This window comes from Anditalea andensis (assembly GCF_000714815.1).
GTDB lineage: Bacteria > Bacteroidota > Bacteroidia > Cytophagales > Cyclobacteriaceae > Anditalea > Anditalea andensis.
The window spans coordinates 576,713-692,055 of record NZ_JMIH01000014.1 but is presented as its reverse complement, the minus strand read 5'-3'; the positions used below and the strand labels follow the sequence as shown (position 1 = coordinate 692,055).

Annotated in this window: 112 protein-coding genes and 4 tRNA genes (2 of these 116 running past the window's edge); 91 read left to right on the top strand and 25 right to left on the bottom strand. The window is 39.6% G+C overall.

The annotated features are described in order from the left end of the window. Positions 1-671 carry the 5' end (the start) of a gliding motility-associated C-terminal domain-containing protein gene (locus tag EL17_RS06655; protein WP_035071672.1) on the bottom strand. It extends 4,756 nt beyond the left edge of the window, so the window shows 671 of its 5,427 coding nt (coding positions 1-671); its start codon is at positions 669-671; its stop codon lies off the left edge, out of view. An 83-nt stretch (positions 672-754) separates the two neighbouring features. Between EL17_RS06655 and EL17_RS06650 the strand changes: the two genes are divergently transcribed. After that, positions 755-1,798, top strand: coding sequence for a PorP/SprF family type IX secretion system membrane protein (locus EL17_RS06650; RefSeq protein WP_035071670.1), 1,044 nt, complete (start codon positions 755-757; stop codon positions 1,796-1,798). A gap of 11 nt (positions 1,799-1,809) precedes the next feature. Further along, positions 1,810-3,042, top strand: coding sequence for a M48 family metallopeptidase (locus tag EL17_RS06645; RefSeq protein WP_035071668.1), 1,233 nt, complete (start codon positions 1,810-1,812; stop codon positions 3,040-3,042). 100 nt (positions 3,043-3,142) lie between these two features. Here EL17_RS06645 and EL17_RS06640 read toward each other — a convergent pair whose 3' ends face one another. Next, complete coding sequence (locus EL17_RS06640; protein WP_035072142.1) at positions 3,143-4,201, bottom strand: NAD(P)H-dependent glycerol-3-phosphate dehydrogenase; 1,059 nt, start codon at positions 4,199-4,201, stop codon at positions 3,143-3,145. Then, positions 4,179-5,876 carry a 1-acyl-sn-glycerol-3-phosphate acyltransferase gene (locus EL17_RS06635; RefSeq protein WP_035071666.1) on the bottom strand — a complete coding sequence of 566 codons (1,698 nt, stop codon included), beginning with the start codon at positions 5,874-5,876 and terminating at the stop codon, positions 4,179-4,181. Before EL17_RS06635 ends, EL17_RS06640 begins: the two co-directional genes overlap by 23 nt. A 346-nt stretch (positions 5,877-6,222) precedes the next feature. On the opposite strand from EL17_RS06635, the gene EL17_RS06630 reads away from it, so the two are divergent. From EL17_RS06630 to ftsZ, 14 genes are all read left to right on the top strand, one after another. Next, a complete protein-coding gene (locus EL17_RS06630) occupies positions 6,223-7,197 on the top strand; it encodes a polyprenyl synthetase family protein (protein WP_035071663.1) in 975 nt (324 codons plus the stop codon). A 394-nt stretch (positions 7,198-7,591) separates the two neighbouring features. Then, complete coding sequence (mraZ, locus tag EL17_RS06625; protein ID WP_035071661.1) at positions 7,592-8,035, top strand: division/cell wall cluster transcriptional repressor MraZ; 444 nt, start codon at positions 7,592-7,594, stop codon at positions 8,033-8,035. Further along, entirely contained in the window at positions 8,036-8,941 is a 906-nt protein-coding gene (rsmH, locus tag EL17_RS06620; protein WP_035071658.1) for a 16S rRNA (cytosine(1402)-N(4))-methyltransferase RsmH, read from the top strand. 1 nt (position 8,942) lies between these two features. Beyond that, the gene (locus EL17_RS06615; RefSeq protein WP_035071656.1) at positions 8,943-9,329 is read left to right on the top strand and encodes an FtsL-like putative cell division protein; all 387 of its coding nucleotides are present in this window, start codon (positions 8,943-8,945) and stop codon (positions 9,327-9,329) included. Continuing rightward, complete coding sequence (locus EL17_RS06610) at positions 9,326-11,437, top strand: penicillin-binding protein (protein ID WP_035071654.1); 2,112 nt, start codon at positions 9,326-9,328, stop codon at positions 11,435-11,437. Before EL17_RS06615 ends, EL17_RS06610 begins: the two co-directional genes overlap by 4 nt. Positions 11,438-11,439: 2 nt before the next feature. Continuing rightward, entirely contained in the window at positions 11,440-12,906 is a 1,467-nt protein-coding gene (locus EL17_RS06605; protein ID WP_035071652.1) for a UDP-N-acetylmuramoyl-L-alanyl-D-glutamate--2,6-diaminopimelate ligase, read from the top strand. After that, entirely contained in the window at positions 12,906-14,117 is a 1,212-nt protein-coding gene (gene mraY / locus EL17_RS06600) for a phospho-N-acetylmuramoyl-pentapeptide-transferase (protein WP_035071649.1), read from the top strand. The genes EL17_RS06605 and mraY overlap by 1 nt, the downstream gene beginning before the upstream one ends. Continuing rightward, entirely contained in the window at positions 14,114-15,466 is a 1,353-nt protein-coding gene (gene murD / locus EL17_RS06595) for a UDP-N-acetylmuramoyl-L-alanine--D-glutamate ligase (RefSeq protein ID WP_035071646.1), read from the top strand. Before mraY ends, murD begins: the two co-directional genes overlap by 4 nt. A 1-nt stretch (position 15,467) precedes the next feature. Further along, a complete protein-coding gene (locus tag EL17_RS06590) occupies positions 15,468-16,631 on the top strand; it encodes an FtsW/RodA/SpoVE family cell cycle protein (protein ID WP_035071644.1) in 1,164 nt (387 codons plus the stop codon). Then, positions 16,631-17,743, top strand: a complete 1,113-nt coding sequence (gene murG, locus EL17_RS06585) for an undecaprenyldiphospho-muramoylpentapeptide beta-N-acetylglucosaminyltransferase (protein WP_084166123.1) — start codon at positions 16,631-16,633, stop codon at positions 17,741-17,743. Before EL17_RS06590 ends, murG begins: the two co-directional genes overlap by 1 nt. After that, entirely contained in the window at positions 17,740-19,140 is a 1,401-nt protein-coding gene (murC, locus tag EL17_RS06580) for a UDP-N-acetylmuramate--L-alanine ligase (protein ID WP_035071642.1), read from the top strand. Before murG ends, murC begins: the two co-directional genes overlap by 4 nt. Then, complete coding sequence (locus EL17_RS06575) at positions 19,130-19,894, top strand: cell division protein FtsQ/DivIB (protein WP_035071640.1); 765 nt, start codon at positions 19,130-19,132, stop codon at positions 19,892-19,894. Before murC ends, EL17_RS06575 begins: the two co-directional genes overlap by 11 nt. Before the next feature lie 11 nt (positions 19,895-19,905). Next, the gene (gene ftsA / locus EL17_RS06570) at positions 19,906-21,219 is read left to right on the top strand and encodes a cell division protein FtsA (RefSeq protein WP_035071638.1); all 1,314 of its coding nucleotides are present in this window, start codon (positions 19,906-19,908) and stop codon (positions 21,217-21,219) included. Between the two features lie 124 nt (positions 21,220-21,343). After that, positions 21,344-22,960, top strand: a complete 1,617-nt coding sequence (gene ftsZ / locus EL17_RS06565) for a cell division protein FtsZ (protein ID WP_035072136.1) — start codon at positions 21,344-21,346, stop codon at positions 22,958-22,960. Here the strand turns inward: ftsZ and EL17_RS06560 are convergent, their stop codons facing one another. After that, positions 22,961-23,485 carry an NADPH-dependent FMN reductase gene (locus EL17_RS06560; RefSeq protein WP_035071635.1) on the bottom strand — a complete coding sequence of 175 codons (525 nt, stop codon included), beginning with the start codon at positions 23,483-23,485 and terminating at the stop codon, positions 22,961-22,963. 295 nt (positions 23,486-23,780) lie between these two features. On the opposite strand from EL17_RS06560, the gene EL17_RS06555 reads away from it, so the two are divergent. The 3 genes from EL17_RS06555 to EL17_RS06545 all read left to right on the top strand — a co-directional run bounded on the left by EL17_RS06555 (position 23,781) and on the right by EL17_RS06545 (position 26,185). Then, positions 23,781-24,611: a purine-nucleoside phosphorylase gene (locus EL17_RS06555; RefSeq protein WP_035071633.1), complete on the top strand. Its 831-nt coding sequence runs from the start codon at positions 23,781-23,783 to the stop codon at positions 24,609-24,611. Positions 24,612-24,619: 8 nt separating this feature from the next. Next, the gene (locus EL17_RS06550; protein WP_035071631.1) at positions 24,620-25,447 is read left to right on the top strand and encodes a purine-nucleoside phosphorylase; all 828 of its coding nucleotides are present in this window, start codon (positions 24,620-24,622) and stop codon (positions 25,445-25,447) included. A gap of 90 nt (positions 25,448-25,537) precedes the next feature. Beyond that, positions 25,538-26,185: an SDR family oxidoreductase gene (locus tag EL17_RS06545; protein ID WP_035071629.1), complete on the top strand. Its 648-nt coding sequence runs from the start codon at positions 25,538-25,540 to the stop codon at positions 26,183-26,185. A 756-nt stretch (positions 26,186-26,941) separates the two neighbouring features. On the opposite strand, the gene EL17_RS06540 is transcribed toward EL17_RS06545, so the two are convergent. Next, positions 26,942-28,234: an amidohydrolase gene (locus EL17_RS06540; RefSeq protein WP_035071627.1), complete on the bottom strand. Its 1,293-nt coding sequence runs from the start codon at positions 28,232-28,234 to the stop codon at positions 26,942-26,944. A gap of 140 nt (positions 28,235-28,374) precedes the next feature. Between EL17_RS06540 and EL17_RS06535 the strand changes: the two genes are divergently transcribed. From EL17_RS06535 to EL17_RS06505, 7 genes are all read left to right on the top strand, one after another. Continuing rightward, positions 28,375-29,400, top strand: coding sequence for a DUF481 domain-containing protein (locus EL17_RS06535; RefSeq protein WP_035071625.1), 1,026 nt, complete (start codon positions 28,375-28,377; stop codon positions 29,398-29,400). A gap of 162 nt (positions 29,401-29,562) precedes the next feature. Then, positions 29,563-30,480: a gliding motility-associated ABC transporter ATP-binding subunit GldA gene (gene gldA, locus EL17_RS06530; RefSeq protein WP_035071624.1), complete on the top strand. Its 918-nt coding sequence runs from the start codon at positions 29,563-29,565 to the stop codon at positions 30,478-30,480. Continuing rightward, on the top strand, positions 30,473-31,195 hold the full coding sequence (gldF, locus tag EL17_RS06525) for a gliding motility-associated ABC transporter permease subunit GldF (RefSeq protein ID WP_035071622.1): 723 nt from the start codon (positions 30,473-30,475) through the stop codon (positions 31,193-31,195). The genes gldA and gldF overlap by 8 nt, the downstream gene beginning before the upstream one ends. Continuing rightward, a complete protein-coding gene (gene gldG / locus EL17_RS06520) occupies positions 31,192-32,892 on the top strand; it encodes a gliding motility-associated ABC transporter substrate-binding protein GldG (RefSeq protein ID WP_035071620.1) in 1,701 nt (566 codons plus the stop codon). The genes gldF and gldG overlap by 4 nt, the downstream gene beginning before the upstream one ends. A gap of 99 nt (positions 32,893-32,991) precedes the next feature. Then, a complete protein-coding gene (dnaN, locus tag EL17_RS06515; RefSeq protein WP_035071618.1) occupies positions 32,992-34,116 on the top strand; it encodes a DNA polymerase III subunit beta in 1,125 nt (374 codons plus the stop codon). Positions 34,117-34,476: 360 nt separating this feature from the next. Further along, complete coding sequence (locus tag EL17_RS06510; protein ID WP_035071615.1) at positions 34,477-35,037, top strand: type 1 glutamine amidotransferase domain-containing protein; 561 nt, start codon at positions 34,477-34,479, stop codon at positions 35,035-35,037. A gap of 370 nt (positions 35,038-35,407) precedes the next feature. Continuing rightward, positions 35,408-36,715 carry a M23 family metallopeptidase gene (locus EL17_RS06505; protein ID WP_051719831.1) on the top strand — a complete coding sequence of 436 codons (1,308 nt, stop codon included), beginning with the start codon at positions 35,408-35,410 and terminating at the stop codon, positions 36,713-36,715. Here EL17_RS06505 and EL17_RS06500 read toward each other — a convergent pair. From EL17_RS06500 to EL17_RS06480, 5 genes are all read right to left on the bottom strand, one after another. Next, positions 36,712-37,374 (bottom strand): hypothetical protein, encoded by a 663-nt coding sequence (locus tag EL17_RS06500; RefSeq protein ID WP_035071613.1) that lies wholly within the window; start codon positions 37,372-37,374, stop codon positions 36,712-36,714. The genes EL17_RS06505 and EL17_RS06500 overlap by 4 nt on opposite strands. A 314-nt stretch (positions 37,375-37,688) precedes the next feature. Beyond that, the gene (locus tag EL17_RS06495; protein ID WP_035072131.1) at positions 37,689-39,569 is read right to left on the bottom strand and encodes an alpha-amylase family glycosyl hydrolase; all 1,881 of its coding nucleotides are present in this window, start codon (positions 39,567-39,569) and stop codon (positions 37,689-37,691) included. A 230-nt stretch (positions 39,570-39,799) separates the two neighbouring features. Next, positions 39,800-41,107: a UDP-N-acetylglucosamine 1-carboxyvinyltransferase gene (gene murA, locus EL17_RS06490; RefSeq protein WP_035071610.1), complete on the bottom strand. Its 1,308-nt coding sequence runs from the start codon at positions 41,105-41,107 to the stop codon at positions 39,800-39,802. Next, on the bottom strand, positions 41,107-41,802 hold the full coding sequence (locus EL17_RS06485) for a DUF4290 domain-containing protein (protein ID WP_035071606.1): 696 nt from the start codon (positions 41,800-41,802) through the stop codon (positions 41,107-41,109). The genes murA and EL17_RS06485 overlap by 1 nt, the downstream gene beginning before the upstream one ends. A gap of 115 nt (positions 41,803-41,917) precedes the next feature. After that, entirely contained in the window at positions 41,918-44,170 is a 2,253-nt protein-coding gene (locus EL17_RS06480; RefSeq protein WP_035071602.1) for an ATP-dependent helicase, read from the bottom strand. A 348-nt stretch (positions 44,171-44,518) separates the two neighbouring features. Between EL17_RS06480 and EL17_RS06475 the strand changes: the two genes are divergently transcribed. Beyond that, positions 44,519-45,016 (top strand): hypothetical protein, encoded by a 498-nt coding sequence (locus tag EL17_RS06475; protein WP_164674969.1) that lies wholly within the window; start codon positions 44,519-44,521, stop codon positions 45,014-45,016. A gap of 77 nt (positions 45,017-45,093) precedes the next feature. Here the strand turns inward: EL17_RS06475 and EL17_RS06470 are convergent, their stop codons facing one another. After that, a complete protein-coding gene (locus tag EL17_RS06470; protein ID WP_035071596.1) occupies positions 45,094-45,939 on the bottom strand; it encodes a lysophospholipid acyltransferase family protein in 846 nt (281 codons plus the stop codon). 136 nt (positions 45,940-46,075) lie between these two features. On the opposite strand from EL17_RS06470, the gene EL17_RS06465 reads away from it, so the two are divergent. The 4 genes from EL17_RS06465 to nadD all read left to right on the top strand — a co-directional run bounded on the left by EL17_RS06465 (position 46,076) and on the right by nadD (position 48,184). Next, positions 46,076-46,669 (top strand): sigma-70 family RNA polymerase sigma factor, encoded by a 594-nt coding sequence (locus EL17_RS06465; RefSeq protein ID WP_035071593.1) that lies wholly within the window; start codon positions 46,076-46,078, stop codon positions 46,667-46,669. 25 nt (positions 46,670-46,694) lie between these two features. Beyond that, complete coding sequence (locus tag EL17_RS06460; protein ID WP_035071590.1) at positions 46,695-46,964, top strand: mycothiol system anti-sigma-R factor; 270 nt, start codon at positions 46,695-46,697, stop codon at positions 46,962-46,964. A 10-nt stretch (positions 46,965-46,974) separates the two neighbouring features. Then, positions 46,975-47,547 carry a guanylate kinase gene (gmk, locus tag EL17_RS06455; protein ID WP_035071588.1) on the top strand — a complete coding sequence of 191 codons (573 nt, stop codon included), beginning with the start codon at positions 46,975-46,977 and terminating at the stop codon, positions 47,545-47,547. Positions 47,548-47,617: 70 nt separating this feature from the next. Continuing rightward, positions 47,618-48,184 carry a nicotinate (nicotinamide) nucleotide adenylyltransferase gene (gene nadD / locus EL17_RS06450; RefSeq protein WP_035071585.1) on the top strand — a complete coding sequence of 189 codons (567 nt, stop codon included), beginning with the start codon at positions 47,618-47,620 and terminating at the stop codon, positions 48,182-48,184. Positions 48,185-48,394: 210 nt separating this feature from the next. Here the strand turns inward: nadD and EL17_RS06445 are convergent, their stop codons facing one another. The 5 genes from EL17_RS06445 to EL17_RS06425 all read right to left on the bottom strand — a co-directional run bounded on the left by EL17_RS06445 (position 48,395) and on the right by EL17_RS06425 (position 58,739). Further along, positions 48,395-49,747: a vanadium-dependent haloperoxidase gene (locus EL17_RS06445; RefSeq protein WP_316932653.1), complete on the bottom strand. Its 1,353-nt coding sequence runs from the start codon at positions 49,745-49,747 to the stop codon at positions 48,395-48,397. 105 nt (positions 49,748-49,852) lie between these two features. Continuing rightward, positions 49,853-53,119: a VCBS repeat-containing protein gene (locus EL17_RS06440; RefSeq protein WP_035071583.1), complete on the bottom strand. Its 3,267-nt coding sequence runs from the start codon at positions 53,117-53,119 to the stop codon at positions 49,853-49,855. A 274-nt stretch (positions 53,120-53,393) separates the two neighbouring features. Beyond that, a complete protein-coding gene (locus tag EL17_RS06435; RefSeq protein ID WP_240485942.1) occupies positions 53,394-53,957 on the bottom strand; it encodes a hypothetical protein in 564 nt (187 codons plus the stop codon). Positions 53,958-54,168: 211 nt separating this feature from the next. Then, the gene (locus tag EL17_RS06430; RefSeq protein ID WP_035071579.1) at positions 54,169-55,674 is read right to left on the bottom strand and encodes a RagB/SusD family nutrient uptake outer membrane protein; all 1,506 of its coding nucleotides are present in this window, start codon (positions 55,672-55,674) and stop codon (positions 54,169-54,171) included. Between the two features lie 17 nt (positions 55,675-55,691). Continuing rightward, positions 55,692-58,739, bottom strand: coding sequence for a SusC/RagA family TonB-linked outer membrane protein (locus tag EL17_RS06425; RefSeq protein WP_035071577.1), 3,048 nt, complete (start codon positions 58,737-58,739; stop codon positions 55,692-55,694). Between the two features lie 451 nt (positions 58,740-59,190). Between EL17_RS06425 and EL17_RS06420 the strand changes: the two genes are divergently transcribed. After that, positions 59,191-61,821, top strand: coding sequence for a DUF5686 and carboxypeptidase regulatory-like domain-containing protein (locus EL17_RS06420; protein WP_035071575.1), 2,631 nt, complete (start codon positions 59,191-59,193; stop codon positions 61,819-61,821). Between the two features lie 114 nt (positions 61,822-61,935). Here the strand turns inward: EL17_RS06420 and EL17_RS06415 are convergent, their stop codons facing one another. The 7 genes from EL17_RS06415 to EL17_RS06385 form a co-directional block, all read right to left on the bottom strand. Continuing rightward, entirely contained in the window at positions 61,936-62,517 is a 582-nt protein-coding gene (locus EL17_RS06415) for a biliverdin-producing heme oxygenase (protein WP_035071572.1), read from the bottom strand. Continuing rightward, positions 62,510-62,875, bottom strand: coding sequence for a response regulator (locus tag EL17_RS06410; protein ID WP_051719830.1), 366 nt, complete (start codon positions 62,873-62,875; stop codon positions 62,510-62,512). Before EL17_RS06410 ends, EL17_RS06415 begins: the two co-directional genes overlap by 8 nt. A 20-nt stretch (positions 62,876-62,895) precedes the next feature. Further along, positions 62,896-65,277: an ATP-binding protein gene (locus tag EL17_RS06405; RefSeq protein WP_035071570.1), complete on the bottom strand. Its 2,382-nt coding sequence runs from the start codon at positions 65,275-65,277 to the stop codon at positions 62,896-62,898. A gap of 254 nt (positions 65,278-65,531) precedes the next feature. Then, a complete protein-coding gene (locus EL17_RS06400; RefSeq protein WP_035071567.1) occupies positions 65,532-66,953 on the bottom strand; it encodes an SLC13 family permease in 1,422 nt (473 codons plus the stop codon). Between the two features lie 150 nt (positions 66,954-67,103). Next, positions 67,104-67,664, bottom strand: a complete 561-nt coding sequence (gene frr / locus EL17_RS06395) for a ribosome recycling factor (RefSeq protein WP_035071564.1) — start codon at positions 67,662-67,664, stop codon at positions 67,104-67,106. A gap of 18 nt (positions 67,665-67,682) precedes the next feature. Continuing rightward, on the bottom strand, positions 67,683-68,387 hold the full coding sequence (pyrH, locus tag EL17_RS06390) for a UMP kinase (RefSeq protein ID WP_035071561.1): 705 nt from the start codon (positions 68,385-68,387) through the stop codon (positions 67,683-67,685). Between the two features lie 103 nt (positions 68,388-68,490). After that, on the bottom strand, positions 68,491-68,985 hold the full coding sequence (locus EL17_RS06385; protein ID WP_035071559.1) for an acetyl-CoA carboxylase biotin carboxyl carrier protein subunit: 495 nt from the start codon (positions 68,983-68,985) through the stop codon (positions 68,491-68,493). A 234-nt stretch (positions 68,986-69,219) separates the two neighbouring features. On the opposite strand from EL17_RS06385, the gene EL17_RS06380 reads away from it, so the two are divergent. The 55 genes from EL17_RS06380 (at position 69,220) to EL17_RS06115 (ending at position 109,451) form a co-directional block, all read left to right on the top strand. Continuing rightward, the gene (locus EL17_RS06380) at positions 69,220-71,796 is read left to right on the top strand and encodes a M1 family metallopeptidase (protein WP_035071557.1); all 2,577 of its coding nucleotides are present in this window, start codon (positions 69,220-69,222) and stop codon (positions 71,794-71,796) included. 160 nt (positions 71,797-71,956) lie between these two features. Beyond that, positions 71,957-72,039 (top strand) — tRNA-Tyr (locus EL17_RS06375). A gap of 53 nt (positions 72,040-72,092) precedes the next feature. Continuing rightward, positions 72,093-72,165 (top strand) — tRNA-Gly (locus EL17_RS06370). Positions 72,166-72,199: 34 nt separating this feature from the next. Beyond that, positions 72,200-72,271: transfer RNA gene (locus EL17_RS06365), tRNA-Thr, on the top strand. 62 nt (positions 72,272-72,333) lie between these two features. Continuing rightward, positions 72,334-73,521, top strand: a complete 1,188-nt coding sequence (tuf, locus tag EL17_RS06360) for an elongation factor Tu (RefSeq protein ID WP_035071555.1) — start codon at positions 72,334-72,336, stop codon at positions 73,519-73,521. A 114-nt stretch (positions 73,522-73,635) separates the two neighbouring features. After that, a tRNA-Trp gene (locus EL17_RS06355) sits at positions 73,636-73,709 on the top strand. 15 nt (positions 73,710-73,724) lie between these two features. Continuing rightward, complete coding sequence (gene secE, locus EL17_RS06350; protein ID WP_035072121.1) at positions 73,725-73,913, top strand: preprotein translocase subunit SecE; 189 nt, start codon at positions 73,725-73,727, stop codon at positions 73,911-73,913. A 19-nt stretch (positions 73,914-73,932) separates the two neighbouring features. Next, the gene (nusG, locus tag EL17_RS06345) at positions 73,933-74,490 is read left to right on the top strand and encodes a transcription termination/antitermination protein NusG (RefSeq protein WP_035071552.1); all 558 of its coding nucleotides are present in this window, start codon (positions 73,933-73,935) and stop codon (positions 74,488-74,490) included. Positions 74,491-74,493: 3 nt separating this feature from the next. Next, positions 74,494-74,937, top strand: a complete 444-nt coding sequence (rplK, locus tag EL17_RS06340; RefSeq protein WP_035071549.1) for a 50S ribosomal protein L11 — start codon at positions 74,494-74,496, stop codon at positions 74,935-74,937. A 10-nt stretch (positions 74,938-74,947) separates the two neighbouring features. Then, positions 74,948-75,646, top strand: coding sequence for a 50S ribosomal protein L1 (gene rplA / locus EL17_RS06335; RefSeq protein WP_035071545.1), 699 nt, complete (start codon positions 74,948-74,950; stop codon positions 75,644-75,646). Positions 75,647-75,648: 2 nt separating this feature from the next. Next, on the top strand, positions 75,649-76,188 hold the full coding sequence (rplJ, locus tag EL17_RS06330) for a 50S ribosomal protein L10 (protein ID WP_035071543.1): 540 nt from the start codon (positions 75,649-75,651) through the stop codon (positions 76,186-76,188). Between the two features lie 48 nt (positions 76,189-76,236). After that, the gene (gene rplL, locus EL17_RS06325; protein WP_035071540.1) at positions 76,237-76,611 is read left to right on the top strand and encodes a 50S ribosomal protein L7/L12; all 375 of its coding nucleotides are present in this window, start codon (positions 76,237-76,239) and stop codon (positions 76,609-76,611) included. A 155-nt stretch (positions 76,612-76,766) separates the two neighbouring features. Further along, positions 76,767-80,642 carry a DNA-directed RNA polymerase subunit beta gene (gene rpoB / locus EL17_RS06320; protein ID WP_035071537.1) on the top strand — a complete coding sequence of 1,292 codons (3,876 nt, stop codon included), beginning with the start codon at positions 76,767-76,769 and terminating at the stop codon, positions 80,640-80,642. Between the two features lie 51 nt (positions 80,643-80,693). Next, complete coding sequence (gene rpoC / locus EL17_RS06315; RefSeq protein ID WP_035071534.1) at positions 80,694-85,004, top strand: DNA-directed RNA polymerase subunit beta'; 4,311 nt, start codon at positions 80,694-80,696, stop codon at positions 85,002-85,004. 64 nt (positions 85,005-85,068) lie between these two features. After that, positions 85,069-85,395, top strand: a complete 327-nt coding sequence (locus EL17_RS06310) for a DUF3467 domain-containing protein (protein WP_035071530.1) — start codon at positions 85,069-85,071, stop codon at positions 85,393-85,395. Positions 85,396-85,543: 148 nt separating this feature from the next. After that, on the top strand, positions 85,544-85,954 hold the full coding sequence (gene rpsL / locus EL17_RS06305; RefSeq protein WP_035071528.1) for a 30S ribosomal protein S12: 411 nt from the start codon (positions 85,544-85,546) through the stop codon (positions 85,952-85,954). A 19-nt stretch (positions 85,955-85,973) separates the two neighbouring features. Beyond that, positions 85,974-86,441, top strand: a complete 468-nt coding sequence (rpsG, locus tag EL17_RS06300; RefSeq protein ID WP_035071526.1) for a 30S ribosomal protein S7 — start codon at positions 85,974-85,976, stop codon at positions 86,439-86,441. 8 nt (positions 86,442-86,449) lie between these two features. Then, the gene (gene fusA, locus EL17_RS06295) at positions 86,450-88,567 is read left to right on the top strand and encodes an elongation factor G (RefSeq protein WP_035071524.1); all 2,118 of its coding nucleotides are present in this window, start codon (positions 86,450-86,452) and stop codon (positions 88,565-88,567) included. An 11-nt stretch (positions 88,568-88,578) separates the two neighbouring features. Beyond that, positions 88,579-88,884: a 30S ribosomal protein S10 gene (gene rpsJ / locus EL17_RS06290; RefSeq protein ID WP_014020620.1), complete on the top strand. Its 306-nt coding sequence runs from the start codon at positions 88,579-88,581 to the stop codon at positions 88,882-88,884. Between the two features lie 259 nt (positions 88,885-89,143). Continuing rightward, positions 89,144-89,776: a 50S ribosomal protein L3 gene (gene rplC / locus EL17_RS06285; RefSeq protein ID WP_035071520.1), complete on the top strand. Its 633-nt coding sequence runs from the start codon at positions 89,144-89,146 to the stop codon at positions 89,774-89,776. A 4-nt stretch (positions 89,777-89,780) separates the two neighbouring features. Further along, positions 89,781-90,410 (top strand): 50S ribosomal protein L4, encoded by a 630-nt coding sequence (gene rplD / locus EL17_RS06280; RefSeq protein WP_035071518.1) that lies wholly within the window; start codon positions 89,781-89,783, stop codon positions 90,408-90,410. Positions 90,411-90,414: 4 nt separating this feature from the next. Next, positions 90,415-90,702 carry a 50S ribosomal protein L23 gene (rplW, locus tag EL17_RS06275; RefSeq protein ID WP_035071516.1) on the top strand — a complete coding sequence of 96 codons (288 nt, stop codon included), beginning with the start codon at positions 90,415-90,417 and terminating at the stop codon, positions 90,700-90,702. Between the two features lie 13 nt (positions 90,703-90,715). Beyond that, positions 90,716-91,540 (top strand): 50S ribosomal protein L2, encoded by an 825-nt coding sequence (gene rplB / locus EL17_RS06270; RefSeq protein WP_035071514.1) that lies wholly within the window; start codon positions 90,716-90,718, stop codon positions 91,538-91,540. Between the two features lie 2 nt (positions 91,541-91,542). Further along, positions 91,543-91,821: a 30S ribosomal protein S19 gene (gene rpsS / locus EL17_RS06265; protein WP_035071512.1), complete on the top strand. Its 279-nt coding sequence runs from the start codon at positions 91,543-91,545 to the stop codon at positions 91,819-91,821. A 2-nt stretch (positions 91,822-91,823) separates the two neighbouring features. Continuing rightward, positions 91,824-92,213 (top strand): 50S ribosomal protein L22, encoded by a 390-nt coding sequence (gene rplV, locus EL17_RS06260; RefSeq protein WP_035071510.1) that lies wholly within the window; start codon positions 91,824-91,826, stop codon positions 92,211-92,213. 9 nt (positions 92,214-92,222) lie between these two features. After that, positions 92,223-92,957, top strand: a complete 735-nt coding sequence (rpsC, locus tag EL17_RS06255; protein ID WP_035071508.1) for a 30S ribosomal protein S3 — start codon at positions 92,223-92,225, stop codon at positions 92,955-92,957. 26 nt (positions 92,958-92,983) lie between these two features. Next, positions 92,984-93,406: a 50S ribosomal protein L16 gene (gene rplP / locus EL17_RS06250; protein WP_035071506.1), complete on the top strand. Its 423-nt coding sequence runs from the start codon at positions 92,984-92,986 to the stop codon at positions 93,404-93,406. Between the two features lie 8 nt (positions 93,407-93,414). Next, on the top strand, positions 93,415-93,609 hold the full coding sequence (gene rpmC, locus EL17_RS06245) for a 50S ribosomal protein L29 (RefSeq protein ID WP_035071504.1): 195 nt from the start codon (positions 93,415-93,417) through the stop codon (positions 93,607-93,609). Between the two features lie 7 nt (positions 93,610-93,616). After that, the gene (gene rpsQ, locus EL17_RS06240; RefSeq protein WP_035071502.1) at positions 93,617-93,880 is read left to right on the top strand and encodes a 30S ribosomal protein S17; all 264 of its coding nucleotides are present in this window, start codon (positions 93,617-93,619) and stop codon (positions 93,878-93,880) included. A 2-nt stretch (positions 93,881-93,882) separates the two neighbouring features. Continuing rightward, positions 93,883-94,251: a 50S ribosomal protein L14 gene (gene rplN, locus EL17_RS06235; RefSeq protein WP_035071498.1), complete on the top strand. Its 369-nt coding sequence runs from the start codon at positions 93,883-93,885 to the stop codon at positions 94,249-94,251. Positions 94,252-94,253: 2 nt separating this feature from the next. Continuing rightward, complete coding sequence (gene rplX / locus EL17_RS06230) at positions 94,254-94,598, top strand: 50S ribosomal protein L24 (RefSeq protein WP_035071495.1); 345 nt, start codon at positions 94,254-94,256, stop codon at positions 94,596-94,598. Continuing rightward, positions 94,591-95,151, top strand: coding sequence for a 50S ribosomal protein L5 (gene rplE / locus EL17_RS06225; RefSeq protein ID WP_035071491.1), 561 nt, complete (start codon positions 94,591-94,593; stop codon positions 95,149-95,151). The genes rplX and rplE overlap by 8 nt, the downstream gene beginning before the upstream one ends. Before the next feature lie 3 nt (positions 95,152-95,154). Then, on the top strand, positions 95,155-95,424 hold the full coding sequence (gene rpsN, locus EL17_RS06220; RefSeq protein WP_035071488.1) for a 30S ribosomal protein S14: 270 nt from the start codon (positions 95,155-95,157) through the stop codon (positions 95,422-95,424). Positions 95,425-95,507: 83 nt separating this feature from the next. Next, on the top strand, positions 95,508-95,903 hold the full coding sequence (gene rpsH, locus EL17_RS06215; RefSeq protein WP_035071485.1) for a 30S ribosomal protein S8: 396 nt from the start codon (positions 95,508-95,510) through the stop codon (positions 95,901-95,903). Between the two features lie 9 nt (positions 95,904-95,912). Continuing rightward, positions 95,913-96,470: a 50S ribosomal protein L6 gene (rplF, locus tag EL17_RS06210; RefSeq protein WP_035071483.1), complete on the top strand. Its 558-nt coding sequence runs from the start codon at positions 95,913-95,915 to the stop codon at positions 96,468-96,470. Between the two features lie 7 nt (positions 96,471-96,477). Beyond that, on the top strand, positions 96,478-96,831 hold the full coding sequence (gene rplR, locus EL17_RS06205; RefSeq protein WP_035071481.1) for a 50S ribosomal protein L18: 354 nt from the start codon (positions 96,478-96,480) through the stop codon (positions 96,829-96,831). Positions 96,832-96,839: 8 nt separating this feature from the next. Then, positions 96,840-97,358 carry a 30S ribosomal protein S5 gene (rpsE, locus tag EL17_RS06200; RefSeq protein ID WP_035071479.1) on the top strand — a complete coding sequence of 173 codons (519 nt, stop codon included), beginning with the start codon at positions 96,840-96,842 and terminating at the stop codon, positions 97,356-97,358. A gap of 4 nt (positions 97,359-97,362) precedes the next feature. Beyond that, positions 97,363-97,542, top strand: coding sequence for a 50S ribosomal protein L30 (rpmD, locus tag EL17_RS06195; protein ID WP_035071477.1), 180 nt, complete (start codon positions 97,363-97,365; stop codon positions 97,540-97,542). A gap of 4 nt (positions 97,543-97,546) precedes the next feature. Then, on the top strand, positions 97,547-97,993 hold the full coding sequence (gene rplO / locus EL17_RS06190) for a 50S ribosomal protein L15 (protein ID WP_035071475.1): 447 nt from the start codon (positions 97,547-97,549) through the stop codon (positions 97,991-97,993). A 2-nt stretch (positions 97,994-97,995) separates the two neighbouring features. Continuing rightward, entirely contained in the window at positions 97,996-99,312 is a 1,317-nt protein-coding gene (secY, locus tag EL17_RS06185) for a preprotein translocase subunit SecY (RefSeq protein ID WP_035071473.1), read from the top strand. A gap of 3 nt (positions 99,313-99,315) precedes the next feature. Beyond that, positions 99,316-100,089, top strand: a complete 774-nt coding sequence (gene map / locus EL17_RS06180) for a type I methionyl aminopeptidase (RefSeq protein ID WP_035071471.1) — start codon at positions 99,316-99,318, stop codon at positions 100,087-100,089. A 2-nt stretch (positions 100,090-100,091) separates the two neighbouring features. Further along, positions 100,092-100,310 carry a translation initiation factor IF-1 gene (gene infA, locus EL17_RS06175; RefSeq protein ID WP_035071469.1) on the top strand — a complete coding sequence of 73 codons (219 nt, stop codon included), beginning with the start codon at positions 100,092-100,094 and terminating at the stop codon, positions 100,308-100,310. 72 nt (positions 100,311-100,382) lie between these two features. After that, complete coding sequence (gene rpmJ, locus EL17_RS23045) at positions 100,383-100,499, top strand: 50S ribosomal protein L36 (protein ID WP_009034194.1); 117 nt, start codon at positions 100,383-100,385, stop codon at positions 100,497-100,499. A 4-nt stretch (positions 100,500-100,503) separates the two neighbouring features. Then, complete coding sequence (gene rpsM, locus EL17_RS06170; RefSeq protein WP_035071467.1) at positions 100,504-100,881, top strand: 30S ribosomal protein S13; 378 nt, start codon at positions 100,504-100,506, stop codon at positions 100,879-100,881. Positions 100,882-100,896: 15 nt separating this feature from the next. Continuing rightward, positions 100,897-101,295, top strand: a complete 399-nt coding sequence (rpsK, locus tag EL17_RS06165) for a 30S ribosomal protein S11 (protein ID WP_035071465.1) — start codon at positions 100,897-100,899, stop codon at positions 101,293-101,295. Between the two features lie 17 nt (positions 101,296-101,312). Beyond that, positions 101,313-101,918, top strand: coding sequence for a 30S ribosomal protein S4 (gene rpsD / locus EL17_RS06160; protein ID WP_035071463.1), 606 nt, complete (start codon positions 101,313-101,315; stop codon positions 101,916-101,918). A 33-nt stretch (positions 101,919-101,951) separates the two neighbouring features. Then, on the top strand, positions 101,952-102,941 hold the full coding sequence (locus tag EL17_RS06155; RefSeq protein WP_035071462.1) for a DNA-directed RNA polymerase subunit alpha: 990 nt from the start codon (positions 101,952-101,954) through the stop codon (positions 102,939-102,941). Positions 102,942-102,947: 6 nt separating this feature from the next. Beyond that, entirely contained in the window at positions 102,948-103,490 is a 543-nt protein-coding gene (gene rplQ, locus EL17_RS06150; RefSeq protein ID WP_035071460.1) for a 50S ribosomal protein L17, read from the top strand. A 132-nt stretch (positions 103,491-103,622) separates the two neighbouring features. Continuing rightward, a complete protein-coding gene (carA, locus tag EL17_RS06145; protein WP_035071458.1) occupies positions 103,623-104,714 on the top strand; it encodes a glutamine-hydrolyzing carbamoyl-phosphate synthase small subunit in 1,092 nt (363 codons plus the stop codon). Positions 104,715-104,736: 22 nt separating this feature from the next. Continuing rightward, positions 104,737-106,014: a phosphopyruvate hydratase gene (gene eno, locus EL17_RS06140; protein ID WP_035071457.1), complete on the top strand. Its 1,278-nt coding sequence runs from the start codon at positions 104,737-104,739 to the stop codon at positions 106,012-106,014. Positions 106,015-106,192: 178 nt separating this feature from the next. Beyond that, on the top strand, positions 106,193-106,480 hold the full coding sequence (locus tag EL17_RS06135; RefSeq protein ID WP_035071456.1) for an FtsB family cell division protein: 288 nt from the start codon (positions 106,193-106,195) through the stop codon (positions 106,478-106,480). Then, positions 106,461-107,009 carry a hypothetical protein gene (locus EL17_RS06130; RefSeq protein WP_035071455.1) on the top strand — a complete coding sequence of 183 codons (549 nt, stop codon included), beginning with the start codon at positions 106,461-106,463 and terminating at the stop codon, positions 107,007-107,009. The genes EL17_RS06135 and EL17_RS06130 overlap by 20 nt, the downstream gene beginning before the upstream one ends. Positions 107,010-107,021: 12 nt before the next feature. Next, positions 107,022-107,858 carry a serine O-acetyltransferase EpsC gene (gene epsC / locus EL17_RS06125; RefSeq protein ID WP_035071454.1) on the top strand — a complete coding sequence of 279 codons (837 nt, stop codon included), beginning with the start codon at positions 107,022-107,024 and terminating at the stop codon, positions 107,856-107,858. A gap of 8 nt (positions 107,859-107,866) precedes the next feature. After that, entirely contained in the window at positions 107,867-108,745 is an 879-nt protein-coding gene (gene cysM, locus EL17_RS06120) for a cysteine synthase CysM (RefSeq protein ID WP_035071453.1), read from the top strand. A gap of 70 nt (positions 108,746-108,815) precedes the next feature. Beyond that, positions 108,816-109,451 carry a class I SAM-dependent methyltransferase gene (locus EL17_RS06115; RefSeq protein WP_035072117.1) on the top strand — a complete coding sequence of 212 codons (636 nt, stop codon included), beginning with the start codon at positions 108,816-108,818 and terminating at the stop codon, positions 109,449-109,451. 53 nt (positions 109,452-109,504) lie between these two features. On the opposite strand, the gene EL17_RS06110 is transcribed toward EL17_RS06115, so the two are convergent. Then, positions 109,505-110,575: an Ldh family oxidoreductase gene (locus tag EL17_RS06110; RefSeq protein WP_035071452.1), complete on the bottom strand. Its 1,071-nt coding sequence runs from the start codon at positions 110,573-110,575 to the stop codon at positions 109,505-109,507. 13 nt (positions 110,576-110,588) lie between these two features. Beyond that, positions 110,589-111,542 carry a Ppx/GppA phosphatase family protein gene (locus tag EL17_RS06105; RefSeq protein WP_035071451.1) on the bottom strand — a complete coding sequence of 318 codons (954 nt, stop codon included), beginning with the start codon at positions 111,540-111,542 and terminating at the stop codon, positions 110,589-110,591. A gap of 549 nt (positions 111,543-112,091) precedes the next feature. On the opposite strand from EL17_RS06105, the gene EL17_RS06100 reads away from it, so the two are divergent. From EL17_RS06100 to EL17_RS06085, 4 genes are all read left to right on the top strand, one after another. Further along, positions 112,092-113,174 (top strand): DegT/DnrJ/EryC1/StrS family aminotransferase, encoded by a 1,083-nt coding sequence (locus EL17_RS06100; RefSeq protein WP_035071450.1) that lies wholly within the window; start codon positions 112,092-112,094, stop codon positions 113,172-113,174. A gap of 162 nt (positions 113,175-113,336) precedes the next feature. Continuing rightward, entirely contained in the window at positions 113,337-114,272 is a 936-nt protein-coding gene (locus EL17_RS06095) for a glycosyltransferase (RefSeq protein ID WP_084166121.1), read from the top strand. A gap of 25 nt (positions 114,273-114,297) precedes the next feature. Next, positions 114,298-115,005, top strand: a complete 708-nt coding sequence (locus tag EL17_RS06090; protein WP_035072112.1) for a WbqC family protein — start codon at positions 114,298-114,300, stop codon at positions 115,003-115,005. Beyond that, positions 115,006-115,343 carry the 5' portion of a hypothetical protein gene (locus EL17_RS06085; RefSeq protein WP_164674968.1) on the top strand. 649 nt of this gene lie beyond the right edge of the window, so only the first 338 of its 987 coding nucleotides appear in the window; its start codon is at positions 115,006-115,008; its stop codon lies off the right edge, out of view.

Sequence of the window (115,343 nt, the reverse complement as noted above, 5' to 3'; positions counted from 1 at the left end):
TCTGTTAGGGTCCCTTCAGTATTGCCGATTTCCCTGGCTATAATAGTCCCATTGGTATAGCTCATCAGATAAGAAGGTGAATCGGGAGATTTAATGACTGCTATGGCTCCCTGTGCCTGACCTATTGGGGTGTCTTTGGTTCCAGCTACAACAGCACCTCTTGGAGGCTGCCCGGCAGGAGCACCCCCTGGATTGTTCATGTCCACTATTGAATATAATAGTGACCCGTTAGGTGATATATAAAAGGTGTAATAGATTTTATCCCCATCAGGTTCATAATCCAATATGCCAATAGCCACTGTCTGTCTGCCATTTTGAAGCCCATTTATATTAGGCGCTGCTCCTTGGATTATTTCATTTACGCTATTAAATATCAGGAATCCATTGGTATAAAATAAAACTTCACCTGTAATAGGGTCTATAGCCAAAGCACTGTTACCAGCTGAATAAGGCTGAACAGACCCCAGGCCAGTCAATTGCCTTACTCGGCCTTCCCCGTCTTTTCCAAAGGAAATGTAATTTCTTTGTGTAGCTCCATCGCAATAACCAAAAACCCATTCATTGTTATTGAATCCCTGGGCCTGGCTGGGTACCAATGGAAAAAATATCCCTAAAAGCATTAGGTATAGAAAAATATATTTTAAATTGGCTAAATAATTGCTGAGCTCCATAATTTTTCAAGCACTTATAACAACACCATATTATTACTAGCGTTAATTACAAGTCATTATAATTCAAATAAACGAACAAATATTTGTTTAGGTCTTATCTCTATATTGTTTTTTTTGCAATTCTATTTTTTGGCCAAGCTTATGATAGTTTTGGACAGGATCCTCAATATAGTCAATATTATGCTGCCCCGCTCTATCTTAATCCGGCTTTGGCAGGAAGTGAATTGTCCAGTAGGCTGGGATTGAATTACAGAAGTCAATGGCCAGGTCTGGATGCTAATTTCAGTACATTTTCCGTTTATTTCGATACGTTTAACGATGATCTCAACAGCGGGTTTGGTTTCCATCTGATGAACGATGTAGAGGGAGCTGCCGGGCTTCGTAGCACCACTTTATCGGGGGCTTATGCGTATGAACTACGTATTTCAGAAAGAGCTTATTTTAGGCCCGGCTTTCAGGCCAGCTATATAAGACGCGATATAGGGTTTTATGAAAACCTGGTTTTTGCAAATAATATAGATCCTACCAATCCCTTTGGTCCAGTGGTGGGGGAGAATTTAGAAGGATTTGGCGAACCGGTGAATATGTTATCTTTATCGCTGGGTGGATTGTTTTTTACAGAGAATTTTTGGTTCGGGGCTACTGCCAACCATATCAATCAGCCTAATCAATCCTTTCTGGATGGAGTAAGCAGATTGCCCATCAAAATGTCTGTTCATGGTGGGTACAGGATAGCTTTGGCTCCCGGACCTATGCGGCAGGATTTTTCACATACCTTTAAAGAACGGTACATCACCCCAACCTTTAATTACAAAAGACAAGGTCCGTTTGAACAATTAGACGTGGGAGCGTATTTATATGCAGAACCACTTATAATCGGAGCATGGTATAGGGGGGTGCCTTACAAACCTGTGGAGAACCAAAGTAACCGGGATGCGATAGTACTTCTGGTTGGCTTTAATCTTCCCACTGGTTTTAACATAGGCTATAGTTTTGACTACACAGTGTCTCAGCTTGGAATACAGTCCGGTGGGGCACATGAAATTAGTCTATCTTATATATTTCCGGATCCTAATCCGGGCAAACCTAGAAAAAGAGATACCATACTGCCATGCCCTAAGTTTTAACATAGTGCATTATGGACCCAGAATTACTTAAATACCTTTTGATGGGTATTATCACCCTCAATATTTTTATTGAAAAATGGCTGGCCTGGCTGAACATACGTCAGGTCCCTGATCATCTACCCGCTACATTGGATCAATATCTGGATGATAATAAATTAAAACAAACCAGAACCTATCAGGTAGCCAATTATAAATTTGGATTAGTCACAGGTATATTTACCTACCTGCTTACTATTTGGTTTATCGGGTCTGGTTTTTTTGGTGAGCTAGATGGATGGCTACGGTATTTTATTGATTATCCTTTGTTTCTTTCCCTTGCCTATATTGGTATTCTGTACATGGGATCTGATCTGCTTTCTCTCCCGTTTGATTATTACCATACTTTTAAGATAGAAGAAGAGTTTGGATTTAATAATACCACAAAAAAGGTGTTTTTTCTGGACAAACTTAAAAGTTATGTCATTTCCATAGTCATCGGAGGTGTATTATTATACGCCTTGTTATGGCTTATTCATCAGGCGGGTCTTGATTTTTGGTGGATGTTCTGGATTGTGGCGATAGTGTTCATGCTATCTGTAAATTTATTTTATACGGCCTGGATCCTGCCCCTTTTTAATAAATTAAGTCCTCTAGAGGATGGTGATCTTAAAAGAGATATACTTCGTTATGCTAAATCTGTGGGTTTTTCTCTTGATAATATATTTGTCATTGATGGCAGTAAAAGATCATCTAAGGCAAATGCTTTTTTTTCTGGCTTGGGGAAGAGAAAAAAAGTGGTTTTATACGACACCCTTATAGACCAACATACCCCGGATGAACTGGTGGCGGTATTGGCCCATGAGATAGGTCATTATAAGAAAAAGCATATCTACTATAACCTTATTACAAGTATACTGCAGGTAGGAGTGATGCTGTTTATCCTCTCCCAGGTAATATATAATGAAAACATGAGTCTGGCCCTAGGAGGAGACCAATTGGCTTTACATCTAAATTTTATAGGGTTTACGATGTTGTTTTCCCCCCTTTCCATGCTTCTAGGCATCGGAATGAATATGATGAGCAGAAAGCATGAATTTGAGGCAGATGAATTTGCCAAAACCACCTATGCTGGGGAGCCGCTGGCCGAGGCATTGAAAACGCTTTCGGTAAAAACGTTAAGTAATATTCATCCTCATCCGTGGTATGTATTTGTGCATTATTCCCATCCACCGCTGATAGAGAGGCTTGAGAAATTGGAAGAGTAGGTGAATAACTACATCTTGGTGTCTAGAATCAAGTAATATCGGCGATATAAGTGCTCATATGTTTTTTAAACTTCGGTCTTCTGAGCACGGACATCCTATATCACAGAAAATCCACATCTACATTAAAGGGGTATTTCATCAGGTAGCCCAGTGCTTCCTCCACTTTAAATCCTTCAAAAAGAACCTTATATAAATTTTCAGTGATTGGCGCCCGCATTCCGGCATTTTCTACAAAGGTTTTGATAAGCATTACCGTATTGATGCCTTCAGCTACTTCATCCATATCCGCAATGATCTGATCTAAACTTTCACCGTTTGCCAGTCTATATCCCACCGTATAGTTTCTGGAAAGATTAGAGCTACAGGTAGCCACCAAATCACCAATTCCCGCCAGGCCTATAAAAGACTTAGTACTTCCTCCCAGGGCTTTTCCCAGGTATATCAGCTCTACCATACCTCTGGATATAAGTAGTCCTTTGGCATTTTCGCCTAAGCCCATCCCGGCCAGCGCTCCGGCAGCTATAGCTATGATGTTTTTCAATACCCCGCTGAGTTCCACGCCGATGATGTCCTGATTTCCATATACCTGAAACCTGTCTGATCTGAGCAGACGCTGGCCTTCCAAAATCACCTCGTTATACTTACTGGCTATGACGGTGGCCGCAGGTTGCTTTTTCAATAGTTCTTTTGCTAAATTAGGCCCTGCTAGGCAACCGATTCTTACCACTACCGTTTCATTTTGGATGATCTCGCTCATAGTGGCAATGTTTTCCCGCTTTATCTTATCTACAGTTTCCAATGTTTTACCTTTGGGCAGCAGCAGCGATAGTCCTTTGGTCCCATGGATCAGCATATGGTAGGGGTGCAGGTAGGGGGCAAATTGCTGCATTACTTCCCTGAAACCTGCTGAAGAAACTACTGGAAACAAAATTTCACATTGCTGGCAAATATATTCCGGACTATTGGTAGCTTCGATGTCTTCATGTAAGGATTTGCCGTTAGAGGTGTGGTGCAGATTGATTTCCTCTACGACTTCGGGCTTTCTTGCATATACAATCACATGACTTTTTTCGGCCAAAATATTGGCGATAGCAGTCCCAAAACTACCTATACCGATTACACCTACTGGTTTTTTTTTAGAAAAGTTTTTCGAGGTCATAGCCATCTAATCTGTTGTGGTAAAAGTAAAGAAGACTCATGTCTTCTGTGATGATTTCTCCTGAAGTATTCTGTATGAGCGGCCTGCGGGCATGGTACATACCCACATTTTGGAGACCGTGCTTGATGATGCTGTCTATATCTGTTTTAAGGTGAGGGGCTACATGGACTTTCCCTTCATCTCTTAATTCAAAAATTCTTTGTCTTACCCTTTCGCATTCCGAGCTAAAGAGCTCATATGAGATGACCAGATCTTCTTCAGGCAATCTTAATAGGGAAAAAAGATCCAGTTTTTTATTTTTATTTTTTAATATTTCAAATGCCGTGAAGGCCACTAAGTGACTGCTGAATACCCGGTTGATTTTATGGAATTCCTCAACTATTCTTTTGCCCAGCATGCTGGTATATTCTTCTTCTCGCTGATTATCCACCGAGATCTTATTGTTTGAAACAAAATAGTCCCTAGTATCTATAACCCTTCCGTGTCTATCCAGACTGCTGCCATTTTCATCCACATAATTACCAAGTATGTCCATAGCATTGCCAATAGAAACAGATATGTCAGATCCTTTGGTGAAGAACTTGACCAAAAACTTTGATATTTTGTAAGAAGTAGAAAATTCATCAGACTCCTTATAATACCTTTCCTGACCGGTCAGGCTGAGATGCTCCTGGATAAGGCTTGGGGCTTCCAGGACAAAATGATAATTTATAGTGACCGGCACTATGAAGATCTTACCGCTTATGTCATTCATGCCTTTTTGGTAATTGGCACGCTGCGCTTCTATAGCGGTACTTAGTAGGCCCAGTTTTAATTTAGATTCTATTTTACCACTTCTGGAGCGGGTGCCTCCCGGGAAAAACAAGCTATGGCACCCAAACTGTATGGCCTTACTGGAATACGTTTTAAGTGTCTCTATATATGGAAGGTTTTTTTTTCTACGGTCCACTTTATAAGCGCCCAATGCATTCATAAAATAAGAAAATATCTGGATATTGAACAGGTTGAGACCGGCCCCGTATATGTAAGGAGGCATGCCTAGCGTGCTGATGGTCCAGCCTATCAGAATACTGTCCAGATTAGAGAAGTGGGTGGGAACCATTACGATAGTGCCTTTAGAAGAAAGGTCTCTCAATTGGTCAGTTTCACCTATGATCTGAATCTTGTCCTGAAGCGTGTATTGATTGCTGAAAAGGGATTTAAAGCCTTTTACCCTGGCCGCATTGAGTAGTCGGGAAAATCCAAATGTAACCATCCTTCGTGTGGCTTTGTAATGGCTGTGCTTAAAGCTGCTGGCAATTTCTTCCGCATATCTTGTGGTGATATTATATAGGATTTTATGATAGCCTTCCCTTTTTGCTTCTGTAGATAGATTACTTTCAGAAGTAAGCTGGACCAATGAGGATTTTACGCCTGACCAAAATTCATTGTCATCATCAGGATCCACTACCCAGGGATTTTGCTTGATGCGCATTTTTTCCCTATAAAGCGTAGTCTCCAGTTCTTCTCTCAGTAAATCTACATTGTGCCCGGTAAAGTTGAGGATCCGTTCCTTACTGGCCTCTGCCACCAGCTTAATAAATTCTTTACGATATTTGCTTAGCTTAACTACTGGCCATTCATCTTTTTGGTGGAGAATGGGATCATATTTATGCTTTATATAGTCGTCGGTCAAGGATTATAGGTTTTTAAGATCTTGTAAATATAAGTAAAAATAGTAATTATCGGACTCATCAGAAAGTCTGCCACACTATTCGGTCCGGTAATCAGTAACAAAACATTGAATCAATCCTCTTGTTTCATCAAAAATATAAAATCTAATATATGTATACATGGTCAAGATACAAATGCAAATGATATAATAGTATGCTGATAGGTGAATCACTTACTTATCAGTTATGAATACCCTCATGTATATCCAGGCGGATTAGTACAATAACTTTATCTTGATACGGACCTTTTTATGCAGGGGGTTTTGTCAATGAACTTATAGATCGTATTATTGCATCATCATATCCCTAATGAAGCTAAATTTAAAGCAAATACAAGATCCTATTGCCACTGAAATGGCAGACTTTGAGAAGAAGTTTCGCTCATTCATGAAGAGCAAAGTTACGCTTCTTGACCATATCACTTCCTATATAGTGAAGCGTAAGGGCAAGCAGATGCGTCCTATGTTCGTATTTCTGACAGCAGGTGTATCCGGAGGGATCACGGAAGCTTCTTATAGGGGGGCTGCTTTGATAGAGCTTTTACATACCGCCACTTTGGTACATGACGATGTAGTGGATGACGCCAATTATCGGCGCGGATTTTTTTCAGTCAATGCCTTGTGGAAGAATAAAATAGCAGTTCTGGTGGGGGACTATTTGCTGTCAAGAGGCCTACTGCTCAGTGTGGACAATGGTGATTTTGAGCTTCTTAAAATAGTTTCTTTTGCTGTAAGGGAGATGAGTGAAGGGGAGCTTCTCCAGATCGCAAAAGCACGCAAACTTGATATCACTGAAGAAGTCTACTATACTATCATCAGACAGAAAACTGCCAGTCTTATTGCGGCATGTTGTGCCGTGGGGGCTGCCACCGCAGGGCAAGATGAGACGGGTATAGAAAATATGAAGCGGTTTGGTGAAAAGATAGGTATGGCCTTCCAGATCAAAGATGATTTGTTTGACTATGGTGAAGACGAGGTCGGAAAGCCGGTAGGAATAGACATTAAAGAGAAAAAAATGACACTACCCCTGATTTACGCGCTCAATAATGCTTCTTGGACCCAAAAGAAAAAAATTATTTATCTCATCAGAAATAAAAACGAAGATAAAAGGGCGGTATCTGAAGTAATTTCTTTTGTCAAACAATCAGGGGGGCTGGAGTACGCCGAAGGTATTATGAATAATTATTACCAAGATGCACTCACCATATTAAATCAGTATCCCGTTTCTGAGTATAGAAATTCATTGGAAGCACTAGTGAATTACACCATAGCTCGAAAAAAATAAGATACATCTTCACCTCACTTTTTTTAATTATAGTCAAGAGGGATGACTTTTGCGGGATAATGCCCCACTTTTTCTAAAATATAAAAATCATTAATTATTTTCTGTTACAATAAAACTCATTTTAAGCTTGATTTATGCTTTTCATGCCGATTATAGTTATTTTTTTACAGGTTTGTAGGCATAGCTTCAGAGGCAGTAGAGCTTCTATATCAGGTAAGTTTTATGATAATCATGTGAGATTCAGGGATTAAGTTTAGGATTATATGACATAAAAGTTGTAATAATTCAAACTTTTAGATATTTTTATCATCAGGTGGTAAAAAGTGGGGGATTGTGGCAGATTGTGTTTTGCTTTTATTACTTTTGTATTTGAAGGGAACCCTAAAAAAATTTAATGGCATCTTTTATCTCAGAATTCAAATGTAAGCTTGACCCCAAAGGGCGTCTGGTTCTGCCTGCCAAATTTAAGGCAGCGCTACCGGAAACGCTTGGGAATGAGCTTGTATTGAGAAAGGGTGAAGATCCGTGCATTGTGGTATACCCAGGCTTTGAGTTTAAAAAAATCTATAATAAGGTAGCGGCTTTAAGTGAGTTTAATCCACAGGAAAGAAAATTTAAACGGCAGTTTTTAAGTGGACTGGCAGAAGCAGAACTTGATAATTCCGGCAGGTTTTTGATAGTGAAGCATATGTTGGAATATGCAGGGATAGATAAGGAGGCCATATTGGTAGGTATGGGATCCAATATAGAGATATGGGACCCTGAAAAATATCAAGCATATTCCAGTATGGACCAAGACGAGTATTCAGGTTTGGCAGAAAAGTATTTAGGACAATAAATGGAAGGACAGGCGTATCATATACCAGTAATGCTTTCCCAATGCATAGAGGGGTTAGACATAAAACCAGATGGCATATATGTAGACCTCACCTTTGGTGGAGGTGGCCATTCAAAGGCTATACTGCCCCACCTTACCACAGGCCATCTTTATGGCTTTGATCAGGATGCAGATGCTGCGGATAACGTGCCGGATAGCCCTAATTTCACTTTTGTACAGGCCAATTTCCGCGATTTAAAGCGGTATTTAAGGTTATACAAAGTGACTCAGGTAGATGGTGTCCTAGCGGATCTGGGTATTTCTTCTCACCAAATAGATGAGCCCTTAAGAGGTTTTTCTACCCGGTTTGAAGGGTCTTTGGATATGAGAATGAACAGCAGCTCACCCCTTACAGCAGCAGAAGTGCTGAATACTTATGAGGAGTCTCAGCTTCATAAAATATTCGGAATTTACGGAGAGGTGAAGAATGCTAAAACTCTGTCCCAGGCGGTTGCTTCTGAAAGAGCCAATAAACCATTTGACTCTATTGAGAGCTTTAGGGCCATATTAAGAAAATATGCCAAAAGAGGTAAAGAGTTTAAATATTTTGCCCAGGTATTTCAGGCACTCAGGATCGAAGTAAATGATGAGATGGGCGCACTGGAAGAAATGCTGGGTCAGGTGGTAGAAATTTTAAAGCCTGATGGGAGATTTGTGGTGATGAGTTACCATAGTTTAGAAGACAGAATGGTAAAGAATTTTATTGCAAAGGGAAAAATTCAGGGTGAAGTGGAAAAGGATTTTTATGGAAATCTGATTCGTCCATTAGAGCCGGTTTCACGGAAAGCCATCATAGCAGATGAAGATGAGGTAGCCAGGAATAACAGGGCCAGAAGTGCCAAATTAAGGATTGCAAAAAAGCTATAATATGTCGGGCAATAATTTTAAAAGTAAATTAAAGAGAGGCAGTGGTAAGCAAAAGACAGGGGGTAAAAAAAATCTTTTTGCACTGATAGATGAAAAGATCAATATCACTGGTTTGATCGGTGAGGGGATCCCTGTAAGGTTAGTGCCGCCGTTTCTATATGCCGCTACCATTGCTCTCATTTATATATGGAGTAATCACCGAGCTGAAAATACCATACGTAAAATAGAAAGGGTTCAGCAGGAGGTAGAGGATCTTAGGGCGGATGTGACCACCCTGGAGGCTGATTATATGTACAGCTCCAAGCAATCAGAAGTAGCGAAAAAAATAGAAGTACTGGGCATATATGAAATAGATGCACCACCCACAAAGATAAAAGCGAAAAAGTGAATATTAAAAAATCCATACTGCTGAGAGTCAGGTTTGCCTTCCTATTGGTGGCAATCTTTGCGGGGGTTATCTTTTATAGGATAACCCATATTCAGTTTGTGGACGGTGAGAAATGGAGACAGAAGTCGGATGAAGTGAACTTGCAGTACAGAAAGGTAAATGCCACCCGAGGTAATATCTATAGCATGGACGGAAGTCTACTTGCCACCAGCCTCCCTTTTTACAGAGTGGTGCTTGATCCTTCCATTGCTAAAGATGAGGTGTTCCGTGCAGGTATAGACAGCCTTTCTTTCCTGCTTTCCAAACAATTTAATGATAAATCCAAAGATTACTACAAACGGCTGATAAGTGATGCCAGGCATACCAACAAAAAATATCTGATTCTGAACAGAAAGCAAATAGGCTATCAGGAAAAACAGGAGATGATGAAATGGCCTATTTTCCGTCAGGGAAGAATGTCAGGCGGAGTGATTTTTGAAAAGGTAGAGAAAAGATTTTATCCTTTTAAGGCCTTGGCCGGAAGAACAGTAGGGTTTCTCAATGAGGACAACTACGGAGCAGGTATTGAATTTAGTTTCAACGAATATTTAGGAGGCGAAAACGGAGAGGCCTTGTTTCAGAAAATAGCGGGAGGTACCTGGAAGCCTGTTCACGATGCCAATGACATCAAACCGGAAGATGGTTTTGATATCATCACAACCTTGGATGTAAACCTGCAGGATGTGGCTGAATCTGCTCTATTACGCCAGCTATTAAACAAAGATGCAGAATTTGGAAGTGTTATCGTCATGGAGGTGGCTACGGGCCATATCAAAGCTATCGCCAACTTACAGAAAAATAAGAATGGTTATGGCTATGGTGAATACTATAATTATGCCATTGGAGGCCAGGGATTAACTGAACCTGGATCAACATTTAAATTGCTCTCTATGATGGCCCTATTGGAGGAAGGAAAAATATCTCTCAATGACATGATTGATACTGGCAATGGGACCTATAAGTTTTATGACCGGACCATGAGGGATGCAAAACAGGGAGGGTATGGCAAGATCACCATTCGTGAAGCCTTTGAAAAATCTTCCAATGTGGGAATATCAAAACTGGTAAACGAACATTTTGGAGTGTCTCCCTCCAAGTTTCTGGCATATATAGAAAAGGCGGGGATTGATAAGCCTATAGATTTTCAGATTCAGGGGGAAGGTATCCCTTATTTTAAAACACCAGGTACAAAACACTGGTACGGGACCACCCTCCCTTGGATGTCTATAGGGTATGAGCTGAAAGTCACACCACTACACACCCTCATGCTGTATAATGCTATAGCCAATGATGGAAGAATGGTAAAACCTATGATAGTCAATAGCATCTCCCGTGCAAATAAAGTTACCCAAGAATTTAAAACAGAAGTCTTGCGAAAGAAAATAGCTTCTGATAAGACCATCAAAGAAATTCAATCACTGCTGGAAGGGGTAGTGGAACATGGTACAGCCAAAAATATCCACAACAGTGACTACAAAATAGCCGGTAAAACCGGAACCGCCCAAAAACTGATCAATGGGAGGTATACACAAAAATATTATGCCTCTTTTGCGGGTTATTTCCCGGCTGATAAACCTAAATACTCTGCTATCATAGTGATAGATAGTCCTAAAGGGTTTAATGCATATGGTGGTGATGTATCCGCTCCGGTGTTTAAAGAAATTGCGGACAAAATTTATGCGCAAGATCTTAAGCTTAATAATGTACAAAACCCAAGGGCTAGAAGAGAGCAATTCAAAGATAATGATCAGCTTCCATTCGTACAGGCAGGCATGGCAGAAGAACTTCAGATGATCTGCAACCAGTTCGGTATATCCAATCATTATAAAGGCGCAGAAAGATGGGTGAAATCAAGTGCCAATAATAAATCTATTGATTGGAAAGCTAATAAAGTAGATGAGCCAGTAGTTCCTGACGTAACGGGTATGACCCTTAGGGATGCACTTTATGTATTGGAAAACAAAGGGCTTAGAGTGGATTATGCTGGAAAAGGAAGGGTAAGGAGCCAATCCATGACCGCAGGTATGAATATACCAAAGGATGGGATCATCAAATTGACATTAGGATAAAAATGAAGGAGTTAAAAGACATATTATATAAAGTTTCATTGACCGCTACCATAGGTGATATGGAAGTGGAGGTGAATGATGTTGTCTTTGATAGCAGAAAAGTATCCAAAGGATGTGTATTCATTGCTGTGAAAGGCACACAGGTAGATGGACATGATTATATCGAACAGGCGGTTGAAGGAGGGGCAGTAGCGATTGTATGTGAAACGATGCCGAAAAAAGTTAGCGATAAAGTCACCTATGTTCAGGTTTCAAATCCAGCTAAAGCACTAGGGATATTAGCTTCCAATTTCTTTGACAATCCTTCTGAATACATTAAAATAGTGGCCGTCACGGGCACAAATGGAAAGACTACCACTGCTACACTTCTTCACCAGCTTTTCATGGAAATGGGATATGTAAGCGGATTGCTTTCTACAGTTGAAAATAAAATTAATGACGAAGTAATCCCTTCTACCCATACCACCCCAGATGCAATTACCTTAAATAGGCTTTTGAAAAAAATGCTAAAAGAGGGTTGTACCCATTGCTTTATGGAGGCCAGTTCCCATGCTATTATCCAGGAGCGCATGGCAGGGTTAAAAATAGCGGGTGCCGTTTTTACTAATATTTCGCATGATCATCTGGACTACCACGGGACCTTTGATGACTATATAAAAGCTAAAAAGAAGCTTTTCGATGAGTTGCCGCAGGATGCATTTGCTCTGGTCAATGCGGATGATAAAAGAGGATTGGTCATGCTTCAGAATACCAAAGCTAGTAAATACTCATTTGGCCTTAAGTATCCTGCTGACTATAAAGCTAAGATTCTGAGCAACACGCTTCAGGGTCTTGAATTGGATATCCATAACAGGTCGGTATGGTTTCGCATCATCGGGGAATTCAATGCATACAATATTCTGGCCGTGCTAGGGGTCAGTGTACTCTTAGGTGGTGAAGAAGAAGAAATACTGATGCAGCTTTCCAAAGTGAAGGGTGCGCAGGGAAGGTTTGACCAGCAGACTTATAAAGGAATCACTACCATAGTAGATTATGCCCATACGCCTGATGCTTTGGAAAACGTGCTTAAAACCATTCAGGGTGTAAGAAGCGGGATAGAGAAAATCATTACGGTAGTGGGATGCGGCGGTAATAGGGATAAAGGTAAGCGCCCACTGATGGCCAATATAGCTTGCCAGTACAGTGATAAGGTCATTTTGACATCTGATAATCCCCGGGATGAGGAGCCGATGGCCATCATTAAAGATATGGAGACAGGATTAAACCCTATAAGTTACCGGAAGGCTGTATTAATGGAAGATAGGAAAGAAGCGATCAAAACTGCTATTATGTTTGCCGAAAAGGGGGATATTATTTTAATAGCAGGAAAAGGACATGAGACCTATCAGGAAATTAAGGGTGTTAAAAAACCTTTTGATGACCGCAGAGTAGCACAAGAATTATTAAAACTTTTACATAGCGATAAATAATGCTTTACCACTTATTTGATTTTGCCGACGTAGTTTATGATATACCTGGAACGGGAGTTTTCAGGTACATATCCTTTCGTGCCGGTATGTCAGCATTACTTTCTTTGATTATCACGATTACTTTTGGTCATCATATAATAAATTGGATTAGAAGGAAGCAGATCGGTGAGAGTATCCGAGACCTAGGTCTGGAAGGCCAGAAGGCCAAAAAGGGAACTCCAACTATGGGTGGCATCATGCTGATAGCAGCTATAGTCATTCCTACCTTGCTATTTGCTAATATCTATAATGTGTATGTCATTCTATTACTGATCACTACTGTGTGGCTAGGTACTATTGGTTTTATAGATGATTACATAAAAGTTTTCAAAAAGAATAAAGAAGGGCTAGCGGGCAAGTTTAAGATAGTCGGTCAGATAGGAATTGGTATTATAGTAGGAGCTACGCTCTTTTTCCATGAGGATGTGGTAGTGAGAGAATTTCAGACTCCGGTATCTATCGAGGAAGGTGTAGTAGAGACACCAGCTTTCAAAGATATAAAGACCGCAAAAACAACCATCCCATTTGTAAAAGGGAACGAGCTGAATTATGAGAATATCTTTGGCTTTTTGGGAGAAGAGTTTACGCCATATCTGTATATAATATTTGTAATAATCATTATTGTAGCGTGTTCAAATGCTGCGAATATCACGGATGGTATAGATGGACTGGCGGCAGGAACCTCAGCCATTATAGGTTTGGCTATAGCCATCTTTGCCTATATAAGTGGTAATGCGATATTCTCATCCTACCTGAATGTGATGTTCATCCCAAATGCAGGTGAGATGGTAATCTTCTGCGCGGCATTCGTAGGGGCATGTGTAGGCTTCCTTTGGTATAATGCCTATCCGGCGCAGGTATTTATGGGCGATACAGGAAGTTTGATGCTTGGTGGGGTGATAGCCGTACTTTCCTTGACCTTGAGAAAAGAACTATTGATCCCCATGCTATGCGGGATTTTCGTGATAGAAAATGTATCAGTGATACTTCAGGTATCTTATTTTAAATATACCAGAAAGCGGTTTGGTGAAGGCAGGAGAATCTTCTTGATGTCTCCGCTACATCATCATTATCAGATGAAAGGAATACCAGAGGCTAAAATAGTAACCCGGTTTTGGATAGTGGGGATATTGTTGGCCATCATGACTTTAGCAACACTTAAGCTTAGATGATGAATAAAATAGCAATACTAGGAGGAGGAGAAAGCGGAGTAGGCGCTGCCCTTTTGGCCAAAGCGAAGGGGTTTGAGGTGTTTCTTTCGGAGGCTTCCCGTATCGACGAGGTCCGGAAAGGTATGCTCGAAGAGAATGGTATTGGCTATGAAGAAGGAGGACATACATTAGAAAAAATCTTTGATAGCCTAGAAGTGATCAAAAGTCCAGGGATTCCATATTCAGCCGAAGTTGTGGTCGCTATCCAGCAGAAGGGGATTGCTATAATAGATGAACTGGAGTTTGCAAGTCGGTATACGCAGGGTAAGATCATAGCGATCACAGGGACTAATGGAAAAACCACCACTACTTTGCTAACCTATCAGCTGATGGTAGAGGCGGGACTAGATGTGGGCCTAGCGGGAAATATCGGAGAAAGCTGGGCAGGTCAGCTGGTATCAAGAGATCATGCCTGGTGGGTATTGGAAGTTAGCAGTTTTCAGATAGATGGCTTTAAGACGATAAAGCCTCACGTGGCTATCATCTTAAACATTACTCCGGACCATCTGGACCGGTATGATTACTCATTTGAGAAATACATGTTTTCAAAACTTCACCTGCTTAAAAACATGGATTCAGAGGATCACTTCATTTTCTATAAAGAAGATGAGCACCTCTGGAAAGGATTGAATGAAATCAGTGTACTGCCATCGGTTCATGAGGTTTCCTTAAAAAGAATAGTAGATAACGGGAGCTATTTTGATGGTACTTCTGTACATGTTAAAAATGGAGGAGAAACTGTCAGCATAGCCAGTAACGACATAGCCCTGCGGGGAAACCATAATATGATCAATGTCATGTCTGCAATGACAGCTGCCATGATAGCTGGAGCTGGAAAAGACGGGGTTCAGAAGGGGCTTCAGGAATTCAAAAACGCTCCTCACAGGATGGAGAAAGTAACAGAAATAGATGGTGTACTGTATATTAACGACAGCAAGGGGACCAATGTGGATGCGACATACTATGCCCTTTCGTCTTTCGGAGAAAGAAAAATAATATGGATTGCGGGGGGAGTGGACAAGGGGAATGATTATACGCAATTATACCCGCTGATAGAAAACAGAATAAAAGCGCTGATCTGCCTGAGCAAGGATTGTGACAAATTAACTGCTGCTTTTAATGGAAGAATAGCAGACATTTCTACGACCCAGCAGGTAAGCGAGGCAGTAGAGATGGCAAGCGCAAAAGCTCAGAATGGAGATGTGGTGCTGTTTTCACCGGCATGTTCCAGTTTTGACCTTTTTAAAAATTATGTAGACAGAGGCGAACAGTTTATAAGAGCTGTGAATGGACTGGTAAAGGAAAAGTAGGATGGTAAAGTTAAAGGAGTGGATAGACAATAATTTAAAAGGCGACCCCATCATTTGGGGGATAGTGATCCTTTTGTCCATTTTGAGCATACTGGTGGTGTATTCTGCTACCGGAACCCTTGCCTATAAAAAGATGGGTGGCAATACAGAGACTTATTTGATCAAACATTCATCGCTGATCTTATTGAGCCTTGCCGTCATGTGGGCAGCACATAAGGTACAATATAAATATTATGCTAAGCTTTCTCTGGTAGCTTTGTGGATTTCAGTGCCATTATTGGCCATCACCTATTTATTTGGTTCCAATGTAAATGAAGCCAGCAGGTGGCTTACCATCCCTTTGATCAATCAGGCTTTTCAACCATCGGATTTGGCAAAACTCGCTTTGATCGCTGCAGTGGCGGGGATGTTGGCCAAAAGGCAAAAAAATATCAAAGATTTTCAGAATACCTTTTTACCGGTGATAATATGGATAGGGATTATATGCATGCTGATCGCCATGGCTAATATGTCCACAGCTGTATTGCTGCTTTCTACGTGCCTTTTACTGATGTTCATTGGCAGGGTTCCTATGAAATTTATCATGATGGTATGTCTGATAGGAAGCTTGGCTCTTACTTCAGCTATATTCTTGGGACAGCGTGGAAGTACATTCTTTTCCAGGATTGAAAATTTTATATCTGGAGAAGAAGTTCCTTATCAGGCTGAGCAATCTTATATCGCTATCGCCAATGGAGGTGTAGTGGGGTTAGGCCCAGGGAACAGCGAGCAGCGTAACAGGTTACCCCACCCTTATTCAGATTTCATATTTGCCATCATAATAGAAGAATATGGTCTTATAGGAGGTGCGACGGTCCTTTTCCTATACTTGGCTCTTCTCTATAGAGGGATGCGGGTAGTCGCCATTTCTAACAGGCCTTTTGGCGGTCTGCTGTCGGCTGGGCTGAGTTTTGCGCTCGTCTTACAGGCCATGGTAAATATGGCTGTAGCAGTGGGTATTGGACCTATTACCGGTTTGCCTTTACCACTACTAAGTATGGGAGGGACTTCACTGCTGTTTACGGGGATATCATTGGGCATTATCCTGAGTGTGAGCCGTGGTGATCATGAAGACGCTTTTCCAGTAGAAGGAAATGCGCCTCGAAAATTAGCAAAAGTAGCATAATGATGAAGGAAAAAGATACATATAGAATCATGATAGGAGGAGGCGGCACTGGAGGGCATATATATCCAGCCATAGCCATAGCCAATGCATGGATGGCCAAATATCCATCTTCAGAAATTCTATTTGTAGGTGCCGAAGGAAAAATGGAAATGCAGAAAGTGCCTGAAGCGGGGTATAAGATAATAGGGCTAAACATAGCGGGACTTCAGCGAAAGCTTACGGCGGAGAATTTGACTTTTCCATTTAAAGTTATGGGGAGCCTAAAGAAATCATGGGATTTGATCAATGATTTTAAGCCGGATATAGTAATCGGCGTAGGAGGGTATGCCAGTGGACCAGTTTTGTTTGTAGCCCAGCAAAAAGGTATCCCTACACTGATACAGGAGCAGAACAGCTATGCAGGAATTACCAATAAGCTTTTGGCAAAAAAAGCTGATGCCATCTGTGTGGCATATCCTGGTATGGACAGGTTTTTTCCTGCTGATAAAATTATATATACGGGCAATCCTGTAAGAAAAGATATCCTTTCACTGGAAGGTAAGACTGATAAAGCAATGGCTTATTTTGGCCTTCAAAAAGGGAAACCGGTAGTACTTATACTGGGGGGAAGCCTCGGTGCAAAAACCATAAATGAATCCGTACTTCAATGTATGTCTAAAATAGAAGCACTGGGATATCAGGTGCTTTGGCAGGCGGGGAAGTTCTATATAGAAGAGATGGCCCGAGCAGTAAAGGAATCAGGTTTACAGCATATCCATGTACATGAATTTATCACGCACATGGATCTGGCATATGGAGCTGCAGATGTGGTGATATCCAGGGCTGGAGCCTTATCGGTATCAGAACTTAGTCTAGTGGGTAAACCTGTGATTTTTATCCCATCTCCCAATGTGGCAGAGGACCATCAGACCAAAAATGCATTGGCCTATGAATCTCAGCGGGCTGCACTGATGATCGCTGATCATGTAGCCATTGGCTCCTTGGGAAGGGCGTTGGAAAACTTGATTAATGATAAGGATGAAGTGAAACTATTAAGTGAAAACATAAAAAAATTGGCTAAGCCTGAAGCGGCCTTGGATATAGTAAAGGCATTGGAAAAAATAATGAAATGAATTTAAAAAACTTACATAACGTATATTTTCTGGGGATCGGGGGGATCGGCATGAGTGCCATTGCCCGCTGGTTTGGCCATGTGGGTATACCTGTGAAAGGTTACGATAAAACGCCTTCCCCGCTTACTCAGCAGTTAGTGGAAGAAGGTATATACGTTCATTATGAAGATACTCTCGATACTATCCCTACAGAAGTCAAAGGTCATAAAAGCCACACACTGATCGTGTGGACACCTGCTATGCCTGCTGACAGTGTGCAGCTGGACTATTTCAGACGTGAAGGGTATCTGCTGAAAAAGCGGGCAGAGGTCCTAGGAAGTATTACCAAAGACATGTTCACCATAGCAGTGGCAGGGACCCATGGAAAAACCTCTACTTCTTCCATCATATCCCATCTCTTAAAGTCGGCAGGGATGAATGTTACTGCTTTTCTGGGTGGTATCACCCAGAATTATGAAAGCAATCTGATCCTACATGACGAAAGCAGGGATGAGGCCCCTATAGTAGTGGTAGAGGCTGATGAATACGACAGGTCTTTTCTTCAGCTGCACCCAAATATAGCCGTGGTGACATCTGTGGATCCTGATCATCTGGATATATATGGTGACCATCAGGAGCTTACCAGAAACTTTAATGCCTTCATCGACCTCATACATCCTGAAGGGCATTTATTAATTCAAAAAAATGCCTTTTCGGCTTTAAATAGGAACAATTTTGGCTTTTCTAGAGTGGAAAGTTATAGCTTAACGTCATCATCCATTCATGCCACTAATATCCGTTCAGGGATCAGATCTTTTGCCTTCGATTATGTAAAAGAGGATCAGTTCATTACTGATCTTACTATTCATGTGCCTGGCTTTCACAATGTAGAAAATGCGCTTGCCGCAGTAACAGTGGCGCTGGATCTCGGGATCAAAGAAAGTGATATCCGTGACGGGCTAGATAGTTATAAAGGTGTTAAGAGAAGATTTGAAATCAAGCATCAGCATCATGATAGGGTTTATATAGATGATTATGCCCATCATCCGGAAGAGATCAAAGCTTTTTTGGGGTCAGTGAAAGCGATGTATCCTGATAAGAAACTGACGGCGGTTTTCCAGCCACACTTATTTACCAGGACTAGGGACTTTGCCCGAGAATTTTCCAGCAGTCTCTCACTGGCGGATGAGGTGGTGCTGATGGAAATTTATCCTGCACGGGAAAAGCCAATAGAAGGAGTAAATGCAGCAATGCTGCTAGGGGAAATTACCGCTGTCAAGAAATCCGTGCAAAAACGTGAAGACTTAATGGCGTATTTGGAAACTGCTTCTCCTGAAGTATTGGTGACTATCGGAGCAGGAGATATAGATAGAATGGTAGAGCCGATCACTAAATGGATTAAAGGGTATGGGAATTAAAGGCTTGAGGATAAAAAAAAGTATCATCTTCACGGTGCTGACCGCAGTACTGCTAGGCTTTATTGCCTTTGTGGAGAAGACAGAAAGCACTAAAACTTTTAACGGTATAGAAGTAATAGTGAAAGGCATCAGTGATGTCTACTTTGTGGAAGAACAAGAAGTCATTGCTCGGCTGAACAATGAATTCCCCGAACTGAGACAGGGTACATTCATGTCGGATATCCATTTGGCTAAGATTGAGAAAAAGGTAGAGAAGCATCCTTTTGTAAAAAGAGCTGAGGCATTTAGGGACCTTAAAGGTAAAATACTGGTAAAGATAGACCAGCATAAACCCATAGCGAGGGTAGCTAGGCCTATGGCGGCAGACGGGTATGTATCGAGTGAAGGCAAGATTTTGCCCACCTCTCCAGTATATACATCCAGGGTGTTGATCATAGAAGGTCCAGGGGCAGAAGTCATTTTGGAAAGCAAAGATCTGTCAGAAAGCCATCAGGATCTTTTGGACATGATCACCTATATCTCCAATCATAAGTTTTGGGGAGCCCAGATTGCATCTATGGAGATAGACCGAAAAGGCAATATATGGCTGCATCAGCAAGTGGGCAGACAGATAATTGAGTTTGGTAAGCCGGTGGAACTGGAAGAAAAGTTTAAAAAAGTAGAAATATTATATAATGAAATATTGCCTGAAAAAGGATGGAATACCTATAGTAAGGTAAACGTAAAATATAAGGACCAGATTATTTGTGAATAATTGATATAGCTATGGAAAATGACAAACTAGTAGTAGGACTGGACATTGGTACGACCAAGATCTGCGCCATAATCGGGCGTAAAAATGAATTTGGAAAGCTGGAAGTTCTGGGTATGGGCAAAGCTGTTTCTGAAGGCGTCATACGTGGGATCGTTACCAATATAGATAAAACTGTAAATGCTATTCAGAAAGCAGTAGGTGATGCTTCTGATATGGCTGAGGTGGATATCGGAGAAGTCATTGTCGGCATAGCTGGCCAGCATATCAGGAGTGCTATCCATCATGGTGTGATCATCAGAAACACTAAAGATGATGAGATTACCGTAGAGGACGTCAGAAGACTTTCCAATGATATGGAAAATATAGTGGTGCCTCCGGGCAATACTATCATACATGTGATGCCACAGGATTATACCGTAGATTATGAAGATGGGATCAAAGATCCTGTGGGTATGTCAGGTGCTAAGCTGGAAGCTGATTTTCATATCATCACAGCACAGACTACTGCTATCAATAATATCAATAGATGCGTAAAAAGAGCAGAGCTTATCTCTAAGGATCTGATCCTGGAACCACTGGCAAGTTCACTTTCAGTCTTAAGTGATATGGATAAAGAAGCCGGCGTCTGTCTGGTGGATATCGGAGGTGGTACCACAGATATAGCTATATTCTATGATAATATCATCCGTCATACGGCTGTCATTCCGTTTGGGGGAAATATTATTACTACTGATATCAAGGAAGGATGTATGGTCATGCAGACTCAGGCAGAGCTGCTTAAAACCAAGTTTGGCAGAGCCATAGCAGAAGATGCCAATCCTAATGAAATCGTATCCATACCAGGCCTGCGAAACAGACCTGCCAAAGAGATCTCTATCAAAAACCTAGCTTCTATCATAGAAGCCAGAATGGAAGAAATAATTGAAATGGTACAGTCAGAAATTGTGGCCAGTGGACTTTATAAAAAGCTAGCCGGCGGTATTGTACTTACTGGAGGAGGGTCACAGCTGCAGGGTGTCAGCCAGCTTTTCGAATATATGACTGGACTGGATACCAGAATAGGCTATCCTAATGAGCACCTGGGAAAATCAAAAATAGAAGAAGTGAAGAGCCCCATGTATGCCACCACTGTAGGTTTGGTTTTAGCAGGCTTTAAAGCTCTGGATGATAGGGAAGATCTATATAGGCAAAGAAAAGCACTACCGGTAGAAGCTAAAAACCCGCAAAGGAACCGAGTTGAGCAGTCAAAGGATATATTTGGCTCAATACGAGACAGGTTGAAGAACTTCATTACCGATGATATAGGAGACGAAAATAATTACTAGGGCTTAATTAATAGGGGAAGCTTATGGTAATACTTTAAGTTTCCCTCCCATTAGCCATACCTTAAAATAGACACACACAATTAAGAATAAAGTTCACCAAAACGAGGAAAAAATGTCAGATACTATGAAAGATTACAGATTTGATCTTCCAAAAAACAATAAATCTATCATTAAGGTGATAGGCGTAGGAGGAGGTGGCTCTAATGCCGTCAACCATATGTTTAACCAAGGAATAAAGGATGTAGAGTTTGTGGTTGTAAATACCGATGCCCAGGCATTGAAAAGCAGCCCCGTCCCACTGAAGCTTCAGTTGGGTGCCAACCTCACAGAGGGGCTCGGAGCAGGGGCAAATCCTGAAAAGGGAAGAAATGCAGCCATAGAAACAAAGGAAGAAATACGTGAATTATTATCGGATAATACTAAAATGGTATTCATCACCGCCGGTATGGGTGGGGGCACCGGTACTGGTGCGGCTCCGGTGATCGCAAAGATAGCCAAGGAGATGGACATCCTAACGGTAGGTATAGTGACGGCTCCATTTGTATTCGAAGGCCGTAAGAAAATGCAGGCTGCCCAACTGGGTATAGAAGCCCTTAGGGCTAGTTGTGATACAGTGTTAGTAATTCTTAACGATAAACTGAGAGAGGTATATGGCAACCTTGCTATCAGACAGGCTTTTGGCAAGGCAGATAATATTCTCTCTACAGCAGCCAAATCTATCGCAGAGATCATTACGGTACACCAAGATGTAAACGTGGATTTTGAAGATGTCAAAACTGTCATGTTCAATGCCGGTGCAGCAGTAATGGGTTCCGCTACCGAAGAAGGAAAAGAAAGAGCGATTAAAGCCGCTGAGAAGGCTATTGCTTCTCCATTGCTTAATAATGTAGATATTAGAGGGGCTCAAAAGATTCTTTTATCCATCATGTCAGGTGAGGAAGAGGAGCTTTCTATGGACGAACTTAGTGAGATCACTGAATTTATTCAGGAAAGGGCCGGAGAAGAAGCGGAAGTTATTTTCGGCCAAGGCATAGATCAGGATTTAAAGAAAGCCATCAGGGTGACAGTGATCGCTACTGGTTTTGAAGCCGATTCTCTCACAAAAGACCAAAAAGACGAGATCAATTCAAGACATGAGGAATCTACTACCAAGAAGGTTATCGACTTGGAATCAGGAAAAACCTCTAAAGTAGAGGAAGAAGTGTCTTCTCCAGGACAGACCTTTACTTTCTCCTTTCCCAGTTCTGGAATGCCCTATGCTCCGAAAGAAAAAATGGAACATACCAAGCCTACTCCAGAACCTGTGAGAAAACCTGAACCTCAGCAGGAAAAAAGATACTATACCCTTGATGATGAGGATGAAACTAACTTTGAGTTTGTAAAGCCAGAGCCCAAGCAGGAAAGGCTTTCTTATGATCAACCAAAGCAGAGAGAGCGAGAGCCGGAAAACAGAAAAGAGGAAAATACCAACGGGGCTTTTACTCATGATCATTATGAGCAATATAAGCAAAAGGCCATCAAACGTGCTCATGAAAGATTTGAAAGATTAAGCCAGATGAGGTCAGTAAACCAGACTCCAGAAGAGTTTAAAGAAAAACTGGATACGCCGGCCTATCTGAGAAAAAACATAAAGTTACAGGATATCCAGCATAGTTCTGAGCAGAATATATCTAAGTATAACTTAAATGATGATAACGAAATCTTGGGAAATAATAGGTTTCTACATGACAATGTTGATTGATTAAAAATCGATCAACATTGCCGCTTGGGAGTGCAGTAAGTCGATATAGAATCTGTTGGTGAGCAGATGATCAGACATATTTTCCTCAATTTTCGCAAGTTTTGGCTTATTGGCTAATACATGCATTCCCAGATAATGGAAGATGTCGGTAAGGTGGCTCAATGCGATGCCACCCCCGCCTATTCCTGAACTTATGCCTACCAGTGCACATTTTTTATTCCGAAAAGAGTTGGGGTAATTCATCCCATCGATAAAAGCTTTTAATATACCGGGAAAAGAGCCGTTATACTCTGGTACGATAAAAACATATTTTTCACCCTCTTTTACTTTATTATGAATGGTGTTGTATGCTTCATTCTTTCCATTGCATTCATATAAAGCAGTAAACAAAAAATCATCGGGTAACTCTAGAAGATCTATAATCTCAGACTGCCGGTCCAATGAGGTGAGTATATTCTGATACTGGAGAGCGATTTTTTTTGAAATTGAATCAGGTCTGTTGGTACCTACTATGATTTTGATCATATACTTATAGTGCTTGTATTAGACATTCGCCATTAAAACTGTTTCCAATAATAGATCTCTTTGAAACTTTGAACTGGTATCCAACGGATAATTCTATGATCTTTTTAACAGGGATTGGCTCTTTTAATTTCTTTTATTAACAAATACTGTAAGAAAAGAGACCATGGAAATGTTTTAAAATTATTTATATATCACCTTTAATAAGTTTCTAATTTGGGAAAATAAGCGTAATATCCCAAATATTCTTTAGTTTCTGTTAATTTTGGGTTTGTATCATTCTAATATAATATAATAAATGCAGACTAATATCAGCTATTCGGATCAAATCCTTCAGGCAGTATCCTATATTCAAGATCAGGTATCCTTTAAGCCTCAGGTAGGCATCATATTAGGTACAGGATTAGGGAAATTGATAGATGATATCCACATCTTACATGAGATAGATTATAAAGATATTCCACATTTCCCGGTTTCTACAGTGGAGAGTCATACAGGCAGGTTAATTTTTGGAGAAATTGAAGGAAAGCATGTAGTGGCAATGAAAGGCCGGTTTCATTATTATGAGGGATATGACATGAGAGAAGTAACCCTACCTGTAAGGGTAATGAAACACTTAGGGGTGGAAGTTCTCTGTGTTTCCAACGCAGCCGGAGGTTTAAACCCGAGCTATAAAATCGGTGAAGTGATGATTATCAATGACCATATTGATCTTTTTCCAGAAAATCCACTCCGGGGAAAAAATATGGATGAACTGGGTGTAAGATTTCCGGATATGAGTGAGCCTTATGATCTGGGATTGATTGAGGCTGCTAGGGAAATAGCAAAAGGCCATGATATTATTGCCCATGAAGGTTCTTATGCAGGTGTTCAGGGTCCAAATTTAGAAACCAGAGCCGAATATAACTACCTCCGTATTATAGGTGCTGATACGGTGGGTATGAGCACTGTCCCTGAAGTTATCGTGGCCAGGCACATGAATCTTCCTGTTTTTGCTATATCTGCTATAACAGACCTATGTTCACCGGGAAACATTAAAAAAGTGAGTATAGCCGAAGTTTTGGCGGCTGCAGCTATAGCAGAACCAAATATGTCATTGATTATCAAAAAGTTAATCAGTAAATTGTAATAGGTATAATGGAAGCATCAGATTATTTCTCTAAGATCGATAGTGCTCTTTCCTATATTCGGCAGCAGACTGCAGTCATTCCGGAAGTGGGTATTATTTTGGGTTCAGGATTAGGGAATTTTACCGACCGAATCAGCGTAACTAATGAGATTTCATATAGTGATATCCCTTTTTTTCCTACTACCACAGTAGAAGGACATTCAGGAAAATTTGTATTTGGCACTTTCCAGGGAAAAGCTATTGTGGCTATGAGTGGTCGATTCCATTTTTATGAAGGTTATTCTATGAAAGAAGTCACTTTGCCTGTAAGAATCCTCAAGCTGCTGGGCATCAGTTTGCTTATTGTGTCCAATGCTGCAGGGGGTATTAATCCGGATTACCGTGTAGGCGACCTGATGGTGATCAATGATCATATAGATAAATTCCCTGAGAATCCACTCCGTGGTCCAAATGATGATCGGCTGGGGGTAAGGTTTCCCGACATGAGTGAACCTTATACGCTCGATCTGGTAGATAAAGCTATGAATATGGGTAAATCTCTTGGACTATCCATTCACCAAGGTGTGTATTTGGGGATACTGGGTCCCAAATTGGAAACAAAAGCGGAAATACATTATTTACATACCGTAGGGGCAGATGCAGTAGGGATGAGTACTGTACCTGAAGTAATAGTTGCCCGTCATATGGATCTGAAGGTATTTGCTGTCAGTGCCATTACTAACCTATGCTCACCTAATGACAATGTAATATTTACCCATGATAATGTGGTGGAAGCTGCCAAGAAAGCTGAAACTGCGATGAGCCTGTTGATAGAAAACATTCTTAAGGGTAATTAGCAATGTTACTGTCAGGTAGTTTGCTATTAATTAAGCAGTGGCATATTTCTTGTCAATCTTTGCAGGTATAGCAAAGTTAAAAACCAACCAATGGAAAAAGTTTTGATAATAGGTGCCAATGGTGCCACAGGAAGAATAGTAGCCACCCAACTTAAAGATAGTTCAAATTATATTCCAATAGCTATGATTCGTAATGAGGATCAGCGGGGATATTTTGAAGAATTAGGTGTACAAACAAGAATAGGTGATCTCGAAGGCGATATTTCCGATTGTTTCGAAGCAGTAGATAAAGTGGTTTTTGTAGCTGGATCCGGATCCTCCACAGGAAAAGACAAAACTGAAAAAGTAGATAAAGAAGGAGCTGAAAAAAGTATAGATTTAGCCAAAGAATATGAAATAAAGAAATATGTAATGCTCAGCGCCCGAGGGACAGAAGATCCGGACCCTGAATCGAAAATGCTCTTTTATCTGGCAGCTAAAAGTGAAGCTGATGAGTATCTTAAAAAGAGTGGCGTTCCCTATGCCATCGTTCGTGCAGGAGCCCTTACAGACGATGAAGGAAATGGGAAAATAAAAGCTGCCTATAAATTGGAAGGTGAAGGACAAATACCCAGGGCTGATGTAGCCAAAACCCTAATTGCTAGCTTAGATCGGGATTATGGTACGGGTTTAACATTTGAAATAGTATCCGGTGAAGAAGACATACAGAATGCCATTGAGCATTTGAGGCAGGTGTAGAATCCAGAAGGATGGATGTCAGAGATGAGTGCCATGTGGAATCAGGTCTCATCTTACTTGATACTATGTTTTATACACATAAACCATAAAAACAGAGGCTGACTCAAAAGTAGGGACAGCCTCTGTTTTATTTGGGAGCGTATCTGACTCAAATTTCATATAGCCAAATCTCAGGCACTTGGATTAAATTATAAGACAGCCTCTTTGTTTATGCTGGTGTGTCTTGCATGGTTATAACTAAACATTGCAAGTAGGGTTAGTAACCGCTAGCCAATAGCAAAGTTTTCCATCGTGAGGTGGAATTTGAAGGAAGCTGGGGTCAAAGTATTTACCCGAGAAACACGGATATTATCAGGTACATACTATGGGATGAGATTGCCCTCGAGTCTTAGTCCAAGGATTACTTAGGCTTTGGAATGTAAATGATAGGATTGCAGAGAATGAAAGTTATTGGATTTACCACAGGAGGAAACGAGCCACAAAAGGGGAGGACTTACAAAATAAAGAAAGGCCGAACATTAAGTCCGACACTTATTGACTGTTATCAGTTTGAAGCTCCACTGAAGGCTCCTTTTCAGAAGATTGGAGCGTAAACTGAATGATAGATAATTGGGACATTACTAAATTAAATAACTTAAAACAAGCACCACCCATTCTTAAAGAATGGGTAAAGCAAGCAACGCCAGATTACCGAACGGTTCGTACATGGAGGGGTAGGTCGAAACGGGAAATAACCCCCGTGTCTCCTACCAGATTTTATTTTTCACCTTCAAAAAAATCCAGTGTAAGATGGCTTAATATTTTCATGCCCAGTACAAACCCTCCCTCGTCAAGATAAAGGTCTGGTGTATGATGGCTGGCCACTTGGTTGGGATCTGCACCTTTAGGCATTCCTCCCAGAAAAATAAACAGCCCCGGTGCCTCCCTTTGGAAATAACTAAAATCCTCGGCCCCAGTAATGGGATCATGACTTAAAGCATTTTCGGAACCAGCGACTTCATTGAGAGTTTTAATCATCCTTTCAGTCAATTCTGGATCATTTATGGTAGAAGGATACATTTTTTGTATTGCCACTTCTGCGGTGGCTCCAGCACTTTCGGCTATTTTGGTAGCCACTGCTGTGATTCTATTGTGAACCAGATCCTGCTGAGGCTCTCCAAAAGTTCTGACCGTTCCTATCATTTCTACTTTTTCGGGGATAATGTTTTGCCTGACACCACCATTTATAGCTCCGATTGTAACTACTGCGGGGTTTTCTGTGATATTTACGCTTCTACTCAGGATGGTCTGCAGCCCTGTTATGATCTGAGCTGAAGTTACTATCGGGTCTACAGAAGCCCATGGTGCAGCGCCGTGGGCCTGTCTTCCATTTACGGTGATCTTAAGGTTATCCACAGCAGCCATAGCAGGTCCAGATCTGTATTTGAATGTCCCGACTTCAGTGGCACTGTTGATATGAAGTCCAAATATAGCGTCTACACCTTCCATAACACCTTCTTCTACCATGAGTTTAGCACCCCATGAATCTACCCCTTCTTCATGTATCCCTTCCTCTGCAGGCTGAAAGATGAATTTAACAGTTCCCGCTAAATCTGCTTTCATAGATGTAAGCACTTCCGCTACTCCCATTAAAATTGCCACATGGGTGTCATGTCCACAGGCATGCATGACACCTATATGCTGACCGTTATATTCCGTAGTAACGGTGGACTTAAATGGTACATCAGTTCTTTCTGTCACCGGTAAAGCATCCATGTCTGCTCTTAAAGCTACAGTTGGTCCTGGCTTTCCACCCTTTAATATGCCTACCACCCCGGTCACAGCCACCTGTTCCTGCACATCCATACCCAAAGACCGGAGATGTTCAGATACTATTTTAGCGGTTCTATATTCCTGATTGCCCAGTTCCGGATTTTGGTGAAAATCCCGCCTCCAATCTATGACTTTTTGTTCAATGGACTGGGCGTGGTCATTTACTCGTGGTTTTAAATTTGTTTGTCCATAAGCCAGGCCTGATATAAACATTATTGCTGTAAAGATCTTTTTCATATATATATTTAAATGTAGGGAATTTGTTAGATTTAAAAATACGAAAGTAAAATGATAAGTCAATTACTTACTTCTTTATGACCATAGATCATATGACTAAATTTAATCATTAAAGTTAAAAGGTAACATATTAGGTTTAAATGAAAATTTTTATTGGGTTGATTGCTGTTTTTATTGTTTCTTTTCATGCTGTTTCAGCTCAGGATTATGATACCCTATATCTCAAAAATCAGCCTCCCCTGGCTGGTAAACTTGAAAGAATCCGACGTGGACATATTATATTTGATCTAAATGATGTAGGGAGTATAGACGTAGATTTAAATAAAGTGGTATCCCTAAAAACTTCGGGATTTGGCTACAGGATACAGACAGCGAATAGAGATTTTTTAATTGGTAATTTTGAGCGCCACGAAGATGAAGGCAGGGTAAAGATCTCATCTGCTTCCGGAGAACTGGACATTGCCCTACGGAATATAAGTGAGGTAAACTTGCTCCATGAATCTTTTTTTGAAAGGGTAGAGGGTAAGGTATCCGCAGGTTTAAGGTTATCCAGATTTGATAATCTGGGAATATATAACAGCGATATAGAATTGGATTATGATACTGAACGGCTTGAGATGGATTTGTCCGGATATTTATTATATATCCAGGAAGAGGGTCAAATAAGTAGGGACCGGGAAAACATCACCTTTACCGCCAATTATTATCTTTCCCCGAGTTGGCAGGCAGTGATGATGGCCAACTACCAGCGGATGTTACAGCTTGGAATCGCCAGACGGTTTCAGCAAGGCGCAGGAGCTGGGTTTTATGTATTACAGCATAAACGGGTAATAGGACGGGTAGTGACTGGCGTGATGATCAATAATGAGGTAAGTGTTTCAGGATTAAGGAATAGGTATCTATTCGAAGCTCCGTTAATATTTGAATTCACTTTTTTTAAATTAAGTCAACCGGAGATAAATTTTACCACTACTCAGGCCTTGTTTACAGGCATATCTCAAATGGGCAGGTTTAGGGTGGATGGATCTACCCGTTTAGCATGGAATGTATTTAAAAACTTTGATATCAGCGTAAATTATTATAATAACTTTGACAGTAGATCCCCCGAGGATCTTACCTCCAGATATGACTATGGGTTGGTGTTGGAACTGGGTTTTAATTTTTAAAAAATTGAAATGGTACTGAGCTTTGTTTAGCTAACTGCATTATAACTTTTAAAAGTTCGTCATAATATAGTGATCATTTAACTAAAGTTGCAAACAGTCTCACCTTATTTTTGTTTGTAATTCTATCTGACTACTTTTGTTTGCATAAATATTTACATAAATATGTCTTTGGAAGTACGCAACCTGTCCAAAAATTACCATCAACAGAAAGCATTGAACGCTATCAGCTTCCAGGCCAACGAAGGTCAGGTACTCGGTTTCTTAGGCCCAAACGGAGCCGGGAAATCTACGACTATGAAAATAGCTACGGGTTTTATCCTACCTGATGACGGAGATGTTATAGTAAACGGAGTTTCTGTGGTGGATCATCCGAAGGAAATCAGTAAAATGATAGGCTATCTTCCTGAACATAATCCTTTATACCTGGACATGTATGTCAGGGAGTTTTTGGAATTTGTATCGGGACTATACGAAATTAAGGGCAGAAATGCTCAGCAAAGCATCAATTTGGTGGTCGACCGCTGTGGTCTTGGGCCCGAGCAGCATAAAAAAATAGGCCAATTATCCAAAGGTTACCGTCAGCGGGTAGGATTGGCCAAAGCCTTGGTTCATGATCCCAAAGTTATCATATTGGATGAGCCGACCACAGGTCTCGATCCCAACCAACTTGTAGAAATCAGAAAGCTGATAGTGGAAATCAGCAGAGACAAAACTTTGATTCTCAGTACCCATATCATGCAGGAGGTAGAAGCAATCTGTGAAAAGGTAGTCATCATTCATAAAGGGCAAATCGTAGCCCAGGATCTTCTATTAAATTTAAAAAGTGAGCTAGGCACGAGTAGATTAATTTTGGAGACGGAAGAAATGTTGGATAAGGCCTGGTTTAGTCATCTTTCAAATGTAGCAGTGATAGAGTCACTTAAAGACAATACATTGGTTTTTCTAACGCAGGAACCTGGCCCTCTACGCAAAGAGATTCTCCCGGTAATACAAAGGAGGCAACTATCTTTAATCAGAATCCAGCAAGAGGAAAAAAACCTGGAAGCTATATTTCATCAGTTAACCCAGCAAAATGCTTAGTCTGCTTTCTAAAGAAATAAACGGTTTTTTCAATCAAATAACTGGTTACCTTATATTAGGTGTCTTTTTGATAGCTATAGGGCTAATAGTCTGGGTATTTCCAGATACATCTGTGTTAGAGTATGGGTTTGCCGATCTCGAAGCATTATTTGTTTATACTCCATATGTATTTGTATTTATGGTGCCGGCCATAACCATGAAAATGATAGCAGAAGAGAGGCGTAGTGGTACTTGGGAATTGTTGATGACTGCACCGTTAAATTCTTTTCAAATTGTACTGGCAAAATACTTGGCCGCTGTGGTATTGGTGGTTATAACGCTTTTGCCAACTTTGGTTTACCATTTCAGTATAGTACAGCTGGGAGATCCTGTAGGCAATATAGATAGTGCGGGTTTTTTTGGGTCCTTCTTGGGCCTTATGTTAATTGGTGCGGTATTTACGGCTATAGGGCTTTTCAGTTCTGCTTTGACAGATAATCAGATAGTAGCATTTGTTCTAGGAGTATTTATCAGTTTCCTTTTTTATTTTGGGCTGACTGCGTTGACAGATTTACAGGCATCGGGTGGCATTAGCTTATTTCTGGAGAATATTAGTCTTAGTTACCATTATAGGAGCATGAGTAGGGGAGTTATTGATTCGTTAAATTTATTGTATTTTCTGACCCTTATCACAATATTTCTTATGGCTACGGCATTTATCATTAGGAGGAGATGAGAAGACAGGATTTTATATATTTTAGGGTATTTTCTATTATTGCGGCTGCTCTAGTCCTTTTATTTATCATTAATACGTATATAGCCTTTAGGATAGATCTAACCGAAGAGGGTAGGTATTCACTTCACCCGGCTACTAAGGAAATTTTAGATCAGGTTTCAGAGCCTTTAGAAATCGAGATTGTACTCACAGGAAGACTTCCGGGAGGGATGAGGAGGCTTCAGATCGAAATAGAAGAGACCATCAGAACTTTTAATGCTTATAGTAATGAGCGTATTTCCTATTATTTTCATGATCCTTTGGCCCTTACCGGGGAGGAACAGCAGGAATACATCTTTACGCTTTCTGAATATGGCATCAATCCTACCAATCTCCACCTTACAGTGGATGGCGGACAATCTACCAGACTGATCTTCCCAGGAGTGGTGATCAGGGACAGTGAATTTGAAACAGGTGTGGTGCTTCTGAAAGGGGAGCAGGGAATGTCTCCTGACGAAATACTTAATCTTTCTATTGAAAATCTGGAATTTGAGCTGATCAATGGGATCCGAAAGCTTATTACTACCCAGCAGCATGCGGTAGGTCTTATCGTAGGACAGGGTGAGATGGAAGAAGATGACGGGTTTGGTATGGTGGAGGCTTTGGTGGAAGATCATGAAGTATATAAAGTACCCCTTGCAGAAGCTAGAAGTGTGGAAGACCTTATAGATTTCGAAGTCCTGATCGTAGCGGGCCCGAGGGTAGTCTATTCTGAAAGGAGCAAATACTTATTAGATCAGTACCTGATGTCAGGTGGTAAACTGATGTTTATGATTGATCAAATGGTAGTAGATCTGGCCTTGGCAAGTGGTACTGGTACTACAGCTATGCCTTTTGATACGGGATTAGATGATCTGCTTTTTAGATATGGGGTAAGGATAAATAGGGATTTGGTGCAGGACCTTAATTTTGGTTATCATCCCGTGATGACAGGGGACTTTGGAGGACAGCCCCAGATTACCCCACTGCCCTGGCCTTTTTATGTAGTGGCAGGCAGGATGGCCGATCATCCGATTACTAAGGGGTTGGACCAGATAATATTCAGATTTGTAAGCACTATAGATACTGTAAAAGCAGATGGAGTAACTAAAACTCCACTGGTCTTTACTAGCGACTATACGAGAAGACTGGCTGCACCTGCACGTGTAGCTTTTGAAGATATGGCACAGGAACCGGACATTTCCTTATTTCAGGAAAGAGCGATACCTCTGGTGTATCTTCTAGAGGGGGATTTTACCTCTTTCTTTCGGAATAGGTTTCTGCCAGAGGGAGTAGACAAAGCTGGTTTTAAAGAAACAGGCAATACAGGGATGGTGATGGTGGTAGGTGATGGAAATATAATTAAAAGTATGCTTCAGCCTGCATCTGGAGAGCCATTGTCCCTAGGTAGGGACCCTTATACTGGAAATGAATATGCCAACAGGCTTTTTTTGCAGAATGCTGTTAATTATATGATCAACCCAGAGGGGATCATTTCAAGCAGGGTAAAACAGTTTCAGATACGCCCTCTCAATAAGGTGAAACTGCGCAGCCAAAGAACATTTTGGCAGGCTATAAATGTGGTTTTACCTGTATTTATAGTATTTCTTATTGGATTTATTAAGGTTTCTTGGCGAAAGTCAACGTACGGTAAATACATTAAGAGGCATAATATTTAAGATTATTTTGCTATAAATCATTTTCCGGTGGGGGCATTTATAATTTTATTTCTATTTTTACCTTGTTATAACATACATAGATAAATAAGTCGACTTCATATGAAATTTATTGTTTCTTCTTCTGCGCTTTTAAAGCAACTTTCTGCCATTAACGGAGTGGTCACTACAAACCCTGTTGTTCCCATTTTGGAAAATTTTCTTTTTGAAATCAAGGAAGGTAAATTAACAATTACAGCCTCTGATCTTCAGACATCCATGATGACCGAGATCGATGTTGAAGCCAAAGAAGATGGCAATATCGCAGTACCGGCCAAAATTCTTATGGAGACCCTAAAAAATCTTCCAGAGCAGCCGGTAACCTTCAGCATAGACAGAGATACTTACAGTATAGAGATCAGTTCCGATAACGGGCGTTATAAGTTGGCGGGTGAAAATGCAACAGATTTTCCTAAGATACCAACGGTGACGAATGCTACTGCGGTGGACATGTCATCAGAAGTCCTTAGTAATGCTATCAACAATACAATATTTGCTACCAGTAACGACGAACTTAGGCCTGCTATGACAGGTGTATATGTAAATCTAAGTGCTACCAATGCTACATTCGTGGCCACAGATGGACATAGATTGATCAGGTACAGGAGAGTGGATATTGCTTCACCTGATGCAGCTAGTATAATCATACCGCGCAAAGCGCTGAACTTACTGAAATCTACCCTTCCTTCCGATAATGTCCCTGTGACAGTTGAATTTAACAGCAGCAATGCTTACTTCAACTTCAGTAATATCAAGATGATCTGCCGCCTGATAGATGAACGTTTTCCTGATTACGAGAATGTGATTCCAGTAGATAACAACAACAATATGACCATCGATAGGCTGGAATTTATGGGGTCAATGAAAAGGATCGCTATATATGCCAACAAAACAACACATCAAGTAAGGTTGAAACTGGCCGGAAGTGAACTACAGATATCTGCAGAGGACCTGGACTTCTCCAATGAGGCCAATGAAAGGCTTTCCTGTGAACATGATGGAGAAGATATAGAAATAGGATTTAATGCAAAATTTCTAGTAGAAATGTTAAATAACATATCTGCCAAAGAAGTAACATTAAAGTTCTCAGCACCAAACAGAGCAGGTCTGATCGTACCTTCAGATAAGGGAGAAAATGAAGATATTCTTATGCTGGTGATGCCGGTGATGTTGAATAATTACGTTTAATAACAATAACTGAGTTGCTAAGGGCAAAACGAATAGTACTATATAGTATCATTTTGTATATTGGTGCTGTATGAATCTTTAATAATAAATATCTTACAAATGAGTATGCCCCAGCTATTCCGCTGGGGCATACTCGTTTATATTAATAGATCACTTAAGCAATAAGGTTTTTTGACTGCTGTACCATTTAGGAAAAGAATGAATATCAGCTTGTTTGATAGCCTTGTAAAGTTATTTTTTCGCTCTTAAGACTATGTTTTTCTGAATAAATAATAATGATTTTTCAAGAAAATATAAAACATAATTGCATCTGACCTGTTCTTTGGTAGTAACGAACTATAACCACAAAATACAAATACAATGTCTAGATTAGAAGGAAAGAAAATAGCGATTTTAACCCATACCGGGTATGAAGAAAGCGAATTAAAAAGCCCAAAGGAAGCATTGGAAAACGAAGGAGCTACAGTTCATGTTATATCTCCAGCTGATGAGATCAAAGGGTGGAAAAACGGAGATTGGACTAGTCCCATTAACATAGATGTAGCCTTAAAAGATGCTCATCCAGATGATTATCATGCGCTGGTAGTACCTGGAGGAGTAATCAATCCAGATAAATTAAGGATGGATAAGGATGCAGTAGCTTTTATCAAATCATTCTTTGAGAGTGGTAAGCCCATAGGAGCCATCTGTCATGGTCCTCAAGTACTGATAGAAACTGGAGCATTGGAAGGAAGGGAGATGACTTCATGGCCATCCATTAAAACTGACCTGGTCAATGCCGGTGTAAACTGGGTAGATGAGGAATGCGTATGTGATTCTGGACTGGTGACATCCCGTAAACCTGATGACCTTCCTGCATTTAATAGGAAGCTGATAGAAGAGATCAGAGAAGGTGTTCATGAAGACCAAAAAACAGTATAAATGGAAGAGGGATCATGTCCCTCTTTTTTTGTGGTTTATAAAAATATAATTCTAGGTTTACTTTTTGCTTCTTCACCATGATTTGTAATATACATGGGTAGATATAGTTCATATGAAAGAGGTTGTTAGCCCCTCTGCTATAAGCGTAAAATGTAAACAGGTATAATAATTTTATGTCAAGTCTTAGCCATTTGTGCTGATATAATATACTTTTAGGACTTTTTAACTTTTTGGTATGAATTTTTCAGAATGATTATCGGGAAATCATAGTTATTATTTGTACAAATAAAATTTAGAATGTCTTTGCCCTCCTTTTATGTTATGTAATGATTGGATAATGGCATAATTCAGAAAGTATCATTGATAGATTATGAAACAATATATAAACCTATTTATAATAATTTTTCTTGCTTCCTGTAACGGTACTACGCAGATAGATCGTATACTGGGCACAGCCAGTCCCTATGAAAAATATCGGCAAAACCTGACTTCTGCCAACCTCCAGAATTCTGCCATGGTTAGAGATTGGATAGAAGCAGGAGACCTTGTCATGAGCGATTCTATCATGGTGGACCTGCCCTATCAGGAAACGGGGTCATTTGACCGGTCCAGTCCAAAAGCGATGTTGCTCAGGTTTAATGTTCGTGAGGGTCAGAATATTACCATTAATTTAACCCCTATCTCCCAGCCGGATGCCCAGTTTTTTATGGATGTTTTTGAAGTAAGGGCGAATGGAGAACTTACCAGAAAGCACTTTTCCGATGGAGGTAATGAAATGTCCTACTCAGTCCGAAGCAGTGGTGTGAATGCTATACGGATCCAACCCGAACTGTTTCGGGGGGGTATCTTTAATTTGACCATAACTTATAATGCTTCTCTGGCCTTTCCTTTACCAGATAAGACCACTCGCAATATCGCCAGCTTTTGGGGGGATGGTAGAGATGGGGGTAGAAGAAAACATGAAGGTATAGATGTTTTTGCACCACGAGGCACACCTGTAGTAGCTGTTACCTCCGGCAGGGTCAGTCGAGTGGGAGAGAACAGACTTGGAGGTAAAGTAGTGAATGTATCTGGTGGAGGATATTCTTATTACTATGCTCATCTAGATAGTCAGTTAGTTAGTTCTGGTCAACGGGTAGAAATTGGAGATACACTTGGCCTGGTTGGTAATACAGGCAACGCTATTACTACTGCCCCGCATCTGCACTTTGGTATATATGGGGGCGGTAGGGGTGCTGTTGACCCTTTTCATTTCTTAAATTCAGCCGCCGCTTTACAGGCCGTAAATTTAGCAGATAGCCTGAACATAGGATTCTATGGTAGAATTAAAGGAAATACTGCCAATATAAGGATAGCACCTTCTACGAAATCTGATGTAGTCCGTACATTAGACAGACATACTGTTTTTGAAATAGATGGCAAAACGAAAGATTGGGTAAGGGTAAGCCTCCCAGATAATAGAAAAGCTTTTATATTTCATACTTTGATAGAACCCGCAGAATCGGCCCTGGAATCCATTACCATTGCTGAAAACGCCCAGCTAAGGGAAAATTGGGGAAGCGCCTTTACTTTTGAAAGTACAGTAGCTGATGAAGCAGCCGAAAGGATAGGCCACTATGGGGATCAGGAGCTATTAAGATTAGCTTCCGGAAGATATCTATGGAAGCAAGTTCCCTAATTTACTGATATATTGGTAAACCAGATAAATTTCTTGCCTGTGTCATTGGTTCTGGAGGTTGATATTTTAATCCCCTTAAATTCCTGTACATCTTCCCAAGTAAATGCCCTGCCATCAGGTGCCCCACCTTTTCTGAATACCCACTCCTTAATCATAAGATCACCGTCAAGATAGAGGTCATAAGCATCACCGGGGGTGAATCCATCCGCTTCATTATACTGTATGATCAGTTTAGTGGTAGACTCTCCGCTTATAGGTGCTGCCTGGTCTGATACTTCTTCATAGTCATATCCCGTGTCCCAAGCCAACTGGAAAGGGAAAAGTAGCCAATATTTATCATTTATAAATCTGTGCTCAAATGTCTGTAAATCAGCAGTTTCAGAGGGATAGTTAAAAGTTAATGTAGAATCAGGGCCACTATAATAGACTTCTACCTCTTTAGGTCTCCATTTCCAGTCTCTTACACCTACACGCACACTGTCCTGCTGTACGTTCCATGTATATTCTATAACATTAATATCTTCAAAATTTCCTATACCATATGCCTCCGCTACCTGAAGTGGCAAAGATTTAACTTCAGAGGTCTCATTGGATGCATCATTACAGGATGCTAGGAGGAGCAATACTGATGAGATTAAGGCGCAGAAAATATTTTTCATGGAACATATTTTAATCTAATATAGGTTTTTCACCGTATATATATGCGGAATATTATTTTATTATTTTAACTACATTGGTTCTATAGGTAGTGTGTTGGTCAGTTTCCATTAATAAAACCCACATGCTATTGTCATGGATGAGTAATTTGCTAAAAAATCTACGATTAAATTTAATGTTAAGAAAAAAAATTTATATACAGACTTTCATGGTCATTAGTGGCCTGGTGAATAGAAAAAAGAGAAAGTCCTACTTTCCCTTTTTTCTATAAGCTTATGCAGCACCTGATATGGGACATATTTTTAGCCTGCAAGTATCACTTCACTTCTAAAATCCAACTTTCCAATGGTTTCAGATCAATTCTTACTTTGGCATTTTCAGAATTCACTTTAAGCTTAGTACTGACCTGCCCATAGAGCTTTTCAGACGTTTGGTGTTCTCCATCTTCTATGCCCCATTCCTTTATAATATGGGCCGGTAGCTGTAGTTCAAATCCATAGCTATCATTATGGTCAAAATTACTCACAATAATCAGCTTCTGGCCATCAGACCAGCGGACATAGGAAAATACCTTGTCATTGTACCATTCAGTATTTTGTCTGTTAAAGGTATGGATTTCTGCATACTGACCCGTCAGTGCTTGGCTGGATATGGTAAAGTTTAAAAGCCTTTTGTAGAAATCCCGTAATGCTTTTTCTGAACTTTTAAGTTGTCCTCCATCAAATTCCCCTTTGTTCATCCACCTTTGGTGATGGGGGACTCCAATGTAGTCAAATATGGATGTTCTGCTAGGGTCACCAAAACCGGCATTTTCTGCACCTGGTTCGCCCACTTCTTGACCAAAATATATCATCATAGGTGCCTGGTCTATAGTAGCGGATACGACTGCTCCCGGTTTAGCATGTTCTGCATTACCAAGAAATTCAGGACTGGCTATACGCTGCTCATCGTGGTTTTCTAGAAAATGGAGCATGTGCTGGCTGATGTCAGACAATCCTGCTTGTATCTGTACCAGGTTATCCGTAGAGCCGCTTCCCTGCATGATGTTTTTTAATGTATCATAAAGTTCTACCTTATCATATAAATAGTCCATTTTTCCAAGACGGATATAATTTCGATATTCTTGTGGATTATAAATCTCGGCTAATAAAAAAGCATCGTGATTTGCCATTTTAATAGCAGCATTCATATAACTCCAAAATTCCACGGGAACCATTTCGGCCATATCAAAGCGGAATCCGTCCACACCCTTACTGGTCCAAAACAGGGCTATATCTCTAAATTTCACCCATGAATTGGGGACATCTTTATCAGCCCAAAAGTCGAAATGGGCCTTATAATCTTTATCCGCTAAATTGGCTGGAAGTTCAGTGAAATCTTTTTTCCCATCTGGAGTAATTCCGTAATTGATCTTTACTGTTTCATACCAATCATGAAAATGAGGTTGGGCTTCACGGGAACCATTTCCGGTCCATTTGGCAGGAAATTCTTCAAATTTACCATCTGCGAGGGGATGGGCATCGCCGCCAAGTGGAATATATCCCCCTAATGGCTCCGGTACCTGAAATGCTTTGCCCGGGATATAGTAGAAATTATTATCTTTTTTATATGCTACCGATGTGTCATCATCCGCGCCAAAATCGCGCACTCCTTCCGGATTGTTAAGCCCCTCATATTTTCTGGCTACATGATTTGGTACTATATCGATGATGACTTTCATGCCATTGCGGTGGGTACGATGGATCAGTGCTTCAAACTCTTCCATCCTTTTGGCTGGATCATCTGCGAGATCAGGGTTTACACTGTAATAATCTTTCACTGCATAGGGTGAGCCCGCTCTTCCTTTTACCACATCAGGGTCGTCATGAGATATGCCATAGGTACTATAATCTCTGATGACCGCATGGTGCGGTACACCTGTATACCATATGTGGGTAGTACCAAGGGTTTTGATTTCCTGTAAAGCGATGTCGGTAAAGTCGCTGAACTTTCCGACGCCATTTTCCTCAGCAGTGCCCCAGGGTTTATTATTTGTATTAGTATTGCCAAATAATCGGGTGAAAACCTGATATACTACTATCTTGTGTCCTTGCTCCATTTGGGGTTCTGATTCTGTGGTTTGGTTTGAAATATTACAGCTGACAATGCTAGAGATAATGAGTCCTATCATTGACAAAGAGAAGAGGGATTTATTCATGGACCAAAGATAAAAAGGATCAGAGGCTTTACCCAAAGATAGGGAGGGTCAAGATGAAAAATATTCAAAATGGTTGATGTCTGAAAAGGGCTATTTTATTTCCACTACTTATTTGCATTAAATGGAATGCTCTATTTGAATATTAAGAATGCTATAGAACTATTGGGTTTGTATGGTAAAATAAATAAAAGAGCCTCAGATCAGAGGCTCTTTGTTGAAATAAGGATCGCTTAGTCCAGTCTCACGATATCAGCACCCAGTGCGTTCAGCCGCTGGTCGATGTACTGGTACCCTCTATCGATTTGTTCTATGTTATCAATAATAGATGTGCCTTCTGCAGAAAGAGCCGCTATAAGCAGGGATACACCAGCCCTAATATCTGGGGAGGTCATTCTTATCCCCCTCAATCTATTTTTTCTTTCGAGGCCTATAACTGTAGCTCTATGTGGATCACATAAGATGATCTGTGCTCCCATATCGATAAGTTTGTCTACAAAAAACAGACGGCTTTCAAACATTTTTTGGTGTACCAAGACGGTACCTTTTGCTTGGGTAGCCACTACTAATACAATGCTCAATAGATCTGGAGTGAATCCGGGCCATATCGCATCTGATATGTTCAGGATAGAACCGTCTATGAAAGTCTCGATCTCATATAGGTCCTGGGCAGGTATATGAATGTCATCACCTCTAAATTCCAATTTAATACCCATCCTTCGAAAAGTATCAGGAATAATGCCCAATCTATCGATCTGTGCATTTTTAATGGTTATTTCGGATTGGGTCATTGCGGCTAGGCCAATGAAAGATCCAATTTCTATCATATCAGGAAGCAGCCTATGATCTGTACCGCTTAGGCTTTTTACACCTTCGATATGGAGTAGGTTAGAGCCTATTCCTGTAATTTTTGCACCCATCCTGTTCAGCATATCGCAGAGCTGCTGCAGGTAAGGTTCGCAGGCAGCATTGTATATCGTAGTTTTGCCTTCTATCATAGATGCGGCCATTACTATATTGGCAGTACCGGTCACAGAAGCCTCATCTAATAGCATGTAAGCGCCTTTAAGGTTTTGTCCATCTATTTTATAGATTTCCTGGGCCGCATCATATTCGAATTTGGCACCAAGTTTCTGAAAACCAAAAAAGTGTGTATCCAGCCTCCTTCTTCCTATTTTATCTCCTCCTGGCTTAGAAAGCCTACCTGTTCCGAACCTGGCCAAGAGTGGCCCTAGTATCATAACAGAACCTCTTAATGCCGAAGCTTTTTTTAAAAAATCCGGAGTTTCAAGGTACTTTAAATTTACATCATCTGCCTGGAAAGTAAAGCTGTCTGGTCCTATTTTATTGACTTTGACGCCCATATCAGCCAAGAGCTCTATTAGCTTATTAGCATCACGTATGTTAGGTATGTTATGTATGGTAACCAGATCATCTGTCAGCAATACGGCACATAAAATCTGGAGTGCTTCGTTTTTGGCACCTTGCGGAGTGATTTCACCTTTCAGTTTTAATCCTCCTTTTACTCTAAATGAAGACATTAATTTCTGCGTTTTTTGTAAGTTCCTCCTGAATTTCTTTTTTTGTTGTTACCATTTCCGTTATTGTTGGAATAGTTTCTACGGTTATTGGAGGTATTTTTTTGCTCGTCCGAAGGCTGTGAGGTAGGTTTAAAATCTCTTCTGGTACTGGTTTCGAAAAGACCATTTTCTTTTACTTTTTCCAGATCAATATGAAGTTTGCCTTTGGATAGTATTTTGATATCGTCTAGGATAATGGCATCATCAAAATTGTCCCTGTTCCAAGTAGAATGAAAACTTCTCATCAGTTGGCCTATATAGATGATGGCTACTTCTTGCTCTTCATCATCTTCTATTTCTATCGCTTTTTCTATCAGTTTTTCGATGTTTCGGCCGTAGTGTTTGAATTTAACTTCCCCTTGAGGATACCCAAGCCTTTTAGGCCTTTTGCCCAGAAGCTCTTTTTCAGGCATAGGGAAAGGGGCCTCTACGTCTAACTCAAAGTTGGACATGATAAACAGATCATCCCATAGTTTTTGGTCATTTTCTGTCTTTAGTTGGGGATTGAGTTGTTTCATCAGGTCCACCAGGGTATAAGCATATTCCGTACGCTTATCCTTATCTGGCACTGTCTGAACATACTCTACCAGTTTTTGGATGTTCTTGCCGTATTCTTTCAAAATAAATGGATTATTATGCCTTAAATTATCTTCCATAATGCTCCCCCTCTTTATATTACTGACCTCTTAATTTACAAAAAATAAGTCAATATCAGGAGAAGCTTTAATATTTAATATTTCAGACCCACGGTCTGTGTTGGGGTATTATCAATTACTCCACTATTCGGAGCTTTGCAAAGCTAAGTAATAATGTCTTATCCCCAAAATTATCGAAACTTATAACTGCTTTTCTATTGGCTCCTTCGATTTCTATTTTGCTTACCATCCCATATCCAAACTTAGGATGTTCTATTTTCTGGCCTTCCTGAAGGTTATTGGTATTAGAAGGTTTGAAATCTGGACTTGGGGTATGCAATTTGGCCGTACCGGTGCGCAGTTCCGGTTTTTTTAGCCCTTTAAAACTGGCTGATCCTTCATCTGCATAGCTGTTCCTAAACGAGTTGGCCAAGGCTGTTGCCATTTTTTTGTTCACCTTGATATGTAAAGGATCTATTTCTTCCAGAAACCTACTCTGTTCGCAATTAAGCAAGCGACCATAACGATATCGGCTTAATGCATAGCTTAGGTACAATTTGTCCATGGCACGGGTAGTGGCTACATAAAATAGCCTTCTTTCTTCCTCCAGATCTTCCCTGCTCTGCATCATCATTTGACTGGGGAATAAATCTTCCTCCAAGCCAACCACAAAAACCTGCTTGAATTCAAGTCCTTTGGAAGAGTGAATGGTCATCAAGGTCACTGAATCAGTAGTGTCTTTATCCCTATCATTATCTGTAAGTAATGCTATTTCCTGTAGGAAAGCCCCAAGGCTTTTGTCCTCATTCTCCGAATTATCTACATATTCCTTAATTGCATTTAAGAGTTCCTGGACGTTTTCATAGCGGTTTAGACCCTCTATGGTTTTGTCTTCATAGAGCTCTCTGAGCAATCCTGATTGTTTGGCTATGGTAGATGCTGACTCAAAGGCATCTTTTCTCTCTATCTCGACCTTAAAGCTTTTGATCATGGTGGCAAAATCATGTACTGAATTAGCCGCTCTTCCTGTTAGAAAACTGGAAGAATTATTTACCACCTCCCATAGCGGGATATCATGTTCATAGGCAGCGATCATCATTTTCTCTACAGATGTGTCACCTACACCTCTTTTAGGATAATTGATGATCCTTTTGAAAGCTTCTTCATCCACAGAATTCACCGCAAACCGCATATATGCCATCAGGTCCTTGATCTCCTTTCTTTGGTAGAAAGATAATCCTCCTACTATTTTGTAAGGTATACTCATCTTTCTCAAAGCTTCTTCCATCGCCCTTGACTGGGAGTTGGTCCGATAGAGTATGGCAAAATCACTGTTGTTGAGCTTCTTGTTGTTCCGTTCTTCAAAAATAGTGCTTGCCACTATTCTTCCTTCTTCATTATCAGAGGCAGCTTTGAAGAGTTCTATCAGATCTCCCGTGACATTTTCTGTCCAGACATCCTTTTTTAGCTGTGCTTTGTTTTTGGCAATGATAGAATTGGCCGCCTCTACTATGGTCTTTGTAGATCGGTAATTTTGTTCCAGCTTTACCACAAACAGATCCGGATAATCCTTTTCAAAATTTAATATGTTCTGTATATCCGCACCCCGGAAGGCGTAGATGCTCTGCGCATCGTCACCTACCACACAGATGTTTTGGTGGACTGCTGCCAGTTTTTTGGTGATCAGGTATTGGGATAAGTTGGTATCCTGAAACTCGTCCACCATGACATATTTGAACCGTTGCTGGTACTTATTTAGTGCGTCGGGATGGTCTCTGAACAAGACATTGGTATTAAAAAGGAGGTCGTCAAAGTCCATGGCTCCTGATTTGAATAGTCGCTGCTGGTAAACTCTATATATTTCACCTACCTTGGGTTTCATGGCGGCATCATCATCAGCTTTGATATAAGGGTCATTCAGATAAGTTTGCCAGCCTATTAATCTGTTTTTGGCCCCCGATATTCGGGATAGTACTGTATTAGGTTTATAGACCTTATCATCGAGCTTCATCTCTTTCACTACAGACCGGATGAGCGATTTACTGTCATCTGTATCGTAGATGGTAAAGTTTGAAGGATAGCCTAGCTTATCTGCTTCTACGCGGAGTATTTTCGCAAAAGTGGAGTGGAAGGTTCCCATCCATGTATTGCGCGCCTCTAGACCAACGACACGTTCTATCCTTTGTTTCATCTCAGAGGCAGCCTTATTGGTAAAGGTTAGGGACAGGATATTAAAAGGATCCACTCCTTTGGCATGTATAAGATGTGCGATACGGTACATCAGTACCCGTGTTTTGCCTGAGCCTGCACCGGCGATGATCATCACAGGTCCTTCGGTTTGTTCTACAGCTTGTCTTTGGGGAGGGTTTAATCCTTCTAGGTAATCCATGTTTTTACTAATCTCCAATCTGGTAAGATGGTTCAAATTTAATACTTTTATACGGATAGATGGGGGTTGTAAACCACTAGTTTGAAAAAAGTATAAAATCTAAAATGGTAATTGATAGAATATTAAAATCGATTGGCTATATTTATTTTATTAGTTCTAGTGAATGTTCTTTTTACTTTATTAAAATATAGGTTTATTAGATGTATATTGATTTTTATGGTTTTTCTGATTTCTGTAAAAGTTATGGGGCAAGGGATTTTTATAGAAACCAAGTATTCAAGAAGCTTTAGCTTATCGGATATAAGTAGGTTACGATAGCGGCTGTTGGGTCTGGATATCTGGCTGCGTATGACAGGAATCGCTCAATTGCGGTTAATACTTAATATTAGGGGGCTTTATGAAGAGGTGGCATTGCCTGATGCTGAACCTTTGATAGAGCTTCGGTATGCACAAAATTTTTTTAGGTTTATGTCTTATTATCAGGACGGTACCAGGTTAAGTAACCGTGAGTTAACATCACTTCTGGGTAATCAAGGAAAATTTCAGGACCTTTTAAAAAAAGCCAATATACAGAGGGGAATAGGTACAGGGTTGACGATAGCGGGTGGTCTGGGTTTGATAGGAGGGGCAGTTCTTCTGTTTGATGAGGGACATAACGGTGTAATTCTAGCCGGGCCCTCATTAGTCTCATTGATTTCAGGAGGGATCTTGTTAAATGCCTCCAGAGCAAATAGGCAGTCCGCAGTCAATCTTTATAATAAGCAGCTTTTCCAATCTGCCACTGGTACGGCATCATTGGATTTAAAAGTTAATCCTGCCAATAGTGGATTGGTGCTTAGTTTTTAGAAGCTTAAACTATTAGGGATATAAGGATATGCATTATTACAAATGAAATTGGTTTTTATTTATAAGCTTTTTATGATTTATTTCAACCTTTGTTCTTTCCATCTATTATGGCTCCAAAGATATAGCGCAGGTTCCTCACGTATGTTTTGTTCGGTTAGTTCAATGAATCTATCTGTAATACTATGGGGCTGCTGATCATGGGGGGGCTCTGCCAATAACTGATAGGTAAACACATAATGGCCGCGCTTAGGTTTGTGAGCTGTTCCAAATATAACGGGATTGTTGAATTTTTTGGCCAATTTTTCAGCTCCCTCAAAGAAGGCGGTTTCACGGTTCATGAATGTGGCCCAATAACGTATGTCAGCATGATGCGGCCTTTGGTCAGCTGCCAGTACTATGAGCCTGGGCTCATTTCTTTTTTTAATGAAATTTCTCTGAAACTGGCTTCTCTCTACCAGGTTTCCTCCAAACCTGCTTCTCATTGCATACATGAAATTTTCAAAAAATGGATTGTTTACCTTCAGGTAAACAACCTCGCATTTATCGTGTAAAGATGATGTAAAGGCAAGGAGATTGGCTTCCCAATTGAAAAAATGTCCACATATACCGATAACAGTTTCTCCTCTTCTGACTCTATCTGTGACGAGGTCAGCGTTGATCAGAGTCATCCGTTCTGCAAGTCCTTCTTTTGTAATGGTAAGGAATTTAATTGTTTCAGCTAAAGAATCAGTAAAGTTTCTGTAAAATTTCTTTTTAATATAGGCCCTTTCTTTGGTTGTCTTTTCAGGGAATGCGTGAAGCAGATTGTCATCGATGATTTTAGCTCTGTATTTAAATACATAGCATGCTAAAAGGTATATGAAATCAGAAAAAAGATAAAGGATGTTAAGCGGTAAATATGATATAATCCGGAAAAGGAACATTCAAGCTATATTTGTGTTAAATTTATACCATTGATGAAAAGGTTTCAGCATGATTTGATCTCAAAATAAATCAAATTGAATGACTTTCTTGTCAAAAATTAGTTATAATTTAAGTCAATTAGTATTTTTGAAGCTTATGTCAGAGGTGCAAAGAAAAAAATATTCCGATAAGGATAAAAACGACATTTTCGATAACGAGTTTATGCCCCACATAGACTCGATGTATAACTTTGGTTATAGGCTTACCTTCGATGAGGATGATGCCAAAGATCTGGTACAGGATACCTATTTGAAGGCATATCGTTTTATAAACTCTTTTGAAAAGGGCACCAATGCAAAAGCTTGGTTGTTCAGGATATTAAAAAATAGCTTTATTAATGAATACCGTAAAAAAAGCAAACAGCCGGCAAAGGTAGATTATCAGGAGGTTGAAACTTATTATAACTCAGACAGTGTTGATTATAATATTACTTCCGATCTAAGGGTAGACACGGTAAAGGACATGATCGGAGATGAAATCTCCAATGCCCTTAACAGTTTAGCTGTGGATTTTAGGACGGTAATCATTCTCTGTGACCTGGAAGGGTTCACTTATGAAGAAATGGCCAAAATATTGGATATCCCAATCGGTACGGTGAGATCAAGACTACATAGGGCAAGGAACTTATTGAAAGATAAATTGCGTTCTTACGCCCAAGATATGGGGTATGACACTGATAATGAAGACTAAAGTAAGTAAGTGAGATAAAGAAAAAATGGAAAAAGATTTAAACCCACCAGAAAGGAAGCTTAAGTGTGATGATGTCAGTAAGTGCTTTCAGTTATTGGAAAGCATTTTGGATGGACAGGAGCAGTCTGACTCAAATGGCACATTAGACCATAAGTTAGCTAAATGTCAGCCCTGCTTCGAATACTATAATCTTGAGCAGGCAATCCGGGAAGTACTTAAAACAAAATGTACCAAACAGCCGGTACCCAGTGAATTGGCTTCGAATATCCGTCAAAAAATAGAAGAGATTAAATAAGCATCAATTCATGCCATCAGGAAAAGCAATTATTTTTTCAGCACCTTCGGGTTCTGGAAAAACTACTATAGTCAGACATTTAATATCCATGAACCCTAAGTTGGGATTTTCAATCTCTGCCTGTACCCGGGACAAAAGAGGGAGAGCGGAACAAAATGGAAAAGACTATTATTTTTTAACTCCGGAAGAGTTCAAAAGCAAAATTGATAAAAACGATTTTATAGAATGGGAGGAAGTGTATGAAGGTAATTTTTATGGAACCCTCAAAGAAGAAATACAGCGTATATGGGATGAAGGACATCATGTCATATTCGATGTGGATGTAAAGGGCGGACTCAATTTAAAGAAGTATTTTGGAGATAAAGCACTGGCCATATTCGTAAAAGTCCCTTCTATGGAAGCCCTGACAGAAAGACTGAAAGACCGTGGTACTGAATCCGAAGAAAGCTTATCCAGAAGGCTCTACAAAGCTAAATTTGAAATGACCTTTGCCGATAAATTTGATGTGATTCTCGTCAATGACAATATGGATAAATCTTTTCAGGAAGCGGAGTCCCTTGTAAACGATTTTCTTTCCAAATGATAATAGGAGTGGAAGTTAGCTGTATGGCAGCTCTGTTGAAATAAATGCAATTATTTCACTTTAATAAAATATGAAAATCGGCTTGTTTTTCGGATCCTTTAATCCTATTCATATAGGTCACCTTATAATCGGAAATGTGATGGTGGACCAAACAGACCTAGATGAAGTATGGTATGTAGTTTCTCCCCAAAACCCTTTTAAAAACCCAAAATCACTTTTGCATGAAATAGATAGGATAAGAATGGTCGAATTGTCAATAGCTGACCATTTTCATTTCAGGGCATGCGATGCTGAATTTCATATGCCTAGGCCAAGTTATACGATTGATACATTGACACTTCTTTCCGATAAACATCCCCAGCACGATTTTAAACTTATCATAGGGGGTGATAATATGAAGCATTTCCATAAATGGAAAAACGCAGAACAAGTGTTGCAGTATTACGGTTTGTACATCTATCCCAGGCCCGGAGATTCAAAAGAATTTGAACACGAAAATGTCCGGTATGTGGAAGCCCCACTTATCGATATCTCCGCTACCTTCATCAGGAAATCTATAAAAAATGGTTTTTCAGTCAAATACTTACTTCATCCTGCTACAGAGGAGTATATTATGGATAAGAAGTTTTTTCAGTAGGTTTTGACTACAGTGTTAAGGAGCTTGGCCTTTATATACCGCGGTCACATACTATATTGGGCAGGAGCTGTTGGAATTTTTATTTTAAGATATTGCTTTTCAAATATAGTATCGTACTATTACTAAAAAAACGATGATTACTAGTGGCTAGCGCTGTGAACATTTCTGTAAAAAAAATACGTCGCTGTAGCAGGGAAAAATGTAGCCTCTTTACTTTTCAGCTAAATTATCATTCCGAGTCTTTACCTTGGATATTAAAAGATCTCCCACTTTAGCACCTTTTGTCTGCCCATGGATTATAGCGGGCATATAATGGATCCCACCATAGAGCCGGCTAATGGCAGCCTCTGCTGCTGCGGATTTAAATGAGCTAAATTCTCTAACTGGTAAGCCATATGCTGTTTCTGTAGAATCTACTATATGAAAAGGTTCGCCAAACAGATGCGTTAATGCCTTAGAGGCAGCAGTAGAAATAACACTATGCCCACTGGTGTATTCAGGGAAGGGTGGAGTCTGCAATAACGGTAGCCAATCTTCATCAATATGTTGGTTGATATAAGTTTCAGGTCGGATAAGAACACTTCTGTACTTTTCATCCCAACAGGCAATAAAACCGTCCATTATCGCCAGTCCTGTAAAAGCCATAGCTTCAGCGGTGTTTTTCCAATCCAGGTTACTTGCTTTGGCTGCTATGGAAGCTATGCCCATCCAATGACCTCCAGGAGTGATTTTTTTCTCCGCAAACATCACATGACCCTTCACATTCATTTTGTAAGGGTTGCAGTCCCAAAACATAGCTATATCCGTCTGCTCTTTGGTCAGATTATTGGTAATATTGAATACTTCCAGGGCCTCATTATAAAAAGGACTATTTTTTTCTTTACTAAATGTCGTGGGAGGGACAGATTTAAACTGAGCCGCAGAATCTAGAAAGAATGGTCTTATAGTTCTCCAATGGGGCTCTATACCTTCCATATAAATCGGAGGTGTAGGTTGCCAAGTGCCCTCCTCTTTGCGGATGGTGTGTTTTTCAAACGACCTGCTCTGATGGTAATTATCCTTTTTGGCATAGGCCATTACATGGTCAGCCACTGCTTTGCCCAGCTTTATAGAATTATTATAGGTTTGGTCAGGGATTCCTTTTTTCTTTATATCTGAATATATAAGATCCCTCTTTTCAATCAATTTATCCTCTGAAAAAACCAGTTGTAAACCTACTTCATAAAAGGCCGTGATCGAAGCAAGTGGGAAATGTATCTCATCTGGTATATCAAAATCTGTAGGTTCAAAACCATTTAACTGACCCATAAGAGATTTATACTTTGGATCTGCCATGACTGCTATTTCATAGGCAGCGATATTTGGATAAGCATAGATCCGGGAAGCGACTGGAGGAGAGAAGATGTCATGGATCATTACCTCTGTGATGTATTTGTTTCCATCATTAAGCGCTTCACTTCCTGATAAGGTATTTACATATTCTATATTTTCCTTACAAGAAGTAAAATGTAGCAATAGAAATAAGTGTAAAATCAGGAACAGATTATTTGGGCGTTTCATCATCTCTCTTTTTATTAATAATCTGCTGTTTAACACGCTAATTATCAATAGTATTAATTATATTCTCAAATATAAAATAATTTAAAACTTATGGCTATAAAGGTGCATTTATTTTTTTAATTCAATTAGAATAGGTTTGTCATCGTTTCGAAGGGCTATCCATTTGACTCTATTTCCTATGGTTATCGGTTTTATCTTTCTATATTCCCCCCAATAGTCTTTGTGGTTTATAGCAGCAGCCTGTAGAACTAGCCTGTTTTCATTATATTTTAATAGGTTAAATGGTTTAGCCGCAGCTTTTCCGATATCATTCCTATAATGATAAAAATTACCTACGGTAATGATCATTCCGGTTTTATCTATTTCTGCAATATCTAAAATAGGACTAAACTGAGCTTCACGGGGGAAGGGTTCAAATAAAAAATCTTCCCCTGTATACCTGAAGATTCCGGATTGTAACTGGGTTGCTTCTAATATTATAACATCTTTTAGTTCTTCATCACTAAATAATTTTGAAGGTTGATCTAATCCGGCATATTCGTCATACGATCCATGCTTTCTTTTTAGCGAGGGGATTTGCTTGATCAGGTCATCTCTGGAAGCAAAAGGTACCAGGCTTTCACCCATATAATGAAACAGGATGGGATCCAGTTGATTATTTCCATCGAAATCTTTTAGATATAACTTTAGTGGCTTTTCTTTGCTTGCTTTCAATTTACTGTTCAGACCATGGTTTCCTGCTATAATTCTAATGTTTGCACCTTCTCCAGATATGCTCAATGAATTCCACCAGCCTTTATGATCACTTAGCCCTGGCAGATTCATGAGTGTTAGATGACCGTTTCCATCATTTTGATAAATTTGCAGTGGCATCCATTCGCCTGCTATTATTAAGTCTAGGGCACCATTTCCTGTAATATCATACCACTGGGATGCATTTATTTTTCCGGCCTGTTTGAGCTCCGGTGCATATTGGTCAGTAGCGGTAATAAACCCTCCACTTTTATTATTGAGCAGTAGGTACGATTCAGGCGTTTTGCCATATTGACCGTGAGCAATATTGCTTCCTACAAATAAATCAGTATAACCATCACCGTTAAAATCTCCAGCCGCTACAGTTTTTCCGTTTGTTCCTATTCTGGGCAACGACTTAGGCGAGAAGCTAAAATTGCCTTTTCCGTCATTAATATATACCCTATCAAAATTGTATAGGTGATTTTCCGCATTTTCATTACCGCCACTCACTACATATAGATCTAAATAGCCGTTATTATTAATGTCCAAAAAAACAGCATCTACATCTTCTGCCATCTTCAGCTCTTCAAAATGTGGTACCATGTGTTTCTGAAATCTACCATTTTTCTGTTGGGTATATAGTTCACCTGATTGGTTTTTAGCTCCTCCTAAATATATATCCTCTAAACCATCACCATTTACATCACCAATTGCAATAGCAGGCCCTTCGGTGGAATATTTGCGGGGGATGAGGTATTCTTTAGAAAAATCACGGTATTCAGCATTCTCCCTATGCTGATAGTCGACTGGGAAAATGCTCATTTTTAAATGAGTATTTTCTTTTAAAATGGGCCTGGCAGAAATTTTCCCGCTACCTTTTTTAAGAATGATTTTTTGGTTAGTACTAGGGGGTAGAAATGTTTCTGCTTCACCACCTGGCCATATAACCACTAAGTTTTTGATTTTTGGATCTGCTCCCAATCCAAAAGTCAGGGTATGGCCTACACTGGACTGAAAGCCCCTGCTGTTTATCAGTGTCTGATGCAGCATACCTTTATCTAATTCCACATATACTTCAGCTCCCACAGCTGAAGTATTAAGGGCATCTTGTAACAGGTCTATCTGCAAATAATGGTTGCCCGTTTTTTCACTGTTGTTCTTGTAGATAAAGGCAGACTGGTTAATGTTATTGATCACCAGATCGAGATCCCCATCATTGTCCAGGTCTACGTATGCAGATCCATTTGAGTAGGAAAGTTGGTCCAGTCCCCATTCTGCAGATGCATTTTCGAAATTCAACCCTCCCATATTTCTGAAAGTGTAGTTAGCTAGCTTCACAGTGGGTAACATTTCAATCTGTTGTTGGGCAATTTCTTTTGCGGATAGCCGGGCAGGGGTTTGACTGTATTGGATAAAATCAAGGTCATTCGGTCTTTTATAGATACCATTGGTAACATGGATATCTTTAAAGCCACTGTTATCCATGTCAAATATCAAAGGAGACCAGCTCCAGTCCGTAGCATAAGTATCAGTCAAAAGCGCAATTTCGCTAAATGATCCATTTCCCAAATTCAGTTGCAGGTGATTTCTTACATATTGGTCCTTATAGCCAAACCGGGTTTTTACATCATATACTTCTGTCTTGTCCTCACCGACTGATTTCATCCATATGCGTGGATCCTCGGGTAGCATGTCTGTGGTAAAAATATCGGGAAAACCATCATTATTGATGTCATTTATATCGTTTCCCATACTGTACCGGCTGGTTTGGGTGATACTTTTCTCTAATACTTCCTGGAACGTTCCGTCACCATTGTTTACATATAAGTAATCATCTTCAGTAAAATCATTGGAAATATATAGATCCATCCAGCCATCTTGATTGATGTCTACGGCTGCTATACCCAAACCAAACCCAAGGCTGCTACTATATATACCAGCTTTCTGTGTGACTTCTTCAAATCCAAATTGACCTTCAGAAGCTAAATTTTTATAAAGCCGGTCTCCTCCTTTAGGATCCTGGAGTTGGTTCCTAGATTGCGCGCTAGCGAAAACTTCCGGTTTTTTAACGGAATGGTTTAAAAGATAAAGGTCTAGATCGCCATCATTATCATAGTCAAAAAAGAGGGCTTGGGTAGAAAATCCAATGAAGTCCAACCCATATTCTTTTGCTTTTTCGGTAAAAGTGCCATCTCCATTGTTCATGTAAAGTTTATTGCTTCCGGATAAGGTTTTGTAGTCACCCACCTGACACACGTAAATATCTAAAAATCCATTCCCATCCACATCAGCCATGGTTACACCAGTAGACCAACCGCCATCGCCGTTGACTCCAGCAGCCTCAGTGATATCTTCAAATTGGAAGTTGCCTTTATTGATATAAAGTTTATTACTTCCCTGATTGGAGGTGAAGTAAATATCCACCCATCCATCATTATTCACATCCCCTACTGCTACACCGCCACCATTGTAAAAATAGAGGTACTCTAATATATTCAATTCTTCGGTCCCCTCCAGGTCGTTACTGAAGTGGATACCTGTTTCTGCTGGAGATAAAAGGGAAAACATTTTTTCTTTTTCTCCCTGTTGGCTACAGGACCAAATGGATGCAAGTAAGAAAAGCGTCTTGATTTTATTCATTTATATAAACTGATTTTTCGGTGTATTTCAGATATTCTTTTTTCCATAGTGATAATTGAATGATCATTCTACGCCAAATATTCCTAATGTTCAAACTGCTTTCCTTTGTCCTATTTTGAAATAAAAATTACCCTACGGAAAATAGGGTTGTTTTACAGTGAAAAAATTAGCTGTTATATACCGTATCAAATAATATTTCGTAGGATTGTCCCCTGGTCCATATAATGTAAAGCGGCATTTCTATTTTTTCATATTTACGGGTTTAATGATTATTTCACTCATTTCTTTTTTTTAAATCATCAAAATTCATAACACGCAAGTCCATCATTTCCACCCTGACCGATTTTAGGTTTTTCTTAAATACTCTTATCAACCTGTTGCCGTCGATTTTAACCATTACCGATTTTGTTTTTCCCTTATCTGTTACTTCAAAAAATCCTTGTCCATACCACGATTCTAACAAATCCACTACGTCTTTTTTCAAGAAGGTACTGGAATATTCTTCATTGGTAGGAAACCAAGAAGGATACTCAAATTCTATAGGCATAAAACTTAATTTATCATCTGAAAATTGAGGATAAAAGAACATGTCGGCTTTTTTGCCCGAGGGCATTTCTGTTTTATAAAGGATAGGAAGGTGGTGAGCTCCATCAGTTAGCAGACCTTTTTTATTATGCTCCCGGCAGGTAGTATAAAAAGTGTACTGATCCATTCCAAAGCTGATGTTTAAAAATAGTTCATTTACCTGCTTGCCAGATGAAAGTTCCCTTTTTTTAATAATATCGTATTCAGTCTTTTGAGCGCAGCTTGGCGTTGCAGCTAAAAGTATGATCATCATCCAATATTTGTTTATCATAATATGCCTATCCTATTGCCAATACCTTTAATATGTCTAATATAAAAGTAAGAATATAGTTAGTCTTAGTAGGCGCTTTATGAATGAATGTGTTTCATATCAACCTGGAGACACCTACGTAAAAGCTGAATATAAGTACAGACAAGAAGTGCGAATAATAGGCACTTCTTGCCTGAATTGAAAATTATTAATTTTAATAACCAGGGTTTTGAGTTAAGTTCGGGTTGGCCAAAATCTGATTCTGAGGTATAGGGAACAGATTCCTGAATGGAGCAGATGACTGCTTTTCCCACCATGGAGAATTAAACCTTCCAAACCTTATAAGATCGGATCTCCTATGGCCTTCCGCAAATAGTTCTCTTCCTCTTTCAGCTAATAACAGCTCTGGAGTCAATTGGGTAATAGGCGGTACATCTGCCCGTTCTCTCACCATATTTACAGCCGCTATAGCTTCTGCCGTATTTCCTTGTCTCCATGCAGCTTCTGCTTTCATCAAGATGACATCTGCATACCTAAAGATAGGGAAATCATTATTTAAACTAGGTGCTGAGCCTAGGGGAATTTCAAATTTGTTGACTCGGGTGCCGGCTTGTCTTAATGCATTTGGTGCCAGCATATTGATTTCAGGAGTGAAAGTAATTGGAGGGCCGTCTGGGTCATTTGGCTCTGCTGCAGCATCTATTATGCGTGTTACACCATCAGAGGCAAACTGTGGCCCCTCCCTCAAGCTTTCTCTTCTCACATCATTATCTTCAAAACTATTGTAGAATTCCTCCAAAGCGGCGTATCCGTTGTTTGGTTGTTGCTGTAATTCAAAAGTCTGCTGTGAACTGTAGTGAAAAGACATGATATGAATGTTGAATCCCGGTGCATTATTCGCATCATAAGGTAGCGTTAGCATGTTTTCGGGTGAATTCGAATTATTGCTGGCAAAGTTGGAAAAGAAGTTTTGGGCCAGACTATAAGGGCCTTCATTGATAATGAGGTCAAGTACCCTTTCGGCATCTGCCCATCGCTGAGTTCCGGTATATACTTCTGCGTTTAGATATAGCTTAGCCAAAATCATGTGAGCCGTCCAATAATTAAGGTTGGTTCTGGTATTGTCCCTGGTCATGTATTCGATATTATCCAATACACTGCTTTCTATAAATTGGAAAACTTCTAGTCTAGTATTGCTAGGCGGATTTGGAATTACATCACTTTCAGTAACTATAGGTACATTTCCAAAATTATCTATCAGAAATAGGTAGCTTAAGGCCCTCAAAACCTTAAGTTCTCCTACTAATTCCTCTATATCTGGGAATTGCTGTATCAAAAGATTTGATTGAGCCACTATTCCAAAGGCATAGTTCCATGCATTATTATATGGTCCGTCCAGAACCGTCCATGTATGTCTATGAGCCCTAAGCCATATGCCCCCGTCTTCCCAGTCCGCACCTCTTTGGGGTATAACCATTTCATCAGAGGATATTTCCATAATACTATATAGTCCTCCATGTGTACCAAAACTACCCATTCCTTCTGTAATTAATGAGCTATAGGCGGACTGCTTGAGAACCTCGATAAGTTCAGGAGTGATATTAGCATCTAATTTTTCCTGCGTGACGCCCGTGAGCACCTCCTGCTCTAATTCCCAACAAGAGCCCATGGCCACAGCGACCAATGTTCCCATGCACAAAGTCTTTATTGATTTTAACATATCTTTAGTCTTTTAAATTATTTGAAGGTTATAGTTAATCCAGCCTGCCAGATTCTAGGTAAGAAATATGTATTTCTTCTTTCGATACCTGGAGCCAATACATTAGGGTTTTCTGGGTCTTCCAGATCAGCCCACCTTACTTCTGGATCTATTCCGGTGAAATCAGTGATGGTAAACAAATTCTGGACCCCGGCATACAGCCTTAAATTGGTTAAATTGGCAGCTCTGGTGGGTACATTGTATCCCAGCTGTAAATTATCCAGTCTGATAAAATCACCCCTTTCGAGATATAGGTCAGAAAAAGTAGGTGTTGAAACCACCAGAGGATCTGTGGGTGTATTGTCAGTCAGGACAGAATTCCATGAATTAGACGCACCGTCCGCATTTTCATAAAAACCCCTATAAGAATTATATATTAAATGACCCCAGCTTCCTCGTAGTAGGAAATTTAAATCCCAATTGCCATACATAAATGTGTTTGAGAACCCAAAATCCCCTGTGGGCAATGCACTTCCCAGTCTTTCAAACTGGCTGGGGTCTAACTCACCTGCAGCGTCAAGGGCAGTAAGCCGGTACTCTCCGGCATCATTAAGCCCTAAAAATCTAGGACCATAAAAATCTCCGATTCTTTCCCCTTCTCTGTTCCAGATCATTGGGTTGTCGTTTTGTCCAGGTGAACCTGGGACACCTTGTCTTATTTCGCCTACGTTAAAATCTGAACCACCGAGATTGCTAATCCTGGTTCTTTCATACCATGTTAAATTAAAGCTGGGTGTCCAGGATACCCCCCCTAATTGGACATTGTTCACTGTAGCGAGGAATTCAAAGCCTGCACTAGTAAGTGAAGCCACGTTTGCCCAAATATTACTGGCAGTATAGGTACCTCCAGGCTCTACTGCACTAGGTGTGCCTATAGGTACATTTACATTGAAGATAAGATCTGATATGTTTCTTCTATAATAGTCTATTTGGCCTGTTAGTTTGTTATTAAACAATCCATAATCCAATCCTACGGTAAACTCTTGGGTGGTTTCCCACCTCAGCTGTGGATTAGGACTTGCGGATCTTAATGGTGCTACAAAGACCGAATTTACGGGATCATTAGGGTCTAAGGGTATCCTGTTTCCTGTACCAAATATACCCAAAGCTAATGTGGGAGAGGGTGGCAGCTGTCCTACTATACCAAATGAGGCCCTTGGTTTGAACTGGCTGAATATGCCCATGTCAAAAATCTGTGTGAAATCAGCACCTAAACTTAAAGCAGGGAAATAGCCTGTTTGATTATCTCTACCAAAGCCCGAATAGGTTTCAGCCCTCAATGAAGCTGATACAAAGTAGGCGTTGGCATAATTAAAATTAGCTCTGGCAAAAGCAGAATTCAATATAGAGGTATTAGCATAAGATCCCAAGCCCGTACCTGGTCCAAATCTTAATCCACCAGCGCCAAGATTATTAGGACCTAAATCAAAAAGGAATCTGGTAGATGATGCGTTTAATCCTCTTTCATTGAATAGCTGTGTTTCACCTCCCAATAGAAAGGTAAAGTTCATTCTATCAAAAATTTCATCTTCAAACCTAATAGTTCCATTTAATATGGTGGTAGTCCTGTCATACATGTTCTGCCCTGCCTGCCCTACACGGCCAAAACCAGTTTGGAAATCCTGTCTGGAATAGTATTGAGTGGCTAGATCTGTAAATCTGTCCTGAGAAAATTGTGTGGCGATCGTAAATTTATTGGAAAGGTCATATTCCACTCTATAAGAATAGATTGCTGCTCTTAATTCATTGGTGAATTCCTGCTGGTTTATAAGGGCTACCGGATTATAAAAATCAAAAAGAGGCCTTTGGAAGTATCCTCCAAAATCCCTATTTGCATTTGATAGCCTTTGTTCTAAATCCTCTGGAGTTTCCTGTGGAGAATAATCTCTTTCATAAATTGGAGCAGTGGGATTGTATACTGTAGCATATCTTACTGCTTGATCATTTACATTTTTTACATCAGTATTATTGAATGAAAGACTTAAATTCATGCGCAATCTATTATTAAATGCTCCGTGGTTTAAATTAAAACGGGTGTTAAGCGTTTCCCGATTTGTTCCCCGTATAATCCCGTCATTGTTTCTGTAGTTTACCGAGGCTAGGAAAGAGGTGTTTTCAAAGCCCCCTGTCACTGATGCATTCACGGTACCGTTGACAGCCGTTTGGGTTATTTCATCTCTCCAGTCTGTTCTATGACCGTAATCTACCCCACCCCGTTCTACAAACTGCTCCGGTGATAGAATCGGTATTAACCTAGTAGGCTGTTCTGCTGTACCAAAAGTATTAATAGTTACACTGGAGATTCCCTTTCTATCAGCACCTCTTTTAGTGGTAATCAAAATTACTCCGGCTGCACCCCTGGTACCATAGATGGCGGCTGCTGAAGCATCTTTCAAAACATCAAATGATTCGATATCATTGGGGTCTACTGCATCTATAGATGCACCAATCACTCCATCTAGAACTATAAGTGGGGATTGTGTAGCACCAAATGAGGATATGCCTCTAAGCCTTACTGTAGGTGCTGCGTTTGGATTTCCGCCAGGACGTGTTACAGATAGACCGGCCACCTTTCCCTGTAAGAGTTGGGTAGGATTGGTAAAGTTGCCCCTGTTGAACTGCTCTGCACCTACAGATGCCACAGATGAGGTTATTTCCTTTTTATCCTGCGTACCATATCCTATTACCACTGCCTCCTGAAGGCTTTCTATGCTTTCTTCCAGTGAAACAGTAAACCTGGACTGATTGCCTATTTCAACTTCTTTAGTCTGAAAACCTATAAATGAAAATACAAGTATTCGGTCATCTGGCTGTACATTAATGCTGAAGGAGCCATCAAGATCAGAGATAGCACCCCTGGTAGTTCCTTTTATCTGAACTGATACGCCTGGTAACGGCTCGCTGTCAAAATCAGATGTTACCACTCCAGTGACTTCTCTGCTTTGGGCCTTTACTTCTTTGGTGGCTGCTGCCGAAAGCACTATCATCAAGAGTAGTAGCTTTAAGGTTAGATAATGATTTCTCATAAGGGTTTATTATTGTAAATAAAATTAAAAATTGTTTTAATTATATATTTCAATGAAAAGTATTTTAAATATTTCATTTTAACAAAAATTAATAATCTTTAATGGTGTAGTTTAAAAATATTCTATTCAATATATTAGATCTTATATAAAGATGTATTAATGGTTTCTACTATATTTTATGAATCTATTAAGTGAAATCGTTTTCTACTTACATTATCTTAAAAAATTTACTTAAGTAAAAAAAAATAATATTTTTACTTAAACGGTTCAGCTAAATACTAAATACAGTAAATAATTAAAATATCGTAAATATATTTTGAGAAATGAAGTTGAGGCTGTATTTATTGGTTTTAAAAGGATGGTGTTTTTAGTTAAAATTTCTAAACAGGGAATAATAATTTTGTCTATTCCTATTTATCTACCATTTTGCATCTATAAATATCTAGTTTTTATGAGGTTAATCTTTTTAGTCATGTTGTTTCTGGGTGGAGGGGCATTATATGCGCAAGGAATCAGGGGAAAAGTTATGTCAGATTCCGGTGAGCCACTTGCTTATGCATCCGTATATATCCGTAATCTAGGAGATGGCATTCCCTCCAATCAGAATGGAGTGTATGAATTTAGGCTGAAGCCTGGCCTATATGATGTTCTGGTCCAGTTCATCGGTTATGAATCTGTCCTTAAAACTGTAGAAGTCAGAAACGATTGGGTAGAACTTGATTTTAGTCTAAAAGAGCAAGTATTTGGACTCCAGGAAGTCATCGTACAAAGCGGACAGGAAGACCCAGCGCTTACCGTCATGAGAAAAGCCATTAGTAAGGCCAAATATCACCGGCTTCAGGTTAAACAGTACACCATGCAGGTGTACCTTAAAGGGACCGGGAAATTAACCAATGCTCCTTTCTTCCTAAAAAAGAAGCTCAAAGAGGAAGGGCTGAACCTGGATGAAGCCTATACCACAGAATCTGTCTCTGAAATAACCGTGACTCAGCCAAATAAAGTAGAAGAAAAAGTAATCAGCATCCGGACCAGTGGGGATAATAATTCTGCTTCGCCCGCTCCCTATATAGGAGCTAGTTTTTATAATGAAAAAGTAAATGAAGCTATTTCTCCCTTATCGAGGTCAGCATTTGCATATTATAAATTCACTTTAGTAGGCTCATATTACGAAAATGATGTTTATATCAACAAAATAAAGGTTACCCCTAGGTCTCGTGGAGAAAATGTATTTGAGGGGTATATCTATATAATAGATGAATTATGGGCAATACACAGTCTGGATCTTCAGACTTCCTTGATGGGATTTAAAATAAGAGTGAACCAGATATATGCACCTATAGAACCTAATGTCTGGATGCCTACGACCCATACTTATAATTTTGGAGGTAAAATATTCGGGTTTGAGGGAGAATATAAATATCTGGCTTCGGTAAGGGATTATCATATAACACTGAACCCTGATTTAGTGGTGGAAGCGGAAATTATAGATGAAAAAGTACAGGAGGTACCAAAGGAAGCGATAAAATTTAACAAGCGCAACGCCTCTCTGGAAAATTTGGCGGATGGTGATAAGCTTACACGAAAAGAATTTCGCAAGATGATCAATGATTACGAGAAGGAATCATTGAAGCAGCGGGACGATGCTGAGGTTATCCGAGAAACTTCCTATAAAGTTGATTCTTTGGCTAATAAAAGAGATATATCCTATTGGGACAGTATTCGGCCAGTTCAGCTGACGATGGATGAATTAAAGGGCTACAAAAGAGATGATAGCTTAGCAGTGGTGGAAGCGGCAAAGGAGAGTAAAAGTGATAGTGTTTCACGTGCTGCTAAGAGGAAATTTAACCCGCTCGAAATCCTGACCGGTGGGGATTATTATTTTGGAAAAGGTGTTTCAGCAGGATTCCACACCAATTTAGCCAAGTTAAGTTATAATACAGTCGAAGGCACAAAGGTAGGTTTGTCAGGCTTTGTAAGATTCCGGGAAAAGGTAAAACTGGCAGACAGCCTTACTACCCGTACTCGGGACTTCGTGATAAGACCTGAATTCCGATATGGTTTTGCCAGTCAGCAATCCTATGGTAAAGTCGATATTTATAGAACCGTTTCTTCCGGTGTCTCCCGCATAAGGATGGGAGTGCAGGGAGGCTCATATATTTACCAGTATAATAATGAAGATCCCATCAGTGAGTTTGTTAATGCAGCATATACCCTCCTTTTTAGGCAAAACTACATGAAACTATATGAACAGGATTTTGTCAATGGGTATTACCGAAAAGTGGTAAATGAAGCCTTCAGTTTTGGTGGAGAAATCTTATGGGCCTATAGAAGAGAGCTGTTCAACCAATCTGATTTTAGTTATTTCAATAAAGAGGGAGAATCATTTACGCCAAACAGGCCAGCCAATCTGGAAGCACCACCTGTGGCTTTCAATAATCATGAAGCATTCAATATATCCCTTAATGCTGTATGGAGGCCTGGTTTAAAATATGGCATCCGTAATGAAAGGAGATACCCTATATATACCACAGCCCCTCGGCTAAGCCTTAACTATACTAAGGGGCTACCCAATATAAGGGGAAGTGAAAGTTCGGATTTTGATCTTTTGGAAGCAGGTATAGAGCATAAATTTGATTTTGGTGTAAGTGGAACGCTACACTTTAATTTAAACGCAGGGAGTTTTTTAAATCGGAACCAGGTCTATTTTATGGACTATAAGCATTTTGGAGGCAATAGAACTATATTTAGTGATATGGGAGTGGCTTCAAATTATAGGTTTATGGATTATTACAGATTTAGTACACAAACAGAGTTTGTGGGCACTATTGTGCATTATCAGTTTAGGAAGTTTCTTTTGACACAGCTCCCGATGCTAAGGTTCACTGGGCTGAAAGAGAACATATTTTTTAATTATTTAAAGACAAAAGAATCTCCACATTATATGGAAATTGGATATTCCTTAGACAATTTGTTCAGGTTTTTTAGAATTGAAATAGGGGCAGGATTTGAGAATGGAAACTACAGCACCTCTGGAATTAGATTTGGTGTGGCTTCTTTTATAAATATCAGTATGGGAGAATAATTTTGAATCTTGAGCGAATTATTTTATATTTAAATAAATAAGGTTTAAAAAAGGAAAGAACTGGCAGTCAATGGCCGCCAATTCTTTAGTTTATTTATGGCATACCTGCTGTATTCAAATTATTTTTCCTATTTCCTTACTTGCTTTTATAAATGTTTTAAAAGCTACTTCAGCCCCTTCAATAACCTGATTGGTTTCTTCTGGATTTAGGACTAGACTATCTAAGATAGTAGAGAAAGCTTTCCATTCTTCTATAGTCTGGCCGGAAGAAGCTTCATAGAATTGCCCAGAAAAAACTGGCCATTGAACGTATATTTCTCTCAGCCGCTTATTAATGTGCTTAGCACCTAATGAAGATCCGTTCAATACATAAAGTATACCGATTCCATTCAAAGGATTTATGTCTTTTAGCGATATCAGCGAAAGTCTGGTGGTCGAAATGGCTAATTCTTCCAAATCTTTCTGGAGATGGTGGGAAAGTGGGGTATAATGCTTTTTTAGTTCACATTTGTCATATGTAGCCATAATTAATCCTAAAGAACTTTCCAGAGACATATGGGCAATATAAAGTGCCTGAAGAATATTAATATACTCTGGCAAAGAAAAATCTAAGGAAAAGATTCTTTTAGCATTTAAGCTACTTTCTGTTTCTGCATGCAATTGCTTTGTTTTCTCCTTTAGCGTAGCACTAATCATTAAGCTGATGGTTTTCTAGGATTTTATTGGGGTCTAGAGGTTTGTTAAAAAAACCATCAAACCCTGCCTCAAGACATTTTTCTTCCCATTCGGTGCCAACATATGAAGTTAAAGCATAAAGTTTGGAAGAACATCTGAGATCATATTTATCATCCTTCAGCGTCCTGATTACGTCAAAGCCATCCATTTCCGGATCATTTAAATTAAGATCAATCACTACTATTTCATAACATTCTTTCATGGCCAAGTCAAGACCAATAGGGCCAGTTTCAGCGCAGGCTACCTCCGCTTTGGGAGACAATAAGGTTTCAAAAACCAACCGGTTAATATTGTTATCTTCGATATATAGAATTTTCATATCAGACTTTATTTTAATTGCTATCTTTTTTGTTCTAAAGGGATTTTTACTGTAAATATGGTGCCTATGTTTTTTTTGCTTTTTACGTCTATTTCTCCATTAAGGTACTCCGTGTATTTTTTGACCAAAAACAAACCCAGCCCGGAGCTGTTGTCTTTTTGTTTGGTGATTTCACTTTCCATATAAAATGGATCATAGATTTTGTTAATATTATCATTGGCTATCCCTACCCCGTTATCTTCTATCGTTATTACCAAAAACTCTGTTAAATCTATGGATATTGTCTTTGCATTTATTTGGATATGACCGCCTTCAGGGCTGTATTTAATGGCATTGCCCACCAGGTTGGTGATGATTTGTTCTAAAATATACTGATCAGAAACGATTTTTTTTGATTTATCATGATTAACCATAAGCAAACTCTGCTTTTTCTGATCGGCTAATATTTTAAGCGGTTCTATCAATTCTGCAAGCAGAGTGCCCATATCAATGAGCCCAAAAGTATGTTTAATGGCGTTGTTTTCAATTTTAGCCATTTCCAAAATTCTATTCAACGTTTTCAGAAGCCTTTCACTGCTTTCAATCTGCAAATTGGCAAAATTATGAATATTATCATTATCACTCATCTGCTTTATAACTAAAGATAATCCCATGATGCCGTTCATAGGAGTACGCATTTCATGACTGAGGTTAGCTAAGAATCCAGATTTTACTTTGTTCATATATTCAGCTGAATTTTTAGCAATCTCCAAAGTTCTTTGATCTGCCAGGTTAGCTTTCAGCTGTTTCTCTAATTGTTGATTGGTATAAGAAAGTTCCTGGTTTCGTTCATTTAACAGACTTTCAAAATAACGGGAGTTTTTTTCATTTTTAGCATACTGCTGATTCATTTTTTCCAGTTCGTAGCTGATGAGAGATTCTCTCAGTATTTTTCCAAGACTAATATCTTTAGCGAACCATTCACGTGATTCGTTTTCAACTTTTTGTTCCCATTTGGCAAATGAATTTCGTGGGGATAGTTTATTGACATTGTCAAAATCTATTTCAATGGGTTTATTGGGGTTCCCTGCCCAGTTAATTACCCTTTTCTTCTCTTTTCTGAAAAGAAAAAGTTCAGTGCCTAGGCTCTCTGATATGGAGAGTCTTAAAAATCCAGCATATGGAAAATCTGACAGTCCCATTAACCCACTTGCAAGGATGGATTTGGTAGCATAAATAAACTCTTTTTTCTCATTTATTTGTTCTGATATGGTTTTGAGATCATTTTCTTTTACCTTTTCTCCTATATAATCTATACCATCTTTTGACATGAGTGCCATTCCTTGGCAGTTCATTAGATTGGATATATGGTCCCAATTTTGTTTTAAAGCTTCAAATACAGGCCCCTTTACAGACTGTTCGTATTTTAATTGGTCTACAATACCTGAAAGTATAGATATTTCCTGTTTTTCCTGAGAGGCGTTAATCAGTTCAAGGCTTTTGGAAAAAAAATCGCCGAATAACTGAGTGGTCATTCTTTGATTTAATGATAAAAATTTTGTTCCCTCATAGTGATGACAGATGATCATGCCCCATAATGTTTCATTTATGATCAGAGAAATCCCATGTGAGGCTGTGACTCCCATATTTTTTAGATACTGTAAGTGAATAGGGCTGACGCTTCGGAAAACCGAATAGCTCAGATCCAGATGGTCAGCTGCACTTATATCATCTATGGAAAAAATTTTTTTCCCTTCATCGTATACATCATTAATGGCCCTGACCTTATTGCTTAAATATAGTTTTCTTGCCTGCTTAGGTATATCACTGGCAGGATAATTCAGACCTAAAAAGGAATCTAACCCAAAGGTTTTATCTTCAGCTATGACTTCTCCATCGCCATTTTCATCAAATTTGTACACCATAACCCTATCGAAACCAGTAAATCCTCTCAATAGGACTGCAGCATTGTTGACAAGCTGTACTTCTGATCGAGCATTGTTTATAGAAGTGATGGCTTCTTCTATAAATGAATTCCCAACTTGCACCTGTAAATAATGTTCTTCCAAATCAGGAATAGCTTCCATTTCAATAATGGTATAACCATTACTTGCAGCAAAAATCACTTTATAGTAGCTGCCCGCCACTGATATGGGCTGATGATATGAGGAATTTTTTCTTTTGCCGCCGATAAATCTTTTAAGCGACTTTAAAAATTCTTTGTCAAAAAGATCGACTATCCTCAGATGAAAAGTTTGTTCAAGAGATAAATTAAAGATTTGATTCAATCCTTCACTGATGTATTTTATCTCTAAGCTTTCATTACTGATTGCGAGCAGGTGGCCTAAACGCTGAAGTTTTCCAAGTAAGTGTATAGGCTCCTTATCACAATTAGTCAAATTAATTGTGGGGTCAAGGCTCATTTTTTATGTAATATGATCGATGTGATTTAAATGAAAGGAGAAATTTTGTAGATTAATAAAATTTATCTGAGTACAAATATAACTTTCTTTCTTTCAAAAGAAAAACGCTTATTTTTAGAACCGGACAATTAATATAATTTCCTAATGCAAATGCGCTTATGAGGATGTATATGCATAATATCAGTATTTAGAAATAATTCTGCTTTACGGTTTTTAAATAGTTTCTTATCAAATCACATTTTAATTTTTGCTATCTATACAAAAATAAGGGACCAAATCATCACAGAAATGAATGCCAAAACCGGTCCCAATATGATCATCAAGAATCCTCCAGGTCTGAAAGACTTCTGCTCGACCATGCCGGTGGAAAAGGATATGGCATTAGATGGTGTGGAAACTGGAAGCAATAGTGCACAAGAACAGCTGAGTGCCACAATGAGAGGAACAGCAAATCCATAAATTCCAGGTAAGGCCAGACCTATTGGGACAAGGATAGATGCGGCAGCGGTATTGCTCATGATATTGGATATCATTACACCGATAATACTAAATACAATAGCTACTCCAATCAGGGCAATGGGAAGTGATGTTATTTGCTCCATAATGATATCAGTCAGTCCCACATCCACCATAGCGATCCCTAGGGCAAGCCCCCCCGCTACCAGCATAAGAGTATCCCATGGAAGTCTCCTCACATCTTCTGCTTTGATTACTTGGAAAAGGGTAAGTAATACTATAGGTATAGCAGAGGTGGCTGCGATAGGTATGCCGTGTAAGGGTTCGGTCAGCCACATACAGACTGTGACGATCAGCGTAAAGATTACGGCTCTTTGTTCAAACTTGCTTTTAATGGTAGGCTTAGCGGTCAGCTGTGAAAAATCTAAATTGACTTTAGCCAAATCCATTCGTTTAGTCAGGAACACCCAGAAAAGGTAGACAGCCAAGAGCCCTGTGGGAAGGCCGAATATCATCCAGTCCAAAAAGGTGATGTTAAGTCCTTTTTCTTGTAAGGCACCTACCGCTATGGCATTTGGTGTGCTTCCTATGATGGTTCCCATTCCCCCAAGAGTGGCAGCGGCAGGGATCCCTACCAGTAGTGCCTTGGTATATGAAGAGCTTTTGCCCAGCATGTGGGTAAGCGGTAAGACAGAGGATACCATCATAGCCGTAGTGGCAGTATTTGACATGACCATACTGCCCACAGCTGTGGTCAGCATCAGTCCCAATAGCAATTTCTCCGGACTTTCACCAAAACGCTTAACGGTAAACCTGAAAAGAGACTTGTCCAGATGTACCTGTGCCATCGCCTCTGCCAGAAAAAAACCACCCAATAATAACCAGATGACATTGCTCGTCCAAGTGCCCAGGTACATTTCTACGGGTGTTTTATGTTCAGATAATATGAAGTCTGTTCCAAAACCTAAAAGCAACATCGCGATGATAAATATGCCCACAGCAAATGGGGGAATGGCTTCCGTTACCCACAGGCCCACGGCCAGCACACTTAGAAAAAACACATAATTGACATCATCATCAAAACCTAATTCTCTGAAAAAATAGCTTATGGACAAGGAAAGAATGAAATTTCCGGTGAAAGTAGAGGTATTAAAAATCCACCCCAATCTAAGTTTTCTATAGATACGGGCTGCTGCCCTTCTTGAATCATTATATGCCATATTAAAAACTTACATTTATACTGAAACCGGCGGTTTGTATACAATATTGGTAGTGTATAGTATAATACACGAAATATAATACTGTCACAAGTGGTAAGTGATACCATAAAAAAAAGTCTGCCTATTTGATGGCAGACTTTTTATACAAAATTATATTTTTAGGATCTCCGCTTCTTTTTTATCAAATATTTCGTCGATTTTAGAAGAATATTGATCCGTGAATTTTTGGACCTTATCTTCAGCTCTTTTAATATCATCCTCCGAAGCACCTTCTTTTTGCAGCTTTTTAAGAGAATCGTTGGTATCTTTTCTTACCGTTCTTATACTTACTTTGCCACTTTCACATTCAGCCTTGGCCTGTTTTACCAAGTTTAATCTTCTTTCTTCTGTAAGCGGAGGAATGGTCAGAATGATGATCTCACCATTGTTTTGTGGTGCTAGACCTAGATCAGAATTGATGATACCCTTTTGGATTTCACCGATCATGTTCTTTTCCCACGGTTTTATGCTTAGTGTTCTGGCATCAGGCGTAGTTACAGAAGCGACTTGGTTGATAGGGGTGGGGTTACCATAATAGTTGACCATTACACCGTCCAAAAGATTGGGCATTGCTTTACCTGCCCGGATCTTTACCAGTTCACTCGAGGTGTGGTCCACCGCTTTTTGCATCAGTTCCTTTGCGGCTTCCAGTTCTAGTTGTATCTCTTCCATTTTTTATTTAGCTTATGATTACATGATTAAAGTACCTACTTTCTCGCCTCTTATCAGATTGGCTAGATTCCCGTCTTTGTTCATATCAAATACGATTATAGGGAGATTGTTTTCCTGACATAGTGTAAAAGCGGTCATATCCATTACATTAAGGTTTTTCTCATAAACCTCCTGAAAGGATATAGTAGTGTATCTGGTAGCCGTTTTATCTTTTTCTGGATCTGCTGTATAGACACCATCTACTCTTGTGCCTTTCAGTACCACCTCTGCTTCTATTTCAATCGCCCTTAAGCTAGCCGTAGAGTCGGTAGTGAAATAAGGGTTTCCTATTCCTGCTCCAAAAATTACAATTCTACCTTTTTCTAAATGGCGGATTGCCCTGCGGCGAATAAAAGGTTCACATACACTTTCTATCTTAATTCCTGACATCAGCCTGGTAAACATGCCGTTTTCCTCCAAAGCACTTTGCAGGGCCATCGCATTGATGAGGGTGGCCAGCATTCCCATATAATCGCCCTGTACCCGGTCGATACCTATGTTCTCTGCCTGTACACCTCTAAATATGTTACCGCCTCCGATTACGATGGCAACCTCTACTCCCAAATCAGTGATTTTTTTGATTTCATGGGCATATTGCTCTAATCTTTTAGAGTCAATGCCGTAGTTTTTTTCTCCCATGAGGGCTTCTCCACTGAGTTTGAGCAGGATTCTTTTATACTTCATAATTGGATAGACTTTGAAGAAATGATAAAATGATTAAATTTATTATGGTCATTATAAACTTGACAAAGATAAATTGTTCAGCGTATAAAACTATATGTATTGACTAAAATTGGATCAAAACTTGGTTTTTTTCTACGCTGGCGCCTTTTGAGACTTTTATTTCCTTCACTTCACCATCTCCGGGAGACTTTAATATGTTTTCCATTTTCATGGCTTCAAGTACCAGTACAGGATCTCCCTTTTTGACCAGATCGCCTACCTTTACTTTGATTTCAAAGATTAGGCCCGGCATAGGAGCTTTGATATCTTTGACCTTATTTCCAGCAGACAGGTTCATCCCCAGCTTTTCCAGTAACTGGTCATATCGGTCTTTTACTATAAGAGTGGTGATCTTATGATCAAGCTTGACATTAAGCGTTTTTTCTTCTTCATTGGACGAAATCAGTTCTAGGGTATGTGACCTGTCACCTATGATAATATGGTAAATCCGATCTTTTATTTTTATGATGTCCCATTCCAGAGTGGTGCCATTTATTGTATAACTGTCGCCTTCTCTGCTGACCTGATATTGGTTTTTATCTATTACTACTGAATACATTCCGTTAGATTTAAATGCTAAATATACTTTCCTTTTGAGGAATAACAAAAAGTAATGATCTTATACATATTACGGTCTAATCTAACTTAAGATAAACAAATAAATCAATCTGTAGTATCTTTAGAGCTAATATCAGGATATCGATCGATTTTGATGAACCCGGTATTTATGGTAAAGATTATAATAATAATCTTCCTTCCATGTTTTAAAATGTAATAGTAGTAAAGAAAGCATATGAAGTTAGGAATAAATAAGCTGGTAGTTTTTTGTAGTACTTTATTATTGGTTAGCGGTTGTAAGAATCAGGAGCAGACTGTCCATGACTCTATAGTTAAACCAGAACCTATAGTGAGGGATTTTTCTAAGGAAGCTGAAATTAAAGCTGATATACAAGAACGGGAAAGAAAAATCGAAAACTATCAGGCCGCTCGTGAAAAAAGATTTGACCTGCTCCACACTTCATTGGACCTCCGGTTTGATTATAAGAACCAACATGTATTGGGGACCGCTGATCTAATGTTGAAGCCTTATTTTTATGATCAAGATCTACTGGAGCTAGATGCCAAAGACTTTGAAATCCATGATATCTCTTTAGACGGAGGTGAGGGCCAACCACTAAATTTTCATTATAACGGCACTAAGGTAAACATCTATCTACCTCAAATATATACTTCTAATGATACCCTGAATGTAAGTATCCGCTACACGGCAATGCCTTCTACCAGTCCTAATGGTGGAAGTGCTGCCATCACAGATGACAAAGGACTTTATTTCATTAATCCGGACGCTACAGAGGGCAAGCCGCGTCAGATTTGGACCCAGGGGGAGACAGAGAACAGCTCAAAGTGGTTTCCCACTATAGATGCACCCAATGTCAAGACTACACAGGATATTAGACTTACGGTGGAGGGCAAGGACATGACGGTGAGTAATGGGATACTGGTATCTCAAACAAACAATGATGACGGAACGCGTACAGACCACTGGAAGATGGAGCTTCCTCATGCTCCATATCTCGCCGCAGTAGTAGTGGGTGACTTTGGCGTGGTTAATGACCAGTGGGAAGATATACCTCTTAGGTATATCGTAGAGGAAAAGTACAAGGAAGGCGCTGCCACTGTATTTAAAAATACTCCTGAGATGATCGGATTCTTTTCTGACAAACTAGGAGTGAAGTTTCCTTGGCCAAAATATGATCAGATCGTAGTGAGGGATTTTGTCTCTGGGGCAATGGAAAATACCACTGCATCCATTTTTATGGAAGCACTTAATCTCACAGAAAGGGAGGCCATTGACCATGAGTGGGATGGTATCATCGCCCACGAGCTTTTCCATCAGTGGTTTGGAGACTTGGTGACTACCGAATCCTGGTCCAATCTTCCACTGAATGAATCATTTGCAAACTATTCTGAATACCTCTGGCAAGAATATAAAAACAGTAAAGATGATGCAGATCTTCATCATATAGGGGAGATGGAGCAGTACTTTGCCGAAGCAGAGGAAAAAAAGGTCAACCTCATCCGTTTCTATTATGATGACAAAGAAGATATGTTTGACAGCCATTCTTACGCTAAAGGAGGGAGGATACTTCATATGTTAAGAAGACATATTGGTGATGATGCCTTCTTTGCTTCTTTGAACCATTATTTAGAAAAGCATGCTTTTGGTACAGTAGAAATACATGATTTAAGACTGGCGTTTGAAAAAGTGACAGGCAGGGACCTTAACTGGTTTTTTAACCAGTGGTTTTTGGACGCGGGGCATCCGGAACTGGATGTCAGGTTTGATTTTAGCCAGCCACGAAATATCCTGTTGACTGTAGAGCAAAAGCAGCCATTGGATAAAAATCCACTATACAAACTTCCCTTCCAAGTACAATGGTATGTTAATGGAGAAAGGTTTGAAAAAGAGTTTATATTGAAAGAAGGACTGCAATATTTCGCTTTGGAAAATGATGTAGATGTTGATTTGGTGATGTTTGATGAGGATTTTTCATTATTGGCCAGAAAAAATACGTATAGGAATGAGGCCGAGTTTATGCTGCAGTTTGAAAATTCAAAAGCAGGAATTGCAAGATATGAAGCATTGGATAGCCTTACCACACATTACTTTGGCTCAGACTTGCAGAGAACTTATGAACATGCGCTGCAGGATGAATTCTGGTCAGTCAGAGAGCTGGCGCTGGACAAGCTGCAACAGACCGATGGAATAGATCTTGCGTCTTTGGAAGGGTTAATTTTTAATTTGGCTAAAGATGATCAGCGAAATACTGTAAGAGCTGCTGCCATAGAACTGCTGTCCATTATCGATGGTGATAAATATGCGGCTTTCTTTAAAGAGGCGCTGGATCATAGGTCATATTACGTAGCAGGTGCTGCACTGGGGGCTTATTTGGAGAATGAGAATAATACCGATAGGAGAGGTATAGCCGGTAATTATGATGAGGAAGAGAACATCAGAATGGTGGTGGCCCTGGCTTCCTATTATGCACAAGAAGATATAGATAGGGTAGCCTGGTTTAATGCTAGACTAGATGGTTTCAGCGGTGAGAAATTATATTACTTCCTGGGTTACTATTCAGAATATATGGCAGGACAGGATGCCGCTATAATAAATCAGGCAGTGGATAAGTTGTATAAAATAGCTTCCGAGCACAAAGCCAATTATGTTAGGTTGGGGGCATTTCAGGGATTGTTTGCCTTTATGGATCAACCGGGAATAGAGGATAAGCTAAAGGAGCTAAGTCAGAGAGAACCTGATGAGATGATCAGGAGGTATCAGCAGTTTTTCCTTCAGAATTTAGAAGATTAAAATTAAACTACTGATTTCGAAAAGCTTAATGTACTTTCGCATAAAAAAGTAAGATTTTTTATGCGAAAGTTTTGATACTTTCAGAAAAGGGTATAATTTTGCCATCCGTTAAGACGAACAAAAAGAGAGAAATCTCAGAAGCTTCTTGAAATACCAGATTGGGGGAATACCAAAGCGGCCAACTGGGACGGACTGTAAATCCGTTGACTTATGTCTTCACAGGTTCGAATCCTGTTTCCCCCACAATTTCTTTCTTGCAGAAATTTCATTAGATTTGCATCAGATTAATTAAACAAGCGGGAGTAGCTCAGTTGGTAGAGCGGCAGCCTTCCAAGCTGCAGGTCGCGGGTTCGAGCCTCGTCTCCCGCTCTATGCTTGTTTATAGGCATAAGTAATGTTATCAGCCGACGTAGCTCAGGGGTAGAGTGCTTCCTTGGTAAGGAAGAGGTCACGGGTTCAATTCCCGTCGTTGGCTCAGAGGCATTTTATAAAAAAAAAACTAAATCATTTCTTTAACTAAACAGAGGATTTTCACGCATGGCAAAAGCAACCTTTGACCGTTCCAAACCGCACGTTAATATCGGTACGATTGGTCACGTAGATCATGGTAAGACTACCTTGACAGCTGCCATTACGACCGTATTGGCTAAAAAGGGTCTTTCTGAATTAAGAGATTTCTCTTCTATCGACAACGCTCCAGAAGAAAAAGAAAGAGGTATCACTATCAATACTTCACACGTAGAGTACCAGACAGAGAAGCGTCACTATGCGCACGTAGACTGTCCAGGTCACGCTGACTATGTGAAGAACATGGTAACTGGTGCTGCTCAGATGGACGGTGCAATACTTGTAGTTGCGGCCACTGACGGACCTATGCCTCAGACTAGAGAGCACATCCTTCTTGCCCGTCAGGTAGGTGTACCGGCTCTAGTAGTTTTCTTGAACAAAGTTGACTTAGTAGATGACGAAGAGTTATTAGAATTAGTAGAAATGGAAGTAAGAGAACTTCTTTCATTCTATGACTTCGACGGAGATAATATTCCAGTGATTTCTGGTTCAGCACTTGGTGGCCTTAACGGTGACGACAAGTGGGTAGATCAGATCATGGAGCTTATGAACGCAGTGGATGAGCACATTCCTCTTCCAGAGCGTCTAATAGACAAGGATTTCCTTATGCCAGTAGAAGATGTTTTCTCTATCACGGGTCGTGGTACAGTAGCAACTGGTAGAATCGAAAGAGGTGTTATCAACTCTGGTGAGCCAGTTGACATCATCGGTATGGGTGCTGAAGGTCTTAAATCTACCGTAACTGGTGTTGAGATGTTCCGTAAGATCCTAGACAGAGGTGAAGCAGGTGACAACGTTGGTCTACTTCTAAGAGGTATTGAGAAATCTCAAATCAAAAGAGGTATGATTATCTGTAAGCCGGGTTCTGTGAAGCCACATGCTCACTTCAAGGCTGAAGTATACGTACTTTCAAAAGAAGAAGGTGGACGTCATACACCATTCTTTAACAGATACCGTCCACAGTTCTACCTTAGAACTACAGACGTAACTGGAGAGATCAAACTTCCTGAAAACGTAGAAATGGTTATGCCAGGTGATAACGTTACCATCGAAGTGAATCTTCTAAATGCAGTAGCACTTGAGAAAGGTCTTCGTTTTGCTATCCGTGAAGGTGGTAGAACAGTAGGTGCTGGTCAGGTTACTGAAATCTTAGACTAAGAGTAATCTTAATATAAAATATCAAATGCGATTCTGAAAATATTTCGGAATCGCATTTGTTTCTTTAAGCAATTTTGACTAGTTTTGCGTCCCGATGGAGGCATACCTATATACACGGGCATAGTTCAATGGTAGAATAGCGGTCTCCAAAACCGTTGATGGGAGTTCGAATCTCTCTGCCCGTGCCATTAAATTTTAAGATCATGAATGTAAAGAATTTTGTTGTTGAATCTATTGATGAGATGAAGAACAAGGTCACTTGGCCAAAGTATTCATCCCTTCAAAACAGCGCTGTTTTGGTTCTTGTGGCCTCCTTGATATTTGCATTGGTAATAGGTGCTATAGATATCAGCTTCGAGAACCTGATGACATGGTTTTATGATTTATTTTAATTGAGAATCAAAATTACGAATGGCTGAACATAAATGGTACGTACTTAGAGTGGTAGCCGGGCAGGAAAAAAAGGCTAAAACATATTTAGACAACGAGATCGCCCGTCAGAAGATTGAGGAATTTATTCCCGAAGTTCTGATCCCCTCTGAAAAAGTTTACGAAATGCGCAATGGCAAGAAACGTGTAAGGGAGAGGAATTTCTTTCCAGGATATGTACTGGTCAATGCGGATTTATCCAATGGTGAGGCCAATCACGTAATTACGAGTATCCCGGGTGTAATCGGTTTCTTAGGGTCAAACCAAGGGGGGGCTTCCAAAACCCCTGAGCCATTACGTCAGTCTGAAATCAACAGGATCTTAGGACGAGTTGAGGAGATTGATGAGTTTGCAGAGAAAGCTGACACGCCATATATAGTTGGAGAGACCATTAAAGTAATGGATGGTCCTTTCAGTGGTTTCTCGGGTACAATAGAAGAGGTGTTTGAAGACAAGAAGAAATTGAATGTTATGGTCAAGATCTTCGGTCGTAATACACCTGTCGAATTAAATTTTATGCAAGTAGAAAAACAAGACTAGGAAATGGCTAAGGAAATTACTGGTTATCTGAAATTACAGGTTAAAGGTGGCCAGGCAAATCCATCTCCTCCGGTTGGTCCAGCCCTTGGTTCCAAGGGTTTGAACATCATGGAGTTCTGTAAGCAATTCAATGCTAGGACTCAGGAAAAAATGGGGACCGTCCTTCCTGTTCTTATCACGATTTATTCTGATAAGTCTTTTGATTTTGTGGTAAAAACACCTCCTGCAGCTAATTTGCTGATTGAGGCAGCAAAGATCAAAAGTGGTTCAGCTGAACCAAACAGAAAGAAAGTAGGTTCTGTGACCTGGGATCAAGTAAAAGAAATTGCCGAGGTGAAAATGCCTGACTTAAATGCTTTTAAAATGGATTCCGCGATGAAAATGATCGCTGGAACCGCCAGAAGTATGGGAATCACAGTTTCAGGAAAAGCTCCTTGGGAGGAATAAATAAATAAAAATGGCTAAGTTAACAAAAAAGCAAAAAGAAGCTCTTTCAAAATACGACCCAAGCCAACAGTACTCCCTGGCTGAGGCTTCTTCAATTGTGAAAGAAATCACTTTGACTAAGTTTGACTCTTCCGTAGATGTCGACGTTCGTTTGGGCGTAGATCCACGTAAGGCAGATCAAATGGTCAGAGGAGTCGTAGCTTTACCTCACGGTACAGGTAAGGACATTAAAGTCCTAGTACTTTGTACTCCTGAAAAGGAAGAGGAAGCTAAAGAAGCTGGAGCAGACTATGTTGGATTAGACGATTATATTGCCAAAATCGAAGGTGGATGGACGGACATTGATGTCATCATCACTATGCCTAACGTCATGGCAAAAGTCGGTAGATTAGGTAGAGTATTGGGCCCTAGAGGTTTGATGCCTAACCCTAAATCCGGTACGGTAACCCTTGATGTAGCTAAGGCTGTGAGAGAGGTTAAGGCTGGTAAGATAGACTTTAAAGTAGATAAATTTGGTATCATTCACGCCAGCGTGGGTAAAGTTTCTTTCGGGCCTGAACAAATTCAGGCCAATGTTCAGGAACTTATCGCTACCATTTCTAAGTTAAAGCCTGCATCTTCTAAAGGAACGTATTTCAAGAGTATACATTTGTCTAGCACAATGTCTCCTGGAATTGCAATCGATAAAGGGAGTATTCAAGGTATATAATTATGACTAGAGAGGAAAAACAAATAGTAATCGAAAGTCTTACCGAGAAGTTAAAAGAAACTCCGCATTTCTATATCACAGATGCATCAGGTTTCAGCGTTGCTCAGGTAAATGCTTTCAGAAGAATGTGTTTTGAGAAAGGCATCGAGTATAAAGTTTATAAAAACACCCTTGTAGCCAAGGCTTTGGAAAACTTAGATACTGATTATGCTGACTTCTCTGAAAAAACACTTAAAGGCTTTACAGGAATCATGTTCTCTACTGAGACAGCAAATCTTCCTGCTAAAGTAATACTCGACTTCAGAAAAAAATTAGGTAAAAAAGAAACTAGACCAGTTTTCAAAGGTGCTTCATTAGATTCAGATTTATTTGTAGGTGAAAAAAATCTAGAAATACTATCTACACTTAAATCTAAAGAAGAACTTGTAGGAGATGTAATCGGTTTACTCCTTTCTCCTGCCAAGAATGTGGTATCTGCCCTTCAATATGGTCAGAATACTATCGCAGGGCTAGTTAAAACTCTTTCTGAAAGAGAATCATAAAAAATAATTCAATTAGTTTTAAAAACAATCAATTAAAATAATAATACAATGGCAGATCTTAAAGCATTCGCTGAGCAGTTAGTAAATTTAACTGTTAAAGAGGTTAGTGAGTTAGCCACTATATTGAAGGATGAGTATGGTATCGAACCTGCTGCAGCTGCACCTACTATGGTAGCTGGTGGCGGTGGAGCTGATGCTGCTGAAGAAGAAAAAACTTCTTTTGACGTAATCTTGAAAGCTGCTGGTGGAGCAAAGCTGGCTGTAGTTAAACTTGTTAAAGAATTAACTGGTCTTGGTCTTAAAGAGGCTAAAGAAGTAGTAGATAGCGCACCTAAAGCTGTTAAAGAAGGTGTATCTAAAGACGAAGCTGAGGCGCTTAAAAAGCAACTTGAAGAAGCTGGAGCTGAAGTTGAGCTTAAATAATTTGAATAACCTTTCCCATTAGGTAAAGGTTATGAAAATAGACCTGACTGTAAAAGTCAGGTCTTTTCCTGTTTGTGCGCAGTTTATTAATTGCACTATTCTAAGCGACTTTTGTCGTATTTAGTTATTTATTATCACTATAAACATATACTGCCTTGGCTATCCAGAATCAAACCGAAAGGAAAAGTTTCTCATCTATTAAGGTAGTCAAAGACTATCCGGATTTCCTAGATATTCAGCTTCAATCTTTTAAAGATTTCTTCCAGCTGGATACTCCTGCAGAAAGACGAAGACAGGATGGTCTTTTCAAGGTATTCTCTGAAAACTTCCCTATTAGTGATTCCAGAGAAAACTTTACCCTTGAATTCATTGACTACGCGGTAGATCCTCCCAAATACAACGTTTCTGAAAGTATTGACAGAGGGTTAACTTATTCTGTTCCTTTAAAAGCAAAACTCCGACTATTATGCTCAGATGAGGATAATGAGGATTTTGAAACAATTGAGCAAGAAGTATTCCTTGGGAATCTTCCTTACATGACCGAAAAGGGCTCTTTTGTAATCAACGGTGCAGAGCGTGTGATTGTATCCCAATTGCACAGATCTCCAGGTGTATTCTTTGCTCAAAGTAAACATACTAATGGTACCAAATTGTATTCAGCCAGAATCATTCCATTTAAAGGTTCATGGATAGAATTTGCTACAGATATCAATAATGTGATGTATGCTTACATTGACCGTAAGAAGAAATTTCCTGTTACCACTTTGTTAAGGGCTATAGGCTATGGATCTGATAAACAGATACTGGACCTTTTTGGCCTTTCTGAGGAAGTACCTTCTACCAAAGCAGCCCTTAAGAAAGTAAGTGGCAGAAAGCTAGCTGCAAGGGTGCTAAGAACATGGGTAGAGGATTTTGTGGATGAAGATACTGGCGAGGTAGTATCAATAGATAGAAATGAAGTCCTGTTAGAAAGAGACTCTATTCTTACTGACGAAGACATCGATCTTATCTTGGAATCAGGCTCCAAGAGCATCATCCTTCATAGAGAAGATGTAAATGTAGCTGATTATTCTATTATATATAACACATTGCAAAAAGATAACTCCAACTCTGAAAAAGAAGCAGTGGAAGTTATCTATAGGCAATTAAGAAATACCGAAGCACCAGATGAGGCGACTGCCCGGGAAGTGATCCACGGATTGTTTTTCTCAGACAAACGTTATGATCTAGGTGAAGTAGGTAGATATAGAATCAATAAAAAATTAGGTCTTGATATCGCTTCTGATAAGATTGTTCTTACTACAGAAGATATTATCAATATCGTAAAGTACCTTATTGGTCTAATCAACTCCAAAGCAGTAGTCGATGATATTGACCACTTAAGCAATAGAAGAGTAAGAACAGTAGGAGAGCAGTTATATTCTCAGTTCGGTGTGGGTTTGGCCCGTATGGCCAGAACCATCCGCGAAAGAATGAACGTACGTGATAACGAAGATTTCAAGCCAGTGGATTTGATCAACGCCAGGACGCTTTCTTCTGTGATCAATTCCTTCTTCGGTACCAACCAGCTTTCTCAGTTTATGGATCAGACTAATCCGCTAGCGGAGCTGACCCACAAAAGAAGACTTTCAGCCTTAGGGCCAGGAGGTCTTTCCAGAGAGAGAGCAGGTTTCGAAGTAAGAGATGTTCACTACACCCACTACGGCCGTCTTTGTACCATTGAAACTCCTGAGGGACCAAATATCGGTCTTATCTCTTCTCTATGTGTTCACGCTAAAGTGAACTCAATGGGATTCCTAGAAACTCCTTACAGAAAGGTAGCCGATGGAAAAGTGAATATGGTGGGCGAGGATATCGTTTATCTAACCGCTGAAGAAGAAGATGATAATAACATCGCTCAGGCCAATGCACCGTTAGATGATAATGGAACATTTATCAATGAGCGTGTAAAAGCAAGGTTTGAAGGTGACTTCCCCGTATTGGAGCCTAAGGAGATCAGCTACATGGATGTCGCTCCCAATCAGATTGTATCAGTAGCCGCTTCATTGATTCCATTCTTGGAGCATGATGATGCTAACCGAGCCTTGATGGGATCAAACATGCAGCGTCAGGCAGTTCCTTTGTTAAAAGCTGAAGCTCCTATCGTGGGTACAGGCCTTGAAGGCAAAGCAGCTGTTGACTCCAGATCACTGATCATAGCTGAAGCAGACGGTATAGTAGATTATGTAGATGCAAAGAAAATCGTAATCAAATACGATTTATCATCTGATGAACTATTGGTTAACTTCAGTGACGAATATAAAACATATGACCTGATCAAGTTCAGAAGAACCAACCAGGATACTACTATAAACCTAACTCCTCTGGTTTTAAAAGGACAGAGTGTAACCAAAGGCCAGGTTTTAGTAGAAGGATATTCTACCAATAACGGTGAGTTGGCCCTGGGTAAAAACCTAATGGTAGCTTACATGCCTTGGCAGGGTTATAACTTCGAGGATGCGATCGTTATCTCTGAGAGAGTAGTAAGGGAAGATGTATTCACTTCTATTCACGTAGAGGAGTTCCAGCTTGAAGTCAGAGATACTAAAAGAGGTGAGGAAGAATTGACTTCTGAAATTCCAAACGTATCTGAAGAAGCTGTAAAACATCTAGACGAAAACGGTATCATAAGAATCGGCGCTGAGCTGAAAGAAGGTGATATCATCATCGGTAAGATTACACCTAAAGGTGAAACGGATCCAACTCCTGAGGAGAAGCTATTGAGAGCTATCTTTGGTGATAAAGCTGGTGATGTGAAAGATGCTTCATTGAAAGCATCTCCATCATTAAATGGCGTGGTAATCGAAACCAAACTATTCAGCAGACCTAAGAAAGATAAAGATCTCCGAGCTAAGTCTAAAGCAGAAGTCGAAAGACTGAAAGGTATCTATGCCAAGGATCTATTAGGTGTAAGAGCCAAAATGATCAATAAGTTGATGACACTACTGGATGGTAAGACTTCTCAGGGAGTGAAGCATAAGTTTGGTGATGAGATTGTGAGCAAAGGAGTGAAGTTCAATTATAAAAACATTGAGCAGAACTTATTCCCAGCCAAAAACCCTTATAGAGACGAAAGTAACTATAACGTACCTGAAGAAGCTAACCTTATATCAGATATCATCTTAGATGACTGGACTGAAGATGCCCATACTAATTCTCTAATCCAGCAATTGGTTAAAAATTATACCAATACTAGAAATGAGATATCAGGTAGATTTAAGAGAGAGAAATTTACTCTTGAAGTAGGGGATGAATTACCGGCAGGTATTGTTCAGATGGCTAAAGTTTATGTGGCTAAAAAGCGTAAACTGAAAGTTGGGGATAAAATGGCTGGTCGTCACGGTAACAAAGGTATTGTAGCGAAAATAGTAAGAGATGAGGATATGCCATTCTTGGAAGATGGCACCCCTATGGATATCGTATTGAATCCACTAGGTGTACCTTCAAGGATGAACATCGGTCAGATCTTTGAAACAGTCCTTGCATGGGCAGGTAGAGTGCTGGATAAGAAATATGCGACTCCGATCTTTGATGGAGCCACTATGGAAGAAGTAGCAGACGAATTGGCTTTGGCTAATCTACCTTCCTTTGGAAGAACGTATTTATATGATGGTCTATCAGGTAAGAAATTCGATCAGCCGGTAACAGTAGGTATAACATATATGCTTAAACTGGGTCACCTGGTGGATGATAAGATGCACGCTAGATCCATCGGACCATACTCTTTAATTACTCAACAGCCTCTAGGTGGTAAAGCCCAGTTTGGTGGTCAGCGTTTTGGAGAGATGGAAGTGTGGGCATTGGAAGCCTTTGGTGCTTCTCATGTGTTGCAGGAAATACTTACCGTGAAATCCGATGATGTCATAGGTAGAGCCAAAGCTTATGAAGCCATTGTAAAAGGAGAAAACCTTCCGAAACCTAATATTCCGGAATCCTTTAACGTTTTGGTACACGAGCTAAGAGGTCTTGCCCTTGAAATCACTTTGGATTAAATAGAACAAATGGGCCGCTAGGCCCTTCACATACTCACATAATAAAAAATTATGGCGTTCAGAAAAAATAAAAAACTAAACAACGACTTCTCCAGGGTCACTATTAGTTTAGCTTCTCCAGAATCGATTCTGGACAGCTCTCATGGTGAGGTGACGCAGCCTGAAACGATCAACTATAGAACATACAAACCAGAAATGGGCGGTCTGTTCTGCGAGCGTATTTTCGGTCCTGTAAAAGATTGGGAGTGTCATTGTGGTAAATATAAGCGCATAAGATATAAAGGTATTATCTGTGACAGATGTGGTGTAGAAGTTACTGAAAAGAAAGTGCGTCGTGAGCGAATGGGCCATATAGAATTGGTAGTTCCTGTAGCACATATCTGGTATTTCAAATCCCTTCCTAACAAAATAGGTTATCTATTAGGTCTTCCTACTAAGAAACTTGATCAGATAGTGTACTATGAAAGATATGCTGTCATCCAGGCTGGTGTGAAAGGCGAAGATGGCCTTCAATATCTGGACTTCCTGACAGAAGATGAGTATTTGGATATCATGGATAAACTTCCAAAAGAGAACCAAATGCTTGATAATGATGATCCTAACAAGTTCATCGCAAAAATGGGTGCTGAAGCTATCGAAATGTTGTTGGCAAGAATTGATCTTGATGACCTTTCTTATAGCCTTCGTCACCAGGCTGCTACTGATACTTCTCAGCAGAGAAAAGCGGAAGCTTTGAAAAGGCTTAAAGTAGTGGAAGCATTCAGAGATGCCCGTACCAGAATCGAAAATCGTCCTGAATGGATGGTGGTAAGAATGGTGCCGGTTATTCCACCGGAATTGAGACCATTGGTTCCTTTGGATGGCGGTAGATTTGCTACTTCCGATTTGAATGATCTTTATAGAAGGGTTATTATAAGAAATAACCGTTTGAAAAGATTGATCGATATCAAAGCTCCTGAAGTGATTTTGAGAAATGAGAAAAGAATGCTTCAGGAAGCAGTAGATTCTCTATTCGATAACTCAAGAAAAGTTAATGCAGTAAGATCTGACGGTAATAGAGCATTGAAGTCACTATCTGACATGCTAAAAGGTAAGCAGGGACGATTCCGTCAAAACTTACTAGGTAAGCGTGTGGATTACTCCGGCCGTTCTGTAATCGTGGTAGGTCCTGAACTTAAACTTCATGAGTGCGGTCTGCCTAAAAATATGGCAGCAGAACTTTTCAAACCGTTTATCATCAGAAAACTGATCGAAAGAGGTATTGTAAAGACTGTAAAATCTGCCAAGAAAATAGTAGATAGAAAAGATCCGGTAGTATGGGATATCCTCGAAAACGTATTGAAAGGACACCCTGTATTATTGAACAGAGCTCCAACGCTTCACCGATTAGGTATTCAGGCTTTCCAGCCGAAACTTATAGAAGGAAAAGCGATTCAGCTTCACCCATTGGTATGTACAGCATTCAATGCTGACTTTGATGGTGACCAGATGGCGGTCCACGTACCATTAGGTCATGAGGCTATTTTGGAGGCTTCTACCTTAATGCTTTCTTCTCACAATATCCTAAACCCGGCAAACGGTGCCCCCATCACAGTACCATCTCAAGACATGGTTCTTGGATTGTATTATGTGACAAAAGGAAAACGTTCTACTGAAGAGGAGCCGGTAGCAGGTGAAGGAATGACCTTTTACGGTGAGGAAGATGTGATCATAGCCCTTAATGAAGGTAAAATTTCTCAGCACGCATTTGTTAAATGTAGAGTGAAAGTGAGAAATGAAAACGGAGAGCTGGAAAGCAAGATTATAGAAACCGTCGCCGGCAGATTGATCTTTAACCAGTTCGTACCCGAGCAGGTAGGTTATGTCAATGAGCTTTTGACTAAAAAGAAACTCCAGCAGATTATTGCTGAAGTAGTTAAAATATGCGGTATAGCCAGAAGTGCCAAGTTCCTTGATGATATCAAGCACCTGGGTTTCCAGATGGCCTATCAGGGTGGTCTATCTATGGGGCTGAATGATGTAATCATACCGGACGAGAAAGAGCCGCTTATCAATAAGGCCAAAGAAGATGTGGACCAGGTATGGAACAACTATCTAATGGGTCTTATCACTGATAATGAAAGGTACAACCAGGTTATTGATATCTGGACCAGAACTAATTCCAATCTGACTACCATCTTGATGAAGCAAATGGAGGAGGATAAACAAGGATTTAATGCCATCTATATGATGATGCACTCAGGAGCCAGGGGTTCTAGAGAGCAAATCAGGCAGCTGGGCGGTATGAGAGGGCTAATGGCTAAACCACAGAAAAACCTTCAGGGTTCGGTAGGTGAGATTATCGAAAACCCGATTTTATCTAACTTCAAAGAAGGTTTGGATGTACTTGAATACTTTATATCTACCCACGGTGCCCGTAAGGGTCTAGCTGATACTGCCCTGAAAACGGCTGATGCTGGTTACCTTACCAGAAGGTTAGTAGATGTGGCGCAGGATATGATTGTATCTGAGGAAGATTGCGGTACGCTTAGAGGGCTTATCGTCTCAGCACTTAAGGACAATGATGAGATAGTAGAGCCTCTATCTGAAAGAATAGTGGGTAGGGTATCTGTCCATGATGTCTATGATCCAATCACAGAAGAATTGATATTAGAAGGTGGTGAAGAGATTTCTGATGACCTAGCTAAGCGAGTCGATGAGTCTGCAATAGACGAAGTAGAAATAAGATCTGTATTGACTTGTGAAACCAGGAGAGGGGTATGTACCAAGTGTTATGGTAGAAATCTTTCTACAGGTAATATAGTGCAGAACGGAGAATCAGTGGGAGTAACTGCCGCTCAGTCTATCGGTGAACCAGGTACACAGCTTACGTTAAGAACTTTCCACGTAGGTGGTACAGCTTCTAACATCTCTGTTGAGGCCAGCATCAATGCCAAATTTGACGGAGTGATTGAGTTTGAAGAGGAGCTTAGATGGATCAATACGACCAATAAAGAAGGTAATGCTTTGGCCATCGTTATGGGTAGATCGGGTGAAATTAAGATCAATGATATCAAAAGCGGCAAGACACTTGTTTCGAACCACGTGCCATATGGCGCAGTCCTAAATGTTACAGACGGTCAGAAGATAGCCAAGGGAGATTCACTTTGTACTTGGGATCCATATAATGCTGTAATACTTTCCGAATTTGACGGTGAGGTTTCATTTGATGCCATTATTGAAGGTATTACGTATAAGGAAGTTTCAGATGAGCAGACCGGATATAGAGAGAAGGTAATCATTGAAACCAAGGATAAAACCAAAAATCCAGCCGTAGAAGTAAATTATGGTGATGAATCCAAGGCTTATAACATTCCAGTAGGAGCTCACTTATCTGTAGAGGCAGGTGAGAAAGTTAAGGCGGGTCAAATCTTGGTTAAAATTCCAAGATCCGTCGGTAAGACCAGGGATATTACCGGAGGTCTTCCACGGGTTACTGAATTATTTGAGGCCAGAAACCCGTCCAATCCGGCAGTGGTTTCTGAAATTGATGGTGTGGTAACCTATGGTGGTATCAAGCGTGGTAACAGAGAGATCTTTATTGAATCTAAAGATGGCGTTAGGAAAAGATACATGGTATCACTATCTAAACATATCTTGGTTCAGGAGAATGATTTTATCCGTGCAGGTGAACCGCTATCAGATGGAGCCATTACTCCAAATGACATCTTATCGATCAAAGGTCCTACTGCCGTACAGGAATATTTGGTGAATGAAATTCAGGAAGTATACCGACTTCAGGGTGTAAAGATCAATGATAAGCACATAGAGGTTATTGTGACACAGATGATGCAAAAAGTTGAAATACTTGATGCTGGTGATACAGGATTCCTTCAGAATCAAATAGTAGATAAGTGGGCATTCAGGGAAGAGAACGATAACATCCTTGATAAAAAAGTTGTAATGGATGCAGGAGACAGCAGTACGCTAAAACCTGGGATGATCATTACTTCCAGAAGATTAAGAGATGAGAATTCGAGCTTGAAGCGTAAAGATCTTAAGGTCGTGGCCGTAAGAGATGCAGAAACAGCAGTTTCTAAGCCTACTCTTCAGGGTATCACAGCTTCCTCCCTTGGTACAGAAAGCTTTATCTCTGCCGCATCCTTCCAGGAAACTACCAAAGTTTTGAGCGAAGCTGCTATCAGAGGTAAGCGAGATGAACTGTTAGGATTGAAAGAAAACGTGATCGTTGGACACCTTATCCCTGCCGGTACCGGACAGAGGAGGTTTAAAAACATTATCGTAGGTTCTCAGGAGGAATATGATAAACTTTCTAATGAAAAGGAAAAGTCCATCAAAAAATCCAAAGAGACTGTTAAATAATATATAAAGTATTAATAAACAAAAAGGCCTGTCTCCAAGCAGGCCTTTTTTAATATATGAAACTATGGATCCAAAAGAAAACCAACCTAATCAGGACCAGCAGATAAACGTAGAACTCCCCGAGGAAATAGCTGAAGGAATTTATGCTAACCTGGCCATGATTGCTCATTCCAATTCGGAATTTGTCGTCGATTTTATCCGGTTGATGCCTGGCGTACCTAAAGCCAAAGTAAAGTCCAGGATCATCATGACACCTGACCACGCCAAAAGGCTGCTGGCGGCACTAAAGGATAATATTGAGAAGTATGAACAAGCCTTTGGCAAGATCGATGGTGGAAACGGTGCCCCGCATTTTCCATTGAATTTTGGTGGGGCTGGTGGAGAAGCGTAATTTCTACCTGCAGCATAGCGGCGGGGGATGGTGGACTTACAAATAAAATATAACTATTTAATTTTGTTTGTTTTAACGTTTTGATTACCTTTGCAGTCCAAAAATCATAAGTTTAAAGAAGTAAGGAAAAACTAAATTTTATCAGTTAATGCCTACTATACAACAGTTAGTAAGAAAAGGAAGAACCACCCTTGAGACTAAATCTAAGTCTAGAGCCTTAGATTCCTGTCCTCAGAGAAGGGGTGTGTGTACCCGTGTGTACACGACTACTCCTAAGAAACCTAACTCAGCAATGAGAAAGGTGGCTAGGGTTAGATTGACGAATGGAAAAGAAGTTAACGCTTATATTCCAGGTGAGGGTCATAATTTGCAGGAGCACTCTATCGTATTGATCAGAGGCGGTCGTGTGAAGGATCTACCAGGTGTGCGTTACCACATCATTCGAGGTGCATTGGATACTTCAGGAGTTAAAGACCGTAAACAAGGTCGTTCTAAGTACGGTGCTAAAAGACCGAAGGCTGGCAAAGGTGCCCCAGCAGCTCCGGCAAAGAAAAGATAATAAATAACATTAAGAAAAAATGAGAAAAGCGAAACCAAAAAAGAGATATATTCTTCCTGATCCGAAGTTTAATGATACTTTGGTCACCAAATTTGTAAACTGCCTTATGGTAGACGGGAAGAAGAGTATTGCTTACAAAATCTTCTATGACGCAGTAGCTAAAGTAGAAGAAAAGATGAGTGAGAACGGTCTTGAGCTTTGGAAGAAAGCGCTTAACAATATAACTCCAGCTGTAGAGGTGAAGAGTCGTAGAGTTGGGGGAGCTACTTTCCAGGTGCCCATGGAAGTGAGACCTGAAAGAAAGACTTCACTAGGTATCAAGTGGATGATCACTTATGCCAGAAGAAGAGGTGAGAAGACGATGATGGACAGACTTGCCGGTGAAATCATGGCTGCTTCCAAAGGCGAAGGTGCTGCTGTGAAGAAGAAAGATGATACGCATAGAATGGCAGAAGCCAATAAAGCATTCTCACACTTTAGATTCTAAATTATAAGATGGCAAGAGATTTAAAATTCACTAGAAACATTGGTATCGCCGCGCATATTGATGCCGGTAAAACTACTACGACAGAACGTATCCTTTTTTACTCAGGTGTGAGCCATAAAATAGGTGAGGTGCACGATGGTGCGGCTACTATGGACTGGATGGCACAGGAGCAGGAAAGAGGTATCACCATTACATCTGCTGCTACTACCGTTTTTTGGGATTATAAAGATAAAAAATATCAAATCAACATCATTGATACTCCTGGTCACGTGGATTTTACCGTAGAGGTAAACAGATCTTTGCGTGTACTAGATGGTTTGGTTTTCCTTTTCAGTGCTGTGGACGGAGTTGAGCCACAGTCTGAGACTAACTGGCGTTTAGCTGATAACTATAAAGTAGCTCGTATCGGTTTTGTTAATAAAATGGACCGTGCCGGTGCTAACTTCCTAGAAGTTTGTAAGCAAGTAAAAGAGATGTTAGGAAGCTATGCTGTTCCTTTGCAGCTTCCTATCGGATCTGAAGATAAATTTAGAGGTGTTGTTGATCTGATCAATAACAGGGCTATCGTTTGGAATGAGCATGACTTTGGGATGACCTTTGAGACTGTCGAAATTCCGGAGGATATGTTAGATGAAGTAGCTGAGTATAGAGAGTATCTACTTGAGGCTGTAGCAGATTATGATGAGACTTTGATGGAGAAATTCTTCGAAGATCCTAACTCCATCACCGCTGATGAGATACTAGCTGCTCTTAGAGCGGCCACTATAGATATGAAGATTGTACCGATGGTATGTGGATCTTCATTCAAAAATAAAGGTGTTCAGACCATGCTTGACCTGGTGATGGAATTATTGCCTTCACCATTAGAGAAGTCTGATATTTATGCTACAAATATAGATACTGAAGAAGAAGTATTGATCACGCCTAACCGTGATGAACCTTTTACTGGTTTGGCATTTAAAATTGCCACTGATCCATTTGTAGGACGTCTTTGCTTTGTCAGAGCATATTCCGGTAAATTGGAATCAGGATCTTATGTATTTAACAGCCGTTCAGGTAATAAAGAGCGTATTTCTAGGGTATTCCAGATGCATGCCAATAAGCAGAATCAAATCGAAAGATTGGAAGCTGGTGATATCGGAGCAGTTGTTGGTTTTAAGGATATCAAAACAGGTGACACCCTTTGCGATGAAAAACGTAAGGTGGTATTGGAATCAATGGTATTCCCTGAACCGGTTATCGGATACGCTATTGAGCCTAAAACACAGGCTGACGTTGATAAATTAGGGATGGCTATCGCCAAGTTGGTTGAAGAAGATCCTACTTTACAGGTGAACACTGACCACGAAACTGGCCAGACTATCCTTAGAGGTATGGGTGAGCTGCACCTTGATATCATCATAGATCGTCTTAAGAGAGAATTTAAGGTTGAAATCAACCAAGGTGCTCCTCAAGTGGCGTATAAAGAAGCGCTTTACAGCAGTGTTGAACATAAAGAAGTTTATAAGAAACAGTCTGGTGGTAAAGGTAAGTTTGCAGATATCGTATTTGAATTGGGACCAAAAGATCCAGATCCTGAGACAGGAGAGATCAAACAGGGGCTAGACTTCGTAAATGGTATAGTCGGTGGTGTAATTCCTAAAGAATTTATCCCAGCTATTCAGAAAGGTTTTGCTGAAGCAATGAAAAACGGACCTTTGGCAGGTTACCCTGTTGAAAGCATGAAAGTTAGATTGTTTCACGGGTCTTTCCATGATGTCGATTCAGATGCGCTTTCTTTTGAATTAGCTGCAAGAATCGGATTTAAAGAAGCTGCTAAGAAAGCCAAACCTCAATTACTAGAGCCTATCATGGCCGTAGACGTAGTATCTCCTGATGAGTATACAGGTCCTATCACAGGTGACCTGAACAGAAGAAGAGGTCTGATGAAGGGTATGGATACCAAAGGTACTTCCTCTGTCATCAAAGCTTCTGTACCTTTATCGGAATTGTTCGGTTATATAACTGATCTTAGAACGATCACGTCTGGTAGAGCTACTGCTTCATTGACCTTCTCTCATTATGAGCCGGTTCCAAATAATATTGCAGAAGCAGTTATCGCTAAAGTAAAAGGAGAGAAAGCCTAAATAATTAGAACATGAATCAGAAAATAAGAATAAAACTTAAATCTTACGATCACAGCCTGGTGGATAAGTCATCAGAGAAGATCGTGAAAGCTGTAAAATCTACAGGAGCAGTAGTAGTTGGGCCTATTCCCCTTCCTACCAAAAAGGAAAAATTCACTGTTCTTAAGTCTCCACACGTAAATAAGAAAGCGCGTGAGCAGTTTCAGCTTTGCACTTATAAGAGATTAGTAGACATATACTCTAACAGTTCTAAGACTGTGGATGCTTTGATGAAAATCGAGTTGCCAAGTGGAGTAGATGTTGAGATCAAAGTTTGATCCTGATTTCAATTGAGATAGTGAAAACCTGTCCGCCTAGCGGATGGGTTTTCTTTTTATTTGAGATTTATGATTTCAGATTTAGCAAAATTCAAAGTCCGAAATCATAATTCCTAAATGGGTTAATACGAGATTTTTTCGTAAATGTTTGAAAATATATAAGTTGTAATTTGTAGAACGCATATAAATTACTAACTTTGCAGTCCCTTAGGGCACTAGTGTGTAAATACTTAGTGAAATTTATATTATATAACAGAAGATGTCTGGAATAATAGGTAAAAAAGTAGGAATGACTAGCATTTTTAGTGCCGATGGGCGTAACGTCGCATGCACGCTAATAGAAGCTGGTCCTTGCGTAGTGACGCAAGTAAAAAATGTTGAATCAGACGGGTACAATGCTATTCAGTTGGCGTATGGTGAGCGCAAGGAGAAAAACACTCCAAAGCCGCTAATGGGGCACTTCAAAAAGGCCGGCACCACTCCAAAACAGAAGGTTGTTGAATTCAGAGATTTCAGGGTAGAGTTTGAAGGTCAGGTTGACCTTGGTAAAACTGTAAAATCTGAGCAGGTTTTCGTGGAAGGTGATTTCGTAGATGCTATCGGAACATCGAAAGGAAAAGGATTCCAGGGTGTTGTAAAACGTCATGGATTTGCCGGTGTAGGTGGGCAGACTCATGGTCAGCACAACAGAGCCAGGCACCCGGGTTCCATTGGAGCTTGTTCTTGGCCATCAAGGGTATTTAAAGGCATGAGAATGGCTGGCAGAACCGGTGGTGATAGAGTAAAGGTGATCAACCTAAGAGTGCTAAAAATCTATCCTGAAAAGAACTTGATTCTGGTAAGTGGCTCTGTCCCTGGTGCAAAGAATTCTTTCGTTATTCTAGAGAAGTAAGAAAATGGAATTAACAGTATTAAAACATAACGGTGAAGACACAGGTAGAAAGGTAACCCTTTCGGATGATATATTTGGCATTGAGCCTAATGATCATGCGATCTACCTGGATGTTAAGCAGTATTTGGCTAACCAGAGACAGGGAACGCACAAATCTAAAGAAAGAGCTGAGATAGCTGGTTCTACCAGAAAAATCAAAAAGCAAAAAGGAACTGGTGGAGCCAGAGCAGGTTCTATTAAGTCTCCAGTATTCAGAGGCGGAGGTAGGATTTTCGGTCCAAGACCAAGAAACTATTCTTTCAAATTGAATAAAAAATTAAAGCAGCTGGCCAGAAGATCTGCGCTTACCTATAAAGCACAGGATAACAGTTTGTCTATTTTGGAAAATCTATCATTTGATGCTCCAAAGACAAAGAGTTTCATCTCTTTATTGTCTAGTCTGTCTTTAACAGATAAGAAATCACTTATTGTCCTTCCAGAAGGAAATAAGAACGTATACTTATCTAGCAGAAACTTACCTAAGACCAAAGTGATCACAGTAGATGACGTGAATACGTATGAACTACTTCACGCTGATGTCGTTGTTTTCTGTGAAGGTGCTGTAAGTAAGTTAGAAAACATTTTAGCGAAGTAATACAATGGATATATTAAAGAAGCCTTTGATTACGGAAAAGATTTCTGCTATGAACGAACGCGGAGTATACGGGTTCATTGTAGAGAAAACTGCAAAGAAGCCAGAAATCAAAAAAGCCGTAGAGAAAATGTTTGGTGTAAATGTAGTTTCTATCAGAACTATGAGATATGCTGCGAAGCATAAGACTAGGTATACCAAATCTAAGATCGTATCAGGTTACACTAATGCTTTTAAGAAAGCGATAGTACAGGTAGCCGATGGAGAAGTAATTGATTTTTACGGAGAAATTTAATTGAATAAGAATCATGGCAGTTAAAAAATTAAGACCTGTAACTCCTGGGACCAGATTCAGAGTAGCTCCAGCATTTGACGAGATAACCAAGTCAACGCCGGAGAAATCTCTTTTGGCTCCATTGAAGAAGTCAGGTGGTAGAAATAATGTAGGTAAGATGACAGCCCGTTATATGGGTGGTGGTCACAAAAGAAGGCTTAGAATCGTAGACTTTAAGCGTAACAAATTCAATGTACCCGCTGTAGTAAAAGCTATTGAGTACGATCCTAACAGGACTGCCCGTTTAGCATTACTTTACTATGTAGACGGTGCTAAAGCTTACATTATTGCTCCGGAAGGTTTGCAAGTTGGACAAACAGTGATTTCCGGAGAGAGTGTTGCACCAGAAGTAGGCAATTGCATGCATATGGTCAATATTCCTTTAGGTACTATAGTTCACAATATTGAACTTAAACCTGGCAAAGGTGCTGTGATGGCAAGAAGTGCTGGAAGTTATGCTCAGTTAGTGGCCCGTGAAGGGAAATATGTAACCCTCAAATTGCCGTCCGGTGAAATGAGATTGGTACTAGGCGTATGCGTAGCTACCGTAGGTACAGTTTCAAACGGAGATCATATGAACGTAGTCCTTGGTAAAGCTGGTAGAAACCGTTGGTTGGGCAGACGTCCTAGAACAAGAGGTGTAGCCATGAACCCTGTCGATCACCCTATGGGTGGTGGTGAAGGCCGTTCATCAGGAGGGCACCCACGCTCTAGAACTGGTCTTTTATCTAAGGGTAAGAAAACCAGATCGCCTAAAAAATATTCAAATAAGTTTATTATCAGTAAAAGATCTAAATAACTATGGCGCGTTCATTAAAAAAAGGTCCTTATATAGAACATCACCTGGTGAAGAAAGTGGATACCATGAACGAATCCGGGAAGAAGTCTGTGATCAAGACCTGGTCAAGAAGATCTATGATCTCTCCGGATTTTGTAGGCCATACCTTTGCTGTGCATAATGGTAATAAGTTCATCCCTGTATTCGTAACTGACAACATGGTCGGTCACAAGCTTGGTGAATTTGCTCCTACGAGAAACTTTAGAGGTCACATTGCCAAAAAAGATAAAGGAAAGAGATAATCATGGAAGCAATAGCAAGATTAAATAATGTTCCTACCTCACCTCGTAAGATGCGATTAGTTGCAGACTTGGTTAGAGGAAAAAGAGTAGGACAGGCACTAAGTATATTGAAGTTTACACCTAACCATGGTGCTATCAAATTAGAAAAACTTCTGCTTTCTGCAATAGCCAACTGGCAGGCCAAAAATCCTGACGAAAAACTTGAAGATGCTGATCTAGTGATCAAAACCATTCAGGTGGACGGAGGTCGTATGTTGAAGAGACTGAGACCTGCCCCGCAGGGAAGGGCCCACAGGATTCGTAAGAGATCAAATCATGTGACATTGGTAGTTGATGCAATCAGCACACCTGTTACCGCTGAGGAAGTAGAAACAAAAGAAAAATCTAATTAAGATCATACTATGGGACAAAAAGTAAACCCGATTGGTTTTAGACTTGGAATCGTTAAAGGTTGGGACTCTAACTGGTATGGCGGCAGAGACTTTGCCGACAAGCTATATGAAGACCAAAAGATAAGAAAATATGTATATGCCAGGATCCCTAAAGGAGGCATATCAAAGGTAATAATCGAAAGAACCCTCAAAAGAATCACTCTGACCATCCATACGGCTCGACCAGGAGTGGTAATCGGTAAAGGAGGAGCAGAAGTCGATAAATTAAAAGAAGAGCTTAAAAAGCTTACTGATAAGGACGTACAAATCAATATTTTTGAAATCAAACGTCCTGAACTTGATGCAAAGTTAGTAGGTGAATCTATAGCTCAACAACTTCAAGCACGTATTTCTTTCAGAAGAGCAATGAAACAGTCTATTGCGGCTACTATGAGAGTGGGTGCTGAAGGTATCAAAGTGAAACTTTCGGGTAGACTTGGAGGAGCTGAGATGGCAAGGTCTGAAATGTACAAAGAGGGTAGAATACCACTTCATACACTAAGGGCTGATATCGACTATGCCCTGTCAGAAGCCAATACTATCTACGGTATCATTGGAATCAAAGTCTGGGTCTTCAAAGGTGAAGTGTACGGTAAAAGAGATTTATCTCCAAATGCCGGTGCAGCCAGTGAAGCGAAAGGCAACAGAGGAGGCCAAGGAAACAGCCGAAGAAGAGAAGGCGGTCCTAAAAGAAGAAAGAAATAACTAATTTTCACCCTAAGTGAGAAATCATGTTACAGCCAAGAAGAACTAAATATAGAAAAATGCAGAAGGGCCGTGTCAAAGGCATCGCGCAAAGAGGGCATACGCTTTCTTTCGGAAACTTTGGCATCAAGTCCATGGAGCCAGGATGGATCACTTCCCGTCAAATTGAAGCAGCTCGTATCGCAATGACCCGAGCTATGAAAAGAGAGGGGCAAGTATGGATCAGAATATTCCCTGACAAGCCTATTACCAAAAAACCTGCAGAGGTTCGTATGGGTAAAGGTAAAGGTGCCCCTGAATATTGGGTAGCCGTAATCAAACCGGGAACGATTCTATTCGAAGCCACCGGTGTAAGTTTAGAAGTAGCTCAAGAGGCATTACGCCTTGCACAGCAAAAACTTCCAGTCAGTACAAAATTTGTAGTACGTAGAGATTACGTAGTAGGATAATAGGAACTATGAAAAACTCTGAAATAAAGTCACTCTCCGAGAGTGAGATCACTGAGCGTATTGTAGCTGAGCAGGAAAGTTTGACAAAACTTAATTTCGCTCATGCGATTTCTCCGATAGAGAATCCAAATAAAATAAGAGAGACTAAGAAGTTGATAGCCCGTCTAAAGACTTCTTTGAGAGCAAAACAACTAGCTAAATAAGAATAAGATGGCTACTACTGAGAGAAATCTACGTAAAGAAAGAATAGGAAAAGTAGTCAGCGACAAGATGGACAAGTCCATCACTGTTGCCGTAGAAAGAAGGGTGAAACACCCTATCTATGGTAAATTTGTCGCCAAGACTACCAAGTTTATGGTTCATGACGAGAACAACGAGTGTGGCTCCGGCGACCTTGTAAAAATAAGTGAGACTCGTCCGCTGAGTAAGAACAAACGTTGGAGATTAGTAGAAATTATAGAAAAGGCTAAATAATCATGATACAACAAGAATCCAGATTAGGCGTAGCGGACAATTCAGGTGCTAAAGAAGTGCTTGTTATCCGTGTACTTGGAGGAACCGGGAAGAGATATGCTTCTATAGGTGATAAAGTTGTCGTGACTGTAAAGTCTGCTCTTTCTTCCAGCAATATGAAAAAAGGTACCGTTTCTAAAGCGGTAATTGTCAGAACTAAAAAAGAGATTAGAAGAAAAGACGGATCTTATATCCGCTTTGAAGATAACGCTGCAGTTCTACTTAATAATAACGACGAACCAAGAGGTACTCGTATCTTCGGTCCTGTGGCCAGAGAATTGAGGGAAAGACAGTTTATGAAGATCGTATCCTTGGCACCAGAAGTATTATAATCATGGAAAGAAAACACAACAAGCAACCAAAACTGCATATCAAAACAGGTGATACCGTGAAGGTAATAGCCGGCGATGATAAAGGTAAGACTGGTAAAATACTTTCTGTAAACCGCGAGAAAAAAAGAGCGATTGTAGAAGGATTAAATATGGTAACAAAACATATTAAACCCACTGCTACCAATCCTCAAGGCGGAATCGAAAAGAAAGAAGCAGGAATCCACATTAGTAACCTTATGCTGGTAGATCCAGCCACCGGTGATGCTACCAGAACCGGAAGAAAAGCAGGCGAAAATGGTAAATTAACAAGGTACTCTAAGAAAACTGGGGAGGTGATCAATGGCTAATCCTAGAGCAAAAGAATTGTATATAAGCGAAATCGCTCCTGCTTTAAAGGAGAAATTTCAGTATAAGTCAGTTATGCAGGTGCCTAAGTTGACCAAAATTGTGATCAACAAAGGAATCGGAGCAGCTGTGGCTGATAAAAAACTTGTTGACCAAGGTGTAGAAGAACTTTCTTTGATCACGGGTCAAAAAGCTGTGGCTACCGTAGCCAAAGTTTCTATCTCTAACTTTAAGTTAAGAGAAGGAATGCCTATAGGCGCTAAAGTTACTCTAAGAGGAGACAGAATGTATGAATTTTTGGATCGTTTAGTAGCTGTAGCCCTTCCTAGGGTAAGAGATTTCAAAGGTATCAGTGACAAAGGTTTTGATGGACGCGGTAACTATACATTAGGTGTTACTGAACAGATAATCTTCCCAGAAATCAGCATCGAAAAGGTGAATAAAATCTCTGGCATGGATATCACATTTGTTACTACTGCAGGTACTGACGAAGAGAGCTTAGCTTTATTGAAAGCTTTCGGAATGCCTTTCATTAACAAAAATAAAGAAGAATAAACTATGGCAAGAGAGTCAATAAAAGCTCGTGAGAGAAAAAGAGAACGTCTTGTAGCCAAATACGCGAGCAAGAGAGCCGCTTTGAAAGAAGCTGGAGATTATGAAGCTTTAGATAAGCTTCCTAGAAACTCTTCTCCGGTGAGACTTCACAACAGGTGCAAGCTGACCGGCCGTCCTAAGGGTTATATGAGAAAGTTTGGTATCAACAGAGTTACGTTTAGAGAAATGGCATCTGCAGGTAAAATTCCTGGTGTTACTAAAGCGAGCTGGTAAAAATCAGACAAAAGTTTTTATTTAAAAAATCATTGTGTAACTTTGCACGCCCGAATGGGGTGTGCAGTTAGACTTATATTAATATGACTGATCCAATAGCTGATTATCTAACCAGGTTGAGAAATGCCATCAAGGCTACTCACCGTATCGTTGAGATACCTGCTTCCAACATCAAGAAGGAGATTACAAAAGTACTTCATGACAAAGGATATATTCAAAACTACAAGTTCGAAGACAATGGTCCTCAAGGAACTATCAAAATAGCTTTGAAATATAACCCTACTACGAAGACCAATGCTATAGTACACCTTTCGCGAGTAAGTAAGCCAGGTTTAAGAAAATATGTTAAAAATGATGAGATGCCAAGAGTAATCAATGGTCTAGGTATTGCCATCGTTTCCACATCCAAAGGAGTAATGACCGATAAGGAAGCCCGTACTGAGGGTATAGGTGGAGAAGTACTTTGTTACGTATATTAAAAAACCGTTATGTCTAGAATAGGTAAAAAACCAATAAATATACCAGCGGGTGTTACTGTAGACGTGTCAGCACACAATGTTGTCACTGTTAAAGGTCCCAAAGGTACGTTAAGTCAGGAAATACATCCTGATATGACATTGAAGGTGGAGAATAACGAACTTACTGTTACCAGACCTACTGAATCGAAGAGGCATAAGTCTTTTCATGGATTATACCGCTCATTGATCAATAACATGGTTGTTGGTGTGACTGAAGGTTATAAGAAGGATTTGGAATTAGTAGGGGTAGGTTACAAAGCCACCAATCAGGGTCAAGTATTAGAGCTTGCACTTGGTTATTCGCACAGTATTTACTTTGCCCTTCCTGATGAGATTTCTATTAAAACAGAAACTCCAAAGGGAAAGAATCCTTTAATTACATTGGAGGGAATTGATAAAGAATTAATTGGACAAGTTGCCGCTAAAATCAAATCTCTACGTAAAGTAGAACCATACAAAGGTAAGGGTGTTCGCTTTGTAGGTGAGCAGATTAGACGTAAGGCTGGTAAAACTGCTGCTAAAAAATAATTAAAAGATGGCTTTTAATAAGAATTCAAGAAGACTTAGAATCAAGAAAAGTATCCGTAGAAAAATCAACGGAACTGATTCTAGACCTCGTTTGTCAGTATTTAAGAGCAATACTGGTATATACGCACAATTAGTAGATGATCTTAAGGGTCACACTTTAGTACAGGCTTCTTCAAAAGAACTGGATGCTAGCAAGAAAAACGCTAATATCTCTGTTTCTACTGAAGTAGGTAAGAAACTTGCCGAAAGAGCAGTAGCTAATGGTGTTACGGAAGTCGTATTCGACAGAAGTGGATACTTATATCATGGAAATGTTAAAGCTCTTGCCGATGGTGCAAGAGAAGGTGGCCTTAAATTTTAATAGATATTATGTCCCAAGTTAGAAAAAAGCCCATCAGGGCAACAGATACTGACCTGAAAGAAAAAGTTGTAGCTATCAACCGAGTTGCTAAAGTAGTTAAAGGTGGTAGAAGATTCTCCTTCTCTGCTATAGTAGTAGTAGGGGATGGTAACGGTATTGTGGGATTTGGTCTTGGTAAGGCTAATGAGGTAACGGATGCGATCACTAAAGGTATAGAGGATGCAAAAAAGAGCCTTGTTAAGGTTCCTGTATTGAAAGGTACTATTCCGCATGAACAAATTGGTAAGTTCGGTGGAGGATTGGTATTGATCAAGCCGGCGGCACCAGGAACTGGTGTAATAGCTGGTGGTGCGATGCGTGCAGTTTTGGAGAGTGCTGGTGTAAAAGACGTTTTGGCCAAGTCAAAAGGTTCTTCAAACCCTCATAACGTGGTTAAAGCTACTATCGATGCACTTTCCCAGCTTAGAGATGCTATTGCTGTATCACAGCAGCGAGGAGTTAAATTATCTAAAGTATTTAACGGTTAAGAACATGGCTAAGGTAAAAGTAACGCAAGTTAGAAGCACAATAGATAAACCAAAGGACCAAAAAGCTACAATCGTAGCTTTAGGGCTTGGCAAAATGAACAGAACTGTAGAGGTAGAAAATACCCCTCAGATAGCTGGAATGATAAGAAAAGTAAGTCACCTTGTAAAAGTGGAGGAAGCTTAATATTATGAAATTACATACATTAAAACCTGCTGAAGGTTCTGTAAAAAATCGTAAAAGAATCGGTCGTGGTACTGGGTCCGGAAGAGGTGGTACGTCTACCAGAGGACATAAAGGTGCTAAATCTAGATCTGGTTATAAGAGCAAATTAGGTTTTGAAGGTGGTCAAATGCCACTTCAAAGAAGAGTACCTAAGTTTGGTTTCAAAAGTCTAAACAGGATCGAGTGCAAGCCTATCAATTTAAATTCTCTACAAGAATTAGCTGAAAAGCTTAATGTTGAGGAAATTACATTTGATGTTTTGGTAGAAAATGGCTTGGTCTCCAAAAAAGATGTTGTAAAAGTCCTTGGAAGAGGCGAACTTACATCGAAATTAAGTGTAAGTGCTCATCATTTCTCAGCTTCCGCTGCCGAGGCTATTGAAAAAGTTGGCGGAACTGTTAACAAGATTTAATAATGAAAAAGTTTATTTCAACAGTTAGGAATATCTTCTCAATCGAAGATCTTAGAATTAGAATCCTTAATACATTGGGGTTTCTGATAGTTTTCAGATTGGGTTCCTTTATAGTATTACCGGGAGTAGATCCCAGTAAACTTTTAGGACCATCTGATGGCATTTTCGGATTGATAGATACTTTCCTTGGGGGTGCCTTTAGTAATGCCTCTATATTTGGATTAGGTATTATGCCTTATATTTCGGCATCTATCGTCCTGCAATTATTAACTGTTGGAGTGCCTTACTTCCAAAAACTTCAAAAAGAAGGGGAGTCTGGTAGAAAACGAATTAATCAGATTACCCGAATATTGACTATTTTGATTACTATAGCACAGGGTATAGGCTATGTTTCTGCCACTATACCTAATGAAGCTATAATGGTCAGTAAGCCCTTATTCATGTTCAGTTCCTTAGTGTTATTATCCGCAGGTACTATGTTTTGCATGTGGCTCGGTGAAAAAATTACAGAAAAAGGAATTGGTAACGGTATATCTATGTTGATCATGATCGGTATCATTTCCAGGTTCCCTGGAGCGATCATAGCAGAAGGCCTTTCTAGGGGTTCTGCAGGTTTGTTGCTTTTGATTATTGAGGCTGCTGTATTGTTCTTCGTAGTAGTGGGGGTAGTTGCCCTTACGGAGGCTACCAGAAGAATACCGGTACAATATGCAAAACAGGTTGTAGGAGGTAAGGTCTATGGTGGACAAAGGCAGTATATACCAATAAAAGTGAATGCTTCAGGTGTAATGCCTATCATCTTTGCCCAGTCCTTGATGTTTCTTCCTGCTCTTATAGCACAGATATGGTCAGAAGATAGTGATGTGGCCAATTATATAGGCAGTACTTTCAGTGACTTTACGTCTTGGCAGTATAATCTGGTATTTGCGGTTATGATCATTCTTTTCACCTTCTTTTATACTGCTATCACGGTAAATCCTGAACAGATAGCTGAAGATATGAAGAGGAATGGCGGTTTTGTTCCTGGTATCAAACCAGGTGCACCTACATCCGAATTCATAGATAATATCATATCAAGAATTACTTTGCCTGGATCAATTCTTCTTGCACTAGTAGCTATTCTTCCTGCATTTGCCATGATGGCTGGTGTGGGGGTGGAGTTTGCCCAGTTTTACGGTGGTACATCTCTTTTGATCATGGTAGGTGTGATTATGGATACATTACGTCAAATAGAAAGTTACTTATTGATGAGGCACTATGAAGGTATGATGAAGAGTGGAAACATTAAAAACAATCCATCTAATTACGCCGTAGCATAAAATATGATACATTACAAGACTTCTGATGAAGTCCAGTTAATAAAAAATAGTGCTGAAATATTAGGCAAAGCTCACGGAGAAGTAGCCAAACATGTAAAAGAAGGGGTAAAGACCTCTTACTTAGATAAAATAGCGGAGGAATTCATTAGAGATCATCAAGGTGTTCCCACGTTTAAAGGATATAATGGATTTCCAGCCTCGCTCTGTATTTCCGTGAATGAAGTTGTCGTTCATGGTTTTCCAAGTGGGTATGTTTTGAAAGATGGCGATATAATCTCAATAGATTGTGGAGTCTTTCACCAAGGTTTTCATAGCGATTGCGCTTATACTTACCCTGTCGGTGAAGTTTCCCCTCAAGTATTGTCTCTTCTCAAAACCACCAAGGAATCCCTTTATCTTGGTATTGAACAAGCTGTCTTCGGTAATCGCATAGGTGATATTGGTCACGCTATCCAAAAATTTGTGGAAGCAAAAGGATATACTATAGTGAGAGAACTTGTCGGACATGGGCTAGGCAAAAGTCTCCATGAAGCTCCCGAGGTTCCTAATTACGGTAAAAAAGGAAGTGGTCAAAAGCTAAATGACGGTGTAGTCATAGCTATAGAACCGATGGTCAATTTAGGAACCAGAAATGTGGTACAGGAACGGGATGGGTGGACCATAAGAACTGCCGATCGCAAACCTTCCGCACATTATGAACACACTATTGCGATATTTGAAGACCGGACTGAAATATTAACGACACATCAGTACATAGAAGAAAATTTTAAATTCTAAATATGGCTAAACAGACCTCTATTGAACAAGACGGTACTATTGTAGAAGCATTGTCTAACGCAATGTTTAAAGTGGAACTGGAAAATGGTCATCAATTGATCGCCCATATATCCGGTAAAATGAGAATGAACTATATAAAGATCCTGCCAGGTGATAGAGTAAAGTTGGAGATGTCTCCTTATGATCTTTCAAAAGGTAGAATTGTATATCGTTATAAATAAACTATCATGAAAACCCTCTATGAAACTGGATATCTTCAGTACGACAGGGGGAATTGATTAAATAACACGGACATGAAAGTAAAGGCATCTATTAAGAAGAGAAGTGTTGACTGTAAAGTAATCAGAAGAAAAGGTAAGCTTTACGTGATCAACAAGAAGAATCCTAAGTTTAAACAAAGACAAGGTTAATATTATGGCAAGAATTGCAGGTGTTGACATTCCAGACAACAAGCGCGGAGAAATCGGCTTGACCTATATTTTCGGTATAGGCAGAAGTGCTGCTAAAGCTATTTTAGCTAAGGCTGGTATATCAGTAGATAAAAAAGCAGGTGAGTGGGATGATGATGAGTCTACCGCGATCAGAAATATAATCGCTGAAGAATTCAGAACAGAAGGTGTTTTGAAATCAGAAGTTCAACTTAACATCAAGCGATTGATGGACATTGGTTGTTATAGAGGTCTTAGACACAGAAAAGGTCTTCCTTTGAGAGGTCAAAAGACTAAAAATAACGCTAGAACTAGAAAAGGTAAGAGAAAGACTGTTGCTAACAAGAAAAAAGCAACTAAATAAATCTTGATTTAGATTATGGCTCAGAAAAGAAACGATAAAGCTAAAGGTAAAAAAAGGGTTGTTAAAGTAGAAGCGATAGGCCAGGCGCATATCAAAGCTTCCTTCAACAATATCATAATCTCCATTACCAATAATTCAGGTCAGGTGATTTCATGGGCATCTGCCGGTAAGATGGGCTTCAGGGGTTCTAAAAAGAATACTCCCTATGCCGCCCAAATGGCCGCTCAGAACTGTGGACAAGTTGCTTATGATTTAGGATTGAGAAAAGTAGAGGTATTTGTAAAAGGTCCAGGATCAGGTAGGGAATCTGCGATCCGTACTTTGCAGAATGTAGGTCTTGATGTAACTACGATCATTGATGTGACACCACTTCCGCATAACGGATGTCGTCCTCCAAAACGTAGAAGAGTTTAATATTAACGAGATAAAGAATGGCTAGATATAGAGGTCCAAAAGCAAAGATTGCTAGAAAATTCGGTGAGCCCATCGAAGGACAGAGCAAAGCACTTCAAAAGAAAAACTATCCTCCTGGAATGCATGGCAGAGGTAGAAGGAAAAAACAGTCTGAATATGCTATTCAGTTGATGGAAAAGCAAAAAGCTAAATACATCTACGGAGTATTAGAAAGACAGTTTGCAAAAATGTTCGGCATTGCTTCTAGAAAGCAAGGGATCACTGGTGAGAATCTTCTCCAATTATTGGAAGGCAGATTAGATAATACAGTATATAGACTGGGAATTTCTCCTACCCGGAGAGGGGCCAGACAGCTTGTGTCCCATAAGCATATCTTAGTAAATGGAGAAATTGTAAATATTCCTTCATATACCCTTAAGCCAGGTGATGTAGTGGCAGTAAGAGAGAGATCAAAATCTCTTGAAGCGATCACTGAAAGTCTTTCAGGTAAAGCACAAAATCGCTATCCTTGGTTAGAGTGGGATGGTAATTCATTTTCAGGTAAGTTCGTAAGTGTTCCTACTAGGGACGATATTCCAGAGAATATCAAAGAACAACTTATCGTTGAACTTTACTCTAAGTAATAAATAACTTCTGACTTAAAAGAACTATAAGATATGTCCATACTAGCATTTCAAATGCCCGAAAAAGTGGTAATGGAAAAAGCTGATGATTTTCACGGCCTATTTACTTTCAAACCACTTGAGAGAGGTTATGGAGTTACTATTGGTAATGCGTTGAGGAGAATTTTGCTTTCTTCATTGGAAGGTTATGCCATTACATCAGTGAAGTTACCTGGTGTGGTGCATGAGTTTTCTACCCTTGAAGGTGTTGTGGAAGACGTTACTGATATAATTCTTAATCTGAAACAAGTAAGATTTAAGAAGTTGCATGAATCTATCGATGGTAAGATTACGATCGAAGTCAAAAATCAGGACGTATTTACTGCCGGAGATATCGCCAAGTTCACCTCTTCCTTTGAGGTATTAAATCCTGAATTGGTAATCTGCCACTTGGATAGTACGAAGAGTTTTGAAATTGAATTAACAGTGGAGAAAGGTAGAGGTTACCTACCAGCTGAAGAATCTAAACCTAAAGAGCAGGTTTTCGGTGTGATTCCTATTGATGCTATCTTTACACCTATCAAAAATGTAAAGTACAGCGTTGAGAATACTCGGGTAGAGCAAAAAACCGACTTCGAGAAACTTATCCTTGAAGTTTCTACCGATGGATCCATTCACCCGGAAAAAGCACTTCAGGAATCAGCAAAAATATTGATCCAACATTTTATGTTATTCTCTGACCAAACTATGGTCTTAGAGGATGTAAATATGAATCAGGCTGAACCGATCGATGAGGAATTCCTTCATATGCGAAAGCTATTGAAGACTTCTTTAGGAGATCTAGATCTTTCAGTAAGAGCATTTAACTGTCTTAAGGCAGCTGATGTTAAAACCCTAGGCGATCTTGCCAGACTTGAGATTTCCGACATGATGAAATTCAGAAACTTTGGTAAGAAATCTTTAGCTGAATTAGAACAATTGATTCAAGATAAAGGATTGACCTTCGGGATGGATTTATCTAAGTATAAACTTGATGAAGAATAATAAACGATGAGACACGGTAAGAAATTTAATCACCTTGGCAGGACAGCCTCACATCGTAAAGCAATGCTTTCGAATATGGCTTCTTCCCTGATTCTTCACAAGCGTATTTCTACTACGCTTGCAAAAGCTAAGGAATTGAAAAAACATGTAGAACCTCTTGTTACAAGAGCGAAAGAAGATACTACGCACAACAGAAGGATTGCCTTCTCTTTCCTTCAGAGCAAGGAAGCTATCAAAACGCTTTTTGGAGAAATCTCTGAAAAAGTTGCGACAAGACCCGGAGGATATACCAGAATTATCAAAACAGGATTCCGTCTTGGTGATAATGCTGAAATGTGTATCATTGAGCTAGTAGACTTTAATGAATTGATGCTTAAAGATGCTAAACCTGCTAAGAAAACTACTCGTAGAAGTAGAAGAGGCGGTGCTTCTAAAGCTGAAGGTACCCAAGAAGCTGAAGCTAAAGAATCTAAAGCTCCAGAAGCTTCATCAGAAGAAAAACCTTCTGAAGAGAATAATGAATCAAAGGATGAAAATAAAGGCGAATAACATATGCCTTATTAACATTTATATAAAGGGATTGGACAATTGTTCAATCCCTTTTTTTATATCCTTTAAATATATGCTTAACACTTCCGCATAAATTTGTTAAATTTGAATATCCAGATTTAAAATTCCATAATGAACAAACAAAAAGCAACATTACTTCTAGCAGATGGTACTGCTTACCATGGCACTCTTATAGGAAAACCCGGGACTAATGGGGGAGAAATATGTTTTAACACCGGGATGACCGGTTATCAGGAAATTTATACAGATCCTTCATATACAGGACAAATTATAGTAAATACCACTCCCCATATAGGTAACTATGGGGTTATAGATACAGAAGTGGAATCCGAGACCGCTTTGATTTCCGGTATTGTGGTAGGTAGTTTTTCTGAGATCCATAGTAGGATAGACGCTACCTCCACCCTGCAGGAATATTTGGAACAGAATAATGTAACCGGAATAGCAGATATTGATACCAGGAAGCTGGTCAGACATATCCGGTCCAAAGGAGCTATGAATGCAATCATCAGTTCTGAATATGATGACATAGCCGACTTACAAAGGGAATTGGATAAAGTGCCGGATATGGCCGGATTGGAACTTTCTTCCCAGGTGTCTACTAAGGAACCTTTTTATTACGGTGATGAGAAAGCTACAGTTAAAATAGCATGTCTAGACTTTGGGTTTAAACTTAATATTTTAAGAAACCTTGCGGATAGAGGAGTATACTGTAAAGTGTTTCCTGCAAAGACATCTGCAGCTGAAATGGAAGAATGGAATCCTGATGCCTATTTTCTTTCAAATGGCCCTGGTGATCCTGCTGTAATGGATTACGCAGTAGATACTGTGAAAGAGATTTTGGCATTGAACAAGCCGTTATTTGGCATCTGCCTGGGAGTACAGCTTCTTGCCAGAGCCTGTGGCATAGGTACTTATAAAATGCACCATGGCCATAGGGGGTTAAACCATCCTATAAAAAACCTACAGACAGGTAAAAGTGAAATCACCTCACAAAATCACGGTTTTAATGTTACCAAAGAAGATGTAGAGAATCACCCTGATGTAGAGATTACCCATATTCATTTAAATGACGGTACTGTGGCTGGTATTAAGCATACCTCTAAACCTGCCTTTGCTGTCCAATATCACCCTGAATCGTCTCCAGGGCCTCATGATTCCAGGTATTTGTTTGACGATTTTTTGGCTATGATTCCTAATTGAACCATTAAACCTTTTATAAATTATGACTTTAATACAACAGATTCACGCAAGACAGATTTTAGATTCCCGTGGCAACCCTACTATAGAAGTAGATGTGGTCACCGAAAATGGCGCCTTTGGAAGAGCAGCAGTACCCAGTGGTGCTTCTACCGGTGTGCATGAAGCAGTGGAGTTAAGAGATGACGACAAAGATGTTTATATGGGCAAAGGCGTCCTTAAGGCAGTGGCCAATGTAAATGATAAATTAGCTTCTGAATTATCCGGTTTTGATGTTTTTGAACAAAATCTTATTGATCAGATTATGATCGATATGGATGGAACCAAAAATAAATCCAAATTAGGAGCAAATGCCATTTTAGGTGTTTCTTTGGCAGTGGCTAAAGCAGCAGCTATGGAAGCAGGTCAGCCTCTATACCGATATATAGGCGGAGTAAGTGCCAATACGCTACCCGTACCTATGATGAATATATTAAATGGCGGTTCCCATGCTGACAATGCCATTGATTTTCAGGAATTCATGGTAATGCCTACCGGGGCGTCTTCTTTCTCTGAAGCGCTAAGAATGGGAACACAGATTTTCCATCACTTAAAATCTGTTTTGAAATCCAAAGGTCTTTCTACCAATGTGGGTGATGAAGGTGGTTTTGCTCCTAATATTAGATCTAATGTAGAGGCTATAGAGGTAGTACTTCAGGCCATCGAAAAGGCAGGGTATAGGCCTGGGGAAGATGTTTTCATTGCTATGGATGCTGCAGCTTCTGAATTCTATGATGAAGAAAGGGGCCTTTATGTATTCAAAAAATCCACAGGTGATGAATTGACATCTCAGCAGATGTCAGATTATTGGACTGATTGGGTGAATAAATACCCTATCATTTCTATTGAGGACGGAATGCATGAAGATGACTGGGCAGGCTGGAAACTGACTACTGAGGCTGTCGGTGATAAAATTCAAATTGTAGGTGATGACCTTTTTGTGACCAATGTAGAGCGTCTACAGAAAGGTATCGATCAAAAAATAGCTAATGCACTATTGGTTAAAGTAAACCAAATAGGGTCTCTGACTGAGACCATTAAGGCTGTAGACCTATGTCATAGAAATGGATACAAGTCTGTGATGTCTCATAGATCAGGTGAAACAGAAGATTCTACTATAGCAGATCTAGCTGTAGCATTAAATACAGGACAGATCAAAACTGGTTCTGCCTCTAGATCAGACAGGATGGCAAAATATAACCAATTATTAAGAATAGAAGAGCAACTAGGTGAAATGGCTTATTTCCCTGGAAAAAAATTCTGATAAAGTGATATGATATTTTTAAAAGGCAGCTTTACAGCTGCCTTTTTTCGTTATTGTATAACCAACTGTAAGAATTCAACGTTGTAAAATTATCACCTGTTTACATTTTCCCCCTTTATAAAGTTCTGTGCCTCTTAAATTTTATTTCTATATTTACCAAAAAAAAATAAGTAGTGGTATGAATAAATATCTGAAATACACTAAGAATTTTTATTTTGTATTTACATTCCTTTTTATAGGATGGATGCTGTTTATAGATACTAATGATATCGTGAGTCAATTTACGCTCCAATCAAAGTTAAGAGACTTAGAAAGGCAAAAGGAGTACTATGAAATAAGGAAAGAAAAAATTAAAGCAGAAAGGGAGGAATTATTGAGTAATTACGAACTCCTAGAAAAATTTGCCCGAGAAAGATATTTGATGAAACGTAAAACAGAAGATTTGTATGTTATTGTTCAAGAATAAAACTTTATTATATATATTTCTTATACTTATAATATTCATTTCTTTTGAAAGTAATGCTCAAAGATTTATAGATCCTGAGGAGAACCCACCCCTAAAAGAAAGGATGTATTATGGAGGTAATTTTAGTCTGCAGTTTGGAAGTGTAACATTTATAGACATATCACCACTGGCCGGAGTAATGATTACAGATAGGTACTCTGCGGGTTTGGGAGCTACGTATCAATATATAAATTGGAGATATCTAAATACAGGCGGTAGAAGCGTCTATGGGGGTAGGATCTTTAATAGGTATAATATTACTCAAAACTTTTTTGCCCATGCAGAGTTTGAAAGCTTAAATGCTACTTATGAATTTAATCAAGAATTGAGGAAGGAATGGATACCTAGTACATTTGTAGGCGGAGGGTATTTTTCTCCTGCTGGCACTAGGGGAGGTTTTAATATTATGTTTCTTTATAACTTGATGTATGATAATATCCGATCCCCCTATAATGAACCATATGTCATAAGGGTGGGTTTTGTCTTTTAATACTGGATCTAAATGAAAGATTTGACATCAAAAATTTATGAAGCGCATAAGCACTGTCCAAAAGGTCCTTCAACAAAGTTAATTCATACCTTTTTTGAAGATTTGTTGGGATTTATGTTTCCTGAGTATGCTAATCGCCCCTTAAATGATTTGCACCAAGTCAGAGACCAGTATGAGGTATTGAAGCGGAGTCTTTTTGAAATCCTTGAAAACAATCCACAACTTCATAGATTCAGTGTAAATTATATTACAGATAGATTTTTTGATGAATTAAATGAAGTTTATGATACGATACATGAGGATGTAGAAGCCATGTTTTGCGGAGATCCTGCTGCTAGATCAAAAACAGAAATTATAAGAAGTTATCCGGGGTTTTTGGCCATAGCTGCATACAGAATCGCCCATATGCTACATTCAGAGGGAGTTTCCTTGATTCCTAGAATGCTGACAGAAATCGCCCATACCCGTACAGGTATAGATATACATCCAGGTGCTAAAATTGGTCGAAGGTTCTGTATCGACCATGGTACAGGTGTGGTCATAGGGGAAACTACCGTTATAGGCAATGATGTAAAGGTGTACCAGGGGGTGACTTTAGGAGCTCTCAGCGTAGACAAGGCTGATGCAGATGCCAAGAGGCATCCTACTATAGAAGATCAAGTAGTGATCTATGCTGGAGCCACCATATTAGGAGGAAATACTACCATTGGTACACGCAGTATCATAGGAGGCAATGTATGGCTTACTAGAAGCATACCCGCTGATTCCAAAATATACTATCAGTCTAAAATGTATAATGCCAACGCGGATACCACAGACCTTTATATTCTTAAAAGTGGATCCATATAATCTATCCTATGAAACTATTTGAATTAATAGGCAATACACCTATGGTGGAACTGCAACATATACCTTTAAAACCTGCAGTCAAGATTTTTTGCAAACTGGAAGGACAGAATCCTGGCGGTAGTGTCAAAGATAGGGCTGCCTTCAATATGATCAAAAACGCACTGGAAAGAGGTGATATTAAAAAGGGGGACCATTTGGTGGAAGCGACTTCCGGAAATACTGGCATTGCATTGGCTATGGTAGCTAATTTATTAGGTGTAAACATGACTTTGGTTATGCCTGATAATAGCACTAAAGAACGCATACTATCTATGGAGGCTTATGGTGCTCAAGTAATACTCACACCTGCTGATAAAACAATAGAATATTCCAGGTCTTTAGCGGAAGAAATGGCTGAAAGTGGCCAATATTTTATGCTGAATCAGTTTGCGAATTCTGATAACTATATGTCTCATTATCACAGCACCGGTCCGGAAATATTTAAAGATACTGAGGGAAAGATCACTCATTTTGTCTCAGCTATGGGAACTACAGGTACGATTATGGGGGTATCCAAATATCTTAAAGAACAAAATGTAGATATTCAAATCGTAGGAACACAACCTACTGATGGTTCCAGTATTCCTGGTATCCGAAGATGGTCGGAAGCTTTTCTTCCCAAGATTTTTGATCCATCTAGAGTGGATAGGGTAATAGATGTCAGCCAAGAAGACGCCACGCATATGACCAGGAGATTGGCTAAAGAAGAAGGTATTCTGGCAGGAATGAGCAGTGGAGGAGCCCTGCAGGCTGCTTTAAAGATAGCAGATGAAATAGAAGAAGGTGTAATTGTCTGTATAACCTGTGACAGGGGCGATCGGTATTTAAGTTCAGATCTTTTTGGATAGCATCCATTCATGGTCTCATGACTGGAAAAAGTATATTAAAGCAGATTTTTTTACAATAAATGTATTTTCTATGAATCCGGATTTCTATAAAATAGTAAAGCATTATGAAGATTGTTTTGAGAAATATGGCGATTCACACTTAGGAGTGGACTGGCCTAAATATGAAGATGTAGATAAACGCTATAATGTGATGGTGGATTTAATTCGTTTGGATGTACCATCATCTCTGGAAGCTACTTTACTGGATTTTGGATGTGGAACGGCCCAGCTTTACTCCTATATATTAGATAATGGTGTTTCAAATATAAAATATTCAGGATTGGATATTTCTGAAAAGTTTGTTAATCATTGTCGATCTAAATTTCAACAAAATGAATTCTTTCTTTGCGATATTTTAGATGATAACTGTCAACTCCCTTTATTTGACTACTGGGTTATGAATGGTGTTTTTACAGAAAAGAGAGAACTCACTTTTGATGAAATGTGGGATTATTTTAAGAAGATGGTTATAAAGGCCTTTAGCTTAACCAAAAGAGGGATAGCTTTTAATCTCATGTCTAAAAACGTAGATTGGGAGCGGGAAGATCTATTCCATGTATCATTAGATCAGCTTTCAGCATTTTTGTGCGAAGAAGTTTCCCGTGATTTTATAATACGTAATGATTATGGATTATATGAATATACTACATACCTATACAAAAAGTAGGTATATAATGTTGCCCACCCCCTAAATTTTCTCCGGTGTAAAGATCAATTTTATTAAAATTTCACGTTAAATTTTTCACCTAGATGTCTTAGGTCTTCTTCGACAGGTTTTAATAAAGGTATTCCAGTAGCCCTTCTTTCTTGTTCCAATTCTCTCTCTGGATCTCCGGGTATCAGTACTTTATCATGATCAGCCGTAGTCTTGGAAGTGCGGAATCGTTTTATCCAAATATCCATATTTTCTTTAAATTCGTCTGCAGGTCTGAAGGCATCTACCCTCATAGCACCAAAAAAATGTCCCAATCCTTCTCCCACAGGATTAGGGTCAGGCTGAAGGAAAGCTACAAATGGTGGAACCCAGGGGCCATAATTGGCGCCAGATAGCACAGCAGAAAATATATCAACAATAGCGCCGAGTGCATATCCTTTGTGTGAACCATGCTCACGGTCACCTCCTAAGGGCAGGAGTGCTCCCCCGTCCTTAACTCCATTTGGACTGGTAGTAGGGAATCCATCTTTATCCTGTATCCAACCCAGCGGTGCCTGTTCATTTTTGCGTAACAGAATTTCAAGCTTTCCGTTGGCCGCAGTGGTAGTGGCTAAATCTGCTACAAAAGGAGGTTGCTCTTTTGCAGGAATGGCTACAGCTATGGGGTTAGTACCTAACAATCTTTCGCTCGAAAAAGTAGGGCTGACTAAAGGACTGGCATTGGTCATGGAGATACCGATCATATCATGTTCCAGCGCTTCCATAGCATGCACACCAGCTATGCCGTAGTGATTCGAATTTTTTACTGACACCCATCCTGTTCCGGCAATTTGGGCTTTTGAAATGGCTACTTGCATAGCGTAGGGAGCTACCACCAGTCCAAGTCCACCATCTCCATCTACTACTGCGGTGCTTGGAGTTTCATATGTCACTTTTATGTCAGGCTTAGCATTGATTCTTCCTGCTTCCCACAGTCGGATATAACCAGACAATCTTGCCACTCCGTGGGAATCCACCCCTCGTAGATCTGCTGACAAAAGGGTGGTGGCAGCTATTTCGGCATCTGTTTCGGAGCAGCCTATGGTTAAAAATATGTTTCTAGAAAAGCGGTGTAATCTTTCAAATGTAAAGTTCATCTTTAATTATTGTTCAATCAAAGCTATCCACCACCTGATTTCGTTTGATCAGCTGAGCTATAGCTCCTTCTTTTAATGCATAGTTGGAACATACCAATTCGGTCGCCGGTACAAATTTAAGAATATATGAGATTAATAAACTAGCCACGACAATCATATCTACCCTCATAGGTATCATACCGGGTAAATCAAGCCTTCCCTGTTTATCTAAAGAAGTTAATTTTGCAGCGATAATTTCAAATTCCTTTGTAGGCAAATGAAAGACTTTCTCTGATTTGCTTTTTTTTACATTTAGGTCCGCAAAATAAATATCCGAGAGCGTATCAAAAGTTCCGGAAGCACCTACTAGCTGATTGGGGCCATAATGATGGATGGCCTGTATAAGGTCTCGAAGTTTGTCCTCTAAATAAATATTTAATTTAGCGGTCTCCTCGGGTAGTATTGGGTCATGATAATGGAATAGATCCAGCATACGCTGCCCACCTATTTCAAAACTTTGTTTCCAAAAAGCATCAGTTTTATTGCCAATTATAAATTCCACACTTCCGCCTCCGATATCCATCATTAGACTGGTGTTTTCATCAAGGGATTCGCTGAACCTAATCCCCTCATAGATCATATGTGCTTCTTCAGTTCCGTTGATCACATTGACGTGGATACCAAATCTTTTTTTTATACTGATAACAAACTCATCTCCATTTTCAGCATTTCTTACAGCACTCGTTGCAAAAGCGAAAATCTCTTTCACCCCTTCGCCTTTGATAAGATTACTGAAATGTTCAAGTGTATGAAAAGCTCTTTTCATAGCGTCAGCCGCTATGATTTTCTTACTTATACCCCCTTGGCCCAGCCTTACTGCGATTTTTTCTTTATAAATGGTCTTAAAAGAGTTTTCATGTAATTCTACCAATAACAAATGGAATGTATTGGTACCCATGTCTATGACCGCTGCCTTTTTTGGATTCATCGTGGCTAAATTTAAGTTGTGCGAATATAGAAAGTTTATTTTTAATGCATTGGTTCCATCTATAAATTAATAGTGTTTTAATATTATTATTTTGACTTTATTCTTAACATACGACCAGTAACTGTCATCCTTTTGCCGGTCTGTGGTCTGAAATTGAGGGAATTGAATCCGTTGGTTTTAGAATGCGAATAGACTTTTATAAAATTTGTATTTGATCAATTGAAAAATCCTGCATTATACGTGGTTGTTTTATAAAAAATGTTTGATTGCAAAATCAGTTTGATTTATCCTTTTTAGTGTTTTATATAGGCCTATATTTACTGATCATATCTGCTTGCTATGCTTTGAAATTCTTCTACAGCGATTATGTTTTCTAATTTAGTAAATATAGAAGAATATAATTTTAATGTAATTGTGATCTTCAAAGCAGGCTATTGTTACTCATCTAGAATTTATTCTGTCATAGAAATTAATTTTTTTTATATTTTATATATACAAAGTTGTATTTCAAATATTTATTTTTGTTATTTGTGTCGAATTACTGATTATATGCTAAACGTCACCAAAACATATTTACCACCGTTGGACGAATATACCAAGTATCTTGAAGGGATATGGTCGAGTGCCAAACTGACCAATTATGGCCCTCTGGTACAGAAACTTGAAGCGGATCTTAAATCCTATTTAGGGGTAAAACACCTTTTTTTTGTAAATAATGGGACTCTAGCACTTCAAATAGCTATAAAAGCATTAGGGTTATCAAAAAAAATTATAACTACACCTTTTTCCTATGTCGCCACTACTTCTAGCATAGTATGGGAGGGGTGTGAACCTATATTTGCTGATATCGAAAAAGATACGCTTAGTTTAGACCCGTCTCTAATAGAGGATTTAATTACTCCGGACACGGAAGCAATTTTGGCTACTCATGTATATGGTATTCCATGTGATGTGGAAAGGATACAGGCAATAGCAGATAAACACAATCTTAAGGTAATATATGATGCCGCCCATGCATTTGGTGTTAAATTTAAGGATTCCTCTATTTTAAATTATGGAGATGTGTCCACGATAAGTTTTCATGCTACCAAACTTTTCCATACAGGAGAAGGAGGGGCCATTGTTACTGATAATGATGAGATAGCATACAAAATCAGTTATATGATGAACTTTGGACATGATGGACCAGAAAAATTTGTAGGTATCGGTATTAATGGTAAAAATTCAGAAATTCATGCTGCATTAGGGTTGTGTATTTTACCTAAGGTGGGAGAGTTAATGGACTTGAGGAAAAGTATTCATAAAATCTATGATGATCACTTGGCTGGTAATGGTATTATTCGACCTTACATAGGGGATAATGTAACCTATAACTTTGCCTATTACCCTGTAATATTGCCTTCAGAACAATTATTGTTAAAGGTGATCAAGGCTTTAAACCAAGAAGATATTTTTCCGCGAAGATATTTCTATCCCTCTTTAGCGGATCTTAATTATGTTCAATATGAGGGAAATCTGCCTGTAACTGATGATGTTTGTGCCAGAATACTTTGTCTACCGCTGTTTCACGACCTTTCGGAAGATAATGTCATAAATATATGTTCTATTATAGAAAAATGTATTAAGCAGTAAATAAATAGAGGGTGAATGTGCTAGTCGTAGTAATCAGTTTCAAATAAAATCCATTTTACAAAATAGCTACATAGCCCCTTATTATTGTTTTTATGTTTAATGTCTTCCAAAGTAATTATTAATGTTTCTTAGATATGTTGATTAGGAAATCAAGTTTATACTATGTGTGAAGTAAGTGTTTGGATAATAACCTATAATCACGAGCAATTTATCGCTGAGGCCATAGATAGTGTTTTAATGCAGGTTACTGATTTTGACTTTAAGATTATAATAGGAGAGGACTGTTCTACTGATCGCACCAGAGAGATACTGCTGGAATATAAGGAGAAGCATCCTGATAAATTTGATTTGTATTTACCTGAAAAAAATATTGGTATGATGGAACTGATCCGTGCTACCTACAGTATGTGTACAGGAAAATACGTCGCATCTTTTGATGGAGATGATTACTGGACAGATCCTCATAAACTTCAAAAGCAATATGATTTTCTTGAAGCCAATCCTGATTATGTATTACATTTTCATAAGGCTAAAATCATCAACGAACTAAGAGGGTTTACTACATATAGTACCGAGGCCTTTTCTAAAAATGCGGATAATTCATTGGAAGCAGACCATTTTCTTGATGGTTTTAACCCCATAACTACTTCATCTGTAATGAATAGAAATATACTGGGGGCATCACTCCCAGAATGGTATTTCAACCTTCCATTTCCAGATTATAGTTATTATTTTTTGTTACTTCAATATGGCAAAGTTCATTATTCTCCGGATGTAATGAGTGTATATAGGGTACATAAAGGAGGTGTGTGGTCAGGTGATACCTATAAAAATCAATATGGAAATATGATTAATTTTTATACCCAAATTCATCATCATCTTCCATTCTTGAGCAGGAAAAAGATAGATAAATCTAAGGCTTATTATCATTATTTACTCCTGATTATTTATATAAAGGAAGGTGATGTTTTTAATCTTAAAAACCAATTAAAAGCGATAACTGAATTAAATGCGCCTCTATTTTTGAAATATTGGAAAGAAATTATTTCTGTTTCCTTTTCAAAATTCATTTTAAGAAAGACTTTTTCTACATTTTAACATGAGTGTTAAAAAATCTGCTTATATGAAAATTGCCATCATGCAGCCATATCTTTTTCCATATTTAGGGTATTTTCAGTTGTTGGCTGCAGCGGATAAATTTGTGATGCTCGATGATGTACACTTTATTAACAAAGGCTGGATCAATAGAAATAGGATTTTGATAAATGGCCATAGCACCATGTTTACCCTTCCTTTAGACCAAGCGTCCCAAAATAAATTGATCAAGGATATTCAGGTAAAACAGGATAAACGGTGGGTGAGCAAATTTTTGAAAAGTATAGAAATGTCTTATAAAAAAGCTCCCTATTTTAAAGGTGTATTTCCTTTAATTCAAACGGCTATTGAAAGAGAAGTGGTTGGGATTTCAGATATGGTGTATTATAGCCTTTTAGAAATAAATAAATACTTAAAAATAGAAACAGAGATAGTGCCTCATTCGGGATCTTATGACACAAAGGGATTACAAGGTCAAGATAGAATCATAGAGATATGCTCACTATGTGGCGCGAGTGATTATATTAATCCAATAGGCGGACTTGAATTATATGATCGCGCCAAATTTGAAGAAAGAAACATAAATTTGAGCTTTCTTTCTCCGGTTTTAGACCCATATCCTCAGCATAGTGATGTATTCATAGCGGGATTATCGATTATAGATGTATTAATGCAAAACTCTCCGGAGCAAGTCAATTTATTTTTGAAAAACTATAACTTATTAAATGCTAAATAGGTGAAGCAGTCAATGATTTCTTTAAATGAAAGTTCCAAATGGAATCATGCCCTCACACATGTGCCACATGCATTCGGCCATACTTGGGAAAGCTGCTATGCCATGAGTTTATCCACAGGTCTGGATACTTATCTGTACCATTTTGAAGATGATGGGGTCCATATCGTCTGTCCTTTATCCGAAAGGACTTATGAAGGGTTTGTAGATGTATTTACCCCTTATGGCTTTTCAGGATTTACCGGAAACAGCGGATATGCTGAATTTCCCGGCATATGGGAAAAATTTGCTAATGGACAGCAATACATTTGCGGCTATATTAGCATGAATCCGTTTTTAAA

Excerpts from the sequence above, each read along its gene's own strand:
- murC (WP_035071642.1), top strand. The coding sequence starts at position 17,740 with ATGAATTTAAAAAACTTACATAACGTATATTTTCTGGGGATCGGGGGG.
- ftsZ (WP_035072136.1), top strand. The coding sequence starts at position 21,344 with ATGAAAGATTACAGATTTGATCTTCCAAAAAACAATAAATCTATCATT.
- EL17_RS06415 (WP_035071572.1), bottom strand. The coding sequence starts at position 62,517 with ATGATTAGTGCTACGCTAAAGGAGAAAACAAAGCAATTGCATGCAGAA.
- EL17_RS06545 (WP_035071629.1), top strand. The coding sequence starts at position 25,538 with ATGGAAAAAGTTTTGATAATAGGTGCCAATGGTGCCACAGGAAGAATA.
- rpsH (WP_035071485.1), top strand. The coding sequence starts at position 95,508 with ATGACTGATCCAATAGCTGATTATCTAACCAGGTTGAGAAATGCCATC.
- EL17_RS06110 (WP_035071452.1), bottom strand. The coding sequence starts at position 110,575 with ATGAACTTTACATTTGAAAGATTACACCGCTTTTCTAGAAACATATTT.
- EL17_RS06095 (WP_084166121.1), top strand. The coding sequence starts at position 113,337 with ATGTGTGAAGTAAGTGTTTGGATAATAACCTATAATCACGAGCAATTT.
- rsmH (WP_035071658.1), top strand. The coding sequence starts at position 8,036 with ATGGAAGGACAGGCGTATCATATACCAGTAATGCTTTCCCAATGCATA.
- rpsJ (WP_014020620.1), top strand. The coding sequence starts at position 88,579 with ATGAATCAGAAAATAAGAATAAAACTTAAATCTTACGATCACAGCCTG.
- EL17_RS06385 (WP_035071559.1), bottom strand. The coding sequence starts at position 68,985 with ATGTATTCAGTAGTAATAGATAAAAACCAATATCAGGTCAGCAGAGAA.
- EL17_RS06400 (WP_035071567.1), bottom strand. The coding sequence starts at position 66,953 with ATGGCATATAATGATTCAAGAAGGGCAGCAGCCCGTATCTATAGAAAA.
- tuf (WP_035071555.1), top strand. The coding sequence starts at position 72,334 with ATGGCAAAAGCAACCTTTGACCGTTCCAAACCGCACGTTAATATCGGT.
- EL17_RS06100 (WP_035071450.1), top strand. The coding sequence starts at position 112,092 with ATGCTAAACGTCACCAAAACATATTTACCACCGTTGGACGAATATACC.
- rplW (WP_035071516.1), top strand. The coding sequence starts at position 90,415 with ATGGATATATTAAAGAAGCCTTTGATTACGGAAAAGATTTCTGCTATG.
- rpsG (WP_035071526.1), top strand. The coding sequence starts at position 85,974 with ATGAGAAAAGCGAAACCAAAAAAGAGATATATTCTTCCTGATCCGAAG.
- rplD (WP_035071518.1), top strand. The coding sequence starts at position 89,781 with ATGGAATTAACAGTATTAAAACATAACGGTGAAGACACAGGTAGAAAG.
- EL17_RS06445 (WP_316932653.1), bottom strand. The coding sequence starts at position 49,747 with ATGATGAAACGCCCAAATAATCTGTTCCTGATTTTACACTTATTTCTA.
- rplE (WP_035071491.1), top strand. The coding sequence starts at position 94,591 with ATGGCTAATCCTAGAGCAAAAGAATTGTATATAAGCGAAATCGCTCCT.
- EL17_RS06410 (WP_051719830.1), bottom strand. The coding sequence starts at position 62,875 with ATGAAAATTCTATATATCGAAGATAACAATATTAACCGGTTGGTTTTT.
- EL17_RS06155 (WP_035071462.1), top strand. The coding sequence starts at position 101,952 with ATGTCCATACTAGCATTTCAAATGCCCGAAAAAGTGGTAATGGAAAAA.
- rplK (WP_035071549.1), top strand. The coding sequence starts at position 74,494 with ATGGCTAAGGAAATTACTGGTTATCTGAAATTACAGGTTAAAGGTGGC.
- rpmD (WP_035071477.1), top strand. The coding sequence starts at position 97,363 with ATGGCTAAGGTAAAAGTAACGCAAGTTAGAAGCACAATAGATAAACCA.
- rplQ (WP_035071460.1), top strand. The coding sequence starts at position 102,948 with ATGAGACACGGTAAGAAATTTAATCACCTTGGCAGGACAGCCTCACAT.
- EL17_RS06405 (WP_035071570.1), bottom strand. The coding sequence starts at position 65,277 with ATGAGCCTTGACCCCACAATTAATTTGACTAATTGTGATAAGGAGCCT.
- EL17_RS06425 (WP_035071577.1), bottom strand. The coding sequence starts at position 58,739 with ATGAGAAATCATTATCTAACCTTAAAGCTACTACTCTTGATGATAGTG.
- rplV (WP_035071510.1), top strand. The coding sequence starts at position 91,824 with ATGGAAGCAATAGCAAGATTAAATAATGTTCCTACCTCACCTCGTAAG.
- EL17_RS06105 (WP_035071451.1), bottom strand. The coding sequence starts at position 111,542 with ATGAATCCAAAAAAGGCAGCGGTCATAGACATGGGTACCAATACATTC.
- EL17_RS06495 (WP_035072131.1), bottom strand. The coding sequence starts at position 39,569 with ATGAATAAATCCCTCTTCTCTTTGTCAATGATAGGACTCATTATCTCT.
- EL17_RS06430 (WP_035071579.1), bottom strand. The coding sequence starts at position 55,674 with ATGTTAAAATCAATAAAGACTTTGTGCATGGGAACATTGGTCGCTGTG.
- rplP (WP_035071506.1), top strand. The coding sequence starts at position 92,984 with ATGTTACAGCCAAGAAGAACTAAATATAGAAAAATGCAGAAGGGCCGT.
- EL17_RS06575 (WP_035071640.1), top strand. The coding sequence starts at position 19,130 with ATGGGAATTAAAGGCTTGAGGATAAAAAAAAGTATCATCTTCACGGTG.
- rplB (WP_035071514.1), top strand. The coding sequence starts at position 90,716 with ATGGCAGTTAAAAAATTAAGACCTGTAACTCCTGGGACCAGATTCAGA.
- murD (WP_035071646.1), top strand. The coding sequence starts at position 14,114 with ATGATGAATAAAATAGCAATACTAGGAGGAGGAGAAAGCGGAGTAGGC.
- rplL (WP_035071540.1), top strand. The coding sequence starts at position 76,237 with ATGGCAGATCTTAAAGCATTCGCTGAGCAGTTAGTAAATTTAACTGTT.
- epsC (WP_035071454.1), top strand. The coding sequence starts at position 107,022 with ATGAAAGATTTGACATCAAAAATTTATGAAGCGCATAAGCACTGTCCA.
- gldG (WP_035071620.1), top strand. The coding sequence starts at position 31,192 with ATGAGAAGACAGGATTTTATATATTTTAGGGTATTTTCTATTATTGCG.
- rpmJ (WP_009034194.1), top strand. The coding sequence starts at position 100,383 with ATGAAAGTAAAGGCATCTATTAAGAAGAGAAGTGTTGACTGTAAAGTA.
- rplA (WP_035071545.1), top strand. The coding sequence starts at position 74,948 with ATGGCTAAGTTAACAAAAAAGCAAAAAGAAGCTCTTTCAAAATACGAC.
- gldF (WP_035071622.1), top strand. The coding sequence starts at position 30,473 with ATGCTTAGTCTGCTTTCTAAAGAAATAAACGGTTTTTTCAATCAAATA.
- EL17_RS06465 (WP_035071593.1), top strand. The coding sequence starts at position 46,076 with ATGTCAGAGGTGCAAAGAAAAAAATATTCCGATAAGGATAAAAACGAC.
- EL17_RS06090 (WP_035072112.1), top strand. The coding sequence starts at position 114,298 with ATGAAAATTGCCATCATGCAGCCATATCTTTTTCCATATTTAGGGTAT.
- rplJ (WP_035071543.1), top strand. The coding sequence starts at position 75,649 with ATGACTAGAGAGGAAAAACAAATAGTAATCGAAAGTCTTACCGAGAAG.
- rpoC (WP_035071534.1), top strand. The coding sequence starts at position 80,694 with ATGGCGTTCAGAAAAAATAAAAAACTAAACAACGACTTCTCCAGGGTC.
- rpsN (WP_035071488.1), top strand. The coding sequence starts at position 95,155 with ATGGCAAGAGAGTCAATAAAAGCTCGTGAGAGAAAAAGAGAACGTCTT.
- rplN (WP_035071498.1), top strand. The coding sequence starts at position 93,883 with ATGATACAACAAGAATCCAGATTAGGCGTAGCGGACAATTCAGGTGCT.
- EL17_RS06510 (WP_035071615.1), top strand. The coding sequence starts at position 34,477 with ATGTCTAGATTAGAAGGAAAGAAAATAGCGATTTTAACCCATACCGGG.
- EL17_RS06420 (WP_035071575.1), top strand. The coding sequence starts at position 59,191 with ATGAGGTTAATCTTTTTAGTCATGTTGTTTCTGGGTGGAGGGGCATTA.
- nusG (WP_035071552.1), top strand. The coding sequence starts at position 73,933 with ATGGCTGAACATAAATGGTACGTACTTAGAGTGGTAGCCGGGCAGGAA.
- secY (WP_035071473.1), top strand. The coding sequence starts at position 97,996 with ATGAAAAAGTTTATTTCAACAGTTAGGAATATCTTCTCAATCGAAGAT.
- pyrH (WP_035071561.1), bottom strand. The coding sequence starts at position 68,387 with ATGAAGTATAAAAGAATCCTGCTCAAACTCAGTGGAGAAGCCCTCATG.
- EL17_RS06460 (WP_035071590.1), top strand. The coding sequence starts at position 46,695 with ATGGAAAAAGATTTAAACCCACCAGAAAGGAAGCTTAAGTGTGATGAT.
- rpsE (WP_035071479.1), top strand. The coding sequence starts at position 96,840 with ATGTCCCAAGTTAGAAAAAAGCCCATCAGGGCAACAGATACTGACCTG.
- EL17_RS06505 (WP_051719831.1), top strand. The coding sequence starts at position 35,408 with ATGAAACAATATATAAACCTATTTATAATAATTTTTCTTGCTTCCTGT.
- EL17_RS06590 (WP_035071644.1), top strand. The coding sequence starts at position 15,468 with ATGGTAAAGTTAAAGGAGTGGATAGACAATAATTTAAAAGGCGACCCC.
- carA (WP_035071458.1), top strand. The coding sequence starts at position 103,623 with ATGAACAAACAAAAAGCAACATTACTTCTAGCAGATGGTACTGCTTAC.
- EL17_RS06640 (WP_035072142.1), bottom strand. The coding sequence starts at position 4,201 with ATGACCTCGAAAAACTTTTCTAAAAAAAAACCAGTAGGTGTAATCGGT.
- rplR (WP_035071481.1), top strand. The coding sequence starts at position 96,478 with ATGGCTTTTAATAAGAATTCAAGAAGACTTAGAATCAAGAAAAGTATC.
- EL17_RS06435 (WP_240485942.1), bottom strand. The coding sequence starts at position 53,957 with ATGATGATCATACTTTTAGCTGCAACGCCAAGCTGCGCTCAAAAGACT.
- fusA (WP_035071524.1), top strand. The coding sequence starts at position 86,450 with ATGGCAAGAGATTTAAAATTCACTAGAAACATTGGTATCGCCGCGCAT.
- eno (WP_035071457.1), top strand. The coding sequence starts at position 104,737 with ATGACTTTAATACAACAGATTCACGCAAGACAGATTTTAGATTCCCGT.
- EL17_RS06310 (WP_035071530.1), top strand. The coding sequence starts at position 85,069 with ATGGATCCAAAAGAAAACCAACCTAATCAGGACCAGCAGATAAACGTA.
- gmk (WP_035071588.1), top strand. The coding sequence starts at position 46,975 with ATGCCATCAGGAAAAGCAATTATTTTTTCAGCACCTTCGGGTTCTGGA.
- frr (WP_035071564.1), bottom strand. The coding sequence starts at position 67,664 with ATGGAAGAGATACAACTAGAACTGGAAGCCGCAAAGGAACTGATGCAA.
- secE (WP_035072121.1), top strand. The coding sequence starts at position 73,725 with ATGAATGTAAAGAATTTTGTTGTTGAATCTATTGATGAGATGAAGAAC.
- map (WP_035071471.1), top strand. The coding sequence starts at position 99,316 with ATGATACATTACAAGACTTCTGATGAAGTCCAGTTAATAAAAAATAGT.
- EL17_RS06470 (WP_035071596.1), bottom strand. The coding sequence starts at position 45,939 with ATGTTCCTTTTCCGGATTATATCATATTTACCGCTTAACATCCTTTAT.
- rplX (WP_035071495.1), top strand. The coding sequence starts at position 94,254 with ATGGAAAGAAAACACAACAAGCAACCAAAACTGCATATCAAAACAGGT.
- EL17_RS06380 (WP_035071557.1), top strand. The coding sequence starts at position 69,220 with ATGAAGTTAGGAATAAATAAGCTGGTAGTTTTTTGTAGTACTTTATTA.
- rpsQ (WP_035071502.1), top strand. The coding sequence starts at position 93,617 with ATGGCTACTACTGAGAGAAATCTACGTAAAGAAAGAATAGGAAAAGTA.
- cysM (WP_035071453.1), top strand. The coding sequence starts at position 107,867 with ATGAAACTATTTGAATTAATAGGCAATACACCTATGGTGGAACTGCAA.
- gldA (WP_035071624.1), top strand. The coding sequence starts at position 29,563 with ATGTCTTTGGAAGTACGCAACCTGTCCAAAAATTACCATCAACAGAAA.
- EL17_RS06605 (WP_035071652.1), top strand. The coding sequence starts at position 11,440 with ATGAAGGAGTTAAAAGACATATTATATAAAGTTTCATTGACCGCTACC.
- dnaN (WP_035071618.1), top strand. The coding sequence starts at position 32,992 with ATGAAATTTATTGTTTCTTCTTCTGCGCTTTTAAAGCAACTTTCTGCC.
- EL17_RS06485 (WP_035071606.1), bottom strand. The coding sequence starts at position 41,802 with ATGGAAGATAATTTAAGGCATAATAATCCATTTATTTTGAAAGAATAC.
- EL17_RS06540 (WP_035071627.1), bottom strand. The coding sequence starts at position 28,234 with ATGAAAAAGATCTTTACAGCAATAATGTTTATATCAGGCCTGGCTTAT.
- rpsD (WP_035071463.1), top strand. The coding sequence starts at position 101,313 with ATGGCTAGATATAGAGGTCCAAAAGCAAAGATTGCTAGAAAATTCGGT.
- EL17_RS06130 (WP_035071455.1), top strand. The coding sequence starts at position 106,461 with ATGTTATTGTTCAAGAATAAAACTTTATTATATATATTTCTTATACTT.
- rpsC (WP_035071508.1), top strand. The coding sequence starts at position 92,223 with ATGGGACAAAAAGTAAACCCGATTGGTTTTAGACTTGGAATCGTTAAA.
- rpmC (WP_035071504.1), top strand. The coding sequence starts at position 93,415 with ATGAAAAACTCTGAAATAAAGTCACTCTCCGAGAGTGAGATCACTGAG.
- EL17_RS06475 (WP_164674969.1), top strand. The coding sequence starts at position 44,519 with ATGACAGGAATCGCTCAATTGCGGTTAATACTTAATATTAGGGGGCTT.
- EL17_RS06630 (WP_035071663.1), top strand. The coding sequence starts at position 6,223 with ATGAAGCTAAATTTAAAGCAAATACAAGATCCTATTGCCACTGAAATG.
- EL17_RS06550 (WP_035071631.1), top strand. The coding sequence starts at position 24,620 with ATGGAAGCATCAGATTATTTCTCTAAGATCGATAGTGCTCTTTCCTAT.
- infA (WP_035071469.1), top strand. The coding sequence starts at position 100,092 with ATGGCTAAACAGACCTCTATTGAACAAGACGGTACTATTGTAGAAGCA.
- EL17_RS06135 (WP_035071456.1), top strand. The coding sequence starts at position 106,193 with ATGAATAAATATCTGAAATACACTAAGAATTTTTATTTTGTATTTACA.
- EL17_RS06115 (WP_035072117.1), top strand. The coding sequence starts at position 108,816 with ATGAATCCGGATTTCTATAAAATAGTAAAGCATTATGAAGATTGTTTT.
- ftsA (WP_035071638.1), top strand. The coding sequence starts at position 19,906 with ATGGAAAATGACAAACTAGTAGTAGGACTGGACATTGGTACGACCAAG.
- murG (WP_084166123.1), top strand. The coding sequence starts at position 16,631 with ATGATGAAGGAAAAAGATACATATAGAATCATGATAGGAGGAGGCGGC.
- EL17_RS06555 (WP_035071633.1), top strand. The coding sequence starts at position 23,781 with ATGCAGACTAATATCAGCTATTCGGATCAAATCCTTCAGGCAGTATCC.
- rplC (WP_035071520.1), top strand. The coding sequence starts at position 89,144 with ATGTCTGGAATAATAGGTAAAAAAGTAGGAATGACTAGCATTTTTAGT.
- EL17_RS06560 (WP_035071635.1), bottom strand. The coding sequence starts at position 23,485 with ATGATCAAAATCATAGTAGGTACCAACAGACCTGATTCAATTTCAAAA.
- mraY (WP_035071649.1), top strand. The coding sequence starts at position 12,906 with ATGCTTTACCACTTATTTGATTTTGCCGACGTAGTTTATGATATACCT.
- EL17_RS06535 (WP_035071625.1), top strand. The coding sequence starts at position 28,375 with ATGAAAATTTTTATTGGGTTGATTGCTGTTTTTATTGTTTCTTTTCAT.
- EL17_RS06440 (WP_035071583.1), bottom strand. The coding sequence starts at position 53,119 with ATGAATAAAATCAAGACGCTTTTCTTACTTGCATCCATTTGGTCCTGT.
- rpsL (WP_035071528.1), top strand. The coding sequence starts at position 85,544 with ATGCCTACTATACAACAGTTAGTAAGAAAAGGAAGAACCACCCTTGAG.
- rpsK (WP_035071465.1), top strand. The coding sequence starts at position 100,897 with ATGGCTCAGAAAAGAAACGATAAAGCTAAAGGTAAAAAAAGGGTTGTT.
- rpsS (WP_035071512.1), top strand. The coding sequence starts at position 91,543 with ATGGCGCGTTCATTAAAAAAAGGTCCTTATATAGAACATCACCTGGTG.
- nadD (WP_035071585.1), top strand. The coding sequence starts at position 47,618 with ATGAAAATCGGCTTGTTTTTCGGATCCTTTAATCCTATTCATATAGGT.
- EL17_RS06645 (WP_035071668.1), top strand. The coding sequence starts at position 1,810 with ATGGACCCAGAATTACTTAAATACCTTTTGATGGGTATTATCACCCTC.
- EL17_RS06480 (WP_035071602.1), bottom strand. The coding sequence starts at position 44,170 with ATGGATTACCTAGAAGGATTAAACCCTCCCCAAAGACAAGCTGTAGAA.
- rplO (WP_035071475.1), top strand. The coding sequence starts at position 97,547 with ATGAAATTACATACATTAAAACCTGCTGAAGGTTCTGTAAAAAATCGT.
- rpsM (WP_035071467.1), top strand. The coding sequence starts at position 100,504 with ATGGCAAGAATTGCAGGTGTTGACATTCCAGACAACAAGCGCGGAGAA.
- mraZ (WP_035071661.1), top strand. The coding sequence starts at position 7,592 with ATGGCATCTTTTATCTCAGAATTCAAATGTAAGCTTGACCCCAAAGGG.
- murA (WP_035071610.1), bottom strand. The coding sequence starts at position 41,107 with ATGTCTTCATTTAGAGTAAAAGGAGGATTAAAACTGAAAGGTGAAATC.
- EL17_RS06500 (WP_035071613.1), bottom strand. The coding sequence starts at position 37,374 with ATGAAAAATATTTTCTGCGCCTTAATCTCATCAGTATTGCTCCTCCTA.
- rplF (WP_035071483.1), top strand. The coding sequence starts at position 95,913 with ATGTCTAGAATAGGTAAAAAACCAATAAATATACCAGCGGGTGTTACT.
- EL17_RS06615 (WP_035071656.1), top strand. The coding sequence starts at position 8,943 with ATGTCGGGCAATAATTTTAAAAGTAAATTAAAGAGAGGCAGTGGTAAG.